At 61.7% G+C, this 113791-nt stretch carries 108 protein-coding genes and 1 tRNA gene (1 of these 109 cut by a window edge); 22 read left to right on the top strand and 87 right to left on the bottom strand.

The features are described 5' to 3' along the window. The 3 genes in view from trpC to glp are tightly spaced (at most 8 nt apart) and all read left to right on the top strand, a layout consistent with a single transcriptional unit that may run on beyond the window. A protein-coding gene (trpC, locus tag WNZ15_RS21620) for an indole-3-glycerol phosphate synthase TrpC (protein ID WP_342895103.1) crosses the window boundary here: on the top strand, nt 1-627 show its 3' portion. It extends 186 nt beyond the left edge of the window; 627 of the gene's 813 nt are visible here — the last part of the coding sequence; the start codon falls outside the window, past its left edge; it ends in the stop codon at nt 625-627. A gap of 8 nt (nt 628-635) precedes the next feature. Next, nucleotides 636-1148, top strand: coding sequence for a cyclic pyranopterin monophosphate synthase MoaC (moaC, locus tag WNZ15_RS21615; protein WP_342895102.1), 513 nt, complete (start codon nt 636-638; stop codon nt 1146-1148). Then, the gene (gene glp, locus WNZ15_RS21610) at nt 1148-2353 is read left to right on the top strand and encodes a gephyrin-like molybdotransferase Glp (RefSeq protein ID WP_342895101.1); all 1206 of its coding nucleotides are present in this window, start codon (nt 1148-1150) and stop codon (nt 2351-2353) included. The genes moaC and glp overlap by 1 nt, the downstream gene beginning before the upstream one ends. A 17-nt stretch (nt 2354-2370) precedes the next feature. On the opposite strand, the gene WNZ15_RS21605 is transcribed toward glp, so the two are convergent. The 13 genes from WNZ15_RS21605 to WNZ15_RS21545 form a co-directional block, all read right to left on the bottom strand. After that, nucleotides 2371-3699, bottom strand: coding sequence for an HlyD family type I secretion periplasmic adaptor subunit (locus WNZ15_RS21605; RefSeq protein ID WP_342895100.1), 1329 nt, complete (start codon nt 3697-3699; stop codon nt 2371-2373). Nucleotides 3700-3701: 2 nt separating this feature from the next. Next, the gene (locus WNZ15_RS21600) at nt 3702-5453 is read right to left on the bottom strand and encodes a type I secretion system permease/ATPase (protein ID WP_342895099.1); all 1752 of its coding nucleotides are present in this window, start codon (nt 5451-5453) and stop codon (nt 3702-3704) included. Between the two features lie 287 nt (nt 5454-5740). Next, nucleotides 5741-6541 carry a xanthine dehydrogenase family protein subunit M gene (locus tag WNZ15_RS21595; protein WP_342895098.1) on the bottom strand — a complete coding sequence of 267 codons (801 nt, stop codon included), beginning with the start codon at nt 6539-6541 and terminating at the stop codon, nt 5741-5743. A gap of 180 nt (nt 6542-6721) precedes the next feature. Continuing rightward, on the bottom strand, nt 6722-9082 hold the full coding sequence (locus WNZ15_RS21590) for a xanthine dehydrogenase family protein molybdopterin-binding subunit (RefSeq protein ID WP_342895097.1): 2361 nt from the start codon (nt 9080-9082) through the stop codon (nt 6722-6724). Nucleotides 9083-9288: 206 nt separating this feature from the next. Beyond that, nucleotides 9289-9780, bottom strand: a complete 492-nt coding sequence (locus WNZ15_RS21585; RefSeq protein WP_342895096.1) for a (2Fe-2S)-binding protein — start codon at nt 9778-9780, stop codon at nt 9289-9291. A gap of 131 nt (nt 9781-9911) precedes the next feature. Beyond that, complete coding sequence (locus WNZ15_RS21580) at nt 9912-10616, bottom strand: carbon monoxide dehydrogenase subunit G (protein WP_342895095.1); 705 nt, start codon at nt 10614-10616, stop codon at nt 9912-9914. A gap of 261 nt (nt 10617-10877) precedes the next feature. Then, complete coding sequence (locus WNZ15_RS21575; protein ID WP_342895094.1) at nt 10878-13121, bottom strand: EAL domain-containing protein; 2244 nt, start codon at nt 13119-13121, stop codon at nt 10878-10880. A gap of 1 nt (nt 13122) precedes the next feature. Then, nucleotides 13123-14679: a HAMP domain-containing sensor histidine kinase gene (locus tag WNZ15_RS21570; RefSeq protein ID WP_342895093.1), complete on the bottom strand. Its 1557-nt coding sequence runs from the start codon at nt 14677-14679 to the stop codon at nt 13123-13125. A 477-nt stretch (nt 14680-15156) separates the two neighbouring features. Next, entirely contained in the window at nt 15157-15960 is an 804-nt protein-coding gene (locus WNZ15_RS21565; protein WP_342895092.1) for a response regulator transcription factor, read from the bottom strand. A 296-nt stretch (nt 15961-16256) separates the two neighbouring features. After that, the gene (locus WNZ15_RS21560) at nt 16257-17603 is read right to left on the bottom strand and encodes a FliI/YscN family ATPase (protein WP_342895091.1); all 1347 of its coding nucleotides are present in this window, start codon (nt 17601-17603) and stop codon (nt 16257-16259) included. Continuing rightward, nucleotides 17572-18357: a hypothetical protein gene (locus tag WNZ15_RS21555; protein ID WP_342895090.1), complete on the bottom strand. Its 786-nt coding sequence runs from the start codon at nt 18355-18357 to the stop codon at nt 17572-17574. The genes WNZ15_RS21560 and WNZ15_RS21555 overlap by 32 nt, the downstream gene beginning before the upstream one ends. Continuing rightward, nucleotides 18354-19085 (bottom strand): flagellar basal-body rod protein FlgF, encoded by a 732-nt coding sequence (flgF, locus tag WNZ15_RS21550; protein WP_342895089.1) that lies wholly within the window; start codon nt 19083-19085, stop codon nt 18354-18356. The genes WNZ15_RS21555 and flgF overlap by 4 nt, the downstream gene beginning before the upstream one ends. A gap of 3 nt (nt 19086-19088) precedes the next feature. After that, nucleotides 19089-19877 (bottom strand): DUF1217 domain-containing protein, encoded by a 789-nt coding sequence (locus WNZ15_RS21545; RefSeq protein ID WP_342895088.1) that lies wholly within the window; start codon nt 19875-19877, stop codon nt 19089-19091. Between the two features lie 188 nt (nt 19878-20065). Between WNZ15_RS21545 and motA the strand changes: the two genes are divergently transcribed. The 8 genes from motA to WNZ15_RS21505 all read left to right on the top strand — a co-directional run bounded on the left by motA (nt 20066) and on the right by WNZ15_RS21505 (nt 26407). After that, entirely contained in the window at nt 20066-20953 is an 888-nt protein-coding gene (gene motA, locus WNZ15_RS21540; protein ID WP_342895087.1) for a flagellar motor stator protein MotA, read from the top strand. Nucleotides 20954-20956: 3 nt separating this feature from the next. Beyond that, nucleotides 20957-21916, top strand: a complete 960-nt coding sequence (locus tag WNZ15_RS21535; protein ID WP_342895086.1) for a FliM/FliN family flagellar motor switch protein — start codon at nt 20957-20959, stop codon at nt 21914-21916. After that, nucleotides 21897-22502, top strand: coding sequence for a hypothetical protein (locus WNZ15_RS21530; RefSeq protein ID WP_342895085.1), 606 nt, complete (start codon nt 21897-21899; stop codon nt 22500-22502). Before WNZ15_RS21535 ends, WNZ15_RS21530 begins: the two co-directional genes overlap by 20 nt. Nucleotides 22503-22606: 104 nt before the next feature. Then, nucleotides 22607-22894, top strand: a complete 288-nt coding sequence (gene fliN / locus WNZ15_RS21525) for a flagellar motor switch protein FliN (protein WP_342895263.1) — start codon at nt 22607-22609, stop codon at nt 22892-22894. Between the two features lie 69 nt (nt 22895-22963). After that, the gene (locus tag WNZ15_RS21520) at nt 22964-24028 is read left to right on the top strand and encodes a flagellar motor switch protein FliG (protein ID WP_342895084.1); all 1065 of its coding nucleotides are present in this window, start codon (nt 22964-22966) and stop codon (nt 24026-24028) included. Nucleotides 24029-24080: 52 nt separating this feature from the next. Then, nucleotides 24081-25154, top strand: a complete 1074-nt coding sequence (gene flhB, locus WNZ15_RS21515; protein ID WP_342895083.1) for a flagellar biosynthesis protein FlhB — start codon at nt 24081-24083, stop codon at nt 25152-25154. Nucleotides 25155-25179: 25 nt separating this feature from the next. Further along, nucleotides 25180-25626 carry a hypothetical protein gene (locus tag WNZ15_RS21510; RefSeq protein WP_342895082.1) on the top strand — a complete coding sequence of 149 codons (447 nt, stop codon included), beginning with the start codon at nt 25180-25182 and terminating at the stop codon, nt 25624-25626. A 523-nt stretch (nt 25627-26149) separates the two neighbouring features. Next, nucleotides 26150-26407, top strand: a complete 258-nt coding sequence (locus WNZ15_RS21505) for a hypothetical protein (protein WP_342895081.1) — start codon at nt 26150-26152, stop codon at nt 26405-26407. A 143-nt stretch (nt 26408-26550) separates the two neighbouring features. Here WNZ15_RS21505 and WNZ15_RS21500 read toward each other — a convergent pair whose 3' ends face one another. From WNZ15_RS21500 to flgB, 31 genes are all read right to left on the bottom strand, one after another. Next, nucleotides 26551-27006, bottom strand: a complete 456-nt coding sequence (locus WNZ15_RS21500; RefSeq protein WP_342895080.1) for a hypothetical protein — start codon at nt 27004-27006, stop codon at nt 26551-26553. Beyond that, entirely contained in the window at nt 27003-27467 is a 465-nt protein-coding gene (locus WNZ15_RS21495; RefSeq protein WP_342895079.1) for a hypothetical protein, read from the bottom strand. Before WNZ15_RS21495 ends, WNZ15_RS21500 begins: the two co-directional genes overlap by 4 nt. After that, nucleotides 27467-27898, bottom strand: coding sequence for a rod-binding protein (locus tag WNZ15_RS21490; RefSeq protein WP_342895078.1), 432 nt, complete (start codon nt 27896-27898; stop codon nt 27467-27469). The genes WNZ15_RS21495 and WNZ15_RS21490 overlap by 1 nt, the downstream gene beginning before the upstream one ends. A 142-nt stretch (nt 27899-28040) precedes the next feature. Beyond that, a complete protein-coding gene (locus WNZ15_RS21485) occupies nt 28041-28421 on the bottom strand; it encodes a flagellar biosynthesis protein R (protein ID WP_342895077.1) in 381 nt (126 codons plus the stop codon). A gap of 30 nt (nt 28422-28451) precedes the next feature. Further along, nucleotides 28452-29228: a flagellar biosynthesis protein FliR gene (gene fliR / locus WNZ15_RS21480; protein ID WP_342895076.1), complete on the bottom strand. Its 777-nt coding sequence runs from the start codon at nt 29226-29228 to the stop codon at nt 28452-28454. Further along, complete coding sequence (flhA, locus tag WNZ15_RS21475; RefSeq protein WP_342895075.1) at nt 29225-31315, bottom strand: flagellar biosynthesis protein FlhA; 2091 nt, start codon at nt 31313-31315, stop codon at nt 29225-29227. The genes fliR and flhA overlap by 4 nt, the downstream gene beginning before the upstream one ends. A 240-nt stretch (nt 31316-31555) precedes the next feature. Then, entirely contained in the window at nt 31556-31822 is a 267-nt protein-coding gene (locus WNZ15_RS21470) for a flagellar biosynthetic protein FliQ (RefSeq protein ID WP_342895074.1), read from the bottom strand. 14 nt (nt 31823-31836) lie between these two features. After that, nucleotides 31837-32232: a flagellar hook assembly protein FlgD gene (gene flgD / locus WNZ15_RS21465; RefSeq protein ID WP_342895073.1), complete on the bottom strand. Its 396-nt coding sequence runs from the start codon at nt 32230-32232 to the stop codon at nt 31837-31839. A gap of 11 nt (nt 32233-32243) precedes the next feature. Then, complete coding sequence (gene flbT, locus WNZ15_RS21460) at nt 32244-32714, bottom strand: flagellar biosynthesis repressor FlbT (protein WP_342895072.1); 471 nt, start codon at nt 32712-32714, stop codon at nt 32244-32246. A 4-nt stretch (nt 32715-32718) separates the two neighbouring features. Continuing rightward, the gene (flaF, locus tag WNZ15_RS21455; RefSeq protein ID WP_342895071.1) at nt 32719-33069 is read right to left on the bottom strand and encodes a flagellar biosynthesis regulator FlaF; all 351 of its coding nucleotides are present in this window, start codon (nt 33067-33069) and stop codon (nt 32719-32721) included. Nucleotides 33070-33114: 45 nt separating this feature from the next. Continuing rightward, nucleotides 33115-34161 carry a flagellar hook-associated family protein gene (locus WNZ15_RS21450; RefSeq protein ID WP_342895070.1) on the bottom strand — a complete coding sequence of 349 codons (1047 nt, stop codon included), beginning with the start codon at nt 34159-34161 and terminating at the stop codon, nt 33115-33117. A gap of 3 nt (nt 34162-34164) precedes the next feature. Beyond that, nucleotides 34165-35655, bottom strand: coding sequence for a flagellar hook-associated protein FlgK (gene flgK, locus WNZ15_RS21445; RefSeq protein WP_342895069.1), 1491 nt, complete (start codon nt 35653-35655; stop codon nt 34165-34167). 33 nt (nt 35656-35688) lie between these two features. Continuing rightward, nucleotides 35689-36963, bottom strand: a complete 1275-nt coding sequence (locus tag WNZ15_RS21440; RefSeq protein ID WP_342895068.1) for a flagellar hook protein FlgE — start codon at nt 36961-36963, stop codon at nt 35689-35691. 171 nt (nt 36964-37134) lie between these two features. Continuing rightward, entirely contained in the window at nt 37135-37707 is a 573-nt protein-coding gene (locus WNZ15_RS21435; protein WP_342895067.1) for a transglycosylase SLT domain-containing protein, read from the bottom strand. Continuing rightward, on the bottom strand, nt 37661-38986 hold the full coding sequence (locus WNZ15_RS21430) for a flagellar hook-length control protein FliK (protein ID WP_342895066.1): 1326 nt from the start codon (nt 38984-38986) through the stop codon (nt 37661-37663). Before WNZ15_RS21430 ends, WNZ15_RS21435 begins: the two co-directional genes overlap by 47 nt. Continuing rightward, a complete protein-coding gene (locus WNZ15_RS21425; protein WP_342895065.1) occupies nt 38976-40220 on the bottom strand; it encodes a chemotaxis protein in 1245 nt (414 codons plus the stop codon). The genes WNZ15_RS21430 and WNZ15_RS21425 overlap by 11 nt, the downstream gene beginning before the upstream one ends. Continuing rightward, nucleotides 40217-41662 (bottom strand): MotB family protein, encoded by a 1446-nt coding sequence (locus WNZ15_RS21420; RefSeq protein ID WP_342895064.1) that lies wholly within the window; start codon nt 41660-41662, stop codon nt 40217-40219. The genes WNZ15_RS21425 and WNZ15_RS21420 overlap by 4 nt, the downstream gene beginning before the upstream one ends. Next, nucleotides 41662-42300, bottom strand: coding sequence for a hypothetical protein (locus WNZ15_RS21415; RefSeq protein ID WP_342895063.1), 639 nt, complete (start codon nt 42298-42300; stop codon nt 41662-41664). The genes WNZ15_RS21420 and WNZ15_RS21415 overlap by 1 nt, the downstream gene beginning before the upstream one ends. After that, the gene (gene fliF / locus WNZ15_RS21410) at nt 42300-43946 is read right to left on the bottom strand and encodes a flagellar basal-body MS-ring/collar protein FliF (RefSeq protein ID WP_342895062.1); all 1647 of its coding nucleotides are present in this window, start codon (nt 43944-43946) and stop codon (nt 42300-42302) included. Before fliF ends, WNZ15_RS21415 begins: the two co-directional genes overlap by 1 nt. Nucleotides 43947-44109: 163 nt before the next feature. Beyond that, complete coding sequence (locus WNZ15_RS21405) at nt 44110-45033, bottom strand: flagellin (RefSeq protein ID WP_342895061.1); 924 nt, start codon at nt 45031-45033, stop codon at nt 44110-44112. Between the two features lie 110 nt (nt 45034-45143). After that, nucleotides 45144-45521: a hypothetical protein gene (locus WNZ15_RS21400; protein WP_342895060.1), complete on the bottom strand. Its 378-nt coding sequence runs from the start codon at nt 45519-45521 to the stop codon at nt 45144-45146. Between the two features lie 25 nt (nt 45522-45546). Beyond that, entirely contained in the window at nt 45547-46290 is a 744-nt protein-coding gene (fliP, locus tag WNZ15_RS21395) for a flagellar type III secretion system pore protein FliP (RefSeq protein WP_342895059.1), read from the bottom strand. Further along, complete coding sequence (locus tag WNZ15_RS21390) at nt 46287-46787, bottom strand: flagellar basal body-associated FliL family protein (RefSeq protein ID WP_342895058.1); 501 nt, start codon at nt 46785-46787, stop codon at nt 46287-46289. The genes fliP and WNZ15_RS21390 overlap by 4 nt, the downstream gene beginning before the upstream one ends. 26 nt (nt 46788-46813) lie before the next feature. Further along, entirely contained in the window at nt 46814-47518 is a 705-nt protein-coding gene (gene flgH / locus WNZ15_RS21385; protein WP_342895057.1) for a flagellar basal body L-ring protein FlgH, read from the bottom strand. Then, nucleotides 47518-48063: a MotE family protein gene (locus tag WNZ15_RS21380; RefSeq protein WP_342895056.1), complete on the bottom strand. Its 546-nt coding sequence runs from the start codon at nt 48061-48063 to the stop codon at nt 47518-47520. The genes flgH and WNZ15_RS21380 overlap by 1 nt, the downstream gene beginning before the upstream one ends. 288 nt (nt 48064-48351) lie before the next feature. Beyond that, complete coding sequence (gene flgI, locus WNZ15_RS21375) at nt 48352-49464, bottom strand: flagellar basal body P-ring protein FlgI (RefSeq protein ID WP_342895055.1); 1113 nt, start codon at nt 49462-49464, stop codon at nt 48352-48354. A 3-nt stretch (nt 49465-49467) separates the two neighbouring features. Continuing rightward, nucleotides 49468-49920, bottom strand: coding sequence for a flagellar basal body P-ring formation chaperone FlgA (flgA, locus tag WNZ15_RS21370; protein WP_342895054.1), 453 nt, complete (start codon nt 49918-49920; stop codon nt 49468-49470). Nucleotides 49921-49935: 15 nt separating this feature from the next. Continuing rightward, the gene (gene flgG / locus WNZ15_RS21365) at nt 49936-50724 is read right to left on the bottom strand and encodes a flagellar basal-body rod protein FlgG (RefSeq protein WP_342895053.1); all 789 of its coding nucleotides are present in this window, start codon (nt 50722-50724) and stop codon (nt 49936-49938) included. A 51-nt stretch (nt 50725-50775) separates the two neighbouring features. Then, nucleotides 50776-51108 (bottom strand): flagellar hook-basal body complex protein FliE, encoded by a 333-nt coding sequence (locus WNZ15_RS21360; protein WP_342895052.1) that lies wholly within the window; start codon nt 51106-51108, stop codon nt 50776-50778. Nucleotides 51109-51110: 2 nt separating this feature from the next. Then, nucleotides 51111-51527 (bottom strand): flagellar basal body rod protein FlgC, encoded by a 417-nt coding sequence (gene flgC, locus WNZ15_RS21355; protein WP_342895051.1) that lies wholly within the window; start codon nt 51525-51527, stop codon nt 51111-51113. A 10-nt stretch (nt 51528-51537) separates the two neighbouring features. Then, nucleotides 51538-51918: a flagellar basal body rod protein FlgB gene (flgB, locus tag WNZ15_RS21350; RefSeq protein ID WP_342895050.1), complete on the bottom strand. Its 381-nt coding sequence runs from the start codon at nt 51916-51918 to the stop codon at nt 51538-51540. Nucleotides 51919-52102: 184 nt separating this feature from the next. Between flgB and WNZ15_RS21345 the strand changes: the two genes are divergently transcribed. The 3 genes from WNZ15_RS21345 (at nt 52103) to WNZ15_RS21335 (ending at nt 54550) form a co-directional block, all read left to right on the top strand. Beyond that, entirely contained in the window at nt 52103-52648 is a 546-nt protein-coding gene (locus WNZ15_RS21345; protein WP_342895049.1) for a hypothetical protein, read from the top strand. A gap of 9 nt (nt 52649-52657) precedes the next feature. Beyond that, nucleotides 52658-53026 (top strand): PilZ domain-containing protein, encoded by a 369-nt coding sequence (locus WNZ15_RS21340; protein ID WP_342895048.1) that lies wholly within the window; start codon nt 52658-52660, stop codon nt 53024-53026. A gap of 372 nt (nt 53027-53398) precedes the next feature. Continuing rightward, the gene (locus tag WNZ15_RS21335) at nt 53399-54550 is read left to right on the top strand and encodes a fumarylacetoacetate hydrolase family protein (RefSeq protein ID WP_342895047.1); all 1152 of its coding nucleotides are present in this window, start codon (nt 53399-53401) and stop codon (nt 54548-54550) included. 87 nt (nt 54551-54637) lie between these two features. On the opposite strand, the gene fumC is transcribed toward WNZ15_RS21335, so the two are convergent. Both fumC and WNZ15_RS21325 read right to left on the bottom strand, forming a co-directional pair. Next, nucleotides 54638-56023, bottom strand: a complete 1386-nt coding sequence (gene fumC, locus WNZ15_RS21330) for a class II fumarate hydratase (RefSeq protein WP_342895046.1) — start codon at nt 56021-56023, stop codon at nt 54638-54640. A 24-nt stretch (nt 56024-56047) separates the two neighbouring features. Continuing rightward, nucleotides 56048-56857, bottom strand: coding sequence for an alpha/beta hydrolase (locus tag WNZ15_RS21325; RefSeq protein WP_342895045.1), 810 nt, complete (start codon nt 56855-56857; stop codon nt 56048-56050). A gap of 166 nt (nt 56858-57023) precedes the next feature. Here WNZ15_RS21325 and WNZ15_RS21320 point away from each other — a divergent pair, with 166 nt between their 5' ends. The 3 genes from WNZ15_RS21320 (at nt 57024) to lexA (ending at nt 60334) form a co-directional block, all read left to right on the top strand. Beyond that, nucleotides 57024-58604 carry an acyl-CoA synthetase gene (locus tag WNZ15_RS21320; protein WP_342895044.1) on the top strand — a complete coding sequence of 527 codons (1581 nt, stop codon included), beginning with the start codon at nt 57024-57026 and terminating at the stop codon, nt 58602-58604. After that, nucleotides 58601-59476, top strand: a complete 876-nt coding sequence (locus WNZ15_RS21315; protein ID WP_342895043.1) for a hypothetical protein — start codon at nt 58601-58603, stop codon at nt 59474-59476. The genes WNZ15_RS21320 and WNZ15_RS21315 overlap by 4 nt, the downstream gene beginning before the upstream one ends. 147 nt (nt 59477-59623) lie before the next feature. Then, nucleotides 59624-60334 carry a transcriptional repressor LexA gene (gene lexA, locus WNZ15_RS21310; RefSeq protein WP_342895042.1) on the top strand — a complete coding sequence of 237 codons (711 nt, stop codon included), beginning with the start codon at nt 59624-59626 and terminating at the stop codon, nt 60332-60334. 36 nt (nt 60335-60370) lie between these two features. Here the strand turns inward: lexA and WNZ15_RS21305 are convergent, their stop codons facing one another. Beyond that, complete coding sequence (locus WNZ15_RS21305) at nt 60371-62809, bottom strand: ComEC/Rec2 family competence protein (RefSeq protein ID WP_342895041.1); 2439 nt, start codon at nt 62807-62809, stop codon at nt 60371-60373. A 131-nt stretch (nt 62810-62940) separates the two neighbouring features. Between WNZ15_RS21305 and gltX the strand changes: the two genes are divergently transcribed. Further along, a complete protein-coding gene (gene gltX / locus WNZ15_RS21300; RefSeq protein WP_342895040.1) occupies nt 62941-64365 on the top strand; it encodes a glutamate--tRNA ligase in 1425 nt (474 codons plus the stop codon). Nucleotides 64366-64601: 236 nt separating this feature from the next. Beyond that, nucleotides 64602-65894, top strand: a complete 1293-nt coding sequence (gene gltA, locus WNZ15_RS21295) for a citrate synthase (RefSeq protein ID WP_342895039.1) — start codon at nt 64602-64604, stop codon at nt 65892-65894. 421 nt (nt 65895-66315) lie between these two features. Here the strand turns inward: gltA and lpxB are convergent, their stop codons facing one another. The 14 genes from lpxB to rpsB form a co-directional block, all read right to left on the bottom strand. Beyond that, nucleotides 66316-67494: a lipid-A-disaccharide synthase gene (gene lpxB / locus WNZ15_RS21290; RefSeq protein ID WP_342895038.1), complete on the bottom strand. Its 1179-nt coding sequence runs from the start codon at nt 67492-67494 to the stop codon at nt 66316-66318. Further along, complete coding sequence (lpxI, locus tag WNZ15_RS21285; protein ID WP_342895037.1) at nt 67491-68375, bottom strand: UDP-2,3-diacylglucosamine diphosphatase LpxI; 885 nt, start codon at nt 68373-68375, stop codon at nt 67491-67493. Before lpxI ends, lpxB begins: the two co-directional genes overlap by 4 nt. Before the next feature lie 4 nt (nt 68376-68379). After that, entirely contained in the window at nt 68380-69177 is a 798-nt protein-coding gene (lpxA, locus tag WNZ15_RS21280; protein WP_342895036.1) for an acyl-ACP--UDP-N-acetylglucosamine O-acyltransferase, read from the bottom strand. A 6-nt stretch (nt 69178-69183) separates the two neighbouring features. Further along, nucleotides 69184-69648: a 3-hydroxyacyl-ACP dehydratase FabZ gene (gene fabZ / locus WNZ15_RS21275; protein WP_342895035.1), complete on the bottom strand. Its 465-nt coding sequence runs from the start codon at nt 69646-69648 to the stop codon at nt 69184-69186. Between the two features lie 56 nt (nt 69649-69704). After that, entirely contained in the window at nt 69705-70742 is a 1038-nt protein-coding gene (gene lpxD / locus WNZ15_RS21270) for a UDP-3-O-(3-hydroxymyristoyl)glucosamine N-acyltransferase (RefSeq protein WP_342895034.1), read from the bottom strand. Between the two features lie 331 nt (nt 70743-71073). After that, the gene (bamA, locus tag WNZ15_RS21265) at nt 71074-73386 is read right to left on the bottom strand and encodes an outer membrane protein assembly factor BamA (RefSeq protein WP_342895033.1); all 2313 of its coding nucleotides are present in this window, start codon (nt 73384-73386) and stop codon (nt 71074-71076) included. 234 nt (nt 73387-73620) lie between these two features. Continuing rightward, entirely contained in the window at nt 73621-74763 is a 1143-nt protein-coding gene (gene rseP / locus WNZ15_RS21260; RefSeq protein ID WP_342895032.1) for an RIP metalloprotease RseP, read from the bottom strand. 104 nt (nt 74764-74867) lie between these two features. Beyond that, nucleotides 74868-76073, bottom strand: a complete 1206-nt coding sequence (locus tag WNZ15_RS21255) for a 1-deoxy-D-xylulose-5-phosphate reductoisomerase (RefSeq protein WP_342895031.1) — start codon at nt 76071-76073, stop codon at nt 74868-74870. Nucleotides 76074-76089: 16 nt separating this feature from the next. After that, complete coding sequence (locus tag WNZ15_RS21250) at nt 76090-76947, bottom strand: phosphatidate cytidylyltransferase (RefSeq protein WP_342895030.1); 858 nt, start codon at nt 76945-76947, stop codon at nt 76090-76092. After that, nucleotides 76947-77714 carry an isoprenyl transferase gene (locus tag WNZ15_RS21245; RefSeq protein WP_342895029.1) on the bottom strand — a complete coding sequence of 256 codons (768 nt, stop codon included), beginning with the start codon at nt 77712-77714 and terminating at the stop codon, nt 76947-76949. The genes WNZ15_RS21250 and WNZ15_RS21245 overlap by 1 nt, the downstream gene beginning before the upstream one ends. Before the next feature lie 36 nt (nt 77715-77750). Then, complete coding sequence (frr, locus tag WNZ15_RS21240) at nt 77751-78314, bottom strand: ribosome recycling factor (RefSeq protein WP_342895028.1); 564 nt, start codon at nt 78312-78314, stop codon at nt 77751-77753. Nucleotides 78315-78505: 191 nt separating this feature from the next. Continuing rightward, nucleotides 78506-79225, bottom strand: a complete 720-nt coding sequence (pyrH, locus tag WNZ15_RS21235) for a UMP kinase (protein WP_342895027.1) — start codon at nt 79223-79225, stop codon at nt 78506-78508. Nucleotides 79226-79293: 68 nt separating this feature from the next. Then, on the bottom strand, nt 79294-80211 hold the full coding sequence (gene tsf, locus WNZ15_RS21230; RefSeq protein WP_342895026.1) for a translation elongation factor Ts: 918 nt from the start codon (nt 80209-80211) through the stop codon (nt 79294-79296). A 150-nt stretch (nt 80212-80361) separates the two neighbouring features. After that, the gene (gene rpsB, locus WNZ15_RS21225) at nt 80362-81249 is read right to left on the bottom strand and encodes a 30S ribosomal protein S2 (protein WP_342895025.1); all 888 of its coding nucleotides are present in this window, start codon (nt 81247-81249) and stop codon (nt 80362-80364) included. A gap of 505 nt (nt 81250-81754) precedes the next feature. On the opposite strand from rpsB, the gene WNZ15_RS21220 reads away from it, so the two are divergent. The 3 genes from WNZ15_RS21220 to WNZ15_RS21210 all read left to right on the top strand — a co-directional run bounded on the left by WNZ15_RS21220 (nt 81755) and on the right by WNZ15_RS21210 (nt 83626). Next, entirely contained in the window at nt 81755-82306 is a 552-nt protein-coding gene (locus WNZ15_RS21220; protein ID WP_342895024.1) for a YeeE/YedE thiosulfate transporter family protein, read from the top strand. A gap of 3 nt (nt 82307-82309) precedes the next feature. Then, a complete protein-coding gene (locus WNZ15_RS21215) occupies nt 82310-82894 on the top strand; it encodes a YeeE/YedE thiosulfate transporter family protein (protein WP_342895023.1) in 585 nt (194 codons plus the stop codon). 213 nt (nt 82895-83107) lie between these two features. Beyond that, complete coding sequence (locus tag WNZ15_RS21210) at nt 83108-83626, top strand: YetF domain-containing protein (protein ID WP_342895022.1); 519 nt, start codon at nt 83108-83110, stop codon at nt 83624-83626. 125 nt (nt 83627-83751) lie between these two features. Here the strand turns inward: WNZ15_RS21210 and WNZ15_RS21205 are convergent, their stop codons facing one another. From WNZ15_RS21205 to WNZ15_RS21080, 26 genes are all read right to left on the bottom strand, one after another. Further along, nucleotides 83752-85116: a phophatidylserine decarboxylase associated domain-containing protein gene (locus WNZ15_RS21205; RefSeq protein ID WP_342895021.1), complete on the bottom strand. Its 1365-nt coding sequence runs from the start codon at nt 85114-85116 to the stop codon at nt 83752-83754. Between the two features lie 220 nt (nt 85117-85336). Continuing rightward, entirely contained in the window at nt 85337-88840 is a 3504-nt protein-coding gene (dnaE, locus tag WNZ15_RS21200) for a DNA polymerase III subunit alpha (protein WP_342895020.1), read from the bottom strand. 653 nt (nt 88841-89493) lie between these two features. Beyond that, nucleotides 89494-90204 carry an ABC transporter ATP-binding protein gene (locus tag WNZ15_RS21195; RefSeq protein ID WP_342895262.1) on the bottom strand — a complete coding sequence of 237 codons (711 nt, stop codon included), beginning with the start codon at nt 90202-90204 and terminating at the stop codon, nt 89494-89496. A 17-nt stretch (nt 90205-90221) separates the two neighbouring features. Next, nucleotides 90222-91526: a lipoprotein-releasing ABC transporter permease subunit gene (locus WNZ15_RS21190; RefSeq protein WP_342895019.1), complete on the bottom strand. Its 1305-nt coding sequence runs from the start codon at nt 91524-91526 to the stop codon at nt 90222-90224. 80 nt (nt 91527-91606) lie between these two features. Continuing rightward, nucleotides 91607-92938, bottom strand: a complete 1332-nt coding sequence (proS, locus tag WNZ15_RS21185) for a proline--tRNA ligase (protein ID WP_342895018.1) — start codon at nt 92936-92938, stop codon at nt 91607-91609. A gap of 595 nt (nt 92939-93533) precedes the next feature. Continuing rightward, a complete protein-coding gene (locus WNZ15_RS21180; RefSeq protein ID WP_342895017.1) occupies nt 93534-93824 on the bottom strand; it encodes a DUF1467 family protein in 291 nt (96 codons plus the stop codon). A 1-nt stretch (nt 93825) separates the two neighbouring features. Beyond that, nucleotides 93826-94230: a methylmalonyl-CoA epimerase gene (gene mce, locus WNZ15_RS21175; protein ID WP_342895016.1), complete on the bottom strand. Its 405-nt coding sequence runs from the start codon at nt 94228-94230 to the stop codon at nt 93826-93828. Nucleotides 94231-94336: 106 nt separating this feature from the next. Next, a complete protein-coding gene (locus WNZ15_RS21170) occupies nt 94337-96016 on the bottom strand; it encodes a ribonuclease J (protein WP_342895015.1) in 1680 nt (559 codons plus the stop codon). A gap of 43 nt (nt 96017-96059) precedes the next feature. Then, complete coding sequence (locus WNZ15_RS21165; protein WP_342895014.1) at nt 96060-96833, bottom strand: biotin--[acetyl-CoA-carboxylase] ligase; 774 nt, start codon at nt 96831-96833, stop codon at nt 96060-96062. 8 nt (nt 96834-96841) lie between these two features. After that, nucleotides 96842-98281 carry an NADH-quinone oxidoreductase subunit NuoN gene (gene nuoN / locus WNZ15_RS21160; protein ID WP_342895013.1) on the bottom strand — a complete coding sequence of 480 codons (1440 nt, stop codon included), beginning with the start codon at nt 98279-98281 and terminating at the stop codon, nt 96842-96844. 23 nt (nt 98282-98304) lie between these two features. Next, a complete protein-coding gene (locus WNZ15_RS21155; protein WP_342895012.1) occupies nt 98305-99837 on the bottom strand; it encodes an NADH-quinone oxidoreductase subunit M in 1533 nt (510 codons plus the stop codon). Next, nucleotides 99837-101840 (bottom strand): NADH-quinone oxidoreductase subunit L, encoded by a 2004-nt coding sequence (gene nuoL, locus WNZ15_RS21150; protein WP_342895011.1) that lies wholly within the window; start codon nt 101838-101840, stop codon nt 99837-99839. Before nuoL ends, WNZ15_RS21155 begins: the two co-directional genes overlap by 1 nt. Before the next feature lie 6 nt (nt 101841-101846). Next, nucleotides 101847-102155, bottom strand: coding sequence for an NADH-quinone oxidoreductase subunit NuoK (gene nuoK / locus WNZ15_RS21145; protein WP_141186421.1), 309 nt, complete (start codon nt 102153-102155; stop codon nt 101847-101849). Nucleotides 102156-102353: 198 nt separating this feature from the next. After that, entirely contained in the window at nt 102354-102968 is a 615-nt protein-coding gene (locus tag WNZ15_RS21140) for an NADH-quinone oxidoreductase subunit J (protein WP_342895010.1), read from the bottom strand. Between the two features lie 90 nt (nt 102969-103058). Continuing rightward, complete coding sequence (gene nuoI / locus WNZ15_RS21135) at nt 103059-103547, bottom strand: NADH-quinone oxidoreductase subunit NuoI (protein WP_342895009.1); 489 nt, start codon at nt 103545-103547, stop codon at nt 103059-103061. A gap of 20 nt (nt 103548-103567) precedes the next feature. Then, nucleotides 103568-103804, bottom strand: coding sequence for a hypothetical protein (locus WNZ15_RS21130; RefSeq protein ID WP_342895008.1), 237 nt, complete (start codon nt 103802-103804; stop codon nt 103568-103570). Next, nucleotides 103801-104859: an NADH-quinone oxidoreductase subunit NuoH gene (gene nuoH, locus WNZ15_RS21125; protein WP_342895007.1), complete on the bottom strand. Its 1059-nt coding sequence runs from the start codon at nt 104857-104859 to the stop codon at nt 103801-103803. Before nuoH ends, WNZ15_RS21130 begins: the two co-directional genes overlap by 4 nt. A gap of 17 nt (nt 104860-104876) precedes the next feature. Continuing rightward, nucleotides 104877-106940, bottom strand: coding sequence for an NADH-quinone oxidoreductase subunit NuoG (nuoG, locus tag WNZ15_RS21120; RefSeq protein ID WP_342895006.1), 2064 nt, complete (start codon nt 106938-106940; stop codon nt 104877-104879). A 26-nt stretch (nt 106941-106966) separates the two neighbouring features. Further along, nucleotides 106967-108268: an NADH-quinone oxidoreductase subunit NuoF gene (gene nuoF, locus WNZ15_RS21115; protein WP_342895005.1), complete on the bottom strand. Its 1302-nt coding sequence runs from the start codon at nt 108266-108268 to the stop codon at nt 106967-106969. Between the two features lie 9 nt (nt 108269-108277). Then, nucleotides 108278-109615, bottom strand: coding sequence for an NADH-quinone oxidoreductase subunit E (locus tag WNZ15_RS21110; RefSeq protein WP_342895004.1), 1338 nt, complete (start codon nt 109613-109615; stop codon nt 108278-108280). Nucleotides 109616-109696: 81 nt separating this feature from the next. After that, complete coding sequence (locus WNZ15_RS21105; protein ID WP_342895003.1) at nt 109697-110881, bottom strand: NADH-quinone oxidoreductase subunit D; 1185 nt, start codon at nt 110879-110881, stop codon at nt 109697-109699. After that, nucleotides 110874-111314, bottom strand: a complete 441-nt coding sequence (locus WNZ15_RS21100) for a GFA family protein (protein ID WP_342895002.1) — start codon at nt 111312-111314, stop codon at nt 110874-110876. The genes WNZ15_RS21105 and WNZ15_RS21100 overlap by 8 nt, the downstream gene beginning before the upstream one ends. A 13-nt stretch (nt 111315-111327) precedes the next feature. Then, nucleotides 111328-111933, bottom strand: coding sequence for an NADH-quinone oxidoreductase subunit C (locus tag WNZ15_RS21095; RefSeq protein WP_342895001.1), 606 nt, complete (start codon nt 111931-111933; stop codon nt 111328-111330). A gap of 188 nt (nt 111934-112121) precedes the next feature. After that, nucleotides 112122-112700, bottom strand: coding sequence for an NADH-quinone oxidoreductase subunit B family protein (locus WNZ15_RS21090; protein ID WP_342895000.1), 579 nt, complete (start codon nt 112698-112700; stop codon nt 112122-112124). Beyond that, nucleotides 112691-113056, bottom strand: a complete 366-nt coding sequence (locus WNZ15_RS21085; RefSeq protein ID WP_342894999.1) for an NADH-quinone oxidoreductase subunit A — start codon at nt 113054-113056, stop codon at nt 112691-112693. Before WNZ15_RS21085 ends, WNZ15_RS21090 begins: the two co-directional genes overlap by 10 nt. A 526-nt stretch (nt 113057-113582) precedes the next feature. Beyond that, nucleotides 113583-113659 (bottom strand) — tRNA-Asp (locus WNZ15_RS21080). Nucleotides 113660-113791 lie beyond the last annotated feature (132 nt).

Here is a 113791-nt window from a genome sequence, read left to right as displayed (position 1 = left end):
GCAAGCCCGTCCAAGGGCCTGATCCGGGAGGATTTCGATCCCCCGCTTCTGGCCAGGGCATATGAGGCCGGCGGAGCGGCCTGCCTGTCCGTTCTCACCGACGCGCCCTCCTTTCAGGGCAGGCCGGACTATCTGACTTCGGCCCGGGATGCCGTCGCCCTGCCCGCGCTGCGCAAGGATTTCCTTTACGATCCCTACCAGGTCTATGAGGCCCGCGCCTGGGGTGGCGACTGTATCCTGATCATTCTCGCCGCGGTGGACGACGACACCGCAAGGCGGCTCGAGGACACGGCGTTCGACCTGGGCATGGACGTGCTTCTGGAGGTCCATGACAGTCAGGAGCTTGATCGCGCGCTGAAGCTTTCCTCTCCGATGATCGGCATCAACAACCGCAACCTGAAGACCTTCGAAACCCGGCTGGAAACCAGCGAGGAGCTGGCGCCCAAGGTACCGGACGACCGCATCGTGGTCGGAGAATCCGGGTTGTTCACCCCGGCGGATCTGGACCGGATGAACAAGGTCGGCATTGCCGCGTTCCTGATCGGAGAGAGCCTGATGCGGCAGGACGATGTCGCCGCCGCGACGAAAACCCTGTTGGCGCGTCCAGCTCTTTCACCAGCGCAATAGGACGGACAATGGGCGGGCCTGATCCCAAACTGACTCATCTGGACGAGGCCGGCGCCGCCAACATGGTGGATGTCTCGGACAAGAACGTCACGCATCGGATCGCGGTGGCGCGCGGCTCTGTCACAATGCGGCCGGAAACGCTGGAACTGATCCGCTCCGGCAATGCCAAGAAGGGCGACGTTATCGGCACGGCCCGTCTTGCCGGAATTCTCGCCGCCAAGAAAACCCATGATCTGATTCCCTTGTGTCACCCCCTGATGCTGTCCAAGGTCACCGTCGACATCGAACCCGACGAGACACTGCCCGGGCTCGTCGTGACCGCCTTGACCAAGGTCAGCGGCCAGACCGGCGTCGAGATGGAAGCTCTGACCGCCTGTTCCCTGGCTTGCCTGACCATCTACGACATGGCCAAGGCCGTCGACCGCGGCATGGTCATCGGTGACATCCGCCTCGTCGAGAAAGCCGGTGGCAAGTCCGGCCACTGGACACTGGAAACCGACGGCAGCCAGGGCGGCACCTGATGAGCCTGATGCCCGTCGAGGAAGCCTTGCGCAAATTGCTGGCGGACGCTGCGCCGACAGAAACAGAGCAGGTGCCGCTTGCCCGGGCGAACGGCCGCATTCTGGCGGCGCCGCTCGTATCCACACGCACGCAGCCGCCTTTTGCCGCCTCCGCCATGGACGGCTATGCCGTTCGACACCGGGACTTGCAGGAAGACCGGACACGGCTGGAAGTCATCGGCGAAGCGCCGGCCGGGCACGGGTTCACCGGTCAGGTGCAGGCTGGCCAGGCTGTGCGCGTCTTCACCGGAGCGCCGGTTCCCGAGGGCGCCGACACCATTCTCATTCAGGAAAACGCCAGTCGCGACGGCGATCGCATTACCGTGCTTGAACCTCCGGCAATCGGCGCCCATGTTCGGCCTGCCGGCCTCGATTTTGCCGAAGGCGACGTCCTGCTGGAGCCGCCACTCAAGCTGAGCTACCGGCATCTTGCACTCGCTGCTGCCATGAACCATGCGGTTCTCCCGCTCCGCCGGCAGCCCAGGGTGGCGATCCTGGCAACCGGCGACGAACTGGTCCGGCCCGGCGCCACGCCCGGCCCGGACCAGATCATAGCGTCCAACCATGCGGGCATCGCCGCCCTTGTCGAGGATTGCGGCGGGGCACCGGTCGATCTCGGCATTTCGCCCGACAATCCGATAGCGCTGGCGGAACACGTGCGCGGTGCCATCACCGGACACGCGGATATTCTGGTCACGCTCGGCGGGGCTTCCGTTGGTGATCATGATCTCGTTCAGGAGGTTCTTGGCCAGCAAGGCATGGACCTCGCGTTCTGGCGCATCGCCATGCGTCCCGGAAAACCGTTGATGGCCGGCAGGCTCGGCGCGACCAGGGTGCTTGGTCTGCCAGGCAATCCCGTCTCAAGCCTGGTCTGCGGGCTGCTGTTTCTGAAACCGCTGATCAGGGCGCTGCTCGGGGCGCCGGTCGAGACCGGCCTCCCGTCGACCGCCGTGCTGGCAACTCCCCTGGCTCAAAACGATCGCAGGCAGGACTATGTCAGGGCGACCCTGTCGGAAGACGGCAACGGGCGCCAGATTGTAACGCCGTTCTCCAGGCAGGACAGTTCCATGCTGAACCTTTTGGCCCGCTCGGGCGCCCTGATCATCCGTCCCCCGCATGCGCCGGCGGTTGATGCGGGATCCGAAGTCCCTGTTCTCAGGCTCTGAAATCAACGGGTTTCCGGTCACCGCTCCCGTAAGGCATGGGCGATCTGGTCGGTCACCGGCTTGACCAGGTAGCTCAACACCGTCCGGTCGCCGGTTTGCAGGAAGGTTTCGACCGGCATGCCGGGCACCAGCGCCTTGTCGCCAAGTTTCCTCAGTTCCGTGTCGTCGATCACCAGGCGGGCAACGTAATAGCTGACGCCGGAACGTTCGTCCTCCGTCAGATCCGCCGACAGTGTCAGCAGCTTCGCATTCAGCTCAGGTGTTGTCCGCTGGTCGAAACTGGGAAAGCGCACCCGCGCGCTTTGTCCCGGCGACATCTGGTCGATATCGACCGGACGGACCTGTGCTTCCACGATCAGTTGGTCCTCCCTGGGAACAATCTGCATCACGGTTTCGCCCGGAGCGATGACACCACCGATCGTATGCACCGAAAGCTGATGAACGTAGCCGTTTCTCGGAGCCAGAATGTCGACCCGGGTCAATTCGTCCTCGGCCGCTATCTGCTGCTCTTCAAGCTGGGCAATGCGCGAGCGCACTTCCTGCAATTGTTCAAGAACTTCCGCCCGATAGGATTCCTCGATCTGGAGGATCTGGATCCGCCGCTCGCTGATGGCTTCCTTCGTCTGGGCAATCTGCGCAATCAGGTCGCCGTATTCGCCCGCCAGACGGGCCTTTTCACGCCGCAGCGCGATGACGCGGCTCTTGGAGACAAGCTGCCGGTCCAGCAAGCCACTGAGATCGGCCAGTTCCTCCTCGATCAGCTCGATCTCCGAGTCCTTGGCCGTCACCTGGGCTTCCAGGCCCTCCGTCTGCTTGTGGAACTGGAGGATCTGCTCTTCGAGCTGGTTCTGACGCCCGACCTTGGAGTTCCGGCGTGCTTCCAGCAGCATCTGCTGTCCGCGTTCGATTTCTCCCAGAGTGGCCCTGCGATCCTCGGGCCAATCGATGCTGTCGCGCTCATCCCGCTCGGCCTGCAATCTCAGGGTCTGGGCGGTCAGTTCGGTCAGCTGTTTGGTGATGACGGCCAGGTTGGCTCGGGTCACCGTGTCGTCAAGGCTGATCAGCAGTTCCCCTGCCTTGACCGTGTCCCCCGCCTTCACACGGATGTCGCGGACGATACCGCCTTCCCGGTGCTGAACAAGCTTGGTGTTGGTTTCCACCACAATGGTCCCCATGGAGACCACCGCCCCGGAGATTTCCGTGAAGGCCGCCCACCCCCCGATACCGCCGACGACCGCAATCGCGACGAACAGCGCGAACACCAGGTGGTTGCGCACCGTGCGGCGCAGCAGGTCATCGGCCCCTTGCGGACCGGATTGGCTGCCCTGATCGGATTTCCCGGGCATCGTCACCGTCCCGTGACGCCGCCGGCACGCATATTCTGCACCGGCTGCACCACCTGTTTGAGAACATCTTCCTTCGGCCCGAAGCCGGCCATCTTGCCGTCCTTGAGGCAGAGGATCTTGTCCACCGTTGCAATCGCGCTCGGACGATGTGCAATGACGACCACAACCGATCCCTTCTCGCGCATGGCCCTGATGGCATTGGTCAGAGCCCCCTCGCCCTCCGCATCCAGATTGGAATTCGGCTCGTCCAGGACGACGAGAAATGGATTGCCGTAAAGCGCCCTGGCCAGGGCCATCCGCTGACGCTGGCCCGCGGACAGCAAGCGCCCGGCTCGGCCGATCACGGTGTTGTATCCTTCCGGCAGTCCGACGATCAGGTTGTGAACATCGGCGAGCTTTGCCGCCTCGATGATCAGGTCCGGCGTCGCCCCCGTACTGAAGCGCGCGATGTTTTCGGCAATCGTGCCGTCGAACAATTGCAGGTCCTGGGGCAGATAGCCGATGAATTCGCCGCGCCGCCCGCTCGGCCACTGGCCGAGTTCCGCCCCGTCATACCGGATGACGCCCTTGAGGGCCGGCGTTGCGCCGACCAGCGCCCGCGCAAAGGTCGATTTGCCCGATCCGGACGGACCGATTATGCCCAGACCGTCGCCTGCCTCAAGTTCAAGTGAAACATTCTGGACAAAGGGCGTGGCCTCCCCGAAGGGGCCGCAGAACACCTGCTCGACCGTTATCCTGTCCGTTGGCAGCGGCAGGTCCATTTTTTCGGGTTCCGCATCGGCCACCTGCAGAACTTCTCTCAGACGGCGCAGTGCCTGGCGGCTGGCCACGAAGCCGCGCCACTGGGCGACGGCCTGTTCGATCGGCGCCAGTGCCCGCGATGTCATGATCGAGGACGCGATCATCACGCCCGGCGTAATCTCCTGCAGGATGGCCAGCCAGGCGCCCACCCCGAGAATGGCCGACTGCAGCACGAACCGGATGGTCTTGATCGTGGTGCCGAACAAGCCGGACCGGTCGGCGGCCCGGCGTTGTGTCGCCAGGTAGTCGCTGTTCTGCGCATCCCATTTGCCCGTCAGCGCATCCTGCATGCCCATCGCGGTCACGACTTCGGAATTCCTCTGGCCGATTTCCACGTCCGAGGAGCGACGGCCGGCATGTCCCGCCGCCTCTTCGGCCGGCCCCCGTGACAGCAACTCGTTCAGACCGATCAGCACCGTGATGACAACCGCTCCCGCAAGCCCGACCGCGCCCAGAAGGGGATGAAACAGGAAAACGATCCCGAGATAGAAGGGCAACCAGGGAATGTCGAAGATCGCCGCCGGGCCCGGGCCGGAGAGGAACTGGCGAACGGTATCCAGATCCTGTACGGGCCGCAGGCGGGCAGCCTTGCGCCCCAGGCGGACCGGCAGGCTGGTGGACACCCGGTAGACGATCCCGGACAACCGCGCGTCGACCCGCTGGCCAAGCCGGGCCAGGATCCGGCCCCGTACGCCCTCCAGAAGGCCGTAAAAGGCATACAGGACAATGGCCAGGGATCCGATCACGACCAGTGTCGGCACGGAGCCGCTCGACAGCACCCGGTCGTAGACCTGAAGCATGAACAAGGGGCCGGTCAGCATCAGGATGTTGATGACAAAGCTGACCAATGCGACGCCCCAGAAGGCCTTGTGAACGGGCTTGAATGCAGTGGCTACCGGATTTTCTTCTGTCCGCTTGCCGCCATTCAGGCTCCGGTGCCGTGTTCCTGCCATTCAGTCCCCTGTTTCCATTCCGGCCGCATGCAACCGAAGCGTCCGGTACATGGTCCGGCTTCGGCAGCATTCATGTGACACCATTTTCACACGAGATTTCTTTCAACAAATACGAAGTCACTTGCAAAGGTTTCAAAGTCAATTGACCCGGTTTTCCGTTTCGCCGGAAGCTCCGGTCCGGCAAGCGAAAAAACATGCCGTCTGTAGATCCTATCAGCCCGTTCCCTGAAAAAAAATGCCCGGCCGCGAAACGGCCGGGCTGAAATCGCTTTTTGTCCGCGCGCACGTCAGCCGGCGGCAGCCACAGCCCGTTTGGCCATCACGGTGACCAGGTTGGCCCGGTAGCGGGAGGAGCCGTGAATATCCTGCAGCATGCCGCCGGAATCGACAGCGATGCCGGCAACCGCATCCGGTGACCAGTTGGCCGCAAGGGCAGCTTCCATGTCGCCGACACGGAACACCCCGCCGTCACCGGCGCCGGTCACGGCCACGCGCACGGATCCGTCGCCCCGACGGGCGACGAACACCCCGGCCATGGCATAGCGGGACGCCGGGTTCGGGTATTTGGCATAGGATGATTTTTCGGCTGCCGGGAAAGAGACCGAAACCACGATCTCGTCGTCCGCAAGCGCCGTCTCGAACATTCCGACAAAGAAGTCTTCGGCCGAAAGCGTCCGTTTGCTGGTGGTAATCGTGGCTTCCAGCCCGACAAGCGCCGCCGGATAGTCGGCCGCCGGGTCGTTGTTCGCGATCGAGCCCCCGATCGTCCCCATGTGACGGACAGCGGGATCGCCGATCCCGCCCGCAAGACCCGAAAGACCGGGGAGCTTGCTCTTGATCAGCGCGGAGGCCGCGACTTCGGCATGGGTCGTCGCGGCGCCGATGACGATCTGGCCGCCGTCTTCGCGAATGCCCTTCATGTCGGGTATCCGGGTCAAGTCCACCAGGTCCGACGGCGCTGCCAGCCGTTGCTTCATGGTCGGCAGCAGGGTCTGCCCTCCGCCAAGAAATTTTCCGTCTTCCGCCTTTGCGATCAGCTGGGCCGCCTCGGCCACCGATCCGGCACGGTGATAATTTGTTTCGTACATTTCGCGTCTCCCAAAAGAATGGGTTCAGGTTTCGTCAAGTCTGTCGGCGTTGAATTCGGCCGGCGGCGAGGAACCCGTCGAAGCGCCCGTCCACCTTCGCTCACCCGTTTCATCAATCGAACGGGTGCATTCATGGCGTTCAAGCGCAGTCGATCGGAGATCCGCCACCACCTGCCTCATTTACTCCGCAGCCTCCCGGGTGGCCGGCTGGCACAGCGACCAGACCCTTTCCGGCAGGGCCGGCATGGACAGGTTGTTGTTGCCGATCGCGTCGGTGATCGCATTCATCACCGCAGGCGGCGAACCGATGGCCCCCGCCTCGCCGCAGCCCTTCATGCCGAGCGGGTTGCCCGGACATTCGGTGACATGCGTCGACAGCTGATAGGACGGCACGTCGTCGGCGCGCGGCATGCAGTAATCCATGTAGGAGGCCGTCAGCAGCTGGCCGGTCTCGTCATAGGACGCGTTCTCCAGCAGCGCCTGTCCGATGCCCTGCGTGATGCCGCCATGCACCTGGCCTTCCACGATCATCGGATTGATGATGTTGCCGAAATCGTCCGCGGCAACAAAATTGACGACCTCGGTCTTGCCGGTTTCCGGATCGACCTCGACCTCGCAGACATAGGTGCCCGCCGGGAACGTGAAGTTGGTGGGATCATAGAACGCGCCCTCCTTCAGGCCCGGCTCCATGCCTTCCGGCAGATTGTGCGCCGTATAGGCGGCGAGCGCCACCTCGGTGAAGGACAGTTTCTTGTCCGTACCGGCGACCTTGAGTTCACCACCCTCGATCTGGATGTCCCCCTCGGAGGCTTCCATCAGGTGCGCAGCGATCTTCTTAGCCTTGGCTTCAACCTTGTCGAGCGCCTTGACGATGGCCGACATGCCGACGGCTCCGGAGCGGGAGCCGTAGGTTCCCATGCCGAACTGGACCTTGTCCGTGTCGCCATGAACGATGGCGACCGAGTCGGTGTCCAGTCCGAAACGCTCGCTGATCAACTGCGCGAAGGTGGTTTCGTGACCCTGGCCATGGCTGTGGGATCCGGTCAGGACCTCGATCGTCCCCACAGGGTTCACCCGCACCTCGGCGGATTCCCAAAGGCCGACACCGGCGCCCAGCGAGCCCACCGCCGCGGAAGGAGCAATGCCGCAGGCCTCGATGTAACAGGACAGGCCGATGCCGCGCAGCTTGCCCCGCGAGGCGGCTTCCGCCTTGCGCGCCGCGAAGCCGTCATAATCGGCGGCAGCAAGGGCTGCATCCAGGGTCGCGTCATAGTCGCCGGCGTCATAACACATGATCACCGGTGTCTGATGCGGGAACGACCTGACGAAGTTCTTGCGGCGGAACTCCGCCGGGGACAGCCCGACCTCGCGCGCCGCCGTCTCCATCATCCGCTCCACCAGGTAGGTTGCCTCCGGACGGCCCGCGCCGCGATAGGCATCCACGGGCGTGGTGTTGGTATAGACCGTCTTCACATTGGCATGGATCGCCGGAATGTCGTACTGGCCCGACAACAGTGTGGCGTAGAGATACGTCGGCACCGACGACGAGAACAACGACATGTAGGCGCCGATGTTGGCGACGGTCCTGACCCTGAGGCCCAGAATCTTGTTGTCCGCATCCAGCGCCAGTTCCGCCTCGGAGCGATGATCCCGGCCATGGGCATCGGTGAGGAAGGCCTCGGTCCGGTCCGACACCCATTTCACCGGCCGTCCGACGCGTTTGGCGGCCCACAGGCACACCATTTCTTCCGGATAGATGTAGATCTTCGAGCCGAAACCGCCACCGACATCCGGCGCGATCACACGCAGCTTGTGCTCGGGCGCCACATTGTAGAACGCGGACAGTACAAGCCGGGCGACATGGGGGTTCTGAGAGGTCGTATAGAGCGTGTAATGCTCTTCGGCGTCGTCATACCCGGCGAGAGCCGCCCGGGGCTCCATCGGATTTGGAACCAGACGGTTGTTGTGAATTTCCATGCGGGTGACATGGGCCGCCTTTTCGAAGGCGGCTGTCGTGGCAGCGTCGTCACCGATCTCCCAGTCGAAGATCAGGTTGCCTTCGGCTTCCGGATGAAGCTGCGGCGCACCCGGCTGCAGGGCGGCAACCGGATCGATCACGGCCGGAAGCGCTTCATAGTCGACAACCACGGCGTCGGCGGCATCGCGCGCCTGAGCCTGTGTGTCCGCGACGACGACCGCGACAGCCTGCCCCACGTGGCGCACGATTTCCGGCTCGAGGGCGCGCCACGCCCCCATTTTCATGGGCGACCCGTCCTTGGAATGGACCATCCATCCGCAAATCAGGTTGCCGATGCCATCACCGACCAGCTGGTCACCGGTCAGAACCGCGTCCACCCCCGGCATCTCCAATGCGGCGCTTGCGTCAATACCGGTCACTTTCGCATGCGCATGGGGCGAACGGACGAAGGCCGCGTATCCCATCCCCGGCATGTTCATGTCATCGGTATAACGGCCCTTGCCGGTAATGAAGCGCTTGTCTTCCTTGCGCAGGGCGCGGGCGCCAATCCCCTCAACTGCCATGATCTCTCTCTCCCAAATGTCTGTTCCGGTTCCGCCTGGACCGGATAATTCTTCAACCGGCGATGCCGGCGTCCGCCCGACGGGCGTCTGTCTGCTTCAGGCCCTGGCGGTCTGCCGAAACCCGGCGATTTCCTCCCGGCAGGTTTCAGCAAAAGGTCCTGGTGTCCCGGCGCGGTCGGTCCGCGTCAAGCGTGAACGCTTGCCGCCTACTCCGCGGCCTGGGCCATACCGGCCATCTGGTCGGATGCGGCCTTGATGGCCTTGACGATGTTCTGATAGCCCGTACAGCGACAGATATTGCCTTCCAGCTCATGCCGGATTGTGGTTTCGTCGAGGTTGCCGGCGCCGTGCCGCTGGATCATGTCGACAGCCGTCATGATCATGCCCGGCGTGCAAAAACCGCACTGCAGGCCGTGATGCTCGCGGAAGGCCGCCTGCACCGGATGCAGATTGCCGGCGTTCCCCAGTCCTTCCAGTGTCAGCACTTCACTGCCGTCGGCCTGGGCCGCCAGCATCGTGCAGGATTTCACGGCCTTGCCGTCCACCTGAACGACACAGGCACCGCATTGCGACGTGTCGCAACCGACATGGGTGCCGGTCAGTCCGCGAGTCTCGCGGATAAACGATACGAGCAGCGTACGGTCTTCGACATCCGCCGAAACCGTCTTGCCGTTCAATACCATCGATACTTTCGACATGAATTTCTCTCCCTCATGCAATTCCCTGGGCTGTTGCCCGTGCGTCCTCCGGCGTTTTCACCGTGTTTTATGGGGGGCTTCGACGCGCGCCGCAGTCAGGCCCCGACCGTTTCAAGTTTCAATTCGTCCGGTCAACTCGCCAGAGCAAGGACCACGATAAGCGCGCCGAGGGCAATCAGACCCCAGACCATCGGCCCGCCGAACGCATTGCGTTCCGCAGCGGCCTCGATGTTTTCCTCCACCTTGTGGATCCGGTCCTCGACAGCATGCTCGGCGTCATCGATGGCGATCCGCTTGGCCTCCTCGGCAACGCCGGGATCCAGTTCCGCGTCCACTGCCGAGCCTGCTGTCGCCGTCGCACCGGTCTGTGCATCGCTGCCGCTCCGCGACGCGCTGTCACTGGCGACAATTTCGGAAAATTTTGTGAAGAAATCATCCGCCATCTTCCGGGCAGTCGAATCGATCAGACGGCTGCCGAGTTGGGCGAGCTTGCCGCCGACCTGTGCCTGGGCTTCATAGGTGAGAATGGTCCCCTCACTGTCTTCCTGGAGACGGACATTAGCCCCGCCCTTGGCGAAGCCTGCCACGCCGCCCTTGCCCTCGCCCCTGATCGTATAGCTCTCCGGCGGATTGATGTTTTCAAGCGTCACCGCACCCTTGAACTTGGCCTTGACCGGACCGATCTTCGACGTCACGGCAGCGACCATCTCGGTGTCAGACGTCTTTTCGAGGCTGTCGCAGCCCGGTATGCAGATTTTCAGAACGAGCGGATCGTTCAATGCAGCCCAGACTGCGTCCCGACTGGCCGGAATCAGATGGGAGCCGTTCATGTCCATGTCAATTCTCCCCAGGTCGTGCTTTTTCGCGCTTTGGCAATTTCAGCAATAACTCTAGCAATACGCAACGGTAAAGTTACATATCCCGCAAGCGGTTTCGCGTCATGAGAGCGTGTTTCGTGCAAATATTCAATTGCTTAAATGCAAGAGACTTCAATTTGGCAGGTCTTGTCGGAGCAAGGTCCCGCGCGGACCGTCCGGCCAGGGGCTGCAAACGGGCACGTGACCCCAACGTGATCCCGGATTCCGGCCTTCAGGGCCTCAGCCGAAAGCCACCCCCGGTTCGATCGATTTCTCGATGAAGGAGGACAGGCCGTCGGAGCTCTGCGGCTTGGAATAGAGATACCCCTGCAGGTAGTCGCATTGCAGCTCCTGCATGATCTTGCGCTGCGTGATCGTCTCGATCCCTTCTGCAGTCACGTCCAGGTCAAGTGCCTTGGCCACGGCGATGATGGATTTGACCACCGCCAGCTCATCCGCGTCCTGATCCATGTTCATGATGAAACTGCGATCGATCTTGATCCCGTCCACGGGCAACTTGCGCAGGTAGCTGAAGGAGGAATATCCGGTCCCGAAATCATCGATGACGACTTTCGCGCCCTTGTCGCGGAGCCATGTCAACAACGAGATCGTGACCTGGTCGTTGCTCAGGAACAGGCCTTCGGTGACCTCGAACACGAGCCGATGCAACGGCAGGCCGGCGGCCGAAGCGGCATCTTCAATGTCCTTGTAGATCCGGTTGGTCTGCACCTGCTGCGGGGACAGGTTCACATTCAGCCGAACATCTCCGGACAGGCCCTGCAGCCGGCTGAATTCCGAGAACGACGTCATGAACATCCAGGCGCCGATTTCGGTGATCAAACCGCTCGCCTCGGCTGCTTCAATCATCCGCGCGGTGTTCATGAACGTTCCGGACGGCGTGCGAAAACGCATGAGCGCTTCGAACGAGGCCAGGGATTCGTCTTTCGCCAGCATGATCGGCTGGTAATGGACGGAAAATTCCATCTGGTTGCTGCTGCTGGTCAACAGGGACGCAAGCCGCAGCCGCTCGAAAGCGGCCTCCTGCATTTCCGGATGAAACACCGAATGGCTGGTGTGCCCCTGCTGGCGAACATTGTTCAGCGCGATCGAGGCAAACCGGACCAGCTGCTCTGCGTTCTGGTTGTCGGCGGTGCCCGCAGCAAACCCCAATCGCATGCGCAAGGAAATCTGGTTGTCGTCGAGCGTGATCGGTTCCTGAAAGGCCTCCTCGACCCTGGCGACCACGTCCTCGACCCGGTTGGCATCGCCGCCCTTGAGCAGGATCAGGAATTCGTCCTTTTCCTTGCGCGCGATCGTCAGCGCGTCCGGAAACGTCTGAGACAGGCGGTGTCCTGTCTTTTTCAGCACCGCACCGGCTTTTTCGTCGCCGATCCCGTCGACAATCACCCGAAATCGCTGGACATCGGCATGAACCACCAGCAACGGCGTGCACTTGGCCGCGTTGCGCTGGAAGGTTTCGATGAAACCGGAAAAAGTCGACAGACCGGTGATCCGGTCCACATAGGCCAGGTTCCGGATATGCTCCAGCAGGCCTGTTTTCTCATACCCGAGGGCAACATTCGACACAAAGAGCTTGAGAAGTTCCGATCCGACCAGCTCTTCCAGAAGGTCTTCCGCAACATCAAGGTAGAGCGCACCGGCCATCCCGTTTCTGGTCACCAGCGGCAAGGCCACGCCTGTCGATGACCGGCAGGTCTCCCGGGTCTCGGCACATTTGACGACACAGCCCCGGACCGCATCGTCGCTGATGACGTCGACAGGCAGGTCGACCTTGTCCTCGAAACAGCCCGTCGCGGCCAGCACGCGGATATTTGTCCGGTCGAAGGCACCGTACCCTGGAAGGGTTTCCAATCCGCAAAGAAGGCAGTCAACGGGTTGACCAACGAGTTCGGAAACATGTTCCACCACAGCGGATGCAAATTCACTGAGAGCGTTTTTTTCGACGATTGCGGAAAAATGCGCGTTCAGTTGCTGCAGTTTTCTCCGGTTTGTCTCCAGAGACATCACAAGCTTGTAGCCGCGCAGACCGGTGACCACCGCCGTGATCAGCTTGGTTCGCGAAAGTTCTGCCTTTTCCGTATAGCCATCTATGTCGAACTTCATGATCACGTCGGTCTGCGGCGCGTAGCCCGGCTGACCGGTGCGCAGTATCAGACGCGTGAAATGGTTCTTGAGCTCTGACCGGATCCAGCTGACGAGACCGAGACCGGCGGTATCGCTCTCCATCACCACGTCGACAAGCGCAACAGCAATGTCCTGCTGTTCCTCCAGAATCTCGCGTGCTTCCCGAGCCGACAAGGCGTGCAGCAATTCGAATGCGCGGTTTTCAAACATGCACCCGGCCACGGCGATCTTGGTCACTTCGTGCACGTCGGGATCGTCATCGACGATGAGAATTTTCCAGGGGTTCCTGGTCGTTGTCCTGACTGCCGGCTCCGAAGGCGCAAGAAAATCCATCACCATGTCAATGCACCTTCTGTCCGCGCTGCGTCGTTGTCTTCACGGGCACGATTGCCGGAAATTCGATGGTGAACTCGGTACCGGAACCGACTTTGGAGGAGACCGAAATGGTCCCGTTGAGAGCTTCCGTCACAAGCTGGTAGCAGATCGCCATGCCCAGTCCCGAGCCTCCTTTGCCGAATTTTGTCGTGAAGAAAGGCTCGAATACCTTCTTGAGATTCTTCTCGGGAATGCCAACGCCAAAGTCCTGGCACTTGAAGACGATCTTCTTCGTCGACGGAACCGCCAAACTCTCGTCCCTGGCTGCGACCATCCGCGAGGACAGTTTGATCACGCCTTCGGTGCGGTCCTCGTATCCGTGTTTGATGGCGTTTTCCACCAGATTGGACACAAGCTGACTGACCGCACCGGGATAGCTGTCGACGACTTCATCGGCATGCAGATCGAGTTCGACGGTAAAGGGTGTTTTCTTGAGTGTCGGCTGCAGAGTGGCGAGCGTTTCGCGGATGATATGGTCGAAATTGAACGATCGCTTCTTCTCACTTTGCCGATCGACGGCGACCTGACGAAAGTTGCCGACGAGATCCCGCGCCCGTCCGAGTGTCTTTTCGATGATACTTGCGGTATCCGATATGCGCTCGACCTCGTTTTCAAGCGCTTCCTTGCTCAAGCTCTGCTCTTCGAGTTCCTTGCCCAGGTAGCTGGTGGAATCCTTGATCGTGGTCGCCGCCATCAGGGCATTCCCGAGCGGAGTGTTCAGTTCATGCGAAACACCGGCGACAAGTGCGCCGAGGGCAGCCAGATTGTCCGCCTGAATAAGCTCTTCTTGCACCAGCTTCAGCTGATCCGTGCGATGGGCCACGAGGTCCTCGAGGTTGGTCTGGTATTCCTGAATTTTCTGCAAGTCCAGATGACGGCGCTGCACCATCGACTGAAGGCTCGCCGAGAGAATTCCGATTTCGTCCGCGCGTCCGGGCATCAACTCCGCCTTGGGAGGATCCTCGATCAGACGCGGCGTCGAGAGATATTCGACAATTGCGGACAGTGGACGGCCGATCAATCGCCTGAATACCATCCGGATCACGACGCCGAGAAGCAGCAGATAGATGATGATTGCGGTGACGATAAAACCGACCGTCGACACGATCTCGTAGGAGATCGTGTTCCGGTCGATCAGGATGAAAACCTGACCGATAGCGTTCTTCTGCAATATTGTGCTGGGAGAATTCAACGTGTAGCTGAGCGCTTCCGATGCGCGCGCGCCTGTGACGGGCTCGCCGAAATTGCCTGTGTCCGGAGTTTCGACCCAGACCTTTTCGACCACATCCAGGCTTTCCAGCCCGCGAATGAGTTGCAGCGTCGCGTCCGCATTCACTGTCCAGATCGCCCGTTCAAACGGTCGCTTCGTGGCTTGAAAGAATGCTTCGGTCACACGAATGGCCCGGGCATGGGACTCATCCCAGGTGAATTTTGCGAGAACGCCGATAAAGACGACGCCAAGCAAGGCAAACAGGCCGAGCGTGTAGAGTATAAAGGTCCGTGAAAGGCTCGAACGTCCCATTTCTCTGGGCGTATATGGCAACGACGCACTGCCGCTAAGACTCAAGACGTCCACCCCGATCCTAAGTGCCTGCTCGACCGTTCGGACAAGGCGACAACCGCCTTCCCCTGAACGGACAAGTATATCGCGAAAACCGCACCGATTGCGGACCGCGAATTGCCAATACCTGCTGCACAGACACGAAGCATGGCCCCACGCTTCGCCATCACATTCGCGCGGTGCACGCCACGCTCGACGGTCAAAGCTTTGCTACGATGCCATTGTGAGCAGGGTTTCTAAATTTTCCATAAAAATCAATTGTAAATAGAAACAAGTCCCCGCGCCATCTCGTGCCTGCCATTTACTGCACCCGGAGGTGCCCGGCCCACGCGACAGATCGCAGCCCTGCGGCGCCCGGCTCAGAGCGCGTTCTTCCGCAAGGCAGGCTTGCGCGGATTATGACCGCACAGCTGAGGCCGCGCGCCTGGCACGATGTGCTCAGGCGTGAACCACCGACAAGGTCGGTTTGCCGGAGACCCGCGCGTCGCCTGCCGTTTCAATCGCCTGCGATGTGCCGACGGACGCCTGAACCGGACGACGGGTGTCACCGATTTTCTGCTTCGAGGCGGATCCATCCTTGAGCATGTAGCCGATGTAGCGCGTCGATTCGATCGCATCAAAGCCGAGCTTCTTGCGCAATTTTTTCCGCAGCTTCGAAATGTGGCTTTCCACGACGCACTCATCGACACCGTCATTCATGACGCCGTAGACAGCATTGAAAATCTGCGTCTTGGTGACCCGGCGGCCCTTGTTTTTGACGAGGTGCTCGAGAATCCGGCGTTCCCGGCGCGGCAGTTCCATGACTTCGCCGCCGACCAGGGGGTCGCGGCCGTCATAGAAGACTTCAATCGCTCCTGTGCCGGCGGAATTGTTGCGCGACGTGATCCGGCGGCGGAAAGCGCCGACCCGGGCGATGATCTCCCGCACATGGACCGGTTTTCTCAAGACATCGTCCAGGCCTGCGGAAAACAGCTCAAGCGTGCTTTCCAGGTTTGCCGTGTCTTCGAGCGCAACGATCTGCGCCTCCGGACACCGCGTGCGGATCGACGTCACGAAGCTGCACCGCTCCGCACTTTCGCCGAGCAGGATGGCGTCGACCGCCCCCAGGTCCTGCGCGCTGGTAATCTCGAGCCAGTCAAGCAGCTCCAGCGGTTGCAGTTCCAGGGAAGCGTAGCCTTCCCGTTCGAATGCCGAGGCATAGCCTGCGGTCACTATCTCTCGTGAATCTACTATGATGAACATGTCAGCCCCTCGAAAATCCCAATAAAGAATTGGTAATTTTCCGGAGCCTTCAGGTCAACACTTCTGCCCTAATCAGGACACTATTTCGATTATCATGGTAGAATATCTTCTTACGGACACAATGTAATCTAAATAAAAACTCAATGACATTACGAACAAACTGAGAGAAAATTTTATTAAAATGAAAAATACCGCGAAGTTCTGCGTTTTTGACTAAGCCGTGACAAGGTATATACAAAAAACGCCGCTCGTTGAAGCGGCATTTTGACTTTTCTACTTTCAATTGGAGCTGTGGACTATCCGTCCGTCGCCAGAGCCTGCGCAAGATCCGCGAACGGATCTGTGGGCACCACCTGATCCGCCCGTTGTCGCAAAGCCTCATAGATCTTCGGCACAAGGCGGCAGGCCTTCTCCAGCTTTTCATCGCCGGTGGTCTGGAAACCGCCCATCAGACGCAGATCCTTCGTATCTTCATAGTGGGAAATCAGGCCCTTGATACGATGGATCAGCTCCTGCTGGTCCGGTGACCAGGCCCTGTCCGCGAGACGGGACGTGGACCTGAGCACGTTGACAGGCGGAAACCGGCCTGATTCCGCGATCTGCCGGTCGAGCACGATATGCCCGTCGAGCAGCCCGCGGATTGCGTCGGAAACCGGATCATTGTGATCGTCGCCATCGACAAGCACGGAGAAGATGCCGGTGATCGAGCCCTCGCCCGAGCTTCCCGGACCGGCCCGCTCTATCAGACGCGCAAGATCCGCAAAGACGCTGGGCGGATACCCGCGCGCGACAGGCGGCTCGCCGGCGGCCAGGGCGACATCGCGCGCGGCATGCGCGAACCTCGTGGCCGAATCCAGTATGAGCAGGACCTTGTGCCCCTGGCTCCTGAAAAATTCCGCGACGCTCATGGCGGTCTTGGGGGCAAGACGGCGCTGCATGGCGCTTTCGTCGCCGGTGGAGGCGACGACCACCGAATGCGCCAGCGTTTCGCCGAGAATGTCGTCGACGAATTCCCGGACCTCGCGGCCGCGCTCTCCCACGAGCCCGACCACCACGGTATCGAAATCCCCGAAACCGGCCAGCATGCCCAGCAAGGTGGATTTGCCGACCCCTGAACCGGCGAAAACGCCAACCCTCTGACCGACGCAGAGAGGCGTGAACAGATCGATTACGCGAACGCCGGTCTTCACGCCTTCGGAAATCTTGCTGCGGTTCATGGCCGGCGGAGGCGCCCTATCCAGAAGAAAGGCTTCAACGCCGTGACTGAGCGGACCCAGACTGTCAATCGGCTCACCGAGCGCGTTGATGATCCTGCCGCGCCAGCCCATGTCGGGATGAATCGCCAGCCCGCCCATGACGGAGGCAACACTGCCGATACCGATATCGGTCACCCGCTCCAGCGGCTTGACCACCACATCTCTCTGTTCCAGGCGGATGATTTCGCCCTGGCGGATCCCCGCGCGTCCCTCGAATTCGACCAGGTCTCCCAGGCACACGACGCGTGACAGACCCGATACCCGGATCGCCTCGGACGACACCTGGGTCACCCGGCCGCTCACCTTGACAGGTCCGACTTCCGTCTCCAGCGCCGCGAGCGACGCTGATATCTGGTCAAGAGCGTTCAGATGCGGAGCGTTCGGCATGGCGGACCTGGAGAGCCTTCAAGACATCGAGAGGAAGATGATTGGACTTGTGGGTGGCAAGACGGCTGAGACCGTCCTCACCGGGCATGACCGGAGACGGTGCTGTGGCAGTGCCCAGGAGGTCGGTATAGGAAACGGACGAGGCCAGCCCGTTGATCGGGTCGCTTCGGTCCGGTTCCACCTTGTCCGCGCTGTCCGGAGTTTGCAGGGCAAGGCTCACCGGCATGACCGGAGGCGGTGCCTTTGCAGCTGGCAGTCCGGTGGTTGCGACGGTCTCGCCGAGAAGGGCCTTCTGCTGAACAGGCTCCGGGCTTGCGTCCGGCCCGGCGCCGGGTTTGCGCGGTGGCACCGGGATCTCGGCCGCCTCCCCCGTTCCGGCGGCCGGAGTTGCCTGGGCAACCTGCATAGTTTGCAGACCGGCCGATGGGGGCGCATCGTTCAGACGGTCACCGACCTCGTTATAGGCCAGCATCGCGCCAAGGCCGACTGGACCGCCCAGGGCAAATCCGTAAAGTGCATTGCCGGTCTTTCTGGCGCCGTCGGAAATCTGGTCGTTGGTCACCGAACGGTAGAGCTCGGCCACACCCGGAATGTGCTGAAGCGGGTTGATGACGTCGATGAAATCCCCGAAACTGAACCCCGTCCGCCCGGCCTGTGCCGCCCCGGACCGCGCTGTTTCCGGCGCTCGTCCGCTCATGACGGCATTCAGGTCCAGCGGGCGCCCGACAGGCGCGGTTGGATCTACGGCCGTCATGATGTCGACCCCAGTTCGCGGATCGCCTTTTCCTGGCTTTCATTGCTGGTGTCGATCATTTTGGTCGCACTTTCGAACGCCCGCGAGATCATGATCATCTTGGTCATTTCACGGACCGGATTGATGTTCGCTCCTTCGACATAGCCCTGGCGGACACCGTTCCGGTCGAAAATCTGTACGGGTGTCACGGGCTTGTCGGGAATGACCGCGGAGTTGTCGGAGCGCACGAGCGTGGCGTCTTCGGGGATCAGAAACAGACCGACCTGTCCGACAACCCCGGCCTCGCCCTGGCTGACATCGCCGGACTGGGTGATCAGGGGGGGACCGGCATCCGGATCAAGAGCAATGGGCTGACCGCCCGCTCCCAGGATCTGCTGGCCGGTCAGGGTGCGCAATGTGCCATCCCCGGCGATCTGAAGCCGTCCGTCCCGTGTATAGGACAGCGTGCCGTTGATGTCGCGGATCGCGAACCAGGCATTGCCTTCGACCGCCAGATCGAGCGGATTGTCGGTTTTGGACAGGCCGCCGCCCTGACGCGAAATGTATTTCTCGCCGCCAGTGGCAAAACTCACCTTGTCCTGCCCCGCCTTGGAGACCAGTTCGGCGAACTTGACCTCGTCGGCCCGGTAGCCGGCCGTGTTCATGTTGGCGACGTTGCGGGCGACCGTGTCCAGACGGTTGGACAGGGCGACTTGCGCCGACAGCGCCACATAAAGAGCGGATTGCATGGATCAGACGCCTCCGAGACGCAGGTTCTGGATACTGGCGAGAAGTCCCTCGCCCATCTGGATGGTGCCGCTGCCGTTGTTGTAAAGACTGAGCGTCGGCGACGTTGCGCCCGCCGACCCGTTCGACAGGTCGTAGAGCGCGGAGAAACGGTTGAGGAACTCTGCCAGGTATTCCGGCTCGCCGAATTTGTCGAAGTCCAGGTTTTCCTCAAGATGGGCCGCCTGCTTGTCGATGTCGGCCAGGGCGAATGCCTGAGGCAGGCCGAGAGACGTATAGACCGCCTCGGCAAGAGCCGGGTCCGCGAGCACGTCATAGGCATTGGTGATGTCGGGTGCCCGGCGTTCGAAATAAAGCGCCAGCCGCACACCCTGGTTCTGTTCGCCTTCCCGCACTTCCAGCGTTTGCCGGTGAAACTTGTCGACGATCCCCTCCTGCGTCCGGGTGAAGGACGTCGTGGTCGTGCCGTACCGCTTGAAATTGAAGGTTTCGGCGAAGCTCTTGTACTTGGTGTCCGCAAGCTGGTTGGCGAAGGCGGAATTTTCGTCGACGCCTTCTTCCAGGACCTTGCGCATGAACGCCTTGGCGTAAATCATGTCCTCAAGGCCCATCGCTGTCATCGCATAGCGATAGATCTGGTCATCTCCCAGAAAGTCGTCGATGGACTCAATATTGCGGATGTTCTCGCGATAGTATTCGCTTTGACGCTCGACAGTCGGATCCGCCGCCACCGTGTCCAGCGAGCGCTCCATGTTGGTTCTCAATAGTTGAACCTGGGTCAAGGTATTGATCATGGTTCTAAATCCCCGTAGCGGGCCCGGATCCGGGCAGACGTTCGGGCAAACCATCTCTACCGGAGCTTACGCCAGGCTGACGGCATGAAGACGGTTTCCACCCTCTGCCCGGGTCAGCTTCGGGCAAGTCTCCACCGCTAGCGTCCTCCCGAACTGAATTGAACTCCACACCAGTTGGGAGCTGTTAGGTGACTATTCTTATCGGCCTGTTCATAGCGGGCGCGTCCCTTATCGGCGGCTTTGCCGCGCTCGGAGGCAAGGTCTCCGTTCTCTGGCAGCCCTGGGAGCTTGTCATTATCCTGGGCGTTGCCATCGGTGCCTTCATCGTCGCCAACCCGATGAAGGTGATCAAGGGCACCGTGCTCGCGGTTTCCGACGCCCTGCGCAACACGGTGCCCGACAAGCGGGAATACCTTGACGTGCTCGCGCTTCTTTACGGTCTGATGCGCGAACTGCGCGCCAAGGGCCGAAACCAGGTTGAACCGCATATCGAGGATCCGAACACATCGCCGATCTTCCAGAAATATCCGACGGTTCTGCGCAACGCCAACCTGACCACCTTCATCTGCGACTATTTCCGGCTGATCATTGTCGGCAATGCGCGGGCACATGAAATCGAGGCGCTGGTCGACGAGGAACTGCATACGATCCACCGCGATCAGATGAAACCGTTCCATGCCATGAGCAGTGTCGCCGACGCCCTGCCGGCCATCGGCATCATTGCCGCCGTGCTCGGCGTCATCAAGGCGATGGGCGCCATCGACCAGTCGCCGCAACTGCTCGGAAGCCTGATCGGCGCCGCCCTGGTCGGCACGTTCGTCGGCATCTTTTTCTCCTATTCGCTCTTCGGCCCGCTGGCGGCGAAGATCCGGAGCGTCCGCGAAAGCCGGCTCAGGACCTACATCGTCGTCAAGCAGACCCTGCTCGCCTTCATGAACGGGGCCGATCCCCAGATCGCCCTTGAACACGGCCGCAAGACCATTTCCGACTTCGACCGGCCGACCATCGACGAGGTCGAGAACGAAACCATGAGTGCCAGCACGGAACCCGTCCAGGACATGCAGGGAGCTGCCTAAGCCATGATCGAAGCAGCAACCGCCAGCTCCGCCAATTCCAGCTCCGAACGCGCGATGATCGCCGACCGCCTGCTGGATGCCGCCGGCATCTCCGTCGACCGTCTGCCGATGCTTCCGGTGGTGTTCGACCGCATGGCCCGGCTGATGGCCGATGCCATGCGCCAGAAATCCCCCTCGCCGTCCTACATCTCGGTGAGCTATGTGGAAAACAACCGCATCGGCGACGTTCTCGACGAGTTTGAATCCAACGCGCTTGTCGCCGTGCTCTATTCACCGGAGTGGGATGCGCGCGTGCTGGTCGGCTTCGACCGGGATTTCATCTTCACCCTTGTGGACGTGCTCTTCGGCGCCGATGGGACCGAACCACCCATCGACGACGAGCGCCCGTTCTCCAACATCGAGACCCGGATCGCCCGGACCATGTTCGAGGTCGCGTCCAAGGCGCTGGCCGAGAGCTTTGCCCCGATCGCGGAAACCACGCTGAAGATGGAACGCATCGAAAGCCGCATGGATTTCGCGGTTGTCGGCCGGCGCAACAATCCGGCTGTGGTTGCCCGGCTGCTTCAGCAGGCCATCGGCCGCGGGGGCGAGGTCTTCGTGGTGATGCCGCACTCCACGCTCAACCCGCTGCGCCAGCGGCTTTCCCAGGTCCTGTCCGGAGAGATGTCCGGCCGCGACAAGCAATGGACGCAGCACTTCCACAACGAGATCCAGCGCACCGAAGTCAAGCTGGAAGCAATCCTGGAAGAACGCGAAATGTCCCTCGGCGAGCTCTCCGACCTGAAGGTCGGACAGGTTATCGAGCTGCAGGCAACGGCGCGGTCTCCGGTCACTCTCTCCTGCAACGAACAGCCCGTGTTCACCTGCCAGCTCGGCCAGTTGAACGGCTCCTACACGTTGCAGATCGAGGAACTCATTCACGAGGAAGAAAAGGATCTGTTCGATGATCTCCGCAATCGTTGATGGCGTCCTGCTGCTTGCGCTGGTCGCGACCAGCATCCGGATGCTGACCATGCACCGGGAGCTGCGCCGGCTCGGCAGCTATCACGCTGATTACCAGCGCATTTTCGACCAGACATCTCTGGCGCTGGACGGCATCGAGGTGTCGATCCAGGAGATCAACGTCAAGAGTGCCCAGATCCTCAACGCGCTCGGCAGCCGCATGGATGACGCACGCGAGCTGATCGCCGAGATCGATGCCCTGACACGGGAAGCCAAGCGCCAGCAGGCGGTGCTCAAGTCGGAGCTGAAGGAACTCTCCAAGGCAACCGCCCTGATGGAGGCTCCAAGAAGTTTCACGCCTTCGCGGAACGACCTGGATCTCTTCGTCGAGGACACGGTGGCTGACCAGGCCGTCGCTGCGACCCTGCAGGCGGCCACGGCTGCCACCGCTGCCACGGGGACTGCGTCGACTGCCGGCGGCCGCAAACCGGCAACCATCCATCGCGGCCCGGTCGTGGAACAGCCGCCGGCGCGTGTGCACCGCATCGACACCCCGCTTCAAAGCCCGTTCCGCACCGTCTCCATGAACCAGAAGGACAAGATGTAATGAGCGACACCATCATCGAACACATCGAGGCTGAAAAAGGCGCCAAGGCCAAACCGGCCGACGCCACCAATTTCGCCAAGGTGGAGGCGCCCGACAAGGACAAGATGGCCGACACCATCGGCGACGACCGCAACCTGGACACCATCCTGGGCATTCCGGTCAACATTCAGGTGGTTCTGGGATCGGCGACGATGCTGGTCTCCAATCTTCTCAAACTCGGCCGGGGCGCGGTCATTCCGCTCAATCACCGGGTCGGCGAGCCGATCGACATCGTCGTCAACGGCCGGGTGATCGCGCGCGGCGAAGTCGTTGTCGTGGAAGACGACAATTCCCGTTTCGGCGTGTCGCTGACGGAAATCATCAGCGCCCAGACTGGTGCCCTGGAAATGTGACACCCGGAGCGGAAGGCTCGCTGAGCCCACCGTTTTCGACGAGGCTGTCTCCTGAGGATCAATGAAAGAATGACCAGCACCGCCAACGCTGCCGCCGCGACCGCCGCGTCCCTGGCCAGACCGCCCGCCCCGCCTGTCAGACGTCTCACCGGCGTCCAGCGTGTGGCCGCCCTGCTCCTGTCGCTGGGCAAGACCAGCTCGCAGAAGCTGTTGCGCCACTTCGACCAGGAGGAGATCCGCCTGATCACCGTCACCGCAGCCCAGCTCGGTACGGTGGCCTCGGAGGAACTCGACAAGCTGGCGGAGGAGTTCATCGACCAGTTTTCCCACGGCACGACCCTTTACGGGTCCGCCAACGAAGTGGAAAAACTGCTGGAAGGCGTGCTGCCGGACGAAGAGCTCGCCGACATCATGTCGGATGTGCTCGGCAATTCCAACCGGTCCATCTGGGACCGGCTGACAACCGTGTCGGAAACCGTGTTCGCCAATTATCTTCTGAAGGAACACCCGCAGACCGCGGCCCTGATCCTGACCAAGATAAAGCCGAGCGCAGCCGCCAAGGTGCTTGGCCAGATCAATGTGAACACGCGCAACGCGCTTGTCCGGCGCATGTTGTCGATCAAGGCGGTGGTGCCGGAAATCATGCGCGATGTGGAAAAGACCATGCACGAGGATTTCATGCTCAACCTGTCCGGCACGCTGGAAGCCGACAGTCACGCCCGCATGGCCGACATCCTCAACAAGATGGATCGCGAACACATGGAAGACGCGCTGGACAACCTCAACGAGGTCCGGCCGAAGACCGCGGAACTGCTCAAGGGCCTGCTGTTCACCTTCGACGACATCACCAATCTCAATGCCCGCACCCGCATGGCGATCTTCGACCAGATCCCGACGGACCGGATCGTCATGGCCCTGAAGGGCACCGACGCCCAGTTCCGGGAGGTGATCCTGTCCTCGCTGACCTCACGTGCGCGGCGCATTGCCGAACACGAGCTTGCGGCGGCGGAACCTGCAGCGCAGCGCGATGTCCTGGACGCCCGCAGCGCGATCACCAACCTGGCCCTGGAAATGGCCGGGCGCGGCGAAATCGAGCTCAATCCGAAGCAGGACGACGGGGCATTCTTTGCCTGACGGCACCTGCAGTCGGATTGGAACGCACTAAGCCGGAGCCACACACAGGCAGATGTCGGACGAAGACAAGGACTCAAAAACAGAGGAACCTACCGAGAAGAAGATCAGCGACGCCCAGGAAAAGGGCAACACGCCGGTATCACGGGAAGCCCCCGTTCTGGCAACCTTTGTCGCGACCCTTCTGATCGGCAGTTTCGTCCTCACCGCCGCGTCGCGTAAGCTCCTTGAAAAGCTGACGCATCTTCTCGACCTGTCAGGAGAGGTGACCCTTGCAAACAGCGCCGATGCCCTGCTGCTCACACATGCGGTTTCCGTCGAGGTGCTTGTCTTCCTGGCACCCATCGTCGCGTTGCTCGCTGCGGCCGGTCTCGCCTCCGCCTTCCTGCAAAACGCTCCGCGTATCGTCCTTCACCGGATCAAGCCGGACTTTTCCAAGCTCTCGCTCGCCAAGGGCTGGAACCGGATCTTCGGCGCACAGGGTCTTGTGGAGTTCCTCAAGGCTGTATTCAAATTTTCCACGGTCAGCGCCATCGTTTATGGCCAGTTCCGGGCAAATGAAGCGGAACTGATCAACGCCATGTTCACGGACCCCAGTGCCCTGCCCGAAGCCATCCTGCAGATCTCCATGAAGCTGATCGCGGGCGTGTGCATCGTCACCATCCTGCTCGTTACCGTCGACATCCTGTGGTCGCGCGCCCACTGGCGCAAGAACCTGCGCATGAGCCAGCAGGAGATCAAGGACGAGCACAAGCAGATGGAGGGCGACCCGATCGTCAAGGCGCGCCAGCGTTCCCTGGCCCGCGACCGCGCCCGCAACCGCATGATCGCCGGGGTGCCCCAGGCCACTCTCGTGATCGCCAATCCGACCCACTTCGCGGTGGCGCTCAGATATGACGGCGACCAGAGCCCCGCCCCGATTGTCGTCGCCAAGGGGCAGGACCTGATTGCCCTCAAAATACGGGAGATCGCGGAAAGCAACAATATTCCGGTGATCGAGGACCGCCAGCTCGCCCGTTCTCTCTTCGCCGCGACAGAAGTCGAAAGAATGATCCCTCCGGAATTCTTCCGGGCGGTTGCGGAAATCATCTGTTACGTGTACTCACGCCAAACCAAGACTGCGATGTGAGTTGATCTATTTGGAGGTGCGGAGAATGCACGAGCGGCCGGAAGGTAAAAGCACCATGCAGTCGCCGCTGGAAAGCGACCGGCAACGCCAGGAAGCAATCGCCTCCGCCCTCACCGATTTCATCGAGGATCTGAAGCTCGTCGATGTCGTTGATTTCGTGGCCTACATCCGCACCGACCAGCACGGCAATATCGAGGAACTGATCAAGACGTCGGCCGAGCTGTTCTTCAAGGACGGCTCCCTGCGCTACTCCATGGCCGCCCAGGCGGAGGTGGAATGGGACGAGACCCCGAAGATCTCGCTTGATCTGGAATTCTTCAACAAGGGCGTCTGGATCTATTTCACCGCGGTACTGGCCTGGCCCGACAACGCGGTCAACGTCTCCTATGTCGAGGCCCCCGACGCCGGCGGCGACAGGGTCCGGGAGACGGAGATGCTGCTCGAGGCATTGAAGGATGCGCGGCTGAGGTAGGCATTGGGCCGGCTTTCCTGGCCTTGGCGTCACGCCGGCCGCTGAGGACCTGCAGTCGCTCGGGCCGCCGGTCACAACAGGTCTTCCGCCTCAGTCCTCACACAGTTTCCCGGTCCGCGCCTTGCAGGAACGCTGACGGACAACCTCGCGATGAACCCACTGGGTAGACTCCGTATTGGACATGGTCAGGAAAACGCCCTTACAGGTCGCGTTGGCGACCGACCGGCCGGTATCGGTGTTGTAGAAGCTCTCCCGCTTCAGTTTCTCGCACCGGTTCCCGGGCGAAGCTGAAGCCTCCGGTGCCGGCGTCCCGGTCGACTGACAGCCTGCAACCGCAAGCACACACAGCAGCGGCAATATCATTGTTTGCATTTGACGAGGCAAGTCACTCTCCTGAAGGGCTGAAAACGACCAACCGTTTCCTGGCAGGATACCGACAGGATTCAGGATTTGTCGTGCTAGAAACATCCGCTAGGCACGTTAGCGCCAGAATGACGTTTTCAAAACGATGGAACCTGCAAGAATGAAAAAAATCCCCATCCCGGAGGATCCGGCCCTCATGGTGACGGCAATGGTCGCCTATGCCGGCATCGCCAAGCGCCTGCATGTAGAGCTTTCAAACCACGCTCGCATGACAGGCGTGGACCTCGAAGCCATCAAGGCAGATCTGATTTATGAGGCAAAGAAGGCGGTGCCTCACGGGGATTTCGCAAAAAACGAAATCGGTGTCTACAACACGATGTTTCAAGCAATAAACACGATCTTTGATCCTGAAAAATGAACCCGGATCTCACAGTCTCCGACCAGGTCCTGTGAGACTTCCAGCTCTCAGGACATGGGCGGAACTGGCCGGCTTTTTTTGAACGAGCGCCGGCACTTCCGGGACGGCAGGGCCAGATCGCCGGCCAGGACCGCACGCTGCAGCTAGTGCGTGATCACGTCGTCCTTGTTGAAATAATTGAACTCCTCCACCAGGACTTCGTTGACGACCGCCTGTCCCAGGCGGTTGTTGGTGGATTGTTTCAGGCGTTTGGTGAAGGCCTTGAGATCGTAGCGTTCAAGGCTGCCAAAATCGAGAGTTTCGTCCGAATAGAGCACCCGGAAAGCCTCGTCGACAAGGAAGGGGTGCGGCGGCACCGGCAGCCGGCGCAACGTGTCTCCATCGGCGGTGAACACCATCTTGATGACCACATATCCCTGGAGAATGCCGTCGGACAGGATGGGCACGTTGACCGGGTTGACCGATTCGTAATCGAGCCCGACAAAGGAGGGTTCCACCTCGCCGACCCGCTTCTGTCCTGCAATGAACTGCGCGGTGCCGTAGCCGGAAACCAGCATGGTTGCGGACAACCACAGGCCGGAGGCCAGCAACTTGATCATCGCGCCGGCTCCGGAAACGGCGCCTGGTAGGTTCCGTCGCTGTCAAAATCGATCATCGTCCGGGACATCATCTGCACCACTTCCGAAACCGCGTTCATGTGCATGTGCAGAAGTCCGACGTTTTCCTCCAGTGCCGCCTTGAACGCGGCCAGCTCCTGCCGGAGATCGTCGGAAAAGGCGCCCGGGGGCACCAGCGAGCGGGCCCTTGTCAGGTCAAGAAGCGCCTGGCTCTTGCCGTATTCGAACGCCTTGAGATCGGTCGTCGGATTGGACCGGAGCGCCCGTGTCTCGTCACGCACCGCCCTGATGGCGCGCCGGACCGCGACGGTCAACGGCGTCGACCGGACCGGGTCCGGCCGATCGGCCTGCACGACGATTTCCGTCGAGACCTGCGTGGTTTCCGTCACACCGCTGTTCGGGGTGTCAGACTTCGGGGTGTCAGTCTCCTGGCGTGCGTTCATTATGCTTTTACTCCGTGCTCAAGCGAATCCGAGATCATGTCGGCAAAGCCGACGCCGCCACTTGCGGCAAGCTGGGTGGCGACCTGTTCAGCCAGCATGGATTTCCAGATTTCCCCGGAAGCGCCCTTGCCGAACACCATTTCGGCGTCGTCCGGCAGCATGGTCTCCACGAACTGGGTGAGGATCATCGCCTCGAACTTCTCGCCCGGCGACCTGGAGGCTGATCCGCCCAAGGCCGTCGATCCTGCCGCACGAAAACCATTTCCGTCCGGGGAAACCCGGCTGGAAGCGCCTTTGAAGGCAAGCGCGAAGCCATCGCCGGAACCGCCGGCGGCGATCGACCGGAGGCGGCTGGTGGCCTCTCTGAGGCCGACCGGATCGGCTGCCTTGGAGACTTCCAGAATAAGGTCTGACGGTGGCGTGATCGCCATGACAAGCTCCTTGCAAATACGTCTGGTGCAAACAGGATCCGGCAAGTGACAGGTGGGAACGCAATCGGGCTTTGCCGGACCCTGTTTGCACTCGAACATCTACCGCACCCAGCTTGCGGGAGGCTTGCGCACCGACGCGCATTCAGCCGTACCGGCGTTCCAGGAGATCCAGGAGATCGCGTTCCTCTTCGGCGCGCATTTCCTCGCCGCGCATCTTCGACAGGCGTTCGGCCATCAGTTTCAGCATCAGGCGCTGGCGGTCATATTCCGAATTGACCTTGGCACGGGCCTCGCTGAGGCGTGACATTTCCTCGATGATCCTGCGCAGACGCTCCGCCGCGTTGGCAATGAAGCGGTCGTGCTGGGCCAGGTCCCCGTTGGAAAGGGCCAGCAGGATGCGCCGCTCCTTTTCGTTGAGCTGGTAGACCTGGGCATCGAGCTTTTGCAGAAGCCAGGAGGAGAACAGGAAGATTTGCTTCTGCATGCGGAACAAACGTTCGATATCCTGACTGTTTCGTGCCATCGAACCGGAGCCTTTCAAGGTCAGTTTGAACTAACCCAGCTGGAGCCATTGGAAGTAGCCGTCGAGGAAGATCATGATAGCTTCCGCGATGACTAGATAAAGGAAGTAGAGACCGCCGGCGATCACGAACGGCATCGAGATGAAATAGACCGGAATTTGCGGGGTCAGCTTGTTGACCAGCCCGACCGCCATGTTGACCACCACCGTGTAGACGATGAACGGACTGCACACACGCAAGGCCAGAATGAAGGTTCGGCCCATCTGTTCAGCGAACTGCTCCAGACTGGTCACCGCTGCGAGCGGTTGCCCGGGAAGGATCGCCTCATAGGACGCCACCAGGCCACGCAGGATTTCCCAGTGCTGATTGGTAATGAACACCATCGCGGTCGCCGTCACCGTGAACAGGTTGGCGACCGGCGGCAGGGAATCCGTACCGTCGATGGGCATGCCCGGCATGTTGGAAAGACCGATCGCCATGGAGACCAGTGTCGTCAACGTCTCCAGGGCAGCCAGAAAGATCCGGCCGAGAAAGCCGATAAAGGCACCCGTCAGCAGTTCCGTACCGATGAACCAGGCGACCGTGCCCAGACGCTCGTCGGGCAGTGCTGCCTGTATGCCGGACGCGAGCAGCGGTGACAGGGCCAGCGAAACGGACACTGCCACGAACAGACGCACGCGCATCGGTATCCGGTTGCTGCCGAAACCGGGAATGATCATCAGACAGGCGCCGATCCGGCAGAACAGCAGGAACACCGCCAGCAGCATCGAGGCGCCGAAAGTGCCGAAGGAGAGCCCGCCGGAAATCACGAAACACTTCCGAGCGCGACAACATCGACACCTCTGGCGATCTCCAGATGCGACAGCACCGGCAGCGTCGGGAACATCCTTTCCACGATCATGCGCACGTAAGGCCGGGCGTCCGGCGCGGCAACGATGGTGAACCGGCTGCCGTCCTTCATGTGTTTCTTCACCGCATCGGACATCTGCGTGCCGAATTCCTCCACCAGTTGCGGTTCGATATCGAACTCGATCACGTCCCCCTTGCCGTCCCGCTTCAGCGCGTTGTGGAAAGCCAGGTCCCAGCGGTTGCCCAGCCGGAGCACATGAAGCGGCCCGCCTTCGGACAGATCACCGCAGATCTGCTGGGCAATGCGCATGCGCACGTGTTCAACCACCTGCTCCGACCGGCGGACATGGGGCACGATCTCTGCGACAGCTTCCAGGATCAGGTTCAGGTTGCGGATGGACACCCGCTCGGCCAGCAGCAACTTGAGTACCGCCTGCAGTCCGGAGAAGGACGTGTGCGCCGGGCAGATGTCGTCCAGAAGCTTCTGATACTCCGGATCGAGCCGGTCCAGCAGCTTGCGCATGTCCTTGTAGGAGAGCAGTTGCGGCAGGTTGTTGCGGATCACTTCGCTCAGATGCGTCAGAATGACGGTGATGTTCTCCGCCGGCATCAGGCCGCTGCGCGTCAACTCGTCCTTGTAGGCCTGCGGCACCCAGTAGGCAGGCATGCCAAATGCCGGTTCCCGGGTCTCGTCGGCCGGCACCGGCAGGGGTGCGTCGGAATTCGGAATGACCAGAAGCTCGCCGACCTTCAGCAGTTGCGACGTGATGATGGTTCCGTGGATCCGGATCTGGTAGCTCTTGGGATCGAGGATCAGGCTGTCGGTGACCCGGATGTCCGGGACGACGAAGCCATATTGCTCGGCGAACTTGCGCCGCATCTTGGCGACCCGCCGGGCCAGTTCGCCGGTTCTTGTCATCAGTTCGGCTGACAGCTGCTTGCCGAGCACGAGTTCGACCTCGGCGGATTTCAGCGTTTCCTTGACCGAATCCTTTTCCTCCAGCTTCGCCTGCTCATCGGCGGCCCGCTGTTTTTCCACCGCAACCTTCTTCTGCGCCGCCAACCGCCTGGGAATGGTATAGCCGATGAAGCCCATCAGTCCTGCCAGCAGCATGAAGGGCATCAGGGGCAGCCCCGGCATCAGCGCGAAAACAGCCATCAGCACCGCGGCCACGAACAGTGCCCTTGGATACCCGCCGAGCTGTCCGAGAACAGCCTTGTCCGTCGAACCTCTCGTCCCCCCCTTGGACACCAGCAAGCCGGCGGCCAGCGACACGATCAGCGCCGGGATCTGGGAGACCAGACCGTCGCCGACGGAAAGCTTGGTGAAGACGTCGGCGGCGCTGGAGACACTCATGTCGTAGCGCGTGACGCCGATGATGATACCGCCGAGGATGTTGACGGCGGTGATGATCAGGCCGGCAATGGCATCGCCGCGCACGAATTTCGACGCCCCGTCCATCGCGCCGAAGAAGGAACTCTCCTCCTCCAGTTCCTTGCGCCGCTGCTGGGCGGCCTTCTCGTCGATGAGACCGGCGGACAGGTCCGCGTCGATGGCCATCTGCTTGCCGGGAATGGAATCCAGGGTGAACCGCGCGCCGACCTCCGCGATGCGGGTCGCACCCTTGGTGATCACCAGGAAGTTCACCGTGATCAAAATCGCGAACACGATCAGTCCGATGACGAAGTCACCGCTCATCACGAATTGCGAGAAGCCGTTGATGACATAGCCGGCCGCATTCAGCCCTTCATGGCCATTGGCCAGAATGACGCGCGTTGTGGCGATGTTGAGGGACAGCCTCAGCATGGTGGCAATCAGGAGGATTGTCGGAAAAGACGAGAAATCCAGCGGTTTCTGGATCCACAACGCCACCATGAGGATCAGGACGGAAAGGGCGATCGACATGGCAAGGCCAATGTCGATCAGAAATGCCGGTATCGGCAGGAACAGGACCGCGAGAATGACAATGATACCGAGAGCGAAGGCAATGTCCCGGCGGCTGTCCGGAACGCCGTCCGCCCCCGGCGAAATGGAAGTGTCTGTCATGCCGTCCCTCTGCTGCGTGTCTGCTGACAGGCAACCTCGCGCCTGAAGCTTGCGCGAGGCTTTTTGGACGTCGGAAAATCACGGAAGCGAATGAAAAAACGGACCGGGTCGGGCTCCGTGGAACTCCTGCAGAGCTCCGCGTATCAAGCGCGATGCAGGCCTGCCGCAACCTGCGGAGCCGCAAGAGCCGATCGCCCTTGCGGTGCCGGACATCGCCCTCTCATACAAGCAAAAGCTTGTCTAGAAACCGGTCTCGATACGGCTGTAGATCAGGGTGGTCAGGGTATAGATCTGGCCGCCGATGAACGGACCCGCGACAACGATCATGACCAGAATGGCCACGATCTTCGGGATGAAGGTCAGCGTCACTTCCTGGACCTGGGTCAGGGCCTGCATCAGCGCGATGCCGATACCGACGATCATCGCCGGCACGATCGCGGGAGCGGACCCGACCAGGATCGTCCAGATGGCGGTCCTGACCAGGTCCAGTGCGTCAATTTCGTTCATGTTGCGCTGTCCGCTCAGGAGATGGTGACACCTGGCCCAAGCAGGATGCCTTCGCCATTGTCCAGACCCAAAACCGTGCCGTCCGAATAGACCTCGACACGCTCGACAACGCCCGTCGTGCCATTGGGGTCGGTAACGGTGCGGCCAATCAGGTCGTCGACCTGGCCGAAGGACATGTTGGTCAACAGGGTTTCCAGCTTGGCATTGGTCTGGATGGACTGTTCCACCTGACTGAAGCTTGCCAGCTGCGACAGCTGCTCGGACGCATCCATTGGATTTGTCGGATCCTGGTTCTGCATCTGCGCCATCATAAGTTGCAGAAACGCATCGTAATCGACCGTCAGGCTTTCCTGGGCTGCCGATGCGGTTCCCGCGGTCTGGGTTGCCGAAACACCTTCTACGCTTGTCATTTTGTCACTCCTTAGACTGCGGCCAGTTGCGGACCGCTGTGAAATCGACTGGGGGCCGCGCGGCGCGAAACCGCGCGATCCGCCGGTGTCTCCTTGTTCATTTCGGCAAGCATCAGCCGCGCCTCGACCGGGTAAAGCGCCCGCACCAGCTTCATGGCTTCGAACCAGCGTTCGGATTTTGCAAGTTCTTCGACTTCTTCCAGCCTCCCCAGGATTTCCCGGCTCGTGAAGGCCGACTTCACCGATCCGAGCACCATGTGGAACATGTCCCGGACGGCACTCGCGGAGGCCGGATCCATGATCATCGTCTGCAGGATGAAATAGAGCTGCCGCAACGGCGTGGTCGCTTCCTCCGGCTGCAGTACATGAGCCTCGAGCAGGAACACCGCGTCGTTCATCAGCTCGATATTGGTTTTGCGTTCGGCGCGGATCACCGCTCCGTTGATGAACAGGCGTTCGCCTGCTTTCAATCCGATTTTCATGAGTTTACCCGTCCAGGCTGTCGCGGATGATGGAATTGATCTGGATGATGTCGGCAAAGTCGTTCTGTTCCCACTGGCGCAGGGACTCGACTTCCTTCAGCACCCAGATTCCGACCGAGATCAGGTTCGCCCGTGTCTCGATGGGCAGTTCATTGGCATCATCCGCCAGGTGTTCGAGGAAATAGCTCCACAAGCGCCTGGTGAAGAACAGCGCGTCCACGGCTTCCGAAGACTTGATGCCGTGTTCACTGGCAATGTTCAGCTTGTCGATCACGATCGACATTGCCTCATGCTCGTTGAGTCTCTGGTCGGGGCAGAGATCGTCCATAACCTCGGCGTAAGACAGGTTGTACATGGGCCCTCTCAAGGTTGGTATGGCTGCGTGCGGTCAGTCCGACCGTCACAGGTAGTTGAGGATGCTGAGACCCTGCATGCGGGCAGTCACCGCATAGCTGGTTTCAAGCTGGGTCAGCGCGGTGTTCAATCGAACCGCCGTTTCCTCGGAATTCACGTTTTCAAGATCGTTGATGCGCCGGTTCAGGATGTCGGTCTGGACCTTGAGGCGATCGCTGGCGAGACTGACCTGTTCCTGAACATTGCCGAGTTTGCCCATCTGGCTGGTCACGCCGGCAATCCCGGACCCGACCTTTTCGATCGCCTTGTCGACCACTGTTTTCCAGGTGCCGGGATCCAGGTTCTCGTTGCCGAGATCCGACATCATGGTGTAGGCGGCCGCAAGGTCCCGGAAGGCCTGCTCATTGGCGCTGACGGAGCTGTTCACCGTCTCGCTTGCCGAAATCCGGCTGACCATGACACTGCTGGAGGCGCTGGACCAGGAAGTGCCCCAGGCCGGATCCGTGAACATGGTTTCGAATGCGCCGTTCAGGTAGGTGTCCATGGCGGAAGGCGTGATCGCGGCGACACCCGGATCGGACTGGGTGATGCCGAATTCCGTGAAGAATGCGAGGTCGGCGGCGATCTTGTTGGCAGACCCGGGATCGGAATAGTCCGCAATCGGCTCCACGTCGGAATTGATGCCGGCAAAGACGAAGCTGCCGTTCAGCTGGCTGTTGAGCCGCGAGGTCAGCAGTTCCATGTTTCCGACGGCATCCGCCTTGACGATATCCGAGCTGCCGTCGTTCTCGCGCAGGGCGACAAGCGTCGACAGAAAGTCATTGGCATCGCTCAGGATGTCGGCCATGGCCGCCTGACTGACATCCAGGCGGGAGGCGGCCAGCGCATTGGTGTCGATGATGCCATCCAGAAAGTTGAATTCGGACCGCAGCGACACCGCTTCGCCCGTCCGGGTCCCGAGATCGAGACCGACGTCGAATTTGCGGCCGGAAGACAATTCCACACCGAGTTTCTGGACGAGGCTGGACTGGTTCTGGATCTGCCTGCGCGAGGCGTCGGCAAGGGAGATCGTCGATATGTAGGTGGTTTTCATGGCTTACCTCGCTGCGGCCAGAAGATCTTCGAGCATGGCATCGACGGCCGAGATCAGGCGGGATGCCGCCGAATAGGACCGTTCGATCTGGAGAAGCAGCGTCATTTCCTCGTCGATGTTGACGCCGGTCTTGTTGTTGAGGTTCTCCGCCGTGCGTCCGAGAATGACGCTCTGCACCTCGACATTGCTGGTCATGGTCTTGCGGCCGCTTTCCAGCCAGCTGACCGAGGACGCCGCATAACCGCTGAGCGAATCCGACGGGTCCAGTTCGGCAGAGCCGTCGAAGACGGTGTCCGCGTCGAAAGCCGAAACCAGCTCCTGCAGGCGGTCTGAATATCCGGCCGCTCCAGAAGGGTTGTAATCGTAGTCGGGATCGAGCGGATCGGAGATGCCGCCATCACGCAGACGATCGAGATCGCCGCCCTGATCCGGGTCGGCATTGGCATTGATGGAGATTTCCGCGGCCAGTCCGGGAACCAGGGTCGCCGCGGCCGGCAGGGCCGGACCGCCAGTCCAGGTGAACAGGCCGGCCTGGTCAGGCCCGCCGCCGCCGCTCTGGTCGCTCTCGGCAAAGGCTTCGATGAGACCGCGGGCGATTTCGTCGAGCTGGTTCTGATAGGTCACGGCGACATCGTCGCGCAGTTCGGCAAGACCGTGCAGGCGACCGGATCTGATCTCCATGACGGCTCCCGGTCCGGCGACGGGAACACCGTCGACCGTGACCGAATTCCCCGTTGTGGCCGCGCCGTAGACAACCGTCGGCTCAAAGGAGACCTCCCTGGCCGTGGTCTCGAACAGGGTCACGCCGCTGTCGGTATAGACAACGATGTCGCCGTCGCTGCGATTGAGGGTCGTGATGCCGATTTCCTCGGACAGGCTCAACAGCACCTGGTCCCGGCTGTCGAGCGCATCGCTCACGTCCGAACCTGCCTGCGTACCGCGCACGATGACCGAATTGAGATCCTCAAGCTGCGACAACAACGTGTTGATTTCCCGGACCGAGGTCGCCATGTCGGCATCCGCGTCGGCCCGCACGTCCTGAACCAGCGCGGAGTTCGATTGCAGGGTGTTGACCATGGTCTTGGAAGACTGCAGGACGTCCTGCGCCTGGATGGCATTGTTGGGGTCGGAAGCGAAGTTCTGGATCGACAGCTTCAACTCTCCAAGCCGCGCCGCGGCCGACATCTGGTTCTCGGTATCCCCGGTGGTTTCCGCCAGACGGGTCAATCCAGCGAGCACCGATTCCTGAGACGTTCCGGTCGACGTGGACTGGAGCAGCGAGGAATAGAGCGCGCTGTCTGTGACCCGCCCGATGCCGTCGACCTTGAGGCCACCGGCCTGGCCGCTGTCGGTATAGGTCTGGCTCAGCAGAACGGACTTTCTGGAATAGCCGGGATCCTGGGCGCCCGAAACATTCCGGGCGATCACGGAGGATTCCGTTTGCCTTGCCGCCAGAGCGGACTGGGCAACCTTGAGGGCGACGGACAAACTCATGGTCTGAACTTTCCAGTTTGTGGTGTGACCGCGTTAGCGGACCAGGTTCACGAGCTGCTCCAGCAGATCGGACCCTGCCTTGAAAACTTGCGAGTTTGCGGTGTAGGTCCGCTGGGATTCGATCATGGAGGTCAGTTCGTTGCCGAGATCGACGTTGGAATCCTCCAGCCCACCGACCTTGATCGTGCCCATGCCACCCTCGCCGGCGAAACTGACGCGCACATCGCCTGAATCGAAGGACGTGCTGTAGACATTGCCGGAGGTCGGCGTGAGCCTGTCGGGACTGGGGACGTTGGCAATCGGGATCTGGTAGATCGCCCGGCGGTCGCCGTTTTCGTAGATGGCGTAGAGCGTGCCGTCGTCGTCGAACTCGACGTTCTTGACCGAACTCGGCGCGTTGCCGTTGGCATCCACATTGGTCACGGTGAAGTCGGCATTGAGATAGGTCGACTGGTCGAGATCCAGGTCGAAGGTACCGCCGTTGGGGACCGTGATATTGATGTCCGTCGGGCTGGCACCGGTCAGGTTGCCTGTGGTGACGTCGAAGGTCAGAGTCTGGGTGTTCAGCGCGGGGGCGCCATAGGGAAATCCGCCGCCTACCGCGGCATCGGCGGCGTCATAGACGGCGACTTCCCAGTCGGAGTCCGTGGCTGTTTCCGTCACCTTGGAATAATAGACGTCGAGCTTCACCTCGTTGCCGAGATTGTCATAGACGATCATCGAGGTCTTGTGGGAAAAGGTCGATGTCGCGGCGTTCGCCGACGGCAGATCGGCCGCCGGCACGATGGCCGCGTCCTCGCTGACATTGACCCTCAGAAAGGCTTCGCTGGACGGTGTCGCTTCCAGCTGGTTCTGGGTGATGTTGATCCGCTCCAGGCCGCCCAGGCCGTTGGCGACGGTCGTCGGGGCCGTGTTGCCGTCGATCGGGTAGCCCTGCAGGTAGTAGCCGGCGGTGTTCAGAAGAAAACCGTCGCCGTCCGGCACGAAATGGCCGGCGCGTGTCAGGAAGCTTTCCCCCGTTTCATTGCCGACCACGAAGAAGCCGTTGCCATCGACGGCAAGGTCCAGCTTGGAGGTGGTGAAACTGATGTTGCCCTGCTTCGTCACCTGATACTGGGTCTGTGCCTCGACACCACCCGAATTGAACGAGCCCGCTCCTTGCGAAACGACCAGGGAAGAAAATTCCGACTGGGCTCTTTTGTAGCCTGTCGTGCTCGAGTTCATGATGTTTTCGGCAACGGTACCGAGCTTGCTCGATTGCGCGTTCATGCCGGAAACGCCGCTGCGCATCACTCCGAAAAGGCCCATCACAGGTCTCCTGTTTCCAAATCAACTGGACACAGTCAAACCGACATAACTTGTGCGAGGCTGTTCAATCGAAATAAGTTATCTTTATATTCAGTTTCTTTTTTGATTAAAATTTTAAATATCAAGCACAACAAAAGCATTGGCATCCGTGGACGCCAATGAAACAGGCGCTTAGACTTCGCAAAAACTCCGGGAGTTCCTGGTCCATTTGCCAAAACCGGAGGCGACCATGTTCCTGATCACCGTGCAGACGTACCGCTTTTGGGCGGGATTGTTGTTCGGGCCTGCATGATAGCGCGCCACGGCCATGGTCCATGAGCCCTGGCGGCGGCGCAGATCCTTGAGGAAACGGGCCGCGTAGCGGACATTCGCGCGCGGTTCCAGCATGTGTTCGACCGAACGGAACTTGTCGCCGTGATAGTGGTGATTGATTTGCATGCAGCCGATATCGATCAGCTTCTTGCCATGCCGCTGTGCCTGGATGACGTCCAGCTTGGCCGCCTGTCGGCTTGGCGGAAACACGGATTTTCCCTCGATGTTCAGCGCGTAGGGATAAAGCGCGTTGCGCCGCCCTGTTTCCGTAAGGCCGACGGCGTAAAGAACGCCGAGCGGGACCTTGTACTGCCGTGCGGCGGCAGCCATCTCGCGCTCGCAGACATTCTGCACTTCGGCGGCGACAGGCAGGCTCGCTGCGGTGCTAAAGATAGATGCCGTCAGAAAGGCTGATGCCAGTATTGTCCTCATGTCCCTTTCCTTTCACTGTCTCGGATTGCAGCAACCGGTCCTCATGCGCCTGCGGCTGGCCCTGGCGCTGGCCGTTGTTGCCGCTGCCGCCGTTCTGGGCCTGGCCGTCACTGAATGAACCGGGTCCGGATCCGTTCTGGCCCATCGACGAATTGCCGTTGGTATTTGCACCGGACTGCACCGTGCCCCGGTCGTCAGCGGCCTGTATCGTGATGGTATCGGCCTTGAACCCGGTCGTCCTGAGCATCTGATCGAGCAACAGCCGGTCCTGTTTCAGAAGATCGGCGGTCTGCGGATTGCTTGTCTGAAGCGTCACCTCGACGCTGTCGCCAACCATCCTGAGGGACACTTTCACGGTGCCCAGTTCATGCGGGTTAAGCTGGATATCCAGCGTTTTGAGAACCGGCCCTTCGGCCTTGTGGGTCAGGCCTGTCTGCACCGGTGCATCGTCCGCCGCCATGGACTTCAATGCGGACGCGAGCTGGTCTCCCACCTGCTGTGCCGGCGACAGACGCATGTTCGGCGCGAAATGGGTCTCCTGCTGAAGGATCTTGACCGTTCCGCTGGCCTCCTCCGGCAAAAGCGATCCGCGACCGCCACCGGTCAGGGGATCGGCGACGGCTTCGGGTTCCACACCGAACTGCGCGAAGAGAGAGGACGTGCCGATACGCCCTGCCCCGTCACCGCCGGCCGCTTGCTGAAGTCCTCCTTCCGGCGTCCCGCGCAGTGGCGCACCGGGTACGTTGGCCCGGACGAACTGGCCGCCCCCGGTATTCTGCGCTGGCTGCGCGGCAAATATCGCAGCCGACGAGAGGCCGAGAGCCGCCGCGGATGTTTCTCCACCGACCCGGGCGAGCCCTTCGGGCAGGCCTGTTGCCGCCCCCTCATTCAGCTCTCCGGCTGCCGCAAAGGGCGCCAGCACGGTGTGCGAGACGTCGCGCAGGGCATCGACGAGATTACTCGTGGAAAAGGCGACCTGAGCTGCGCCCGAGCCACTGCCATTTCCGCCTGCGTTGGCTGTGGTTTCGGCCTCGGCCCGGTCGGGAGCATTCCCGGTCTCCGGATTGCCTTGATCGGCTCCGGCCTGAGCAGCGTCCTCCTGACGCCTCCGGCCGCCGCCCTCGATCGGCGCATCACCGTCTTTCATGCCTTGCAGAACCGATTGGAAAGCCGCAGCCGCATCTTTCGACGAGGCCTGCCGACGATCCGTCGAGGAGGCGTCGGACGGTTTTCCGGGGGACGGCGCGGATTGAACGAGGGCGCTGGTGTTACCGGTCATCATGCTCTCCCAGTTGCAAAAGGGACTTGTCCGTCCGGCGCAAGAGGCTTTCCGCCAGGTCCATGTCCGTTGTGATCCAGTCACGATCTTCCGGTGCGGCGATTCTGCTGGCAACGTTGAACTCGCCGATCACGTTTTCGGGCGGCTCCGGAAAATGCCGGATGGTGTTGAGCACGGTGTAGACCCCGTCGAGCATCGCAAGATCCTGGCCGGTCAGCATTTGTTTATCGATGGACCACAAGAGATCCCGGTTGGCGGTGATCATTTCCGGATCGAGCCTTGAGGCCGCCAGATAGATCTTCAGGATCTCGTGTTCCGTGGTTCCTTCCACCGAGAGTTCCAGCGCCTCGGCCGTCGCCTTGCGCGCGACTTCCAGGTGACCAGCCAGAAGGGCCGACCGGGACAGCCTCAGATACAGCCCGCGCCGGGAGTCCGCATCGAATTCGTGCAGCACGGGGTCAAGCAGCGCGAATTTGTCCTCGCTCTTGACAAAACCGAGCGTATCCAGGGCGAGCGCGAACCGGCGGCGGAAATCACCTGCGTAAACGGACTGCCGGAAACGACGCAGATAACGGATGCTGAGCACGCGGAAGCGTTCAATATCGGCCATCATGCCGGCGACGAAAACCTCCCGGCGCAGCGCGGCTTCCTCCACAAGGGTTCCGGGCATCAGCAGACTGGCGATCTGCAGGAGTTCCATCGCTTTTGCCGGATCGGTGCGGAGGTAGGGCGCCGCCTTGACGAGCGCGACATGTCCGCCAATGCTTGCCGGCAGCTCCAGGGGATCGATGTCCTCCAGCAGTTCCAGCATGTCCTCTTCCCGCCCCTCGACATACGCCAGGGACGCTTCCATGAGCCGCCTGTCGATCGCCGGTGCCGGGTCGACCAGCAGAAGACCCCGCATGACCCTGGGATGGCCGCCGCTCAGCAGATGCACCACCGCGGCCCGCGCATTGCGCGGCTCAAGCCAGACTTCCGACGGCAGATCCGGAAACACCGTGTCCATCCTGCCCAGAAGCCGTCTTTGAGCGAGCATCGCGTGGCTGTTGCCCTGCGAGATCTGCTCCTGAAGCGATTGCAGCGACCGGATCATCTCGTAAGGCTGGGAACCGGCCGGAACACCGGCGGCATTCTGTGCCATGCCGGTTGCGGAGCGCAGAAGCAGCACCACCAGAACCAGTGCCAGGAGAAGCCCCGTCCTTCCCGGTTTGAACATGAAGGCCATGCCGGTCATTCCGCTGTCTCCAGAAGATAGATTTCAACCCGCCGGTTGCCGGCGGCATAAGGATCGGTGGCAATTTTCAGATGACGGTCCGCGGCCCCCTCGATGCGATCGAAGCGGTCTTTGGCAACGCCGCCGCGCGCGAGCATGTAAAGCGCCATGTGAGCCCTTGCGGAGGACAGGCGCCAGTTGTCATAGGCCGCGCTCCGGAACGGCCGGGCATCCGTATGCCCCTTGATCACGATCCGGCCCGGCGTGTCGGCAATGACCGCGCCGATCCGCTCGAGCAATTTGACCAGCTCCGGACGGGGCTCGGCGGAGCCGATGGCGAACATGCCGAAGTTCTGGTCGTCCGTCAGGCTGATCAGGGCGCTGTCGCCCTCGCGGGTGACGGTGATCAGGCTGGCGGTTTCCTCAAGGACCGTTCCGTCCGTCTCCTCAAGAACTTCAGAAAGACGGGAGACCACGGTGCCGATGGACGTTGCCGGGGCGCCTTCCTCGAAATCCTCGAAATATTCCCCGGCCGATTCCCAGCCGTCCTGCGGCGCGATTCCGGTTTCCGGCTCCTGCTGCTGATCCTGGCCGGTGACATGCGCGATCACCGCCTCGGCGCCGTCACCTGTCTCGGCCTGCGGCCCGGTTCCACCGTGCTCGAAGAGGCTAGATCCCGCGTGTGCCAAAGGTGCAAAATCGTCCAACGGATCCTCCAGTGTCCCGTCAGCGCGCCGTTGCGGCTGAAGAGTGGGGCCGTCTTGTGTTGCCTCGCTGTCGCCTGAACGCGACCCTGGGGTGGCCAGGTCTGCCTCGGTGTGGGCACCGTCGACACCGCGGCCGGGCCGGAATTGCCAGAACAGCGGATCGAACGGATCGCGGTACGCCTGACCGCCCTGCGCTCCCTCCTGCTGCTCCAGGCCCGTGCCGATACCGTTCGGGTTGTCCTCCAGGGTCTCGGCAACCCGGATCTCGTCGGCCAGCGTGTCCAGGACCGCGTATGGATCGGAGAACAGGATCGATTCCGCGTGTCTTTGGGTGAACTGGCCGGCAGCGGGAACGCCACCTTGTTCGGACACAATCTCCATGTCCTCTGGTTTGTGACCGGACCGGATGCCGGTACCGAAATTCGCATCCTGGTCGACAGGTTCCTCGGAGCCGCCCAGCATGCCCTTGAACATCTTGGTGCCACTCTGATTGGTTTCGCCGTCGACATCCGGATCGTTCAGACCCTTCCGGTTCGGTGCGGTCGACGCCAGCTTGACCGGGTTGAAATACTGGGCAACGCCGCGGCGCACGCTGTCATCCGTAACGTTGATAAGCCACATCACCAGGAAGAACGCCATCAGCGCGGTCATGAAGTCCGCATATGCGATCTTCCAGACGCCATGCGGCAAATGCTCCTCATCCCAGCTGTTCTTGCGTCGGACAATGACAATTTCGTTCGGGACGCCGTCCAGCATCAGTCTGCCTCCCCTTGAAGCTCATCCACTTGGGCAAGCCATTGCCCAAACCGGGTCTCGATCGTGGTTTCATCAAATACCGCAACAAGTTCCACCTGATCGGCGAATTGCGCATCGATCCGCGCGCGCAGATCGGGCAACTGCTCGAGAACCCGGGAAACCAGGCTTTCGGGACCTCGCAGGCGAATGCACTTGTCCTCGTCGTTTTCGGTCAGCTGCCGCAGGTTGGTGCCGAAGGCGGCAACAAGCTCGTCGACGATGCGGTCCTTGAGAAAGGGCTGCAGCAGCCTGGCCACGGAGTACGACAGGCGCTGTTCCGCGATGTCGACAAAGCCTTCGATCGCCGCGCTGACATTGGCCGCCTCCCGCATGTCGAAACGGATGCGCTCTTCTTCGAGAAGTTTCGCGTGGTCGGCCCGTTCCTGCTCAAGGATCGCTTCATAATGCGCGCGTGTCCGGTCGGCACCCTCGCCTACACCCCGTTCGAATTCGGCCAGAAGCCGGTCCTCGATGGCGGGTTCGGGCATCCGGTCGTTGCTTGGTACCAGAACTTCGACCAGAGACGATTCACATGCGCCGAACGAATTGAATGTGGGAACCGACAGGACGGGAATATGGGAGGCAATGGAAGTCGACATCAGACGCGCTCCGAATCATAGAGCCACTGGCGCAGGATCGCCGCGGACTGTTCCTCGTTGAATTCCAGCAGGGACTCCAGCTTCCTGAGAGCAGACTTGTTGCGCTTGCTGTTGAGATCCTGCAGCAGGTCGGAATGGTCGGGCGGCACCAGGAAGGTCTGTTCACCTTCCATGTCCTCGGCGACGCTTTCCGAACCGTCCGGCAACATGCCCAGTTCGGCCATTTCGACCTGGGGCGCGGACACCTGCGGCACGAGCGCGGCCACGGCCGGACGCAGACCGAACCAGATCACAAGCATCGAGACGGTCAGGATGGCGAGCGCGTTGATGATGTTGCCCGACTGACGCAACAGGTATTCCGTGATGCTGACCGGAGGGATGGGTTCCAGAGCCCGGCCGCTATCGACAAAGTCGACAACAGAGACCTTCACATGATCGCCGCGAGTGCTTTCCACACCGGCGGACGATGCGACCAGTGCCTCGATTTCGGTCAGCTGTTCCTGAAGTTGGGCCTGTGTCGGTTCGCCGCCGAGAGACTGTTGGAGCCGCAGCTTGTCCACGAGCACCGCGATGGACAGACGGTCGACACGATACCCGTCCTGTAAGGTCTCGACCCGCTTTGAGGATATTTCATAGTTGACGGTTTCCTCGCGGCGCTCGTTTTCCTCACTCGAGCGTTCACCGTTCTCGGCGGAAACGTCTTCTTCGGGAAGGTTCTGCTCCACGGTCGTCGGAGCGGTAGAGCTCGAATTCTGAGCGTTCTCGTTTTCCCGTATCGTGCGGACAGAGCGCTCGGTCCGAGAATCGGGATCGAAGATCGTTTCCGCAATGGTTTTCCGGTCGGTATTGAGTTCGGCCGCGACGCTGACCTGGAAATTTTCCAGACCGAGATAGGGCGTCAGTGTCTTTCTGATGTTTTCCTGGATCCGCTTGGCGACCGCGGTTTCAAGGCTCGCCAGCTGTCCGGCGGAGGCTTTTGTCGGATCCTCGCCTGCGGCAAGAATGCCACCGGATGTGTCCAGAACGGTCACCTTGCCGGCTTCCATGCCGGGAACACCCGCGGCCACCAGGTGCCGAATGGCATCGGCGGTGCGCACGTCGTCCGGAACATCGGAGCGGATCACCACCGAGGCGGACGGCGGCTGCTGATCGCGGCGAAAAGACCCTTTTTCCGGCAGAACAATGTGAACCCGGGCCGCACGTATGCCCTGCATCAGCTGAATGGTCCGGGCCAGTTCCCCTTCCAGGGCACGCACCCTGGTGACTTCCTGCATGAAGGAGGTCAGGCCGAGGGACCCGAGTTCGTCAAACAGCTCATAGCCGGAATTTGCGCCGCGCGGCAGCCCCTTCTCGGCCAGCAGCATGCGCGCCTTCGCCGTTTGCGCGTGGCTGACCAGAACAGCGCTGCCATCCGCGTTGATGTCGAAGGGAATACCGGCATCGCGGAGCGCGGACCCGATCCGGGTGACATCCTCCCCGTCCAGGCCGGTGTAGAGGATGGTCTGTTCCGGACGGCTCAGGTAAAACGCTCCCGCGCCTACGGTCGCGATTGTAGCGAGCCCGATAAGAGCGAGCGCGATCAACCTGCGCGCGCCCAGTTCCATCAGATTTGCCCAGAGTTTCTCGGCGTGTTCACGGCCCGGCATGCGTAACCCCTTCATGCGCGTAACATTTTGTTCGGGCCACTATTCGGGTTGGAGCTTGCGCGAGCCTGTCATGCCGTCCTGCCGGCGCCCTGAAGGGCATGCCAGACAAAAAAAGACCGCGCCCCGGAAGGCGCGGTCCTCATTTCCAGAAATCCGTTGCGGATTAACGGAACAGGGACAGGATGTTCTGGCTGCCCTGGTTCGCGATCGACAGCGCCTGGATGCCAAGCTGCTGCTGTGTCTGCAGAGCCTGGAGACGGGTCGATTCCTTGTTCATGTCAGCGTCAACGAGCTGGCCGACACCACGGTCGATGGCGTCACGCAGAGCGGACACGAAGTCCATCTGCAGATCGACGCGGCTCTTGACGGAACCCAGGGTCGTTGCGGCGTCGGTGATGTCGCCAAGAGCGGCATCAATACCGGAGATCACAGTGTCCAGACCAGCAAGGTCAGCATCGGTCACGGCGGAAATGTCGAGATCCGCGATACCGTCGCCGGTGACGTTGGTCAGGGCTGCGAAACCGCGGTCCTGGTCGAGAATGCCGGACTGATCGGCATCATCGTAGAGTTCCGTACCTGTGGTGTCGATCGTGATGGTCTCGATGGAGATGGCACCACCGGCCCGGGAGAACGAAGCCACGATGTCCTTGGCGGCAGCGTAACCTGCTGCACCCGAGTCGACCGAGAGCCAGTTTTCGCCGTTGAAGACAGCCGAGTCAGCCGTGGAACGCAGCTGGTTCTGCAGTTCGGAGATGTCGGCCTGGATCTTGCCGCGATCGACACCCGGTGTCTTGGCGGCAACAGCTTTGGCTTTGATCTCGTTCATGACATCAACAGTGCTGTCCATTGCAGTGTACATGACGTCGACGGTCGCAGCACCCAGACCCAGGGAGTCTTCAACGGCACCGAGAGCCATGTTGTCGGAACGCATGGTGGTTGCGATGGACCAGTAGGCTGCGTTGTCTTCCGCGCCGCCAACACGGTAGCCGGTGGAGATGCGGTTCTGCGTCTCTGCCAGGTTGGCGTTGGTGCTCCGCAGGGTCTGCAGAGCGGTCATTGCGGAAGCGTTGGTCATCAAGCTAGACATGATATGTCCCTTTCAATGTTTCAGTTTGAACTGGAATTGGTGGGACATGCCGGATTTACACCGGCACAGCAGGAGCAGCTTCATGCTTTTGAACCCTGGTAGGTGGCGGCTCAACCTGCTGTAGACAAGACCCTAGCGGCCGGACCTTGCGTGAAGCTTACCAGGGTGGTGGCAATTTGATCTTTCTGCCTGGAACCGGTGACCTTCAAGACGGAAACATCTTGCGGGCGTTTCGCGGGCCGGGCTGCCGGCACGGCCGTTCCCGAACCGTCGTCCCCGCGGCTGGGCAACATGCGATCCGGAACCTGGAATTCGAAGCCCGCAGAGTTGCAGGCTTTTGTTGTCGTACTTTTTGAGAATTTGTCCGGCTTATCGATCCCGAATCCACGCTTCGCAGCGTTCGCGATGACGGCATCAAAGCCTGTCACAACCCAACGGACGATAATATTGGAAGCGATTGAATCTTGCGGCGGAAAATCGATAACCATGAACGGTGTGAATGCACGTTCAGGGCTAAATAAACGACCGGATCAGGCTTCCGACCAGAAGGTTCCAGCCGTCGATCAGAACAAAGAACAAGGCCTTGAAAGGTAGGGAAATCACCGTCGGCGGCAACATCATCATGCCCATCGACATGGTGATCGTTGCCACGATCATATCGATCACGAGAAAAGGCAGCGCGATCAGAAATCCGATCTCGAAACCCCGGCGCAATTCGGAAATCATGAACGCCGGGATCAGAACACGGAGCTCGACTTCTTCCGCGGACGTAGCTTCGTTTTCCGTAACCCTGCCGGCAGCCAGATCGTCAAACAGCACCAGGTCCTCTTCGCGCACCTGGCTCAGCATGAATTCCCGGAACGGAGTGGTGATGCGGACATAAGCGACTTCCTCGGAAATCTCGTTGTTCATCAGCGGCTGTATGCCGTCTTCCCACGCCTTGTCGAAGGTTGGCGCCATCACGTAGAACGTCATGAACAGCGCCAGCGAGATAAGGATGAGGTTTCCGGGCGTTGTCTGGAGGCCGATACCCGACCTGAGAAAGGAAAAAGCGATCACGAACCGGGTGAAGCTAGTCACCATGATCAGGATCCCCGGCGCCAGCGACAGCACAGTCATCAGCGCGATTACCTGGACGATGCGTCCGCTCGCGCTGCCCTCGCCGGCCGGTAGCAAGGACGACAGATCGGGCACCTGCGCGGCGGCCGCGCCCGTCATCAGGAGCAACGCGGCTCCTGCAATGAAAAAACGGATCATTGAATTACCACCGACTCCAGAATGACTTCGTGGATCTGTCCCTTTGTCCGGGTCCGGGCCCGTTCGGTGAGGTCTTCCCTGAGATGCTGAAGACCGACACCCCCTTCCAGATGCGACAATGTCAGCGTCCGCAGGTAGCTCAGGAAGTCGTCCTCGACCTTCTTCTTCATGACGGAGACATCGCCTTCGGTGTCCTTGTCCAGAAGCACCGAAGCCTGAAGCCTGATCCATGCCTCGCTCGGAGACGCGAGATTGGTCACCAGCGGTTCAAGCACCTGAAGCCGGGTTGAGGGTGAAAACGGCATGGTTTCCGTGAAGCTCTGCTGCTGGCGGATCCGGCCGTGAACTTCCTGTTCCGTATAGTCGGAAACATATTTGGCCAGACCGGCCCCGGCCCCTCCCGCGACGAGGGTCAATAAGAACAGCGCCGCGAAATACCCGGACTTGCGGGAGGATTGGCCGGCCCGTTCGGACGGCCCCTCGATGAGATTTGTCATGTCGGTCTTTCCGCTGCTTGCCAGGATCAGAACGGCGTTACGATGTCGTAGATCTGCTGGCCCCAGCCAGGCTGCTGCACTTCGGAAATTCGGCCGCGTCCGCCATAGGAAACCCGTGCCTCCGCGATCTTGTCGTAGGGAATGGTGTTGGTGGCCTGAATGTCCCGCGGACGCACGATCCCGGCAATCTGCAGGATGCGCATCTCGTAGTTCACACGGACCTCCTGCGACCCGGCGATCACGAGGTTGCCGTTGGGAAGCCGTTCGGTGACGACGGCGGCAACGGAGAGATTGATTTCCTCCGACCTGTCGATAGAGCCCGACCCCGCGGATCCGGATCCGGAATCCACACCCAGGTTGGCTTCACCGTTCGTCGTGTTGCCGTCCCAGGTCGCGCCAAGCGCCCCGCCGATGCCCAGATCGGACACCCTGCGCCGGTCGGAGCTGTTGTCGAGATTGGCGCGGTCATTGATCTGGATGGTCACCGTCAGCACATCACCGACCTTTTTCGCCCTCGGATCGGCGAAGAAATTGTCACGACCGCTGGCCCACAGGGAGTTGTAGTCTTTCACCCTGCCCTTGCCGAACGTGCTGGCCGGATACATCGTTGTTGGCTGCGCGGCGAGGCCGTAACCGACCGGTGACATTTCGGGCGCTCTGCCCACGTCTTCCAGTTGGCCGGCACACCCGCTCAGCACAAGAGCTCCAAAAGGTATCAAAAGGACGCGCATCAGAAACTCCGTTGTGGTTCCGGCTTGGTGAGGCCCATCATCGACTGGGTCAGTTGCGCGGCCCGGGACGGCTCCATCTCATCGAGAATGCTGCTGGCAACCCGGGCCTTGAGTTTCAGGAGAACGCCCACGGCCGCCTCTTCATCCGTCGTGGACAATTGCGCCGCCGCCGCGTCCGGACGCATCCGTCCGATGATTGACACCACCTGGTCCTCGACCTCGTTGAGAAGGTCCTCGCGGCGCTTGACCCATTTCTCGAAGTCCTTTTCCGTGCGCTGCAATTCGCTGATCCGGTCTCTGAGACGTGCTTCCAGGCTGATCAGTTTCCAGGTCTGCCACTGGATGCGGGCATCAGACGCCGCTTCGGCAATGTTCTTGCAATAAAGTTCGCTGTCTCCAGGAGGCTGGACGGTCTCCACGTCGATCTCGACTGTCGGCTTCTGGCGCGGAGATTGTGCCGTGGCACCCGTCCCGCTGACGACAAGCGGAATTGCTGCAAGTGCCAGCAAGCCGATGGCCCGGAAACTGGTAAAATCTGATGGCATTGCACTTTCCCTTGTGCTGGACCCGGTTGAGCGCACTGTCGGGTATCGGGCTTGCGCGGAGCTGACGGAGAAACAAAAGACGCCGCTCAATGAGCGGCGCTGTGCCCACAGCATCGTGCTGACGTGACGAGAGCTGTGAAAATCGATGGGCTGTTTGATAAAACGGTGAGTGCCACCGTATTCGGCGCCATCCCGGCCGTGTGCCGGAGCCTCGTCCTAGCCATGCACGCCAGGTCCAGGTCCCATCCGTCCCGGCTCAAGGCCGGGACAGCAACGGTTCAAGCCTGACTACTGCACCACCAGCTCCGCCTGGAGCGCACCTGCGGTCTTGATGGCCTGCAGGATCGCGATGATACCGGTCGGCCGCAGTCCGATGCGGTTGAGGCCGCGCACAAGTGTCGGCAGGTCCGTACCGCCGACCACAGCCAGCTGACCGCCACTTTCCTGGGCATCGACATAGGTCCGTGGCACGACAACGGTCTCGCCGTTCGGGGAGAACGGCGACGGCTGAGACACTTCGGGCGCTTCGGAAATCCGGACGGTCAGATTGCCGTGGGTGATCGCGACCGTGGATATCTGCACTTCCTTGCCGATCACCACGGTCCCCGTGCGTTCGTCGATAACGACCTTCGCCGTCTGGTCGGGATTGACCCGGATGGCTTCGATTTCGGCGATAAACCTTGTAATGCTCAGATCCTTGGGAGGCGTCAGAACCACGGACCGGTAGTCACGTTCCTTAGCCACACGCAAGCCGTAGCGTTCCCTGGAGAACCGGTTGATGGCATCCGTGATCCGGACGGCAGTTCTGAAATCCGGGTTGGAAAGTTCCAGCACCAGGGCCGGTATCTGGGAAAATCTGGCCGGCAGGTCCCGCTCGATCAGTCCTCCGTTGGGAACCCGCCCGACCGTCGGGATCCCCTGCGTCAGGCTTTCCGCCTGCCCTGCTTCCGCAAAACCGGATACGGCCACCGGCCCTTGCGCGACGGCGTAGATCTGACCGTCGGCCCCGAGCAGCGGTGTCGCCACCAGGGTTCCGCCGGCCAGCGAAGTCGCATCGCCCAGCGAAGACACCGAGACATCGATGCTCGCGCCCTGGCCGATGAAGGACGGCATTTCAGCGGTGACGACGACAGCCGCGACGTTTCGCGTGCGCAGCCTTGCGTCGCGCACATTCACCCCGAGGCTGTCCAGCATCGATTGCAGGGACTGCTCGGTGAACGGCGAGTTCCGAAGCGTGTCGCCGGACCCCTTGAGGCCGATCACCAGCCCGTACCCGACGAGCTGGTTGTCTCGCACGCCCTGGAGACTGGCTATGTCCTTGATCCGGACCATGGCGGAAGCCGGTGCGGAGACCGGAAGGGCCATGACCAGCAACAGAACGAAAATGAGTATCCGGGTCATCTATCAGTTCTCCACGCGGATCGTGCCGTCTTCCTGGACCCGTCCGGACACAATCAGTCCGCTATCGATGTTGCGGACCCGCACGAAATTGCCGGCGCCGCCGTTCTGCAGGGATTCTACCTGCATGATGATGACCAGCCCCTGTTCGCGGAACTCCAGCCGGGCGGGCTCGCCGCGCCGGACCAGCATCGGTTTTTCAACCGACTTGACCGGGATGGGCTGACCGGGCAGCAGGGTACGCCGCGCAACCATCCCGACAAGCTGGGCCCGGTGGGTGCTCACGGCGAACTGCTGGGCTGTCCGGCCGGGAAACTTGCGTTCGATCAGGTGCTGGTGGGAAATTTCCGTACCGGGCGCGATGGTCTGCCGCGGGACGGGAAGTTCGATGCCTGCCGCGATTGCACCGGTTCCGGTCAGGCAAGCGGCAAGGACGAAAAGAAGGGTTCGGATCAGCATGACCTCGGGCCTGTTCTAGCGGATGCCATTGGTCACGGTATTGGCCATTTCGTCGGCCGCCTTCATGACTTTGGAATTCATCTCGTAGCCGCGCTGGGCATTGATCAATGCGGTGATTTCCTTCACCGGATCGACATTCGAGCTTTCAAGATAACCCTGGCGAACCACGCCGAACCCCGGATCGCCCGGCACCCCGGCAACAGGCACGCCGGAGGCCTCGGTCTCGCGGAAGAGATTGCCGCCGACCGGTTCCAGACCGACGTCATTGGCGAAGTTGGCGAGCGTCAGCTGGCCAAGTTCGCGCGGTGCGATCTCGCCGTCGACCTTGGCGTAGACCTCGCCGGATTCGTTGATGACCACTTCGATGGTATCTTCCGGCACGAGGATCGCCGGTTCGACCGCATAGCCATCGATGGTCACCAGGCGCCCCTCGGCGTTCTTGTTGAACGAACCGGCCCTTGAATAGAGCGTCTCGTCGTCCGGTCCGGTGATTTCGAACCAGCCGCGGCCGTCCAGGGCAACGTCGAACTGGTTGCCGGTGTTGTTCAGCGACCCCTGGACGTGAAGCTTCCGGATCCCGGCCGCCCGGACACCGAGGCCGAGCTGGGCGCCTTCGGGGACGGGATCCTCGCCGCCGCGGTTCGGCACGCCCTGAAGGCGTTCGGCCTGATAGAGAAGATCGGAAAACTCCGCCTGCGACCGCTTGAAGGAAGTCGTGTTCATGTTGGCGATGTTGTTGGCGACCACTTCAACATTAAGCTGTTGCGCGCTCATGCCGGTCGCGGCGATTGCTAGGGCTTTCATGGCTCGTCTCCATTGGTTACGCAGGATCCGGACCCCGGTCGAACGACCGGGTCAGATCGACATGCGGCTGATTTCCTGATAGGCGTGGACCACCTTGTCGCGGATGGCGATGGCGGTCTGCAGAGTGGATTCCGCAGCCATCACGGCCTCGACGACCTGCTGGACGGACGCCTGTCCGTCGACGCCGGCAATGGCCGTCGCTTCCCCCTGTTTGACCTTGTCGATCGCGTCCTGGGACACTTGCGCCATGGCCTCCGAAAAGTTGGTGTCGGCCACCGACCCGGCGCCTCCAAGATCCGGCGTCCCCGCGGTGTAGCGGCTGGTGGTCGCCGTCTTGAGAACACCGTCCGTCGACGACGTCAGCGCTGAGATTTCATTGATCATGATCAGTTCCTCAACAGGTCGATGTGGCGCATGACCATTTCGCGCGCCTGGGTCATGACCTTCAGATTGGCTTCATAGGAGCGGTTGGTCTCCCGCATGTCGGCAAGCTCGAGCAGCGTGTTGACGTTGGGCATCTTCACGTAGCCGTCCACGTCCGCCGCCGGGTGACCGGGAGCGTATTCGACCGTGAAAGGCGCCTTGTCCGAACCGACTCCCTTCACCGAAACCAGATTGGCCTGGTGAACGCGGTTGAACTCGCTTTCGAACGTGATGGTCTTGCGCCGGTAGGGATCATCTCCGGCGGCCTCTCCTGTCGAGCGGGCATTGGCCAGGTTTTCAGAGACGACACGCAGGCGTTCGGATTGCGCCCGCAGGCCGGAACCGGAAATCTGGAGAGTTGCGGAGAGCGGATCGGACATGTCGGTTTCCTCAGGATTTCACGGCTGCGAGATACATGCGGTGGAAGGACTTCGCGATACTGGCGTTCAGGGAATGATCGCGTGCGACCTCCCCCGCCTTCACCAGTTCCAGCTCGATGCTGACGGAGTTGCCTGAATGACTGACGGACCAGCTGTCCGCCTTTTCCACTTCGGCGGCGCGCGCGGCCTCGGTGGCCTGACCGAGATGGCTGCCATGGGTCGCCGACATCGCCAGTTGCGTCTTGCTGATCATCGATGTGAAAGGCTCGAGATCCTGGGCGCGGAATCCCGGCGTGTTTGCATTGGCGATGTTTTCCGCGATCGTTGCCTGGCGCACGGACAGCCAGTCATTGCTGTTTGAAACAAGTTTGTTCAGGAACACAGGCTCCATCGGAGACCTCCTTCAAGCTCGGATTGCCTCAAGTCCTAAAAGATCAAGCTTGTCCGAGGCTGGCCCGCACGTGCGTTTTCGGTGAGCCGGCGCAAGCTTCGCGCAATCTTCGGAGTGCATGCATTAACGGCGCGGTGGCCTGTCTCCCGTGCGCCCACGCGGGCCTTGAAACCGGGAGAAACGGATGATCAGGCGAAACCCGTCCCTCAACGCAGCCACATCAAGTCAGCCCCTGGAGCTGGTATCAGGCGCCTCCTTTTCCGGGATGCCGGGGTCTTCGGTCCGTGCGAGCCGGTTCACCCGCGCCGTTCTGCTGGCGTCGGTCCTTGCAATGCCGGCACCGCTCCACGCCCAGGCTGTCGATTGCGACAGTTATGCCAGGGCCTATGCCAATGCCCATACATCCAGCGACCCGACAGATCTCGATATCATCGACGGTGCCATGGAGGGGGCCGTCGCCGGTGGTGCCTGGCGGGGCCGCAGCGGAGCCCGCCGCGGTGCTGCGGCAGGCGGCGCACTCGCCGTTCTCGACAGCCTCGGCAACGACCCTGCGGGGTGGCGCGGGCTCTATGACATGGCTTATCGGACCTGCCGCAACAGCCAGTCGCCAGTGACCCATCGCCCGTCGACCCTAGGAGACCCGAGTTACCGCCCGGCGCGGCGTCCCGACCAGGCGCTTGAACCGCCGATGCCGGCTGTCCCAAGGGCTCCCAGAAAACCAGATCGTTAAGGCAGCGCCATGTTTTCCTTCCTCAACGCGAAAAGCAGCTCCCTCGTCGAGGCGATCCAGCGGCGCCTATACCCGCGCCAACGCACACGCCTGCGGCCGGCCAAGCTGGCGAGCCTGGACAACCAGTTCATCTGCGACTGCACAATCAGGGACATCTCCAAAGGGGGTATCCGGCTTGTGCTGAACGAAGATCTTGATTTGCCGAATGAATTCTATGTTTTCGACGCCGTGCCGAAAACCGTCGCCGAGGTTCAACTCAGGTGGCGCAACGGCCTCGCGGCGGGGGTCGTCTATCTTGTGCCTCCTGCAAGTATCCGCCATTTCAAGAACACCGGCGTGATCAGACTTGCGCAGCGGCTCTATGCCGTGGACGGCTAGTCCGTCGACACCATCCAGCCGGATCTGCGCGAAGCGGACCTGGACCACGATGCCACGACTTGCCTCACGAGGACGGCGATCGGTCCACGCGCCGCGCGTTTCTCCAGGTCACGGTCTCATGCAGTCGATTTCAGTTTCCGGTTTTCCAACCGCAACGGCTGTCAGACTGTCCGGCACCGACCGGCAGCCGTCCAACCATTGACATTTTAGCACGATCAGGAACCGGTTCGCCCAAGCAAGGGCTTGCGGATTTCGGAAAACGGGTCAGCATGGGCCCGCGAACCGCAGGGTACGCAGCCTTGCGTCTTTTTCTGAACGAAGTGTTCTGCGCGCGCAACAGCGCGCACAACCGCAACCGAAACAGGACCCGAGATGGGCTTTTATTCCGCTTTGGAACTTGAAACCGGAACGTTTCTCGGTCGCGTCTGGCGTCCGGACGTCATGGGACCGGCCGTTGTGACCATTCGGAACGGCCATGTTGTCGACATCACGTCAAAGGCGGCCCCGACCGTTCGGGACATCTGCGAAATGGAAGATCCCGCAGGTTTTGTCCGGGCCGCCGACGGGCAGTCCGTCGGCACACTTGAAGCGGTATCTTCCTCTCCCGCCGGAGATCCCGGGGAAGTCCATTTCCTCGCGCCTTGCGACCTTCAGGCCGTCAAGGCCTGCGGCGTCACCTTCGCCGGGTCCATGGTCGAACGGGTGATCGAGGAACTCGCTGCAGGAGACGCGCAAAAAGCCGAAGCGATCCGCGTACGTGTCGGCCAGGCCATCGGCGACAGTCTGCGGAATATCAAGGCGGGGTCCGAAGACGCGGCGCGGGTCAAGCAGACCCTTATCGCCGAGGGCCTCTGGAGCCCCTATCTCGAGGTCGGTATCGGACCGGACGCCGAAGTGTTCTCCAAGGCGCAGGTGCTCTCGTCTGTCGGCCATGGCGCGCAGGTCGGTCTTCATCCGATTTCCAACTGGAACAATCCGGAGCCGGAGGTCGTCCTCACGGTTTCGTCGACCGGATCGATTGTCGGGGCAACACTCGGCAACGACGTCAATCTGCGCGACATCGAAGGGCGCTCGGCCCTGCTCCTGTCGAAGGCCAAGGACAACAATGCGTCCTGCTCAATCGGTCCGATGATCCGGCTGTTCGACGCGTCCTACACGCTCGATGACGTCCGCAGCGCGGAACTGGACCTGACCGTGGAGGGACAGGACGGATTTGTCCTCAACGGGCAGTCGTCCATGAAGGAAATCAGCCGGGATCCGGCAGATCTGGTTCAGCAGACAATCGGACGTCACCACCAGTATCCGGACGGTCTCATGCTGTTCCTGGGAACCCTGTTCGCCCCGACACAGGACAGGGACGTCGCCGGAGAAGGTTTCACTCACAAACTCGGCGATACCGTCACGATCACATCCGCCGGCCTGGGGCGGCTCACAAACACGGTGCAGCTTTCGACCGAATGCCCGGAATGGACCTTCGGCATCCGGCAGTTGATGCGCAACCTTGCCCAGCGCGGTTTGCTTTGAAATAGACCGGCGGGCGGCTCGCGGCCGCCCGCACGATGTCAGCCATACATTGGAAACAGCAGCGGATCCATTCTCAAGAGGACGGGCTCAAAGGGACGGGTGGATCATTTTCGACGGATCCACCACCCGGTCGAATTCGGCTTCGTCGACATACCCCAGTTCCAGGCAGGCCTGTTTCAGGGTCAGGTCCCTTTCGAAAGCATGGTGGGCTGCGTGGCTGGCCTTGTCGTACCCGATCAGCGGGCTGAGCGCGGTGACCAGCATCAGGGACTGATCGAGGTACTCCCGGATCCTTTTTCTGTTCGGCTCCATGCCGTCGACTAGGAACCGGGCGAAGTTGCCGCATCCGTCTCCCATGATCAGCACCGACTGCAGGATCGCGTTGATCATGAGCGGTTTGTAGACATTCATCTCCAGATAGCCACTCGCCCCGCCGATCCCGACGGCAACGTCATTGGCCATCACCTGGGCCGCGATCATCGCCAGGGCCTCGCACTGGGTCGGATTGACCTTGCCGGGCATGATCGATGAGCCGGGCTCGTTGGACGGGATCTTGAGTTCGTAGAACCCGCAACGCGGCCCGCAGGAGAGCAATCGGATGTCATTGGCGATCTTGAACAGGGACACGGCCAGCGTGCGCAATGCCCCGCTGAGCATCACGAGCGCATCGTGACTTCCCTGCACGGCGAACTTGTTCGCAGCACTGACAAAGGGAAGTCCGGTCAGTTCCGCGATCCAGGCGGCTGATTTGCTGGCGAAATCCGGATGGGCGTTGATCCCGGTTCCCACCGCGGTCCCGCCCAGCGCGAGCCCGTAAACATCGTTCAGCGCATGTTTGATCCGGTTCATGTCCTGATGCAGAAGCTCCGCATAACCGGAAAATTCCTGTCCAAGCGTGAGCGGGGTCGCATCCTGCATGTGGGTCCGGCCGATCTTTATGATATCCGCCCATTCATCCGACTTGGCCTTGAGGCTTTCATGAAGGGTTTCCACCCCCGGCAGCAGCCTGTGGGTCGTCTGAATGGCCGCGGCCATGTGCATTGCAGCGGGAAACGAGTCGTTCGACGACTGGCTCATGTTGACGTGATCGTTCGGATGGACCGGATCCTTGGCCCCCAACACGCCACCCGCCAGGGCAATGGCCCGGTTGGAGATGACTTCGTTGACGTTCATGTTGGATTGGGTCCCGCTCCCGGTCATCCACACATGCAGCGGGAAATGCGCATCCAGTTGGCCGTCCGCCACCTCTTCCGCGGCCCGCACGACCAGATCCGTCAGATCCTCCTGCAACAGGCCCAGATCGCGATTTGTCAGAGCGGCGGCTTTCTTCAGTATCCCGTAGGCATGAATGAGCTCCATCGGGATCAGATCGTTGCCGATCGAAAAATACTCCAGGGACCGCTGCGTCTGGGCACCCCAGTACTTGTCCTCGGGAACCTCGATCTCCCCGAGACTGTCACTTTCCGTACGCATGGTCGTCTCCTGTATGCTTCCGGCTCATGAAGCCAGCAATGTCCTTGTCAGCGTGCTCTCGGAATTCTTCAGCCCGTCGATGACATCAAAATGATGCCGCTCCGGATCCTCACGATAACTTGCGTTCGGCCAGGCATCCGCCAGCAGACGGGCCTGCCGCAGGAATTCGGGGCGTTCGGCACCGCCGACCCAGGCAATCACGGGACAGTCGGTGGCGGGTTTCTGCAAGGCCGGGCTCTCGGCCATGGCCTCCTCCTCGCTCAACCGGAACGACGCGTTCATCGTGGTGTTTCGAAGCGGGCGCAAATCATGCAGGCCACTGATCGATACCACCCGCTCGATCCGCTCAAGAACATCCGTCGGCAAGGGGCTGTCCTCACAGATCATTCGTGTCACGAGATGCCCCCCGGCCGAATGCCCCGTCAGCCGGATGGGGCCGCCGACCCGTCGGGCGGCTGCCGTAATCGCAGCGGCGATTTCACCGGTGATATCCGCAATGCCAACGGCCGGGGCCAGATCGTAGGACGGCATGCAGGTGGTCCAGCCTCCGGCGAGCGCTCCACCGGAAAAATGCGACCAGAATGTCTTGTCGAAGCGCAACCAGTAGCCGCCATGGACGAAGACAACGAGGCCTTTCGAAGCCCGATCGGGACGAAACATGTCGAATCGCCGGCGGGCGCCCTCCCCGTAGACGATGTCGAGATCCTTCTCCATCCAGGACTTTCGGAATTCGGCGGCATCTTCCGCCCAGCGCTCGATATACGCCTCCGCACCGGGTATGTGCGCCGCATTCGCGTAAGCGTCGTCCCAGTCCGTGATCATCGTTTCAGTCATTCATCAACCTCGGCAAAGTCCCTCGACCCGTGGGCGCGCATCCTGCACGATTTGGAGCGAAAGCGAAATGATCCGGCTCTTGCGACACAGCTTGTCAAACCGTCCCTCGCCGACCTAACGTTTCTCCAACAACAAACGAACAAACAAACGCGGGAGATAAACGCGGATGGTGGCGCGCTGTTCCAACCGGGTGGTCAACCTGGCGCAATTCCTGTCGAAAAATGCGGCCCGCTGGCCCGACAGACCGGCCATCATACAGGACCAGCGCAGCTGGAGCTGGGCGGACCTCGATTCGCGTGTCAGCGCACTCGCGCATGCCCTTGCAACCGAGTTCGGCGTGTCCAAAGGGGACAGCCTGCTGGTGCAGGCCCGCAACTCGAATCAGATGACCGAGATCATGCTCGCCGCCTTCCGGCTCGGAGCGCTCTGGGTGCCCTGCAATTTCCGGCAGGCTCCCGGCGAAACCGCCTATGCCGCGGAGAAGGCCCGGGCCAAGGTCTTTCTGTGCGACGCCGACTTTGGCGCGCAGGCAGCCGCAGTCGGAACCGCCTGTCCGGACCTTGCGGGCTGCATCAGTATCGGTGCGAGCGATTTCGGCCAGGACTACGGGGATCTCGTCGCCAGTCATACGGGAAGCACGGTCGCGAACGCCGCTGTCGACTATACCACGCCTTGCTGGCTGTTTTTCACCTCGGGCTCGACCGGACGGCCCAAGGCCGTGGTGCTCAGCCACGGCCAGATCGGCTTTGTCTGCGTCAACTACATGGCCGACCTGTTGCCGGGCACCACCGAAGAGGACGCCTCCCTGGTGATTGCTCCCCTGTCCCATGGGGCCGGTCTGCACCAGATCGCGCAGCTTCCCACAGGCGCGGCCCATGTGCTGATGCCAGCGGGCGGCTTTTCCCCGGCTGTTGCCTTTGAACTGATTGAGAAACACAGGATCAGCAATCTCTTCACCGTCCCGACCATCGTCAAGCGGCTGGTCGAGGACCCGGCGGTGGGCCGGTTCGACCATTCCAGCCTGCGCCACGTCATCTATGCCGGCGCACCGATGTATCGCGAGGACCAGAAAAAGGCGCTTGAGAAACTCGGCAAGGTTCTGGTGCAGTACTATGGTCTCGGCGAAGTGACCGGCAATATCACGGTGCTGCGTCCGCAGGACCACTGTCTGGAAGACGGCCCGCAGACGCGTATCGGCACCTGTGGCACCGAAAGGACCGGGATCGAGGTTTCCATCCAGGACGAGACCGGCGCTATCCTGCCGCCACACCGGACCGGGGAGGTCTGCGTCATCGGCGCGGCTGTCTGTGCCGGTTATCTAGACGACGATGCCGCCAATGCAGCCTCCTTCCGAAACGGCTGGTTCCGCACGGGCGATATCGGCCACATGGACGCGCAGCGGTTTCTGTATCTGACCGGCCGAGCGTCGGACATGTATATTTCCGGCGGCTCCAACGTCTACCCCAAGGAAGTGGAAGAGGTCCTGCTCGCCCATCCGGCGATTTCGGAAGTCGCCATACTCGGTATTCCGGACCCGCAATGGGGCGAAGTCGGCCTGGCGGTATGCGTGACGGCGGATGGCGCCACACCGGATCCCCAGGACCTCACCGCGTTCCTGCAGGACCGTGTCGCCCGATACAAACTGCCCGCCCGCTATCTCTTCATCGCGCAGATGCCGACCAGCGCCTATGGCAAGGTCACGAAGAAACTGGTGCGCGACCATCTGGACGAGAAGGGTCTTCTGTGAGACGGCCCGCCCCGATCAGCCTCGCGGACATCCGGCATCCCGGACCCGCAGCCACGGACCGCAGCCCCGGCATGACCTGCCGCGCGGACCCGATCTCGCTTGAGCTTGACGGCGGCGCGCCCCTGATCGAAGCGCTGGGCAGCTTCGCCGACCAGAAGGGGTGCGGCTCCGCGGTGCTCGACCTCGGTGGACTGGCGCTGGCGCCTTTCGATTATGTCATGCCGGACCGGGCCATCGACGACCGTCACGCCGCCTGGTACAGCGACACGAGAACCTCCGGCGGCGCCGTTCTGGACGAAGCCGTGGCCATCCTCGGCTGGAAGGACGGTCAATGGTTTGCCCATATCCACGCATGCTGGCACGAAGGCGGCACCGGCCATCTCGGCCACTTGCTGCCGCAAACGCTGGCAACGGCCGAGGCCGCGCGGATCACGGGCTACGGCATTAAGGGCGCCAAATTCGAAGCCGCGGAGGATCCGGAGACCGAATTCACCCTGTTTCGGGTCAGACCGGACGACCTGCGGGCCTCGACCAGGCCTCACAACGCCCTCATCACCACCCTCGCGCCGTTCGCTGACCTGCATGACAGTGTGACAGCACTCGCCGCGGCTCTGGCGGAACCGGACTTTGAGGTTTTCGGCCTCGGCAGTCTCGCCGGCGCGGCGTTCCGGGAAACATCCCCGATGACCGGCCTGATATCGGAAATCCTTGTGCGGTCCGGCGCGGGAAAAACCGGCGACACGCCGCTCAGGCTTCCCGTACGTGGCGTCGATCTGGAGGGAGCCCTTCACCAGGGTATCGTGCGCCCCGGAACCGCACCGACACTTGTTACCTGCGAGCTCCTGATCAGGGGCACCGCAGTGCCGGAGTGACCCCTTGGGCGGGCGAACGTGCCGCCACGACCGGCGTGCAGGTTGATCAGGAACAGTAAGAGAACATTTACCCTTGCAGAACACAATGGGAACAGGTACCATGTTCTTGATTTGTACCAGCCTATTTCGCGGCCAGGGGATACCGACATGTTGACGCGCAAGCAGTATGAACTGCTCATGTTCATTCACGAAAGACTGAAGGAAACCGGTGTTCCGCCGTCTTTCGACGAAATGAAGGACGCGCTGGATCTCAGGTCCAAATCCGGCATTCACCGCCTTATTACCGCCCTGGAGGAACGTGGCTTCATCCGGCGCCTGCCCAACAGGGCCCGGGCCATGGAAGTGGTCCGCCTGCCAGACTCGATCGCGCCGGGTCTGGGCGCGCCGCGCGCACGCGGCAGTTTCTCTCCCGAAGTGATCGAAGGCTCGCTTGGCAAACCGGAGTTCACCAAACAGGTGGAAGAACCGGTGTCCGCCGGGACGGAAATCCCGGTCATGGGCCGCATTGCCGCCGGTGTTCCCATCGAGGCCATCCAGACCCACAGCCATTCGATCACCGTGCCGCAGGAATTGCTTGGCAAGGGGGAACACTATGCTCTTGAAGTGCGGGGCGATTCCATGATCGAGGCCGGCATCCTCGACGGCGACACCGTGCTGATCCGCCGGACGGATAATGCGGACAGCGGAGATATCGTCGTCGCGTTGGTGGATGAAGAGGAAGCAACGCTGAAGCGACTGCGCAAGAAGGGAGCCTCCATTGCGCTGGAGGCTGCTAACCCGGCCTATGAAACGCGTATCTTCGGCCCTGGCCGGGTCCGCGTTCAGGGACGGCTGGTCGCTCTCTTCCGCCAATATTGAGCGGCAACGCCAGACAACGCCCGGCAATGCCGCCGGTCAGTCCTTATCGGCACGCGCGGCGCGGCGCAGATATGCGCGCGTCACCGTTCCCTGCCTGTGCCATGGTCTCGGCGGATCCGGAATTGCGTAGATCACTCTGCTGATCACGGGAGCCCGGCCGTTTCGGTTTTGATCGACCGGAAGCGGTGGCGCTGGTGCCTCTGCTTTTCCATTTTCTCTTTCTTTTCCTTGCTGACCGGACATGCTCGCGCGTGGTCCGTCCGCTGACAGCCAGATGGAAACAGCGCCCCTGGAGGTTCTGACTTCCGGGCCAAGAACCAGTCGCGCACGGCAGTCTTCCTGCACGATCTGATCGCTCACGATAATATCCGCATACCGGCAATCGTCATCCGAAGCCTCCAGGGTTTTCGGCAAGGCGATGGCAACAGACCTCTCCTTTGTCCCGGTGCGCTCACCGGCAACCGAATAAGCGTGCACAACACATCCGAGCGGGTCGCACCGCCTTTGCTCCGAATTCATCTTGCGCGATCCAATCGCGTCCGGCGAAACCCCTTCGTACTGGAACCAGAGTTCCGTCAGGAAGGCGGACTTTCGACCGGAAAACCGTAGCAGACCGCCGTCATCACGCGCCGCGACACGACCGCCGGAGGCGGCGATCTGAATGTCCGGCGGACGCGAGTCGACGGCGATGAGGATTCCCGCCGCCAGCGGCAGCGCCGCGCACAGACGTGTGCGCCCGGGCAGCAGCAGCCCGGTGAACAGGGCGCAGAGCAACAGCAGCGCCGCCGCGCCGTCCAGCCTGCCTGTCACCCCGTCACCCGCATCGAGCCCGGCGGTGAATTCAGCGATCTTCAGGAGCACGGATACGCCGAACGACATGACGGCCAGAGGCAGTCCCGCCAGACCGAATGGCATCAGCACGAGGGCAAGCACCCCCATGGGCATGACCAGAAGCGAGAACACCGGCATTCCCAGCATGTTGCCAATCAGCCCGTAAGGGGCGACCCGTCCAAAATGATGCGCGCCGATGATCCCGGTCGCCAGACCGGCCACAAGCGCGGTGATGAACAGCCCCGCGCTCCATTTTGCCAGATGCGACATCAGCAGCTTCAGGCCTTCCGGTCGTGCGGCCCGGGCCGTTAGCTCCCGGTCGCGCCGGCGCCAGAGATCATACACCGCGACCAGGCAGATCACTGCGGCAAAGGACATCTGAAATCCGGGAAAAAACAGGCGTTCGGGCGCAATCAGCAGCAACGCCAGACCCGCGATCGCGACACTGCGCAGAGTAACGCCGCGCCGGCCGACCAGGATACCCAGGAAGACAATCGCAATCATTAGGAACGACCGCTGCGTCGCCACGGCCGCACCCGAGAGCACCAGATAGACCACAGCGGCGGCCAGCGCGGCGAGAGCCGCCCACTTGTGGATCGGCCAGCGAAGGGTCAGTGCCGGGACGCTCGCCAGCAACAGCAGAACAGCGCCATAAGCACCACCGGCAAACAGAGCCATGTGCAATCCGGAAATCGCCAGGATATGCGCCAGCCCCGCGGCGCGCAAAACCGCTTCCTGCTCCTCGGTGATGCCGGAGCGGTCTCCCACAAGCAGCGCGACGATCAGCGCGGTTTCGGGCCTGTCGGACAACAGCGAGCGTATGCGCCCGGCCAGTCCTTCACGCAGTTGCGCGACGCGCGCCGATGCCGCCATCCTGACCGATCCGGGGTCCGTGCCGGTCACGCTTGCAGGACCGTAGTTGAAGCCGGTTGCTCCGATACCGGTGAAATAGGCGTGGAAGGAAAAGTCGTATCCGCCGGGATAGACCGGCCCCATGGGTGGAAACAGCCGTGCCCGCACGCGGATGGTTTCCCCGACCCTGCCTGCGCTTGTCGACGGCACCCGCACCCGGACCTTTTCGGGAAAATCAAGGCCGCTGGACGGGCGCTCGTTGACCGTTGCGACGGCGATCACAAGGCGCGCTCCGGAGGAACCGGCGCGGCGTTCCAGGACCTGGCCGGTCAGGGAAACATTCATCGGTTCGGATATCCGGGGGGCATCGACGGCCGCCGTCCGGAGCGAACCTGCTGTCACTCCGCAGAAAAAAGCCAGCAGCAAAAGCACACGCCACCCCGGTGCGGACCGCCGGGCTGCGACGCAAAGGGCAGCAAGTCCGGCACTTCCCAGGGCCGCAGCCAGAATGATTGGTGACGGTTCCTCCGGAAGCAGCGCATAAATGGCGATGCCGGACGCGAATGCAAAGGCGTTCCACAAGAGCCCCTGCTCGTCGCGGAAACGATCCGGACCGGCTCGCAGGGCGGCAGAGCTCCGGTCTGGCCCGTGGCGGCTGAACTCGTCGCCAGCGGAAGCGGTGGAGCCGGCAGGTTTGGCTTTCGGCCGGAGTATTACCGGTTTGCGCAAGTCGGGGGGCGCCGCCTCGACGCTGCTGTTCCAGCCATTGTCCGGAAGGCCACCGGACGCCACCGCTCCTCCTTCTGTCGGGCTCAAGAAACAGCCGACTTTCTGTTTTGCCGCGTCAAAGCCTGTGCTAAGACCGCGCCACCAAGCAGGCGCGCCCTGCACCGACATTCTGACAGAGACCTTCATAAAGCACCATGGCCCAAGATATCGTCACGCGTTTCGCCCCGTCCCCGACCGGTTTCCTGCATATCGGCGGTGCTCGTACCGCCCTGTTCAACTGGTTGTTCGCCAAACATGCCGGCGGCCGGATGCTGCTGCGTATCGAGGACACGGACCGGGCACGTTCGACGCAGGAAGCCGTTGACGCCTTGATCGACGGGCTCACCTGGCTGGGTCTTGACTGGGACGGAGACCCGATCTCGCAGTTTTCGCGGGTCGACCGGCATCGGGAAGTTGTCGAACAAATGCTTGCCGACGGGACAGCCTATCGCTGTTACTCGACCCCGGAGGAACTCGATGCCATGCGCGAGAAAGCCCGCGCGGAAGGCCGGCCGCCACGCTATGACGGCACCTGGCGGGACCGGGACGCTTCCGAAGCGCCGGCAGGGGCAGCTGCCGTCATCCGCATCAAGGCCCCCCGGGAGGGCGACACCGTGGTCGATGACATGGTTCAGGGTCGCGTCGTGATCCCGAACAAGGATCTCGACGACTTCGTCCTGATGCGTTCGGACGGCACGCCCACCTACATGCATGCGGTGGTGGTCGACGATCACGACATGGGCATCACGCACATCATCCGTGGCGTCGACCATCTCACCAACGCCGCTCGCCAGACGCTGATCTTCAAGGCGCTCGGCTGGGACGTCCCGGCAATGGCACACATTCCGCTCATCCACGGTCCGGACGGCGCCAAACTGTCCAAGCGCCACGGGGCGACCGGTGCTGAAGCCTATCGCGCGATGGGCTACCTGCCACAGGCCATGCGCAACTATCTCGCCCGGCTCGGCTGGAGCCATGGCGACGACGAAATCATGGCCCTCGACGACATGATCAAGTGGTTCGGACTGGACGCCGTCGGCCAGTCTGCGGCACGTTTCGACTTCAAGAAGCTGGAAAATCTCAACGGCCATTATATGAGAAGCACCCCGGATCCGGAACTTCTGGACCACTGGAAAATCTATCTCGGCCATGCCGAGAACGGAGATGCCGTCCTGTCCTGGCTGGCCGCGGGCGACCATGAAAATGTCGCCCTTGCCGCCTTGCCCGGCCTGAAGGAACGCGCCAAGACCCTGGTCGAACTGACCGAAAGTGCTTCGTATCTGTGGCGCCAGCGGCCGCTGGACACGGACGAGAAGGCAAAGAAGATCCTGGATGCCGACGCCGGCACAATTCTCGGAGACCTCCACGGCGTGTTGTCCGCAGTGAACGATTGGACGGCCGAGCCTCTGGAGGCCGCTGTGAAAGGCTACGCCGAAGACAAGGAACTCAAGCTCGGCAAGGTGGCACAGCCGCTGCGCGCCGCCCTCACCGGCCGCGGCACCTCTCCGGGGATCTACGACGTTCTGACGGCACTCGGACGGGAGGAATCCCTGGCCCGCATTCAGGACCAGGCGGCCTGAACCGCCCGGGCACCGACAGTTTTCCGGCAGAAGTCCGCGCATCCTGCGGACTGGCCGGGGCGAGAAATCGGTCTTTGACCAAAGCCTTATGCCGGCCAGCTTGCGGCAGTGCGGTAAATGGGCTACGCAAGACGCGAAAATGTCTCCAGTGGCGTCCGGTAACCGGAAACGGGACCTCTCTCCCGAGAGGTCAGACACCTGGACCGCACACCCGTTTAACGCAGAGGGGTTTCTGAATGGCCGACAACAACGCCAAGCTCAACGTCGGTGGCAATGCCCACGATTTCGACGTTCTTGACGGATCCATCGGACCGTCGGTAATGAACATCTCGTCCTTGTACAAGGACACGGGCATGTTCACCTACGACCCAGGCTTCACCTCGACCGCATCGTGCGAATCCAAGATCACCTATATCGATGGTGACGAGGGCACCCTGCTCTATCGCGGCTATCCGATCGAGCAGCTTGCGGATCATGGCGATTTTCTGGAGTCCTGCTACCTGTTGCTCTACGGCGAACTGCCGACCAAGACGCAAAAGGAAGACTTCGTCAATCGTGTGACCTATCACACGATGATCCACGAGCAGATGAACCGGTTCTTCTCCGGCTTCCGCCGCGATGCCCACCCCATGGCCATCATGGTCGGCACAGTCGGCGCGCTTTCCGCCTTCTATCACGACTCAACCGATATCGCGGACCCGCATCAGCGCATGGTGGCGTCCTTGCGTATGATCGCCAAGATGCCGACCCTCGCCGCCATGGCGTACAAGTACCACATCGGCCAGCCGTTCGTGTATCCGCGCAACGATCTGGGTTATGCGGCCAACTTCCTGCACATGTGCTTTGCCGTTCCCTGCGAGGACTACACGGCCAACCCGGTGCTGGCCCGTGCCATGGACCGTATCTTCATCCTGCATGCGGACCACGAGCAGAACGCGTCGACGTCGACGGTGCGCCTGGCCGGCTCGTCGGGAGCGAACCCGTTCGCCTGTATCGCCGCCGGCATTGCCTGCCTGTGGGGACCTGCCCACGGCGGTGCCAACGAGGCAGCGCTCAACATGCTGGCGGAAATCGGTTCTGTCGACCGGATCCCGGAATTCGTGGCCCGCGCCAAGGACAAAAACGATCCATTCCGACTGATGGGCTTCGGTCACCGCGTCTACAAGAACTACGATCCGCGCGCACGCATCATGCAGAAAACCACGCATGAAGTTCTCGGGGAACTGGGCATCAAGGACGATCCGCTGCTGGACGTCGCGATGGAACTCGAGAAGATCGCGCTCAACGACGAATATTTCGTCGACAAGAAGCTCTACCCGAACATCGACTTCTATTCGGGTATCACCTTGCGTGCGCTCGGCTTCCCGACCACCATGTTCACCGTTCTGTTCGCTCTTGCCCGCACCGTCGGCTGGATCGCCCAGTGGAAGGAAATGGTGGAAGATCCGTCCCAGCGCATCGGACGCCCGCGCCAGCTTTATACCGGCGCCCCCAAGCGCGACTACACGCCGATCGATCAGCGCCGCTGACACGGCCCCCTTCGGCCAGCCGGTTCACGGCTCGTTGAATTCAGGCACGCCCGGACCTTCCGGGCGTGCTTTTTTTGTCAGACAGACCCAGCCTGAAAAACAGCTCGCCGGACAGAGCCGTGCGCCCGGCCCGCAAGAACCGTCCCCCGGAATACATCACGGATTTCAACCGGTTCCAGGCCGGCACGGCGCGCATTTCAGAGGAGGTTGAGGTATCATACCAACCTCAACAAACAGGAACCCATTGGATGGCTTGTTCAGGGCTGCCGGCAAGGAGCGGTGCGCAGATCGGCCTGGTTGGCCGGTCAAAGGGCGCAACGCAGTCCGGTGGGCCTGAACAAACCACCGGAGGCCATGACATGAGAGTGTTCCGCCGCGACGCGCGTCTTGGCCGATGTTCAGGCTGAAAAGCGAGCCTGCTTCACGTCTTCATGGCAGCCAGAACCACCTGTGCGGCGGCACCGCTCTGACTGTGTCCGTCCGGGAGCCGCATCACCTCGTCGAGACGGGATAGCACTGAAATCTGCCGGTCCCGTTCCGGGCCTCCTGACAGAAGCGCCACCAGATGACCGGCCAGCACGTCCGGCTGAACCTCTTCGTCGAGAAACTCCGGAATGGCGTTGGTACCGAGAATGATGTTGGGCAGCACGAAGGAGTCGACGCTTGAAAACCGGAAGATGCGGTTGAGATCCTTCATGCGCCGGAAAAACCAGTCGACCTTGTATGCGACCACCATGGGCACACCGGCAAGCGCCAGTTCCAGCGACACGGTGCCGGACGCGGCCAGCGCCGCATGCGCACTCCGGAAGGCCGCTTTCTTGGCCTGCAGACCGGTCACGATATCCGGTTCAACCGACCAGGTGGCGACGCCTTCGCGAATCGTGTTCTCCAGATGAGCCACCGCCGGCAGCACAATTTTCACATCCGGCAATGCCAGCCGCACCTTGTCCACCGTCTTGCCGAAATCCGGCAGCAAGCGGTCGATTTCGCTGCGCCGGCTGCCCGGAAGCACCAGAAGAACGGGAGCGCCGCTGCCCAGAGGCACCCGTTCGCCATCGGCTGGTCTCAGGTCGGCGGCATTTTCGCTGAGCGGATGACCGACATAATGCGTCCTCGGGCCACCGAGCCGCTTGTGAACGTCCGGCTCAAAAGGCAGCAATGCCAGCAGCTCATCGACATAAGCACTCATTTTACGGGCACGGCCCGGCCGCCAGGCCCAGACCGACGGCGAGACATAGCCGACGATCGGAATATGCGGAGCGCGCTTGCGCACGCGCCTGGCAACATTGTGGGTGAATTCGGGACTGTCGATGATGACAAGCACGTCCGGATTTGCGGCGATGACACCGTTCACGGACTGGTAGACCCGGCGGACGATCAGCGGCAGCCGCGCAAGAACCGCTGTCAGGCCCATGACGGAGACGTCGGCCATGTCGAAAAAGCTCGTCAGACCAAGCGACGTCATCCGTTCACCGCCGACGCCGCAATAACGCACGCCTTCGCCGAGCCGCCCGTTCAACGCCTTCATCAGCTCAGACCCAAGCTGGTCTCCCGACTCCTCGCCTGCGACGATACATATGGTCGGCCGACGGCCGGTCATGCCGAACGGAACCCCTTGAATTCGGAGTGATCGATCCCGATCAGGAAAATCCTGCTCTCGTCGGCCTTGCGAATGGTTTCTTCGCGCTCCGCGATCAGGGCGCCCTCCGCCTCGACTGCGATACCGGCAAGTCCCGCGGCGACGGCCAGCTCGATCGTTCTGGGCCCGACAGCCGGAAGATCGACCCTGAGGTCCTGATTGGGTTTCGCGGTCTTGACCAGGGCGCCGGCACGGCCCTTCGCCCGGACCCGCCCGATGCGCCGCAGATCTGCGCAGCGTTCGAGCATCGCGTCGGTGCCCTCTGCCCCTTCAAGCGCAACCACGCGCCCGCCGACGGCAACAGCGGCCTGGCCTATGTCCAGTTCACCCAGGCGCTCGGTCGCACCAAGCGCCAGTTCGATGTCGCGCCAGTCATCCGGCTTGGGCTGAACACCGCCAAGAACACCGCAGGCGGCCAGCAGTTGAGGCGCCACATCCTTGATACCCACAACCCGATACCCCTCGTCTTCGAAAAGGCGGATAACCTTGGTCAGCAGACTGTCATCGCCCCCGGTCAGGGCCCGGAAAATCGCCGGCAGGCGCTTCAGGGTCCCGAAATCGCCAAAGATGGACGTAAAGTCCGGCCGCTTCGAGACACCGCCGATGAGCAGGACTTCCCGGCAGCCGGTCTTGTCGAGAAAACCGTAAAGTCGGCCGATCTCTCCCCAGCCGAGCTGCACATCGGCCCGCGCGCAGGTGACCGGATCGGCCTCGCCCCGAATGGCGATTATCCGAAAATCCCGGCCCGCGCTTTCGAGCGCTCCGGCAAGTTGCCCCGGCAGGCTGCCATTGCCTGCGATCAGGGCCAGTCGCGGCTGAAGTCTTTGAACCACCGCGGACATGGGCCTAGTTTTCGCTGCGCGGAGTGCAGAAGCGCCGGTCTTCCTTTTCCAGGATAAAGTCCGTGACCGTTTTGACGAGAGGTTGAATGTTCTCGTCGGCCGCGATGGTTTCAGCCCGGCTGCGAAGCGTTCCCTCTTCGGATTCGAAGAGGGCCCGATAGGCGGCCCGGAGTGCGTGTATCTGCTCGCGCGGAAGGCCCTTACGCTTCAAGCCGATCAGATTGAGGCCGGCAAGACGTGCCCTGTCGCCGATCACGGAACCATAGGGAATGACATCGAATTCCACGCCGGTCATGCCGCCGACAATCGCGCCGGTGCCGATCCGGGACCACTGACGCACCGCGCTGAGACCGCCCAGAATGACGAAGTCGGCCAGTTCCACATGCCCGGCCAGGGTCGCGTTGTTGGCGAGGATCGCATGGTCGCCGACCCGGCAGTCATGCCCGACATGGGCACCGACCATGAACAGGCCGTTGTCGCCGACACGGGTCAGCCCGCCGCCGCCTTCCGTTCCCGGGTTCATGGTGACATGTTCGCGGATCTGGTTGTTGGCGCCAATCACCAGTTCGGTGACTTCGCCGGCAAACTTCAGGTCCTGGGGCTTGTGGCCGATACTGGCGAACGGAAAAATATGCGTACCCGCACCGATGCTGGTATGGCCCGCGACGACGACATGCGCCTCCAGAACCACGCCGTCGGCGAGTTTGACGTTCGGTCCGACAGTCGAATAGGGACCGACGCGAACGTTCTCGCCGATAACAGCCCCGTCTTCGACGATGGCTGTTGAATGTATGTCAGTCATGGTTCCTCACGCATCTACCAGCATGGCGCTGACTTCCGCTTCCGCAACCTTGGTTCCGTCCACCATCGCAACAGCGTCGAATTTCCAGATATTGGAGCGTTGCTTTATTTTTTTGACATGAAAATGGACCTGGTCGCCCGGTTCGACCGGCTTGCGGAACTTGGCTCGGTCGATCGTCATGAAATAGACCAGCTGCGGCGGCGCGTCGTCGCCGCGCGCGTGAACGCAGAGCGCGCCCGCGGTCTGGGCCATGGCTTCGATCAACAGGACACCGGGAAACACGGGCCGTTCCGGAAAATGGCCGGAAAAGTGAGGCTCGTTGATGGTGACATTCTTGATGCCGATACAGCTGTTGTCGTCATCCATTTCGATAATCCTGTCGATCAACAGGAATGGATAGCGATGTGGCAGCAACTTCATGACTCTCATGATGTCTGCACTGGCAAGTGTCTTGTTTTTGTCGTCTTCCATGAAATACCCCTTGGCGCAGTCCCCGCCGCAAAGCCGATGCTTGAATTAACTACCGTTTACGATCCGCCGCCACGCTCTGCAAGTTTTCTCACGGCCGCGACTTCACGAAACCACTGTTTCACCGGTTTTGCCGGTGTTCCGCCATAACGCCCGCCAGCCGGCAGGTCGTCACTGACAACGCTGACCGCCGCAACCTGCGCGCCCATTCCGATGGTCACATGGCCGCGCACACCCGTCTGACCGCCGATGGCGACAAAGTCCTCGAGTGTGCAGCTTCCGGACAAACCGACCTGGGAGACCAGCACGCAATGGCGTCCGACCACGACATTGTGGCCGATCTGAACCTGATTATCGATCTTGGTGCCTTCGCCGATGATCGTGTCCCGGTTGGCGCCGCGGTCGATGGATGTATTGGCACCGACCTCGACATCGTCCTGGATGATCACGCGGCCCACCTGTGGCACCTTGAGGTGGCCTTGCGGCCCCATCGCGTACCCGAAGCCGTCCTGCCCGCAGGATACACCTGGATGCAGAAAGACACGGTTCCCCAGCACAGAGTGCTGCACGGTGCAGTTCGAACCGACGACACAATCGCGTCCGATTCTGACACCGCGCCCGATGACCGCATTCGCGCGAATGACCGTACCGGCGCCGATTTCCACGCCGGCACCGACAACCGCCCCCGGTTCAACGGTCACGTTGTCTTCAATGACGGCACCGGGATCGACAATCGCCCGCTCCGAAACACCCGCGACACCCGGGTCACGGGGCTGCATTGCCTCGGGATAGAGCCTGGCGAGCACCAATGCCCAGGAGCGATACGCGTCCGCGCACACAAGCACGGCAACACCCTCGGGAACCTTGTCCTTGTGCCTCTTGCCGACAAGACAGGCAGCCGCCGTGGTTCCCTCAAGCTGCTTCAGGTAGATCGTGTTGTCGAAGAAGACCAGCATCCCGGCACCGGCATCCTCGAGCGGAGCCACGCCGGCAATCTCAAGCGAAGGATCCCCCCGCAGGATTTCCGCGCCCGCCCAGGAAGCAATCTCGCCCAGGGTCACCGGATCCGGTGTCTTGAAAAAATTCGGCTCGGACATGCTGTTATCCTAGGGTCAGTGTACCATTGGGTTTTGGTTGCAGTGCAGGTCGGGTCTGCCGGAGCGGGCTGCCGCCTCTGCGCGGCGCGCGCCACCATAAGGGTTTTCCGGCGCCTTCGCGACCGATGGCCGCCGCAACCTCGAGAATTCTGCCGCCCACCCCGGCATCACGATGTCCTGAAAAGAGCCGTCCTCTTTCACGACCTCGTGCCCTGAGCCGGCCGAACCACATCCCCCGACCAGTTCCGATTGCCCGCAAACGATGGAGCCCGGCAACAAAAACGGCCGCCGATCAGACCGGCGGCCGTTCTCTATCTCGGTTGACCGCAGTCTAGAAGCGCGTACCGCCGCTCAGCCGGAAGACCTGGGTCTTGTCGGCGTCTTCCTTGACGATCGGGTAGGCGAAATCGGCGCGCAGCGGCCCGAAGGGCGAGTCCCAGCGAATGCCTGCACCGACCGAGGCGCGGACCGAAAGGTCGTTGGAGTCGATCCGGCCGCCATTGTTTTCCACGAGACTGACAAGGTCGCTGTCCGCGTCCCAGAGAGAACCGGCATCGGCGAACACGGCGCCGCTCAGGCCGAATTCCTTCGGAATGATCGGGAACGGGAACCGGCTCTCCGCCGATGCGGCGAAGTAGAACCGGCCGCCAATGGCATCTTCGGTGGTCGCATCACGCGGACCGATACCCTGGTTTTCGAAACCCCGAACAAGATTGCCGCCCAGCATGAACTGCTCGGAGACGCGCAACCGCTCGTCACCCAGAGCCATGATGTTACCGCCACGGACGGAAACACTGCCGACAAGACCGTAGTCCGCGAGGATTTCCTTGTAGGCACGCGCCTGCGCTTCGGTCTTGACGTAGAAGCTGTCACCACCGACCCCGGCGAACTCCTGACCGAAGGACGCATACACACCGTCGGAGGGGTTCAGGTTCTGATCAAGGGTGCTGTAGCGCAGCTCATATCCCACCAGCGAGGTCAGATAGGTGCCGAAGGAGTCACAGATTGCAAGAGAGAGAGAGGACGTGTCGCAATTGTTGATGTTCGTCGACGTGTCATCCGGATCGGAGTTCTCTTCCTGGAAGATGTTGTAGAACAGACGCAGGGTCAATTCTTCTTCGCGAAGAGGCAACGTGAAACCGAAGCCGGCACCGGTCTTCTGCTGATCATAGGACCGGTAATCGTTCTCGTTTTCAACCTGCCGGTAGACATCCAGATCGAGCGCCACCCGGCGTCCCATGAAGAACGGTTCGACGAAGCGGAATTCGTAGGTCTGGGTATCGGCACCACCGCCGACGGCGACCTTCACGAACTGGCCGCGACCAAGGAAGTTCTTCTCCGTGACGGAGATGTCGCCGATGACACCGTCGACCGTCGAGAAGCCGACACCGAAGGAGATTTCACCGGTCGCCTTTTCTTCCACACGCACATTGACGATCACGCGATCAGGCGAGCTGCCCTGCTGGGTCGTTACGGACACCCTCTCGAAGAAACCGAGGTTTCTAAGACGGCGCTCTGCCTTGTCGACCAGCGCCCGGTTGAACGCATCGCCCTCGGCAATGTCGAATTCCCGGCGGATGACATATTCACGGGTCCGGTCGTTGCCGATCACATTGATCCGCTCGACATAGGCGCGCGGGCCTTCCTCGATATAGTAGATCAGCGAGATCTTGTTGTTTTCATAGTCGCGCGCGCCCCGGGGACGGACACGAGCAAACGCATAGCCCTCTTCGGAGACCCGCAGCGTGATGTCCTCGACCGTCTGCTCGACACGCAGGGAATTGAAGGTGCGGCCGCTCTTGGTACGGATCAGCTTGCGCAGCTCTTCCGGATCGACATCGGCAATGGTGGAAACGATCTCGACATCGCCGATTTCGTATTTCTCGCCTTCGTCGACTGTGAAGGTCACGTAGAAGATATTCTGTTCGCGATCCAGGTCAGCGCTCACCGAGACGATTCGGAAGTCGGCGTAACCCTTCTTGTTATAATACTGGCGCAGCAGCTCCTCGTCCGCAGCAAGGCGGTCGGGATCATAGGTATCGGTGCTGCGCAACCAGCTCAGCAGACCGCTTTCCCGGGTCCGGATCACATCACGCAGACGGCCGTCGCTGAAGGACGTGTTGCCGATGAAGCTGATCCGCTCCACACCTGTCTTGTCGCCTTCATTGATCTCGAACACGAGATCGACGCGACCCTGCCCACGCTCGATGATCTGCGGATCGACGGACGCGCCATAGCGTCCGGACCGGCGGTAAGCCTCGAGAATGTTCTGGACGTCTGCCTGAACCTTGGCCCGCGAAAGCATCGAACGGGCCTGCGAGCGCACCGCTGTTTCCAGCGCGCCGTCCTTTATCTTCTTGTTTCCCTCGAAGGAAACGCGATTGATGATCGGATTTTCAGTGACGGTGACGGTCACCGTGCTGCCGCGCGGAGTGATGTCCACCGTCGCAAACAGACCGGTCGCATACAGCGCCTTCAGCGACTCATCGACGTCGAAAGCGCTGTAGGAGCGCCCGGGAACGATGGTCATGTAACTGACGACGGTTTCGTCCTCGACACGGCTGTTGCCACGCACCTGAATGCTTCTGGCAACCGCTGCCTGCGCCTCCGAAACCAGAGAAGCGGGCCCGAAAGCCTGCGGCATGATTGAACCGGCGGAAAAGATGGCTGCCGCCAGCAAAACGGCCCGTGTAACTATCTGCAATCGCTGCATTATTGCGCTATGCCTTTGTTTATAAACACCCCTCCCGGGAATCCGCTTTCACCCCAGCAGATTCTCAGGACCGAGGAGTGTTTTATAGGTTTTTACCGATAACGCAACCGCCGTACCGGGCCGAAAGCGATTTAGTCAGAAGACGTTGCGTCAATGTCACGGCGCTCACGAACTTGTTCCCACAAGCCGCATTATGTCCTTCCATGTGACGAACACCATCAACATGAGAACGAGCCCGAGACCGATGCGGAACCCGACATCCTGAACCCGCTCGCTCAGGGGTTTTCCACGCAACGCCTCGGCGGCGAAGAAAACCAGATGACCGCCGTCGAGAATCGGAACCGGCGCCAGGTTGATCAGGCCGATGCTGACCGACAGGACCGCGGTCAGGGAAATCAGCGGCAGAATGCCGAGATCGGCAACCTGGCCCGAAATTTGCGCCACGCGGATCGGACCGCCCAGCTGGTCCGCCGACTGGCGCTGCGTGATGACACCCCAGATGTAGCTGACCGTGCCCTCCATGATCCGCCAGGTTTCCAGGACGCCCTCGCCCACCGCCTCGACCGGAGTGTATTTGATCAGCACGAGATTCGCCGGGTCGGCCGAACCGCGCAGGCCGATATCGCCCGCCATCTGGCGCTCGCCCAGGAAGACTTCCTTTTCCTTGGCGTCGGGCGTGACGGTCAAGGCGACCGGCGTGCCGTCCCGATCCACCTCGAACAGCAGCGGCATGTTGGCGTTCATCAGCACCACCTGCCTCAACTCGCCGAAGGTCTGGATCTTCCGGCCGTCGATTTCCGTGACCACGTCTCCGGCCTGGATGCCGCCACGCTGCGCGGCGCCTCCAGCGAACACTTCCTCGACCACCGGTCGCAGCCCCTGTTTGCCGCTGGCGACGAACAGGGCCGCGAAAATGACGATGGCGAGCAGAAAATTGGCCAACGGCCCGGCGGCGACAACCGCCGCCCTTTGCCAGACGGGTTTGGCGATGAACGCGGTCTTGCGGTCTTCCTCGCTCATTTGCGCGATCAGTTCACGGCTCGGTACGCTGGCGGCGTTCTCGTCACCCGCGAATTTGACGTAGCCGCCGAGAGGGATCAGGCACAGCTTCCAGCGGGTCCCCTTCTTGTCGGTGCGCCCGAACAGCTCCCGTCCGAATCCGACAGAGAACGCATCGACCTTGACATTACACCAGCGGGCGACTGCGAAATGCCCCAGCTCATGAAAGAACACGACAATTGTCAGCACAAACAGAAAGGGAACGATGGTGCCGATGAGGAGAGAGTAAACGGAGAGAAGAAAGTCCATGAAGGGGTTCCGATCCAGCGCAGCCAGGATTGTTCTTTGGCACACTACTAAAAGGAGAATTACGGCGTGTTAATGGTGAGTCGTTTTTTGCAAGGGCGGCACGGTCAGCCACACCTGGCCTTGATCCAGTTCTCGGTTCGTTTCCGGGCGGTTGCATCCAGTGCCAGCACGTCTTCCACACTGCCGGGAGAAGCCAGGCAGCCGTCTGCCTCCAGCTCTTCCAGGACAGCCTCGATCGCCGCCGGAATGTCCGGAAACCCGATCTTTCCCGTCAGAAATGCCGCGACCGCGATTTCATCCGCAGCGTTGAGCACCGCGGGCGCGCCACCTCCGGCCTTCATGGCCTCCAGAGCCAGCCGGAGAGCGGGAAAACGGTCCAGGTCCGGCACCTCGAACGTCAGGGTCGCGATTTCGGCAAGGTCCAGCTTCTTCACGGGCACCGCCATCCGGTCCGGATAAGCCAGGCAATGGGCGATCGGGGTGCGCATGTCCGGGCTGCCGAGTTGCGCCAGAAGCGACCCGTCCGTGTATTGCACCAGTCCGTGAACAACTGATTGCGGGTGGACAAGCACCCCGAGCTGTTCATGGGTCACGGGAAACAGGTACGAAGCCTCGATGACTTCAAACCCCTTGTTCATCATGGTCGCGCTGTCGATCGTGATCCTGGCGCCCATGTCCCAGTTCGGGTGCCTGAGTGCCTGCTCTGGCGTCACCGCGGCCATCTCGTCCGCGGAAAACGTCCTGAAGGGACCGCCCGACGCGGTCAGGATGACCTTTTCCACCTGATCGGCCGTGGCTGTCTCGAACACCTGGAAAATCGCGTTGTGCTCGCTGTCGACCGGGAGAAGCTCGGCGCCGGTCTCACGGATTCGGGCCATGAACAGGTCGCCGGCACAGACCAGACACTCCTTGTTGGCAAGGGCGATGCGCCGTCCGGGCCTGATGGCCCGCATCGTGGGAGCGAGCCCCGCGGCGCCGACAATGGCCCCCACCACGATATCCGTGTCCCGGTCGACGGCGTCCAGCACGGCGGCGGCGCCGGCCGCCGCTGAAATGCCGGTCCCGGCCAGCCGGTCGGCAAGGTCCCGGTAAAGGCTTTCGTCGGCCAGCACGGCCACCTTGGCGTTCAGCCGCCCGGCCATCTCCGCCAGAAGAGCGGCATTCCGGTTGGCCACCAGAGCGACCACCTTGAACCGGTCCGGATTGCGCGCGATCAGGTCCGCCAGACTTTGGCCGATCGAGCCGGTTGCGCCCAGCACGGTGATCCGGACGGGATCGCCGGCGTCGCTTGTCGCGGATGTGGCCGCCATCGGAGTTACTCCAAACTCAATTCAGGCCCAGCCCCGAAACGGGATCGGACAGAGAGCCGCCGGCAATCAGACCGATGAGGACCGCGAAGATCGCGGCCGCCACTAGTCCGTCGATCCGGTCCATGATGCCGCCATGACCGGGAATGAGCTGGCTCGAATCCTTGACCTTGAAACGGCGCTTGATGGCGGATTCCAGAAGGTCGCCGGCCTGGGACACGATCGACAGCCCCGCTGCCAGCAGAGCCCAGAGCGCAAGCTGCACCTCACCCGCCACATAGGCGACACCGGTTCCGAAGAGGGTCGCCAGAACCAGTCCGCCAAGCGCGCCGGACCAGGTCTTCTTGGGAGAGACCCGCGCCCAGAGCTTCGGCCCGCCGAGGGCGCGTCCGGTGAAATAGGCGAATACGTCGGTCGCCCAGACCACGAACAGAACAAAGAAGATGACCAGCAGCCCCTTGGTTCCGTCCCTAAGGGCCAGCAGTGCATAAAGGGCAAGACCGCTGTAAAGCACGCCTTCCAGCCCCCATCGGCCCGCCTTGCTGAATCCGCCGATTGCGTAGGTCGCAACAGCGCCCAGAAACACCGCGCCAAGGCCGATTTCAGGCAGTCCGGCCAGGTGCAGACCGGTCACGGCGACAAGAGTGCCCTGCCCGGTCAGCGATGTCGCGGAAACTGTCTGCGTTCCGGTCATGGAGAACCATTCCCAGAGAAAAAGCACGGCTGCGACCAGTGCGAGCAGGCTGAAGAGGACGCCTCCCAGATAGGCGATCAGCAATACACTCGGCCCGAGCACCACGGCCGAGGCCAGCCTCAACTTGAGATCGGACAGTTTTTTGGGGGGATTTTCTGATTGCGCCATCTGGGTGCCGGACATCAGTACGTCTTGGCGCTGAGACCGCCATACCGGCGCTCCCGCGCGCAGAAACAGTCAAGGGCCGCGTCGAAGGCGGCCTCGTCGAAGTCCGGCCAGAGTAGGTCGCAGAAATAGAACTCGGAATAGGCGGCCTGCCACAGCAGAAAGTTCGACAGCCGCATTTCTCCGCTTGTGCGGATGATCAGATCGGGATCCGGCAGTCCGCCGGTGTCGAGCGCCGCGGCCAGCGCCGATTCGGTGATGTCCTCGGGCCGGATAACACCGGCGGCGACTTGTTCCGCCAGCTTTCGCGCGGCCCGGGTAATCTCCGCCCGCGACCCGTAATTAAAGGCGACAACCAGGTCGAGCCCGGAATTGTCCCGGGTCAGGTCTTCGGCTTCCTGCAGAAGTTTCAGGATCCCTGGCTCCAGATCCTGCCGCCCGCCGATGATGCGGATGCGGATATTGGCTTCGTGAAGCTCGCTCAAGTCCCGCTGGACGAAGCGCCGCAGTAGACCCATCAGAAACGAGACTTCCGTTTCCGGCCGGCTCCAGTTCTCGGAGGAAAAACTGTAGATCGTGATGACGTCGACGCCGATCTTGGCGGCGTGGCGGATCACCTTGCGAAGCGCCACCAGCCCCTGCCGGTGTCCTTCCGTCCTGGGCAGACCGCGCGCGGCCGCCCACCGTCCGTTGCCGTCCATGATGAGGGCAACGTGACGCGGCGGTTTGCTGGCACCGGCCTCCGCCGAAGGCGCTTGCAGGTCACGGTCCGGGCTGACGCTCATATGCTCCCCCCAGTCTCAGGGTCAGATCTCAATGCATCAGACCTGTGAGATTTCCGTCTCTTTTTTCTCCAGCATGGTGTCCACTTCACCGATCATCTGGTCGGTCAGTTTCTGGATCTCATCGGAGGCGACACGGCTGTCATCCTGGGAAATCGAGCCGTCTTTTTCTGCCTTCTTGGCGGTATCCATGCCATCGCGGCGCACGTGCCGGATCGACACCTTGGCGCTTTCCGCATATTTGTGCGCGACCTTGATCAGTTCCTGGCGGCGTTCCTGGTTCAACTCCGGGATCGGCAGACGCAGCAACTGACCATCGACGACCGGATTGAGACCGAGATTCGATTCCCGGATCGACCGTTCGACCGCTGCAACCATGGTCTTGTCCCAGACCTGCACCGCGACCATGCGCGGCTCGGGAACGGAGATGGTGGCCACCTGGCTGATCGGCATGGACTGTCCGTAGGCCTGGACATTGACCGGCTCCAGCATGGACGCGGAAGCGCGGCCGGTCCGCAGGCCGGCAAATTCGGTCTTCAGCACCGACAGTGCTCCCTGCATACGGCGCTTCAGATCATCCAGGTCCACACCTTCTACCGACATTTTGTCCTCACTGTAATTTTCTAATTGGCGATTTCAGATCGCTTGAGAGCCCGATTGCGGCCGCTGCGCCATGATCGTACAGGGCGCGGCCTAAACCGGGTTTTCAACAGACCCGAGAGTCCCGGCGCGCGCCAACATGGCATAAACACGCCGAAACACAAGAGCTTGCACCGGGATTGCGCCTAAAACTTTCAGTCACCCACGACGGTGTAAGTGCCTGTTTCCTGGAGCACGCTCACAAGCGCTCCGGGAGAGTGGATCGAGAACACGATAACGGGAATGGAGTTGTCACGGGCCAGCGCGATGGCAGTCGTGTCCATGACCTTCAGGTTCCGGGTAATGATTTCCTCGTAGCCGAGGGTTTCATACCGCTCCGCATCCGGATTGATCTTCGGATCTTCCGAATAGACGCCGTCAACCTGGGTGCCTTTCAGGAAGGCATCACATTTCATTTCGGCGGCGCGCAGGGCGGCGCCGCTGTCGGTGGTGAAGAACGGGTTGCCGGTCCCGCCGGCAAAAACGATCACGTCACCGTCTTCCATGTAGCGGTCGGCGACCCTTTGGGAAAAGGTCTCGCAAATGGACGGCACGGCGACCGCGGACAGGACACGGGCATTGACCTTCAGCCGGCGCAGGGCGTCGGCCAGTGTCAGACTGTTCATGATGGTCGCCAGCATGCCCATGTGGTCGCCGGTGACCCGGTTGCCGCCCTTGGCCGCAACGGCCACGCCGCGAAAGATGTTGCCACCGCCCACAACGACCCCGACCTGGGCACCGAGTGCCACGGCGTCGGCAATTTCCTTGGCAATCCTCTGCACGATGGCCGGGTCGATCCCGAACGCCTGCGAGCCCATCAGCGCTTCGCCGGAGAGTTTCAGGAGGATCCGTTTCCAGCGCAGGGAAGTCGTCATGGGAGCACCTTTTGAAAATTGTCTTTCTAAAAAAAAAGCGCCGGACTTGCCGGCGCTTTTCGAAGAGCTTACTGCCCGGTGGCTGCCGCCACCTCGGCGGCGAAGTCCTGCGTCTCCTTCTCGATCCCCTCGCCCAGGGCGAAACGGACGAAGCCGGAAAGCTTCACTTCTGTACCGAGTTCTTTTGCCAGCGCCTCGACTGCTTTTTCAACCGTCAGATCCGGGTTGATGACAAATGCCTGCTTCTCGAGGGTAACTTCCTCGTAGAATTTGCGCAAACGGCCTTCCACCATTTTCTCAATGATGTTTTCCGGCTTGCCGGACTCGCGTGCCTGCTCGGAAAACACGGCTTTCTCACGCTCGACCACGGCCGGGTCAAGTTCGCCGGTGTTCAGCGCCAGCGGGCTGGTCGCGGCCACGTGCATGGCGATCTGACGGCCAAGGGCGTTCAGCTTGTCCTTGTCACCTGAAGAATTCAGGGCGACCAGAACGCCGATCTTGCCCAGACCGTCGGCAACCTGGCCATGAACGTAGGTTGCCACGACCCCTTCGCTGACCGACAGAACGGCGGAGCGACGGAGCGTCATGTTCTCGCCGATCGTGCCGATCGCTTCGGTGATCGTGTCGGCCACGGACTTGCCGCCAAGATCGGCGGCAGCCACGGCCTCGACGGACCCGTCGGTGCTGTTGGCGACACCGGCAACCTTGGAGACCAGTTCCTGAAAGCCTTCGTTGCGGGCAACAAAGTCGGTTTCGGAGTTGAGCTCGATCACGGCGGCCTTGTTGTCGGCGGCAGCAACGCCGACCAGACCTTCAGCAGCCACACGGCCGGCCTTCTTGGCCGCCTTGGCCAGACCCTTGGTGCGCAACCAGTCGACGGCTGCTTCCATGTCACCGCCGGTTTCTTTCAGGGCGGTCTTGCAGTCCATCATGCCAGCGCCGGATTTCTCGCGGAGCTCTTTTACCATCGCAGCGGTAATGCTCATCGATTGCCTCGTGCATGGGGGTTTCAGATGAGACACGGTTTAGCCGATGGCTTCCCGCGTCCTTATGACGGGACTGCAACAAAGTGCAGTCCGCCTTGCGAAATCAACATGTTTCCGCCGCGCCGGAACGCGGCGGAACTTGTCTCAGGCTTAAACCGCGGCCGGTTCAGCTTCAGCGGCAGCCGGTGCGGCTTCAGCTTCAGCCGGTGCGGCCTCGACCGGAGCAGCCTCGGCTTCGGCCGGAGCGGCCTCCGCAGGTGCTTCCACGACGGGTTCGGCAGCTTCCACGAGGGCTTCCTCGACCGGAGCTTCGTCCGCTTCGCCGAGATCCATGCCGGACGCGCCCTGGGCGCGGGAAATGCCATCGATGGCGGCGCGGGCGATCAGGTCGCAATAAAGCGACAGCGCGCGGCCGGCATCATCGTTGCCCGGCACCGGATAGGTGATCCCGTCCGGATTGCAGTTCGAATCGAGGATCGCGGCAACCGGAATGCCCAGACGGCGGGCTTCCTGAATGGCGATGGCTTCCCGGTTGGTGTCGATCACGAAGATCAGGTCCGGGATACCGCCCATGTCCTTGATGCCGCCCAGGTTCCGCTCGAGCTTTTCGCGCTCGCGGTCCATGAACAGGCGTTCTTTTTTCGTCAGCGAATTGGCCGCGTCCGAGGACAGGGTCTCTTCCAGCTTGCGCAGGCGCTGAATGGACTGGGAGATGGTCTTCCAGTTGGTCAGCATGCCGCCGAGCCAGCGGGCGTTGACAAAATACTGCGCCGAGTTGCGCGCGGATGCGGCAACGGCTTCCTGTGCCTGACGCTTGGTGCCGACGATCAGCACGCGGCCACCGCCGGCGACGGTGTCGGACACGGCTTTCAGCGCCTGATGCAGCAGCGGAACGGTCTGGGACAGATCCATGATGTGAACGTCGTTACGCACACCAAAGATGTACTGACCCATACGCGGGTTCCAGCGGTGTTTCTGGTGACCAAAGTGCACGCCTGCTTCCAGAAGCTGACGCATGGTGAAATCGGGCAAAGACATGGCCCTTATCTCCTGAGTTTTCCGGTTTGACCTCCGCAAGAGGATGTGGGCCGGAGGAAATGTCCCTTCGACCACCGGATGGACCCCGATAAAGCTCAGGTTCCGCCCCTTGCGTGTGGAATGCGCGCCTTATAGTTGGACCGCCGATTTATTTCAAGGGCTAAAGACGGGAATTGTTGAAGGGAACCGGATGAGGCCCTGTTCCACGGCTGCCATCCGGACCTGCCAGGTCGAGCCGAAATCCTGAAGTATCCCCGCCAGGACAATGCCCGAGGACAGCTTCAAGAGCGCCCTCCGAACAAAACGGACCCCGCATCGATCCCTGAAAACTCTCTGCGTTGAAAACTGCAGACACGGACAAGTCGCGTCGGTCGCGGCACTGCGGCTCGATGTGAGGCCTGCACTGAACGACGCCCGGCACCACCCGCGACGTTTGACCTGAATCAAGGCTGATGTCGCCACACACTATATATTCATAAATACGAATATATGAATGGAGGCGAAAATGACGTTTGACTGGAAAATCGGTGGGCTGGCTCTCGGGCTGGTCTTTTTCCTGGCTGTGCTGCTGGTCAAACCCATCGGGGTGTCGACGCAGTTCGTGATTCTGGACGGGGTCCTTTGGGATGCGGTCAATCCCGCCGTTGTGACCCAGACGACGGACGGCTTTGCATCGACCAACGCCTATCTGGACAAGTCCGGCGGCAAATACGCCAAGGCCGTTTCGAACCCGCTGAACTACAGTTTCGTGTTCGTTCTGGCGATGGTCATCGGCGGCGCCCTCTCGGCGTGGACACGCGGTGGTGTTGGCGCGGCGGAGCGCAGAAACTCCGCACTCTGGCGGGCGAATTTCGGCGACAGTCCGGTCAAGCGCTATGCCGCGGCCTTCGTTGGCGGCTTCATCGTTCTTTACGGTGCCCGGCTGGCGGGCGGCTGCACGTCCGGCCACATGATGTCCGGCATGATGCAGACGGCAGTGTCAGGCTATCTGTTCGCAGCCGGCGCCTTTGCCGCGGCGGTGCCCACGGCCCTGATGCTCTATAAAGAGGAGGCGTAAGTCATGGAAATCCTGCTGGCTCTCGTGATTGGCGGTGCCTTCGGCGCGGTGCTCGACCGGGTCGGGGCGTCCAACCCGAATGTGATCGGACGCATGCTCGCGCTCACCAACCTGAACCTGATGAAGGCCATCCTGCTGGCGATCGGTGCCGGATCGGTGCTGATGTTCGCCGGGCAGATGCTCGGGATCGTCGATGTCGGCCACATGTCGGTCAAGGCGGCCTACCTGGGCGTGCTCGTCGGCGGTCTGCTGCTGGGCTTCGGCTGGGCACTGGCCGGCTATTGCCCGGGAACCGGCCTTGTTGCCGCCGGCGCGGGCCGCCGCGACGCCTTCGCCTTCATCGCGGGCGGTCTTCTGGGCGCGGCTGCCTACATGGCGACCTACCCGGCCGTCAAGGCCACGGGCCTGCTGGAATCGATCCTCGGCGGAAAGGTGACGCTCGGCACGGTTCCCGGCGCCGACTACGTCGCCCTGACCGGCTTGCCCGGAGATGTCCTCGGGATCGTTCTGGGTCTGGTCTTCGTCGTGGTGGCCTTCATGCTGCCGGAACGGGTCGTGCGCAGGGACACCCGCCTGGCTGCCGAATGATCCGCTGAAGACACGGTTTTCGGTGCGCGCCCGGCGCGCACCGAAAACCGGCCGTCCGCCCTGAAACACCCCAAAATGGAACCTTGCGCCCTTCCCGCGGTTTTTCTGGTGCCACCGGAACAAGACGAAAGGCCCAAGATCCATGCTCCACAGAAGCCGGAACCGACGCCGGACAATGCTCCGGAAAGCCTTCTGCGCCAGGGGACCGGCGTAATGCTGTTCGACAACCTTGCGATCGACACCATCGCGCGGGCCGCGATCCTGTCCACCATCGCGGTCGTCTGGGTGATGCTGGTCGTGCGCGTGATCGGCCTGCGGGCCTTCTCCAAGATGACCTCATTCGATTTCGTGGTGACGGTTGCGACCGGCTCCCTGCTGGCGGGCGCAAGCCAGGCCTCGACCTGGTCCGCCTTCGTGCAGAGCTGCCTGGCCATCGCGACCCTGCTGGGCGTGCAATTTGTCATGGCGCGCTGCCGCAGGGCCTCCGGCAGATTTCAGGGCCTGACCCAGAACACGCCTGTGCTGCTCATGGAAAACGGTGCGTTTCTGCCCGCTGCCTTGCAGAAGACCCGCGTGACCCGGGACGATGTCTACGCCAAATTGCGGGAATCGAATGTCCTGGCGCTCAGCGACGTGCGCGCTGTTGTTCTGGAAACCACCGGTGACATATCCGTCCTGCACGGCGACGCGTTGCAGGAAGACCTGCTGAACGGTGTTCGTCAGCGCATTTGAAGGCCCGCACCTCGGCGCGAGGCGCGCAAGCGTCCCCTGCACGCCCCGCTTCGCAAGGCCCGCTGGCCCGCCGCCCGACGGCAACCACTATCCGCACCCGGGCGATGCCCCATTTCAAGCAGCGATCAGCGGGAATACCAGACGCCGATCTGGGATCCGATGTTGGTGACATTGCCGCCGGCGCCGCTGCTGCTTGTCGCCGTTGCCGGCCGCTGCGGATAGTGGTTGCCGTCGGCGTCCATGAAGATGAGCTGTTTGCCGGGCAGGTTTTCGTAGATGACGACGAAGGACGAGCCGCCGTAGTTGAACATGCCCATTTCCTGCCCCTTGCTGACCGGGGCGTTGTCATACATTTTCTCGTCGAACGTAATCGTCGAGACCTCGCTCATGCCAAGGGGGATACAGCACACACGGCCATAGTCCTCGGTTTCGAAGACGATCAGACCGCGCGCGTTGACCTCCGCCAGATACGGCAGGGAGGCCGTGGTTGCCCCGCCGAAGTCCGGCAGCACCAGCTTGTTGAAATAGGCGCCCGGAATTCGCATCGGATTGAACATGATCCGGCCATTCACCGGCACCCACCATCTGTGGAAATTATAGGGGTTCAGATAGGTCTGGAACACGTAGCCTCCGGTGAACATGTCAACGAGCCCGAATTCGTCAATCACGCCCTGCTGTTCCGGATCGGGTGAACTCAGGATGTTGCGCAGGGAATAGTTCATGTCCTTGAACCAGAAGGTATCGTCCGCCGCCACGTTCCAGTCCCAGCGGAACACGGACCCGTCATTGGGGCAGATCACGGTCTGGTTCGAGCCCGGATCGGCGATCGGGCGGACGGCGTCCCGGTCCTTGAACTGACGGGTGAAGAAGGAATTCCAGGAATTCCAGTACGGCAGCGTGCTGTTGTCTTTTTCCCACAGGTCGAAATCGTAGGATTTCTTGGCCTTTGGCGACAGCCACTGTTCCCCTTCGACCGCAAAGCCGCCGGCCGACGCCTTGGTCCCAAGGAATGCGTGCCACTTGTTCAGCACCGCGCCCATTCTCTCGTTGAATTGCGGCAGCCCCAGGAGTTGCGACCCGGGCAGCGTGGGATCGATGCCGACGGTGAACCCGGAAAACGGCAGGCCGACGAGATCGTCGTCAATGTAATGCGGCCACCATTCAAGAAGGAAATTGCAGACAATCGCGAAATACTGCGCGTCGGGAATCCACGGGATCGGCACGCCGTCCGTATCCAGGTCCGGCGTGTTCAGCATGGTCCAGTTCTGGCTGCAGGCCGCCTTCATCAGATAGGCGACAATCGGATTGTCCGTCAGAAACTCCAGCAAATCCTGAACCACGGGATCCAGCTCGCCGTCGAAGGACCGGACCGCCTCGGCCAACTCTTCGTGAAACTTGGTCCAGCTCTCGCTGCCGGGTTCGGGCAGCCAGCCGGTCCGGTAGCTGCTTGGATAGGCACGATGCTCGGATTTGCTGTAAGAAACTTGCAAGATGTGTCCCCCTGTAGTGCTTGACATGCGCCGGCGGGCACGTGCCTCCACCCCTCAGTCAACACAACTCAAGAGAGCTTAAAAAAGCGACTCGCGCAACCAAAAGCTCGCTCCGGATTGCCTGCCCGAACTTTGGGCGAACATGTCCGCTATCGTGACCTGATCGCGGATAAAACCAGGTCTTAAAGGCCGGCAGCCCAGACCTTGGAGTGCCAGGTCCTCAGGCCACCTGCACGTCCATCACCCCCGGCACCGCCTTCAGCGCCCCGGCGATCTCGGGCGACAGCCGGAAGCGCCCGGGAAGCTTCACCTCCACCTCCCTGGCGCCACTTTCCAAAAGGACGATCACGGTCACGTCGCCCTCGCCGCGCATGTGAAGATGCTTGGCGAGGCTCTGGATCGGGCGTTCGTCGCGAACGAAGACGCGCATGCTTTTCTGCAGCCGGGCCGCAACCTTGTCGATCGGATCGACCTGTTCGATGATGAGCGAGGGTTCGTCGTCACGCATGTCGGCGCCGACCAAGACGACCACGGACCGGCCTGTCTGCAGAACATCGCGAAACTGTTCGAGCTTTTCGCGGAACAGCAGTGCCTCGTACTGGCCGGTGGCATCCGACAATCGTGCAATGCCCATGCGCGTGCCGGACTTGGTCTTGCGTTCCTGCATCGATATCACCGTGCCGGCGAGGCGTCCCGCGGAAGCGCCCTTCTTGACCGCCTCGGCGAACTGGGTCCAGGGCTGGGCCCGCATCTTTTCAAGAATGGACGCGTATTCGTCGATCGGGTGGGCGGACAGGTAAAAACCGATAGCGGCATGTTCGCGCTGCAGTTTTTCCTCCGTGGTCCAGCCCTGGACCTCGTCCAGTTGCAGCGGCTCCTCACTGTCGCTGCCGCCGAACAGTTCGTCCTGGCCGAGCGTGCGGTTCTCTTCGGTGCGCTGCGCCAGACCCATGATCCGGTCGAGCCCCTCGAACGTCCGCGCCCGGCTCGGCTCCAGTTCGTCGAAGGCGCCGGCTGCGACCAGGTTTTCCAGCGTGCGCTTGTTGAGCGCCTTGGGCGAAATGCGGCGGGCGAAATCCCCCAGGCTCCTGAAGGGTGTGTCCCCCCTCACCTCGACGATGTGCTCCACCGCCTGTTCGCCGACGCCCTTGATCGCGCCCATGGCATAGAGGATCTTGCCGTCGGCAACGTCGAAATAGACCTGGGACCGGTTGATCGACGGCGGCACGATCTCGATGCCCATGCGCCGGGCTTCCTGGCGGAAATCCCCCAGCTTCTCGGTGTTGCCGAGATCGAGGGTCATGGACGCCGCCATGAACTCCACCGGGTGGTTCGCCTTCAGCCAGGCCGTGTGATAGGAAACCAGCGCATAAGCGGCCGCGTGAGACTTGTTGAAGCCGTAGTTGGCGAATTTCGCCACAAGGTCGAAGATCGTTCCGGCCTGGGTCTTGTTGACGCCCTGGGCGATCGCACCATCGACGAAGCGGGCCCGCTGGACTTCCATTTCCGCGGCGATCTTCTTGCCCATCGCGCGGCGCAGCAGATCCGCTTCGCCAAGCGAATATCCGGACAGCACCTGGGCGATCTGCATCACCTGCTCCTGGTAGACGATGATGCCGTTCGTCTCCATCAGGATCGGTTCCAGCAGCGGATGCAGGCAATCGGGTTCCTGTTCGCCGTGCTTGACCGCGTTATAGACCGGAATGTTCTCCATCGGTCCCGGACGGTAGAGCGCGACCAGCGCGATGATGTCCTCGAACCTGTCGGGCTTCATGCCGGCGACGGCCCGGCGCATGCCCTGGCTTTCCAGCTGGAACACGCCGAAGGTCTCACCACGCGTCAGCATCCGGTAGGTCTTTTCATCGTCGATGGCCAGGCCGGCGACATCGACCGTGACACCGCGTCGCTCGATCAGCTTGACAGCCGTGTCGATGACGGTGAGCGTCTTCAGGCCAAGAAAGTCGAACTTCACCAGCCCCGCTTCCTCAACCATCTTCATGTTGAACTGCGCCACCGGCATGTCGGACCGGGGATCGCGATAGAGCGGCACAAGCTGTTCCAGAGGCCGGTCGCCGATCACCACGCCGGCGGCATGGGTCGAGGCGTGCCGGTAAAGCCCTTCCAGTTTCTGCGCCATGCCGAGCAGGCGCTCAACGATCTCTTCTTCCTTGGCGGCTTCCCTCAGGCGCGGCTCGTCCGTGATCGCCTGTCCAAGCGTGACCGGATTGGCCGGATTGGCCGGCACCAGCTTGCACAACCGGTCGACCTGTCCGTAGGGCATCTGCAGCACACGGCCGACATCGCGCAAGACGGCCCGGGCCTGCAGCGACCCGAAGGTGATGATCTGCGCCACCTGCTTGCGGCCGTATTTTTCCTGAACGTAGCGGATCACTTCCTCACGCCGGCTCTGGCAGAAATCGATGTCGAAATCCGGCATGGAGACGCGTTCGGGATTGAGAAAGCGCTCGAACAGCAGGGAAAAGCGCATTGGATCGAGATCGGTGATGGTCAGTGACCAGGCCACCAGCGAGCCCGCCCCGGAGCCGCGGCCCGGCCCGACGGGAATGTCCTGCTGCTTGGCCCACTTGATGAAGTCCGCAACGATCAGGAAGTAACCGGGAAATTGCATCCTCTCGATGATGCCGGTCTCGTAGTCGAGCCGGTCCCAGTAGTCCTTTTCCTCAAGCCCCGGCGCCAGGCCATGGGCATCGAGACGGGCCCTGAGCCCGTCCCGGGCCTGATTTTTCAGTTCTTCCGCCTCGACGCGGTTGGCCTCGCCCGGGTCCGCATCCGTTCCGGCAAAGCGCGGCAGGATCGGTGCCCGTTTCATCGGACGGAAGCTGCACCGCTTCGCGATTTCAACCGTCGAGGCCAGGGCTTCGGGCAGATCGGCGAACAGCGCGCACATTTCGGCGCGCGACTTGAAAAAATGTTCGGGCGTGAGACGGCGCCGGTCGTCCTCAATCAGCACCCGTCCCTCGGAAATGCAGATCAGGGCGTCATGGGCCTCGTAGTCCTCCCTTTCGGGAAAGAAAGCCTCGTTGGTCGCCACGATCGGCAGGCCGAATTCATAGGCCAGGCTGAGAAAGTTGTCTTCACTCCTGCGTTCGGCTTCCATGCCGTGACGCTGGATCTCCACGTAACAGCGGCCGGAAAACCCTTCCGCCAGGATCTCGAGCCTGCGCCTCGCCAGATCCTGGCGCCCTGCGAGCAGGGCCGCGCCCACCGGCCCGGACACGCCGCCGGTCAACACGATCAGATCCTCGGATTTCGACAGCAGATAGGCGGACGAAACATGGGGGCGAAGGCCCGTTTCCGTGTCGAGAAAAGCCCGCGAAGACAGTTCCATCAGGTTGCCGTAGCCGGTTTCCGTCATCGCGATCAGCACGACATCGGCCAAGGCCGGTTCACCCCGGCGACCACTCTCCAGACCGTCATCGAACAGGACGGAAAGCTGACAGGCTGTGACCGGCTGGATGCCCGCGTCCCAGGCCTTGGCCGAAAACTCCTGCGCGCCGAAGAGATTGTTGGTGTCGGCGATCGCCAGGGCGGGCTGATTGTCCGCCTTGGCCAGACCGAGAAGCTTCTTGATCGGCAGGGCTCCCTCCAGAAGAGAGAGCGCTGAATGAACCCTGAGATGCACAAATCCGGGACCATTCGACTCGTCCGTCCGGCCCGCCCTGATGGCGGCATCTCGAGGTGTGTTCGTGGCAGGGACAGTCATGGGGGGCACTCGCGGCAAATTCCAGAATCGCTGCCTAGTGAAGCCCGTCCTGAAATGCGTGTCGAGGTGACGGCGCAGTTGTACCCGATGTTCTTTGGCCCCACGCGGAGTTCTTTGGCCGCACGCGGACAATCACGTCAAAACAAACACGCCGGAACAGGCCGGTGAAAACCGCTTGCCGGTCGCAGATGCCGCCGCGACAGCAGCCCCACGAAAGGATCGCACCGGCACCACCGGTTCAGCCCGCCAGTTCGACACCGGCGCACATCAGGCCCGGACCAGGCGCAGATCAGGCACCGGCACAAGCACCCCAAGGGCGCTCACGCAATCGCGGATCCCGCCCGCCGCACTCGGCGCAGAACGGCAGGATCGTCTTCACTAAACGGAGAACAGGGCCTCGCCCCAGACGGCGAGCGTGGCGCAGAAACAGACCAGAGATCCAAAAGCGGCAAAATCACGAGCGACATAGAACATTACACCCTCCAACCTTGGCTAAAAGCGTGAAGGCACCTTGTTCCATTTTTGTTCTCTTTGCAAGCCCTTTTTGTTCCCCTTGCCAAAGGCAGATCAAATTTGGTGAAAACAGCGGGTTTTCACTTTGTTCGCACCCTGACCCGCTGAGGTTCCGCCTGCAGAAGACAGCCCCCCCCTGGCTAAAGGTCCTTGACGAGGCCGTCTTCCAGCGTGATCGCCCGGTCCATGCGCGCGGCGAGTTCCATGTTGTGGGTGGCAAACAGCGTGGCCACACCGGACGCCCGCACCAGCGCGGAGAGTGCTTCGAAGACGTGGGACGCCGTCTTGGGATCGAGATTGCCGGTCGGTTCGTCCAGAAGCAGGATCCGCGGCGCATTGGCCACCGCCCGGGCAACGGCGACACGCTGCTGCTCGCCGCCCGAAAGTTCCGACGGCCTGTGGCTGCCACGCTCGCCCATGCGCAGATACTTGAGCAATTCGTCCGCCCGTTCCGCCGCCACCTCTTTCGGCAGGCCACGGATCATCTGCGGCATCATCACGTTTTCCTGCGCGGTGAACTCCGGCAGCAGATGATGAAACTGATAGACAAAACCGATATCGTTGCGCCGGATCGCAGTGCGTTCGTCGTCCGACAGCTCGGAACAATTGACCGGCCCCAGAAACACGTCCCCTTCGTCGGGGCGTTCCAGCAGCCCGGCGATGTGCAACAGCGTGGACTTGCCGGTCCCAGACGGGGCAACAAGCGCCACCATCTGACCGGCTTCGATCCTGAGATCGGCACCCTTGAGGATCTGAAGCTCTCGGTCTCCTTCCTCGAAACCGCGCGTGATGCCGGCAAGTTCCAGGGCGGCAGGCGCCAGCCCGGGAGAGCGGCGCGGATCAACGGCCATGTTCATCTCCCGTCTCCCTATTCATATCTGAGCGCTTCGACCGGATCGAGACGGGCCGCCCGCCACGCCGGATAGAGCGTTGCCAACAGCGACAGGGCAAGGGCCATCACCAGAACGGTCGTGGTTTCGCCGCTGTCGATATCCGCCGGCAGACGGGACAGGAAGTAAAGTTCAGGCGAGAACAGCTCGGTGGTCGTCATCCAGGACACAAAACTGCGGATGCTCTCGATATTGAGACACACGACCAGCCCCAGAAGGAAACCGGCCAGCGTGCCGACACAGCCGATGCTGGCGCCGGTGATCAGGAAGATCCGCATGATCGACCCACGGGTGGCGCCCATGGTGCGCAGGATGGCGATGTCCTTGCCCTTGTCCTTCACCAGCATGATCATGCCGGATATGATGTTGAGGGCCGCGACAAGAACGATCAGCGTCAGGATGATGAACATGACATTGCGTTCCACCTCCAGGGCGGAAAAGAAGGTCACGTTGCGCTGGCGCCAGTCGGTGACGAAGGCCGGACGGTCCACAGCCTCCTCGATCGTCGCCTTCATGATCCCGACATCGTCCGGATCGAGCACGTAGACCTCCACGCCGGTCGCCCGGTTGTCCATGTTGAAATAGGCCTGGGCCTCTTCCAGGGGCATGAACAGGAAGGTGGCGTCGTATTCGCTCATCCCGATCTCGAAGATCGCCGATACCGGGTAGGCCTTGAGCCGCGGCGTGACGCCCATCGGCGTCACGCTGCCGCGCGGCGAGATGATGGTGATGTTGTCGCCCAGGGCAATGCCGAGCTGCTGGGCCATGCGCGATCCGACCGCGACCCCCTCGCCTTCATCGAAGCCGTCAAGCGAGCCCGACTGGATATTGGCCGCCACAAGCGGCACGCGGCGCAGATCGCTCTCGTAGACGCCGCGCACCAGCGCTCCGAAATTGCCGGCCGGGCCGGAGACCAGCGCCTGGCCCTCGACGAAGGGCATGGCGCTGATCACGTCGGGAACGCCCTGGAGCCGTTCGGCGATTGCGTCATAGTCCGTCAGCGGCTGGTCGATCGGCTGCACCAGCATGTGACCGTTGATGCCGAGGATCTTGCCGAGAAGTTCTGTCCGGAAGCCGTTCATGACCGCCATCACGATGATCAGCGTCGCCACGCCGAGCATGATGCCGGCAAAGGAAAAGCCGGCGATCACGGAGATGAAGGTCTCGCGCCTGCGGGAACGCAGATAGCGCCCCGCGATCATCCACTCGAATGCCGAAAAGGGGCGTGTGGGGGCCGCCGGTGTGTGACCGTCGTCAACGTCCGCCGTGTCTGCCGCTGTCATTGTCCATCCATTTCAGCAAAGCCCGATCGCCCGCAGCTTGCCGCGACCGAATCCCCACTCCAGAGGATTGCCGCACTTGCCTAGTCCGTCAATGCCGCGGTCAGCTTGTTGAACGTGGCATCCGGAGAAAGCATTTCCTTTTCCCCAGTTGCCCGGTCCTTGACCTCCAGAAGACCGTCTTTCAACCCGCGCGGACCGACGACCACCTGAAACGGCAGACCGATCAGATCCATGGTGGCGAATTTCGCACCGGCCCTGGTATCGGTTTCGTCATAGAGCACCTCAATTCCGGCCGCTTCAAGTCTGGCGTAAAGATCTTCCGACACCGCATCCGTCGCATCGTCGCCAGGCTTCAGGTTGACCAGCCCGACATGGAACGGGGCAACCGACTTCGGCCAGATGATTCCGTTGTCGTCATGTTTGGCTTCGATCAGGGCACCAAGAAGGCGCGACACGCCAACCCCGTAGGACCCCATGTGGACCGGAACCTCGGTGCCTTCGGCCGTCGCGACCTTCGCTCCCATCGGCTCGGAATACTTGGTGCCGAAATAGAAGGTCTGCCCGACTTCGATCCCACGGGCGACAATCCGCTTGTCCTCGGGAACGGCGGCTTCGAACGCGGCCTTGTCGACGACGTCCTCGGTCGCCGCATAGTGGGACGTCCAGTCCTCGACGATCGGTGTCAGGTCCGCTTCGTAATCGACGTCCTCTCCCGGTGTCGCCTTGCTCAGATAATCGGAGTGGCAATAGACCTCGCTTTCGCCGGTCTCCGCGAGCACGATGAACTCATGGCTCAGGTCACCGCCGATCGGGCCCGTTTCGGCCCGCATCGGGATCGCCGTCAGCCCCATGCGCTTGTAGGTGCGCAGATAGGCGACGAACATGCGGTTATACGATTCGACCGCCCGCTCCTTGTCCAGATCGAACGAATAGGCATCCTTCATCAGGAACTCGCGCCCGCGCATGATACCGAAACGCGGCCGCACCTCGTCGCGGAATTTCCACTGGATGTGGTACAGGTTGAGCGGCAGATCCTTGTAGGAACGCACATAGCCGCGGAAGATGTCGGTGATCATCTCCTCGTTGGTCGGCCCGAACAGCATGTCACGCTCGTGGCGATCGGTGATGCGCAGCATTTCCTTGCCATAGGCGTCATAGCGCCCGCTTTCGCGCCACAGGTCCGCCGACTGGATCGTCGGCATCAGCAGCTGGACGGCACCCGCACGCGCCTGCTCTTCCTCCACGATCCGCTCGATCTTGCGCAGAACCTTCAGGCCGAGCGGCAACCAGGAATAGATCCCGGCCGACTGCTGGCGAATCATGCCCGCCCGCAGCATCAGTCGGTGGGACACGATTTCCGCCTCCTTCGGCGTTTCTTTCAAAATGGGCAGAAAATATCGGGAAAGACGCATCAATGTTCTCGCAGCTTCTGGCATCGCCTGTTTTGTGCGCAGTCAAAGCGCATGCCGCGACCAAACACAAGTCCTTTGCGATCCGCCGTCCGGTTTTTGCGGATCCGCGTCATCAAGTCGCCCGGAAACAGCGGCTTCAGCGCGCCTGGACGCTTGATCTTCCGCCTGCTGGAATACTCGGTTCTTAGTAAAAATTGACGCCGTTCAAATGGGCAAGCAAAAATATTGGGCTGTTCAAGACAAATAGGTGACAAGCCTCAAACAATCAGCTAATTTCCATTTCATAAGAAGAAGATGCCTTGGCAGAAATGCCAAGTCGCTCACAGACATCGCGGTCTGAGTCTTGGGAGGAAGGACTCTCAGGCGCACCTTCTGGGTCGCAGCCGCCCAGCCGTACGGTAAAACCTTGCGGTAAGGGTATAGAGTCGAATTTAGACGCGGAACTTGTTAAAGGCAGAGCCACGCTCTGCCTTTTTTCTTTGCCGACTTACAAAAAACAGTCCGGGCAGACCACGACATGCCTGCTCCCTGCAGACGGCGAGACCGGCTGCTACAACCGGTCCGTTCGGTATTCACCGGATCCGTATCCGGAAATTCAGCCCCCGGGCGTGCCGTAGTTGCCTGAAGGCGGGTTCAGGAAGGGAATGTCATCCAGTCCGAAGCCGCTGTTGCGCAGGGCGACATAGCCGGCGAACACGATCGTCGTGGTGATCGTGGTCATCACGATCACTTTCAGGAACTGCGGTTTTTCCGGTGCGCTTGGCTCCGTCCCGGGCAGCACCTCGCCTGCCTCCTCCTGCGTCCGCCGCATGCCGAACGGCAGCATGGCGAACAGGATGATCCACCAGAGCATGAAATAGATCGCCAGGCCGAAAGTCACCGACATCTTACGCCTCTTCCAGTTCCGTGAGCGTGCCGAGAAAATCCTTCGGATGCAGAAACAGAACCGGTTTGCCGTGGGCGCCGATCCTGGGCTCGCCATCGCCCAGCACCCGGGCGCCTTCGGCCAGCAGCCTGTCACGGGCGGCAATGATGTCGTCGACCTCGTAACACACGTGGTGCACGCCGCCGGCCGGGTTCTTCGCCAGGAAACCGGCGATCGGCGAATTGTCGCCAAGAGGCTCCAGCAACTCGATCTTGGTGTTGGGCAGGGTAATGAACACGGTGCTGACCCCGTGATCCGGCTGCGCCTCCTTCGCGGAGACCTCGGCGCCGAGCGTGTCCCGGTAGACCGCGCTCGCCGCCTCGATGTCCGACACCGCGATGGCGACGTGATTAAGCCGTCCGATCATTCACAATCCCTCCGATAGGTACAATGACGGTCAGTATCCAGGAACCTTCTGGATCGACCGGAGGATGGTCGGTCGATCCCGCCGGATCATCCCCCGATCCAGGTGATTATAGTTGGGTCACAGTCACCTTGCAGAGCGTCTTTTTGCCCCAGACGTCCAGGATCTCGGCCCGGGCGGCCCTGCGGGCTGCCTCGCCTACCAGGTTCCTGTCCTTCCGACGGCCCTTCGGAATGCTTTTCACCGCACCGGTCACCGCCTTGACGACAACATTCTCCATCGGTTCACCGTCATCGTCGGTGTCGGGAAGACCCAGCAGGATGACCTGGGGATCGGAGAGCAGATCCCCTGCCCGGTTGACCACAAGTGTCACCACGGCAGCGCCCGCGAAGGACAGCTTGCGCCGTTCCTTGACGCCGGTCACTTCCGGATCATCGAGGATATCGCCGTCCTTCACCAGAATACCGTGCGGCGCCTGATCGATGATCGCGGCGCGCCCCGCCGTCAGGCGGATGATGTCGCCGTTCTTGCCGCGCACGACTTCCGCAATACCCTGTTCCTTCGCGAAAGCCGCATGAGCGGCCAGGTGCAGCGGTTCGCCGTGCACGGGCAGCAGCACCTTCGGCTTGACCAGCTTGTAAAGCTGGGCCAGTTCGCCGCGGCGCGGGTGGCCGGACACATGCACGAGGGCGTCCCGGTCGGTGATGATTTCAACGTCCTTGTCGGCCAGGTTGTTCAGAACCGCGGCGACTTCCTTTTCGTTTCCGGGAATGGTCCGGGAAGAGAAGATCACCATGTCGCCCTTCGAGAGCGCAACGTTGCGGTGTTCGCCGGCGGCGATACGTGCCAGGGCAGCCCGGCTTTCACCCTGCGACCCGGTACACAGAAGGACGGTCTTTTCCCGCGGCAGGTACCCGTAGGCATCCTCGTCGTGAAAGGGCGGCAGCCCTTCCAGATAGCCGAGTTCACCGGAGACCTCGATCGCCCGGTGCATCGATCGTCCGACCACCACGACGTCCCGGCCGTTGGCCGCGGCCGCCGAGGCGATCGCCCGGATCCGTGCAACATTGGACGCGAAGGTGGTCACCGCGATCCGGTGTTTGGCTCCGGCCATCACCTTTTTCAGGTCCTCGGCAACATCCGCCTCGCTGGGGCTGACCCCTTCGCGCACGGCGTTCGTGCTGTCGCACACGAGTGCCATCACGCCTTCCCGGCCGAGCTCCGCCAGCCGGTCCGTGTCGATCGGCAGTCCGACGCCCGGAGTGGGATCGATTTTCCAGTCTCCGGTATGAAGGACCATGCCGGCAGGCGTGCGGATCGCCAGGGCGCAGGGTTCGGGAATGGAGTGGGCCATCGCGACGAACTCGACGTCAAACGGACCGATCTTGTGCCGCTCACCCTGCTTGACAACAGTGACGGGAACCTTCTCCGCCCCGGGCTCGCTTTCGGTCTTCGCCGCCAGCAGCCCCGCCGTGAACGCGGTCGCATAGACCGGCACCTTGAGGAAGGGCCACAGATGCAGGATGCCGCCATAATGGTCTTCATGGGCATGGGTGATCACCATGCCCGCGATGTTGTCGACCTCGTCTTCCAGAAACTTGATGTCCGGCATGTACACGTCGATCCCGGGAAGATCCGGTCCCGCGAAGCTCACGCCGCAATCGACGATCAGCCAGGTCCGGTCTCCGTCCGGGCCGTAGCCGTACAGACCGAGATTCATCCCGATTTCGCCAACACCACCCAGTGGCAGAAACACAATGTCGTTTTCGTTCTTTTTGGCCGAAGCCATGTATTGCTCCTTTGACGGTCAGCGACCGCGCCCGCCCGGCGGTTCAGGAGCCGGGCAGGAACACGTCGCCTGCATAGAGGGTCCGCAAGCGGCCATCGTCCAGTTTCAGGACCAGATGACCACCTGCATCCAGATCGGCAAAAATGCCAGTAATTTCGTCCCGGGCCGTCTTGACGGTAATCTGCTTGCCCAGATGGGCCGCCCTGTCGAGCCAGGCCCTGCGAATAAACTCAAAACCACCGGGCTGCCGGCCCTTTGCCAGCAACTCCGCCATGCTGGCTGTCAGGCATTCGAACATCTGCTCCGATGTAACCTGAAAACCCAGGCTGCGCAGATCCGTTGCCTGATAGAGCGTCAGGTCCGGGTGGGAAACGCAATTCACACCAATTCCGATGACGACCGCCTGCCGGCCGTCGGGTAACGTTTCAGCTTCCAGAAGGATGCCTGAGAGCTTTGCGTTCTCGACCAGGAGGTCGTTGGGCCATTTCAATCGTACCAGTTGCAGCGTGCCGGCCGCTTTGTCAACGGCCCGGGCCAATGCAACTGCCGCCGTGAGCGGCAATTCGCCGATCCGGTCCACCGGCAGGGGATCGATCAACAGCAGGCTTGCGAACATGTTGCCGACCGGCGACGACCAGTCACGCCCCCTCCGCCCCCGGCCTTCGCTCTGGTGATCGGCCCGGATCCAGAGCCGGCCCGCGTCACCCGAATGCGCCCGTGTCATGCACACGGAACTCGTCGACCCGACGCTGTCGTGCTTCTCATAGCGAAAGTCCGGCGCACCCGGCGCCGGACATTCCGTTCCGGACTGGCTCATGCCACGTTTCAGAACAGCGACTTTGCCGCGGCCCCCGCCGCGCTGACCACCTGTCCCGGTGCCAGCCAGAAGAAGATCACGAACACGCTGGACAGGCCGAGCACGACCCTGAGTTCCATGGGCATTTTTTCAAAGCCTTCGACCGGTTCGTCGAAGAACATCACCTTGACGATACGCAGGTAGTAGTAGGCCCCGACCACCGACATCAGCACGCCGATCACCGCAAGCGGATAAAGACCCGCCTCGACAGCCGCGACGAACACGAACCACTTGCCGAAAAAGCCGACCAGCGGCGGAATGCCCGCCAGGGAAAACATCAGCAGTCCCAGCAGGATGGCCATCGGAAGATTGGTCTGCGAAAGACCCGACAGATCGCCGATCTCCTCGACCATGCCCTCCTTGCGCCGCATCGACAGGATGCAGGCGAAGACACCGAGGGTCATGCCGAGATAGGCCATCATGTAGAAGATCACGCCTTCGACACCGGTTTGCGTACCGGCGGCAAGCCCGACCAGCGCATAGCCCATATGGCCGATCGAGGAATAGGCCATCAGGCGCTTCAGGTTGCTCTGCCCGATCGCGGCGAAGGAGCCGAGCGCCATGGACGCGATGGAGATGAACACCACGATCTGCTGCCAGTCGCTGGTGACCGGCTGAAAGGCCTCGATGACGATCCGCACCAGCATGCCCATGGCAGCGACCTTGGGAGCCGCGGCCAGGAAAGCCGTGACCGGTGTCGGCGCGCCCTCATAGACATCCGGTGTCCACATGTGGAACGGCACCGCGGAAATCTTGAAGGCCAGACCGGCCAGGATGAAGGTCAGACCGATCACGAGCCCGATGGAAGCGCCTTCATGGGTCAGCGCCTCTGCGATCCCGGCAAAGGAGACCTGGCCGGAAAAGCCGTAGACCAGAGACATGCCGTAGAGCAGCATCCCGGAGGACAGCGCGCCGAGCACGAAATATTTCAGGCCCGCTTCCGTCGACCGGACACTGTCCCGGTTGATCGCGGCGACCACATAGAGCGACAGGCTCTGCAATTCCAGGCCCAGATAGAGCGCGATCATGTCGTTCGCCGACAGCATAAGCATCATGCCGAGCGTCGCCAGAACGATCAGGATCGGATATTCGAAATGATCGAAGGACTGGCTCTTGGCATAGGCCCACGACATGGCGATGGCGAAGAAGGATCCCGCCAGCACAAGAAGCTTCATCAGATAGGCGAAATCATCCAGAATGAAGGATCCGCCGAAGGTTTCACCGAAGGCCGGTACGAACAGAAGCACCAGAAAGGTGCCGCCGAGCAGGCCCATCGCGCCGCCGAAGACGGCATAGCTGACGCCCTTGCCGCCGAAGGCGCCGACCATCAGCAGCACCATGGCGCCGAGCGCCAGAATGATCTCCGGCAGGACCGGCATGAGATCCGGCAGTTGGGTCACGTTTGACATGGCTCTGTCCCGTCCTCGAAACCTTAATGCGCCGCCGGCGCGGCGGCCGTTGCGTGCTGGGTGACCCCGGCCGCATCAAGCGCGGCTGTATAATGGGTGATGAGATTGTCGACCGCCCCCTGGGTCACGTCCAGGATCGCCATCGGGTAGAAGCCGAAGAAGATCGTCAGCACCACCATGGGGATCAGGATCGCCTTTTCGCGCAGATCAAGATCGAGCATCGACTTGAGGCTTTCCTTTTCCAGTGCGCCGAAGACGACGCGGCGGTAGAGGAAAAGCGCGTAGACGGCGGACAGGATCACACCGGAAGTGGCGAAGACCGCGACCCAGGTGTTGACCTGGAAGGCGCCCATCAGCGTCAGGATCTCACCGACAAAGCCGGACGTTCCCGGAAGGCCGACATTGGCCATCGTGAAAATCAGGAACGCGACCGCATACTTCGGCATCCGGTTGACCAGACCGCCATAGGCGGAGATCTCGCGGGTGTGCATCCGGTCGTAGATCACCCCGACACACAGGAACAGCGCACCCGAGACGATGCCGTGCGACAGCATCTGGAAGATGCCGCCCTGGACGCCCTGCTCCGTCATCGTGAAGATGCCCATGGTGACGTAGCCCATGTGCGCGACCGAGGAATAGGCGATCAGTTTCTTGATGTCCTCCTGCGCCAGCGCCACCAGCGAGGTGTAGATGATCGCCACGACGGAGAGCGTAAAGACCATTGGCGCGAACATGTCGGAGGCGATCGGGAACATCGGCAGGGAGAAGCGCAGGAAGCCGTAGCCGCCGAGCTTCAGCAGAATGCCCGCCAGAATGACCGACCCGGCGGTCGGCGCTTCCACGTGGGCATCCGGAAGCCATGTGTGCACCGGCCACATCGGCATCTTCACCGCGAAGCTGGCGAAGAAGGCCAGCCACAGCCAGGTCTGCATTTCCGCTGGGAAACTGCTGGTGGTGACAAGTTCCTCGATGTTCGCCGTGCCTGCCGACCAGTACATCGTCATCATCGCGATCAGCATCAGAACCGAGCCGAGCAGCGTGTAGAGGAAGAACTTGTAGGACGCGTAGACCCTGCGGGCTCCGCCCCACACACCGATGATCAGGAACATCGGAATGAGGCCGGCCTCGAAGAAGACATAGAAGACGACCAGATCCAGCGCACAGAAGACGCCGATCATCAGCGTTTCCAGGATCAGGAAGGCGATCATGTATTCCTTGACCCGTTTCTGAACGCTCTCCCAGGAGGCGAGGATGCAGAACGGCATCAGGAAGGTCGTGAGGATAACGAACAGCACGGAAATGCCGTCCACACCCATGCGGTAGCTGATGCCGCTGCCGAGCCAGTCGCGGTGCTCCACGAACTGGAAGCCCGGATTGTCGTAGTCGAAATTGCCCCAGATGAACAGCGACAGCAGAAAGGTCACTCCGGTGGTCACCAGTGCGACCATGCGGATGTTTTTCTTGCTGTCCTCGTCATTCCCCGGAACCAGGAGAATGAACAGCACGCCGAGCAGCGGCAAGAACGTCGTGAGTGACAGAATTGGCCAGTCAATCATTAGTGTGCACCCCCGCCGGTGCCCGCACCGGTGAACATCGACCAGGTGATGAGCGCCGCCACCCCGATCAGCATCGCAAACGCATAGTGGTAAAGATATCCGGTCTGCAGCCTGACGACCCAGGTCGTGACGTTCTGGACACGCGCGGCAATCCCGTTCGGGCCGTAGCCGTCAATCAGGGTGCCGTCGCCCTTTTTCCAGAGCACGCGGCCGAGCCACATTGCAGGACGGACAAAGATGAAGTCGTAGAGCTCGTCGAAATACCATTTGTTGAGCAGGAACTGGTAGAGGCCTGAATGGCGCTCGGCCAGTTGCTTCGGCATCTCCGGCGAGCGGATGTAGAACTGGTAGGCGACCAGGAACCCGAGCACCATCATCACGAACGGCGACACTTTCACCCAGGCGGGCACGTCGTGCATCGCATGGAGAACATGGTTGGTTTCACCCGTGAACAGAGCGCCCTTCCAGAACGCGTCATAGCCTGCACCGTAGAACGATCCGTAGAAGACCATGCCCGCCAGGGTCGCGCCAATGGCCAGGACGAACAGCGGCACGGTCATGACCAGCGGCGATTCATGAACATGTTTCATGACGTCGACCGGAGCCCGCGGCTTGCCGTGGAATGTCATGAAGGTCAGACGCCAGGAGTAGAAAGATGTCAGCGCGGCAGCGATCACCGTCAGCCAGAAGCCGTAAAGCGCCATCGGATTGGCGTGTTCGCCAAGCGAGCCCGCGAAGGCCGCCTCGATGATCGCATCCTTGGAGATGAAGCCTGCGAAGCCCAGATGGGTGAGCGGAATGCCGACGCCGGTCAGCGCGAGCGTCCCGATCATCATGGTCCAGTAGGTGACCGGAATGTGCTTCCTCAGGCCACCCATCTTGCGCATGTCCTGTTCGTCGGAAACCGCATGGATCACGGAACCGGCGCACAGGAACAAAAGCGCCTTGAAGAAGGCGTGCGTGAACAGGTGGAAAATGCCGATCGAATAGGCCCCGACCCCGAGCGCCACGAACATGTAGCCGAGCTGCGAGCAGGTCGAATAGGCGATCACCCGCTTGATGTCGTTCTGGACGAGACCGACCGTGGCGGCGAAGAACGCCGTGGTCGCACCGAAGAACACGATCACCGTCAGCGCCGTGTGCGACAGCTCCATCAGCGGCGACAGGCGCGCCACCATGAAGACACCCGCCGTCACCATGGTCGCGGCGTGAATGAGCGCTGACACAGGCGTGGGGCCTTCCATGGCATCGGGAAGCCAGGTGTGCAGCAGGAACTGCGCCGACTTGCCCATCGCGCCCATGAACAGCAGCAGGCAGATGACGGTCATCGCCCCGTGCGGGTCCAGATGGTAGCCGAGGAAGGTCAGCACCTCGCCGTGTCCTTCGATGAAGCTCGGCGCATCGTTGAAGATCGTCGTGAAATCGATGCTCTGGAAGACGAAGAAGATACCGAAGATCCCGAGCGCGAAGCCGAAGTCGCCGACCCGGTTGACGACGAAGGCCTTGATCGCCGCTGCGTTCGCGGACGGTTTCTTGTACCAGAAGCCGATCAGCAGGTAGGAGGCCAGTCCGACACCCTCCCAGCCGAAAAACATCTGAAGCAGATTGTCGGCAGTCACCAGCGACAGCATCGCGAAGGTGAACAGCGACAGATAGGCGAAAAAGCGCGGCCGGTGCGGATCATGGTGCATGTAGCCGATGGAATAGACATGCACCAGCGCGGACACGGTGCTGACCACGACCAGCATGACGGCGGTCAGCGTGTCGACCCGGATCGACCAGGAAACCTTCAGATCGCCGGCCTCGATCCACCGGAACAGATCGACGACCTGCAGTTCCGATCCACCGAGCCAGAAGCCGAAGAAGGTGATCCAGGACAGCAGCGCGGTCAGGATAAGCAGCCCGCTGGTGATATACTCGGACGCCTTGGCCCCGATCGCGCGGCCGAAAAGGCCGGCAATCAGAAAGCCGATCAGCGGCAGGAACAGGATTGCGGAATACATCGGCCCCTACCCTTTCATCACGTTGACGTCTTCCACGGCGATTGAGCCGCGGTTCCGGTGGAAGACCACCAGGATCGCCAGACCGATCGCCGCTTCGGCGGCGGCCACGGTCAGAACGAGCATGGTGAAGATCTGCCCCATCATGTCGCCGAGGAACGACGAGAAGGCGACGAAATTGATGTTCACCGCGAGCAGCAGCAGCTCGACGGACATCAGGATGACAATCACGTTTTTCCTGTTCAGGAAGATCCCGAAGATCCCGATCGTGAACAGGATCGCCGCGACCGACAGATAGTGCGACAGACCGATTTCCATGGGCGCCTCGCCGTGCTCCCCTCGTTTACCCAAACCGGAGACCGCACGGAGGAGCGTGCCGGTCGCCGGGCTTTCCCAGATCAACCTGCTGTGGCGCCGAGGCACATGACAGCAGAAGTCGATCAATTCAAAAGTGTTGGAGCGTCTTGCCTGTGTTCGACCGAACGCAGACTGCTCCGCCAACGCAACATGCGTGCGTCAGAGACCCTTGCCTGTTTCCACTTTCCGGATTTCAACCGAGGTTTCGCGATTGCGCGCAACCTGATCCGGAATGCTTTGACGTTTCACATTCGGCTTGTGGCGCAGCGTCAGGACGATTGCCCCGATCATGGCCACCAGCAGAACCAGGCCGGCGACCTGGAAGTAGTAGATGTACTTGGTGTAGAGCACCGACCCGAGAGCCTGAATGTTGTTCATCTCGGTAAGGGCCGGCGTCGGCTCCGAACCATGCCCCAGCAGTTCCGGTGCAATGATCCAGGCTCCCATGCCCATGAGCAGCTCGACCAGCAGGATCAGGCCGACCAGCGAGCCGATCGGCAGATACTGCAGGAAGCCCTGGCGCAATTCGACGAAATCCACGTCCAGCATCATGACGACGAAGAGGAACAGTACCGCAACAGCGCCGACATAGACGACCACCAGAAGCAGGGCCAGATATTCCGCGCCGAGCAGGATGAACAGGCCCGCGGAATTGACGAAGGCCAGAATCAGGAACAGGACCGATGACACCGGATTGCGGGAAGCGATCACCATGAAGGCGGACGCCAGGGTGACGCCGGCAAACAGGTAGAAAAAGAGGGCGTTCAGGATCATTTCGAGGACCTGCCTGTCGTGTGGCCTTTCGGCCGGAAGTGCGGGGCCCGGCCGGATTGCCGGGCGGAAGTCGCGGTGGTCGGTTAGCTCCTAGCGGTAAGGAGCATCGATTTCAATGTTGCGTGCGATTTCGCGTTCCCAGCGGTCCCCGTTCGCAAGCAGCTTGTCCTTGTCGTAGTAGAGTTCTTCGCGGGTTTCCGTGGCGAACTCGAAATTCGGCCCCTCCACGATCGCGTCCACCGGGCAGGCTTCCTGACAGAAGCCGCAATAGATGCACTTGACCATGTCGATGTCGTAGCGCGTGGTCCGCCGGGTGCCGTCGTTGCGGCGCGGACCGGCCTCGATGGTGATGGCCTGAGCCGGACAGATGGCCTCGCACAATTTGCAGGCAATGCAGCGCTCTTCGCCGTTCGGATATCGGCGCAATGCGTGTTCACCCCGAAAGCGCGGGCTCACCGGCCCCTTTTCGAACGGATAATTGACCGTTGGCTTCGGCTTGAAGAAGTAGCGCATCGCCAGAATGAAGGCGGACACGAACTCCTGCAGGAACAGCGATTTGACGGCTTGACTAAGTCCCATCGCTTTTTGCCTCTCTTTCCTCAACCGACCAGCTGGCTGGCGGCCCAATATCCAACGATCGGAAAGCCGATCACCGGAACTCCAAAAATCAGTGCGCTCACGAGCGCCTTGTACCTGACCGCGGCGCCACCGTCGCCTCCGGCCTGTCTGTTTTTAATCTCCGCCGCCTGGACCATCCCCTTCAGGATCTTCCAGTCGAGCCAGCCCACGTAAAGGCCGATGGCGGCGCCTATGACGCCGGCCAGAGAGAAACTCACGCCGACCCCGGTGCCCAGCCCATGATCATCAGGACCGCGGCGACGATCACGACCATGGCCAGCGACAGCGGCAGGAACACTTTCCAGCCCAGGCGCATAAGCTGGTCATAACGGTAGCGCGGCACCATCGCCTTCACCATGGCGAACATGAAGAAGCCGAGGAAACACTTCAAAAGGAACCAGACGATGCCCGGAACCCAGGTGAACGGTGCGAAGTCGAATGGCGGCAGCCACCCGCCCATGAAGAAGATGCTCATCAGAGCGCACATCAGGCAGATGGCAACATATTCGCCCAGCATGAACATCATGTACGGGGTCGACCCGTATTCCACCATGAAGCCTGCGACAAGCTCCGATTCGGCTTCCGCCAGATCGAAAGGCGGCCGGTTGGTCTCCGCAAGGGCGGAAATGAAGAACACCACGAACATCGGGAACAGCGGCAGCCAGTACCAGTTCAGGAAGGACAGCCAAGGCACGCCGAGCAGGTTGGCCAGCCCGGTCTGCTGGGCATAGACGATCCCGGACAGGTTCAGGGTGCCAGCGCACAAGAGGACCGTGACGATCACGAAACCGATGGAAACCTCGTAGGACACCATCTGCGCCGCCGAGCGCAGCGCCGACAGGAACGGATATTTGGAGTTCGACGCCCAGCCACCGATGATGACCCCGTAGACCTCGAGCGAGGACACCGCGAAGACGAACAGGACGCCGACATTGATGTTGGCGATCACCCAGCCATCCGCCACCGGGATCACCGCCCAGGCGGTCAGCGCCAGCAGAACGGAGACCAGCGGCGCCAGCAGAAACAGGATCTTGTTGGACCCTGACGGGATGACCGGTTCCTTCAGAACGAACTTCAGAAGGTCGGCGAAACTCTGCAGCAGCCCCCAGGGGCCGACCACATTCGGACCCCGGCGGATCTGGACGGCTGCCCAGATCTTGCGGTCGGCATAGAGAATGTAGGCGACAATCACCAGTAGCACGACCATCAGCAGAACGCTCTGGAACGCCATCCAGAGGAACGGCCAGCCGTAGGTCGTCATGAACTCAGCCATATCGGTCCCCTACCCCTTTATTCAGCTGCTTCGGCCGCACGCGTCCTGGCGAGCGCCGAACACTCGGCCATCACCTTGGACGCGCGAGCGATAGGATTGGTGAGATAAAAGTCCCGGATCTGATTGGCAAACCCGGAACTGTCCATCTTGGCTTTGGCATTGGCCAACTTGCCGAGATCGGCGGCGTCGGCCGCTTCAACCGCGTCGATCGACGCCATGTGCGGCACGGCTTCGAAGAGGGCCGCGCGCAGCTGGCTGAGCGAATCGAATTCCAGCGTGTGACCGAGCACCGCGGAGAGCGCACGCAGGATCGCCCAGTCCTCGCGGGCCTCTCCCGGAGGAAAGGCAGCCCGGTCGGCCATCTGGACGCGTCCTTCGGTGTTCACGTAGATCGCCGATTTTTCCGTATAGGCCGCGCCCGGCAGGATCACGTCCGCGCGGTGCGCGCCGCGGTCCCCATGGGTGCCCTGGTAAATGACAAATGTGTCTTCGGGCGCCTCGACTTCGTCCGCACCCAGAAGGAACAGAACGTCGAGCGCCCCCGGCGCCAGCATGGCCGCCGTGTCCTTGCCGCCGTCACCGGGCACAAAGCCGAGATCCAGCGCACCGACCTGGGCGGCTTCGGTATGCAGAATGTTGAAGCCGTTCCAGCCGTCCTTGACCACGCCGAGTGCCTTTGCGGCCGCCGCAATCGTGGCCAAAACCTCGGCCCCGTCAGGACGGTTGAGCGCGCCCTGCCCGACGATGAACATCGGACGCTCGGCCTTGGCCGGCGCATGGTCGGCAAACTCTTTCAGGCTGTCCGGTCCGGCACCGAGATAGGTGACCGGATACGTCAGGTCCGCATTCTCGCCGATCAGGCCGACGGTGAGATCGCCGCGGCTCCACCGCTTGCGGATGCGGGCGTTCAGCACCGGTGCTTCCAGGCGCGGGTTGGTGCCGATCAGCATGATCGCATCGGCTTCCTCGATCCCCTGGATCGTGGAATTGAAAAGATAGCTGGCGCGGCCGTTTTTCGGATGCAGAGGCGAGCCCGGGAACCGGCTGTCGATATTGGCGACACCGAGCTTGTCCATCAGGCCCTTCAGCGCGAACATGTCCTCGACACCGGCCATCTGGCCGGCAAGCGCGCCGATCCTGTCGGCGGAGGCGGCCTTGACCTTGTCGGCGATGACCTGAAACGCCTCGGACCAGGAGACCGGCTGCAGCTTGCCGTCTTTCCGCGCATAGGGCCTGTCCAGCCGCTGGGTCTTCAGACCGTCCCAGATGTAGCGGGACTTGTCGGAGATCCACTCCTCGTTGACCGCTTCATTGAGCCGCGGCATCACGCGCATGACTTCCTTGCCGCGCGTGTCGACACGGATCGCCGACCCGACCGCGTCCATCACGTCGATGCTTTCGGTTTTGGTCAGCTCCCACGGACGGGCATGAAACTCGTACGGCTTGTGCGTCAGCGCACCGACCGGACACAGGTCGGCGACATTGCCCTGCATTTCGGAGGACAGTGCCGCTTCCAGATAGGTGGTGATTTCCGCGTCTTCGCCGCGGCCGATCAGGCCCATGTCCGCGACACCGCAGACTTCGGTGGTGAAGCGGACACAGCGCGTGCAGTGGATGCAGCGCGTCATGATCGTCTTGATGAGCGGGCCGATTTCCTTGTTCTCGACGGCGCGCTTGTTCTCGTTGAAGCGGGACCCGTCGACACCGTAGGCCATGGCCTGGTCCTGCAGGTCGCATTCACCGCCCTGATCGCAGATCGGGCAGTCCAGCGGGTGGTTGATGAGCAGGAACTCCATCACCCCTTCGCGGGCCTTCTTGACCATCTCGGACCTGGTCTCGACCACCGGCGGTTCGCCGTTCGGTCCTGGACGCAGGTCCTTCACGCCCATGGCGCAGGAGGCGGTCGGCTTGGGCGGTCCGCCCTTCACTTCCACCAGGCACATGCGGCAGTTGCCGGCGATCGACAGCCGGTCATGGTAACAGAAGCGCGGAACCTCGGCGCCCGCCTCTTCACAGGCCTGAAGCAGCGTATAGTCCGCCGGGACATCCACTTCGTTGCCGTCGATGATGAGCTTCGTCATCCGTTGCTCTCCAAATCCCGTTCCGCTCACTCGGCCGCCACCAGGGTCGAAGACGTCTTCGACCTGGCGACATAGTCATCGATGCGCTGTTCGATGACCGGCCGGAAATTCTTGATCAAACCCTGGATCGGCCAGGCGGCCGCATCCCCGAGCGCACAGATCGTGTGTCCTTCGACCTGCTTGGTCACCTTGAACAGCATGTCGATTTCCTCGTAGGAGGATTCGCCCTTGACCATGCGTTCCATGACCCGCCACATCCAGCCGGTTCCTTCCCGGCACGGCGTGCACTGGCCGCAGCTCTCGTGCTTGTAGAAGTAGCTGAGCCGCGCGATGGCCTTGATGATGTCCGTGGACTTGTCCATCACGATCACCGCTGCCGTACCAAGGCCGGAGCCCATGCCGCGCAGGGTGTCGAAATCCATCGGCGCGTCCTTGATCTGTTCCGCCGTCAGGCACGGAACGGAGGATCCGCCCGGGATCACCGTCAGGAGATTGTCCCAGCCGCCGCGGATACCGCCGCAATGCTTGTCGATCATCTCGGAGAACGGAACGCCCAGCTCTTCCTCGAAGGTTGCCGGCTGGTTGACGTGGCCGGAGACGCAGAACAGCTTGGTGCCGGTGTTGTTCGGACGGCCGAGTGCGGAAAACCAGGCGGCTCCCCGACGCAGGATGGTCGGAGCAACCGCGATCGATTCCACGTTGTTCACCGTGGTCGGACAGCCGTAGAGGCCGACATTGGCCGGGAACGGCGGCTTCAGCCGCGGCTGGCCCTTCTTGCCTTCCAGGCTTTCCAGCAGGGCCGTTTCCTCGCCGCAGATATAGGCGCCGGCGCCCTGGTGAACGTAGATGTCGAAATCGTAGCCGTTCTTGTTGTTCTTGCCGATCAGACCGGCGTCATAGGCCTGGTCGATCGCCGCCTGCAGGCGTTCGCGCTCACGGATGAATTCGCCGCGCACGTAGATGTAGGCGGCGATCGCCCCCATGGCGAAACCGGCGACCAGGCAGCCTTCGACCAGCGTGTGCGGGTCGTGGCGCAGGATTTCACGGTCCTTGCAGGTGCCCGGCTCCGATTCGTCTGCATTGACGACCAGATAGGCCGGACGGCCGTCGGTTTCCTTGGGCATGAACGACCATTTCAGACCGGTCGGAAAGCCCGCCCCGCCACGGCCGCGCAGTCCCGAATCCTTCATTTCCTGAATGATCCAGTCGCGGCCCTTGTCGATCAGCCCCTTGGTGTTGTCCCACTGTCCGCGCGTCTTCGCCCCATCCAGGCCCCAGTCGTGCAGACCGTAGATATTGGTGAAGATCCGATCCTGATCTTTCAGCATCCCTTCCCCCTAGTCTTCGCTCTTGGAGGAGGCCACTTGTCCGGCTTCCACGCGTTTGGAAAAATCTGTGGTCTCACCCGAAGCGAGAACCTTGGCCTGCTCGATCCAGCCGTCCCGTTCGATCCGGCCCTTGAATTTCAGCCGGCTGTCGACCCAGGCGACCTCTTGCGGGCCCCAGCCCGCGATCTGGTCGAAGTGGTAGAACCCGAGCTCGTTGAGCGTGCCTTCCAGCTTCGGACCGACGCCCTTCAGCTTCTTCAGGTCGTCCGGCTTGCCGCCGCGAGCTCCGGCAAGGGTCTCCGGCGCCTGTTCCGCGACCTCCGGTGCCTTCTCGGCGGTCACTGGTGCCTTGCCCTTCGCCGCAGTCGCGCCGCTGTTGTCCGCGGCGCGCGCAACCTCGACCTCGGCCCGTCCGTCCGGATCGGGGCGGGCCTTGTTTTCGCCGCTGGCCTTGGGTGTGGCCGCCTTCTTGCCGGGATCGTCGCCGGCCGCTTTCGCCTTGACCGTCGGCTTGGGGTCCGGATCGGCTTTTTTCGGCGCGGAGGCCGCCGGGTTTTCGACCGGCTGCTTTTCCGCCTTGGCTGCGAACGCGGCCCTCACCTTCGCGACCGCGTCTTCCGCCGGGGTCGGAACACCATCATAATCGTTGCCGCCCGCATTGATCGGAGCGCCTGCGAAGGCATGCGACGCCTTTTCGGCGCCATCCACCACATGCGGAACGGGAAGTTCACCGCGGGACTTGTCGTCGATTTCCGTCAGCGAGGTCTGACCACCTTCGGCCATGCCGAACCGGCGACCATTCTGCGGACCCGGGGTCACTTCCTTGCCGGCGGCGATGTCGTCGATCAGCTTGTTGAAGCTGTCCGGCGTCAGGTCCTCGTAGGTGTCCTTGAAGATCTGTACCATCGGCGCGTTGACACAGGCGCCCAGGCACTCGACCTCTTCCCAGGAGAACAGGCCGTCCTCGGAAATCTCGTGCATGTGCTTTGCGATGCGCGACTTGCAGATCTTGATCAGATCTTCCGACCCACGCAACTGACACGGGGTCGTGCCGCAGACCTGGATATGGGCCTTGCTGCCGACCGGCTGCAGCTGGAACATGGTGTAGAAGGTCGCCACTTCCAGAACGCGGATATGAGGCATGTCCAGCAGGTCCGCGATGAAGCGGATCGCCGGCTCGCTCACCCAGCCGTCGTTCTGTTCCTGCGCACGCCACAAGAGCGGAATGACCGCGGAGGCCTGACGGCCCGCAGGATACCGGTTGATCAGCTTCTTCGCCCAGTCGAGATTCTCGCTGGTGAACGCGAAGCTGTCTGGTTGTTCCGCGGCAAGTCGACGAACTGCCATGGTGCTATCCCCGTTTTGTCACGATGACCGGAGCCGTACGGGCGGCTGCCAGGGTCGAAAAATGGTGGCGGGCCGCCCGCATCAGCGGTCGACCTCACCGAACACGATGTCCATGGACCCCAGCACGGCCGAAACGTCGGCGAGCATGTGGCCCTTGCACAGGAAGTCCATCGCCTGCAGGTGCGCGTAACCGGGCGCCTTGATCTTGCAGCGATACGGCTTGTTGGTGCCATCGGCAACAAGGTACACGCCGAATTCGCCTTTCGGTGCCTCGACGGCGGCATAAACTTCGCCGGCCGGGACATGATAGCCTTCGGTATAGAGCTTGAAGTGATGGATCAGTGCTTCCATCGACCGTTTCATCTCACCCCGTTTGGGTGGAACGATCTTGCCGTCGGTGGTCGAGACCGGTCCCGTTTCCACGGTCAGCTTTTCCAGGCACTGTTTCATGATTCGGATCGACTGGCGCATTTCATCCATGCGGATCAGATAGCGGTCGTAACAATCGCCGTTCTTGCCGATCGGAATGTCGAAGTCGAGTTCGCCGTAGCATTCGTAGGGCTGCGACTTGCGCAGGTCCCAGGCAGCGCCGGAGCCGCGCACCATCACGCCGGAGAAGCCCCAGGCCCAGGCATCGTCCAGATCGACCACGCCGATATCGACGTTGCGCTGCTTGAAGATGCGGTTGTCGGTCAGAAGGCCTTCGATGTCGTCCAGCGTCTGCAGGAACGGATCGCAGAAATCCCAGATATCGTCGAGCAGGGCGCGCGGCAGGTCCTGGTGGACCCCGCCCGGCCGCACGTAGGCGGCATGCATGCGTGCGCCGCAGGCGCGCTCATAGAACACCATCAGCTCTTCGCGCGGCTCGAAGCCCCACAGCGGTGGCGTCAGCGCGCCGACATCCATGGCCTGTGTGGTCACGTTGAGAAGATGCGACAGCACCCGGCCGATCTCGGAAAACAGCACGCGGATCAGCTGACCGCGCTTCGGCACCTCGATGCCGAGAAGCCGTTCGACGGACATTGCGAAGGCATGTTCCTGATTCATCGGCGCCACGTAGTCGAGGCGGTCGAAATAGGGAATGGCCTGCAGATAGGTTTTCTGCTCGATCAGCTTTTCCGTGCCGCGATGAAGCAGCCCGATATGCGGATCCACACGGGTCACGACCTCGCCGTCGAGCTCCAGCACCAGGCGCAGAACGCCATGGGCCGCCGGGTGCTGCGGACCGAAGTTGATGTTGAAGTTCCGGACCTGAGCCTCAGCCATGTTGAGGTTCCTGCTGTTGAGTGAATAACGCGATGACTTCCGGACCTGTCAGTCTGCGGGTGTCATTGGCAAAGGCGTAGTTGTCCGGCTGTTCATCGACGAAGATCTCCGATGTCATCGTGAACACGGACGGGTCGTCGAAGGCCTGGGCGGACACGCTGGCATGCGAACCGTCCGCCATGCGCCAGATCAGCGACGAACCGCATCTGGTGCAGAAAACCCGCTCTCCGTAATCGGAGGCCTTGTAGATGCCGATGGCGTCCTCGCCTTCCAGCACGATGGTGTCACTGGCGCCGCAGTTCACGGCCATGAATGCACCACCTGTCCAGCGCCGGCACATCGAGCAATGGCACACGCCCATCTCGATTTTCTCGGGCGCCGCGGTAAACCGGACCGCGCCGCAGAGACATCCGCCTGAAAGCCGTTCGCTCATGCCTGCCCCGCCGTCAGTTCGTCGTTGCTTTTTCGTCGCCCGGAAGGACGTAGTCGGTGCCCTCCCACGGCGACATGAAATCGAAAGTCCGCATTTCCTGATTGAGGCGTACCGGCTCATAGACGACGCGTTTCTTCTCGTCGTCATAACGCACTTCGACAAAACCCGTGACCGGAAAGTCCTTGCGCAGAGGATGGCCGTCGAACCCGTAGTCCGTCAGGATCCTGCGCAGGTCCGGATGGCCCGAAAACAGGATACCGTACATGTCGTAGGCTTCCCGCTCGAACCATTCCGCCCCCGGAAAGAGCGGCGTGAGCGAGGCCACCGGCGTGACTTCATCCGTGGCCACCTTGACGCGGATCCGCTCGTTCTGCACCGGTGACAGGAAATGGTAGACGACGTCGAAACGCTTTTCGCGCTCCGGATAGTCCACGCCGCAGATGTCGGTCAGATTGACGAACTTGCAGGAATTGTTGTCGCGCAGGAAGCGGACGACATCGAGGATGTCGGTCGCGTTCACGGTCAGCGTCAGCTCACCGAATTCGACCTTCCAGGACACAAGGGACTCGCTCAGGCCGAGCTCGATATGCTCGGCGAGTTCCTTCAACGTCTCGTCCATCGTGTTCGCCCTCACTCGAAGATCAGCGGATGACCGGTCGCATCCGGTTGATCATCCGGAAACTGATCCGGTCCACCTCATTGGAACACTGCCCGCCCGCCTGGGCGCTGGTTGCTCCGGAAGTCTGTCGTGCGGGCATCGCGCGCCCGCGTCCTTCAGGATTGCGCCGCCTTTCCGGCGGCAGAACCCTATCTTTCAATCGTTCCCGTGCGCCGGATCTTCTTTTGAAGCATCAGCACGCCGTAGAGCAGCGCCTCGGCCGTCGGAGGACAGCCCGGGACGTAAATATCGACCGGAACGACCCGGTCGCAGCCGCGCACCACCGAATAGGAATAGTGGTAGTAGCCGCCGCCATTTGCGCAGGACCCCATGGAAATGACGTAGCGCGGCTCGGGCATCTGGTCGTAGACCTTGCGCAGCGCGGGCGCCATCTTGTTGGTCAGCGTTCCGGCGACGATCATGACGTCGGACTGCCGCGGAGACGCGCGCGGGGCGAACCCGAAGCGCTCGGCGTCGTAGCGCGGCATCGACATCTGCATCATCTCGACGGCGCAGCACGCCAGGCCGAATGTCATCCACATCAGCGAGCCAGTACGCGCCCACTGGATCAGGTTGTCCGTGGAGGTGACCAGAAACCCCTTGTCCGCCAGCTCGTTGTTCACATCCATGAAGAATGCGTCGTCTGCGCCGACAGGCTTGCCGGTGTTCGGGTCAATCACGCCTTGCGGCTGCGGAGCGACGAGCGTCCCGGTCGAGGTCAATCCCATTCCAGCGCTCCCTTCTTCCATTCATAGATAAAGCCGATGGTCAAAACGCCCAGGAAAATCATCATCGACCAGAAACCGTACCAGCCCAGTTCGCCGAAGACCGTTGCCCAGGGAAACAGGAATGCCACTTCCAGATCGAAGATGATGAACAGGATGGATACCAGATAGAAGCGCACATCGAATTTCATGCGCGCGTCGTCGAAAGCGTTGAAACCGCACTCGTAGGCGGACAGCTTTTCCGGATCCGGATTCTTGTAGGCCAGAATGAAAGGCGAGATCAGCAACGCAAGGCCGATCACCAGCGCTATGCCGATGAACACGACGATCGGGACATATTCCCGCAAGAGTTCTTCCATGTCTTTCGCGTCCTTGCATATGGAGGCGGATCTGGAGACGATCCGGTGCCAGGCGGCGCACCCCGTTGGTTCATTTACACACAGGTCACGCGGGGCCTGCCAGCCAGATGAATCCAACATGCGAGCGCACGCTTAGCTTACGCCTTGGTGCAACGCAAGACCCCCGTGCGGTCAAACTCTTGCCATGTTTGAACCAATTTCAGACCGACCCCCGACAAATCCTAGGTTTCACCCCGTTTGCGGCAAAGCAAAAACTTTGCACAGGCTCAATGGAATTATGCCGCACCCGCGCCGGATTTCCACCCCCCGTACAGAATCGGAATTTACGAAGTGTGAAACCCAAAACAGAAGAAAAATGAAGCCTCTGCATCTGCGGGACCGTGGACCGCCCGCAGGAACTCCCGGACCCGCCAGGTGACCGGCCGGACGGACCGGCAGGCAACGCAAACCGGCGGCGCGTGACGTCCGTTGACGTCGCGCTTTAAAAAATCCGCAGAAGTTTTTGAGAAACAAGGCAAACCGTGAGTGGCGCGAGTGACGGGACTCGAACCCGCGACCTCCGGCGTGACAGGCCGGCACTCTAACCAACTGAGCTACACCCGCACATTCACGGTAGCATGCGCCCTTCCCCCGACGGTACAATGTACCCTTGAAGGGAAGTGGCGCGAGTGACGGGACTCGAACCCGCGACCTCCGGCGTGACAGGCCGGCACTCTAACCAACTGAGCTACACCC

The sequence above is a fragment of the Roseibium sp. AS2 genome (assembly GCF_038900065.1).
GTDB lineage: Bacteria > Pseudomonadota > Alphaproteobacteria > Rhizobiales > Stappiaceae > Roseibium.
The sequence above is the reverse complement of the archived record's forward strand: the minus strand, read 5'-3'. Positions and strand labels throughout refer to the sequence as shown.

Bases quoted from the DNA above. Each gene is read 5' to 3' on its own strand.
- moaC (WP_342895102.1), top strand. From the start codon at position 636: ATGGGCGGGCCTGATCCCAAACTGACTCATCTGGACGAGGCCGGCGCC.
- glp (WP_342895101.1), top strand. From the start codon at position 1,148: ATGAGCCTGATGCCCGTCGAGGAAGCCTTGCGCAAATTGCTGGCGGAC.
- WNZ15_RS21605 (WP_342895100.1), bottom strand. From the start codon at position 3,699: ATGCCCGGGAAATCCGATCAGGGCAGCCAATCCGGTCCGCAAGGGGCC.
- WNZ15_RS21600 (WP_342895099.1), bottom strand. From the start codon at position 5,453: ATGGCAGGAACACGGCACCGGAGCCTGAATGGCGGCAAGCGGACAGAA.
- WNZ15_RS21595 (WP_342895098.1), bottom strand. From the start codon at position 6,541: ATGTACGAAACAAATTATCACCGTGCCGGATCGGTGGCCGAGGCGGCC.
- WNZ15_RS21590 (WP_342895097.1), bottom strand. From the start codon at position 9,082: ATGGCAGTTGAGGGGATTGGCGCCCGCGCCCTGCGCAAGGAAGACAAG.
- WNZ15_RS21585 (WP_342895096.1), bottom strand. From the start codon at position 9,780: ATGTCGAAAGTATCGATGGTATTGAACGGCAAGACGGTTTCGGCGGAT.
- WNZ15_RS21580 (WP_342895095.1), bottom strand. From the start codon at position 10,616: ATGGACATGAACGGCTCCCATCTGATTCCGGCCAGTCGGGACGCAGTC.
- WNZ15_RS21575 (WP_342895094.1), bottom strand. From the start codon at position 13,121: ATGGTGATGGATTTTCTTGCGCCTTCGGAGCCGGCAGTCAGGACAACG.
- WNZ15_RS21570 (WP_342895093.1), bottom strand. From the start codon at position 14,679: ATGGGACGTTCGAGCCTTTCACGGACCTTTATACTCTACACGCTCGGC.
- WNZ15_RS21565 (WP_342895092.1), bottom strand. From the start codon at position 15,960: ATGTTCATCATAGTAGATTCACGAGAGATAGTGACCGCAGGCTATGCC.
- WNZ15_RS21560 (WP_342895091.1), bottom strand. From the start codon at position 17,603: ATGCCGAACGCTCCGCATCTGAACGCTCTTGACCAGATATCAGCGTCG.
- WNZ15_RS21555 (WP_342895090.1), bottom strand. From the start codon at position 18,357: ATGACGGCCGTAGATCCAACCGCGCCTGTCGGGCGCCCGCTGGACCTG.
- flgF (WP_342895089.1), bottom strand. From the start codon at position 19,085: ATGCAATCCGCTCTTTATGTGGCGCTGTCGGCGCAAGTCGCCCTGTCC.
- WNZ15_RS21545 (WP_342895088.1), bottom strand. From the start codon at position 19,877: ATGATCAATACCTTGACCCAGGTTCAACTATTGAGAACCAACATGGAG.
- WNZ15_RS21535 (WP_342895086.1), top strand. From the start codon at position 20,957: ATGATCGAAGCAGCAACCGCCAGCTCCGCCAATTCCAGCTCCGAACGC.
- WNZ15_RS21530 (WP_342895085.1), top strand. From the start codon at position 21,897: ATGATCTCCGCAATCGTTGATGGCGTCCTGCTGCTTGCGCTGGTCGCG.
- fliN (WP_342895263.1), top strand. From the start codon at position 22,607: ATGGCCGACACCATCGGCGACGACCGCAACCTGGACACCATCCTGGGC.
- WNZ15_RS21520 (WP_342895084.1), top strand. From the start codon at position 22,964: ATGACCAGCACCGCCAACGCTGCCGCCGCGACCGCCGCGTCCCTGGCC.
- flhB (WP_342895083.1), top strand. From the start codon at position 24,081: ATGTCGGACGAAGACAAGGACTCAAAAACAGAGGAACCTACCGAGAAG.
- WNZ15_RS21510 (WP_342895082.1), top strand. From the start codon at position 25,180: ATGCACGAGCGGCCGGAAGGTAAAAGCACCATGCAGTCGCCGCTGGAA.
- WNZ15_RS21505 (WP_342895081.1), top strand. From the start codon at position 26,150: ATGAAAAAAATCCCCATCCCGGAGGATCCGGCCCTCATGGTGACGGCA.
- WNZ15_RS21500 (WP_342895080.1), bottom strand. From the start codon at position 27,006: ATGATCAAGTTGCTGGCCTCCGGCCTGTGGTTGTCCGCAACCATGCTG.
- WNZ15_RS21495 (WP_342895079.1), bottom strand. From the start codon at position 27,467: ATGAACGCACGCCAGGAGACTGACACCCCGAAGTCTGACACCCCGAAC.
- WNZ15_RS21490 (WP_342895078.1), bottom strand. From the start codon at position 27,898: ATGGCGATCACGCCACCGTCAGACCTTATTCTGGAAGTCTCCAAGGCA.
- WNZ15_RS21485 (WP_342895077.1), bottom strand. From the start codon at position 28,421: ATGGCACGAAACAGTCAGGATATCGAACGTTTGTTCCGCATGCAGAAG.
- flhA (WP_342895075.1), bottom strand. From the start codon at position 31,315: ATGACAGACACTTCCATTTCGCCGGGGGCGGACGGCGTTCCGGACAGC.
- WNZ15_RS21470 (WP_342895074.1), bottom strand. From the start codon at position 31,822: ATGAACGAAATTGACGCACTGGACCTGGTCAGGACCGCCATCTGGACG.
- flgD (WP_342895073.1), bottom strand. From the start codon at position 32,232: ATGACAAGCGTAGAAGGTGTTTCGGCAACCCAGACCGCGGGAACCGCA.
- flbT (WP_342895072.1), bottom strand. From the start codon at position 32,714: ATGAAAATCGGATTGAAAGCAGGCGAACGCCTGTTCATCAACGGAGCG.
- flaF (WP_342895071.1), bottom strand. From the start codon at position 33,069: ATGTACAACCTGTCTTACGCCGAGGTTATGGACGATCTCTGCCCCGAC.
- WNZ15_RS21450 (WP_342895070.1), bottom strand. From the start codon at position 34,161: ATGAAAACCACCTACATATCGACGATCTCCCTTGCCGACGCCTCGCGC.
- flgK (WP_342895069.1), bottom strand. From the start codon at position 35,655: ATGAGTTTGTCCGTCGCCCTCAAGGTTGCCCAGTCCGCTCTGGCGGCA.
- WNZ15_RS21440 (WP_342895068.1), bottom strand. From the start codon at position 36,963: ATGGGCCTTTTCGGAGTGATGCGCAGCGGCGTTTCCGGCATGAACGCG.
- WNZ15_RS21435 (WP_342895067.1), bottom strand. From the start codon at position 37,707: ATGAGGACAATACTGGCATCAGCCTTTCTGACGGCATCTATCTTTAGC.
- WNZ15_RS21430 (WP_342895066.1), bottom strand. From the start codon at position 38,986: ATGACCGGTAACACCAGCGCCCTCGTTCAATCCGCGCCGTCCCCCGGA.
- WNZ15_RS21425 (WP_342895065.1), bottom strand. From the start codon at position 40,220: ATGACCGGCATGGCCTTCATGTTCAAACCGGGAAGGACGGGGCTTCTC.
- WNZ15_RS21420 (WP_342895064.1), bottom strand. From the start codon at position 41,662: ATGCTGGACGGCGTCCCGAACGAAATTGTCATTGTCCGACGCAAGAAC.
- WNZ15_RS21415 (WP_342895063.1), bottom strand. From the start codon at position 42,300: ATGTCGACTTCCATTGCCTCCCATATTCCCGTCCTGTCGGTTCCCACA.
- fliF (WP_342895062.1), bottom strand. From the start codon at position 43,946: ATGCCGGGCCGTGAACACGCCGAGAAACTCTGGGCAAATCTGATGGAA.
- WNZ15_RS21405 (WP_342895061.1), bottom strand. From the start codon at position 45,033: ATGTCTAGCTTGATGACCAACGCTTCCGCAATGACCGCTCTGCAGACC.
- WNZ15_RS21400 (WP_342895060.1), bottom strand. From the start codon at position 45,521: ATGGTTATCGATTTTCCGCCGCAAGATTCAATCGCTTCCAATATTATC.
- fliP (WP_342895059.1), bottom strand. From the start codon at position 46,290: ATGATCCGTTTTTTCATTGCAGGAGCCGCGTTGCTCCTGATGACGGGC.
- WNZ15_RS21390 (WP_342895058.1), bottom strand. From the start codon at position 46,787: ATGACAAATCTCATCGAGGGGCCGTCCGAACGGGCCGGCCAATCCTCC.
- flgH (WP_342895057.1), bottom strand. From the start codon at position 47,518: ATGCGCGTCCTTTTGATACCTTTTGGAGCTCTTGTGCTGAGCGGGTGT.
- WNZ15_RS21380 (WP_342895056.1), bottom strand. From the start codon at position 48,063: ATGCCATCAGATTTTACCAGTTTCCGGGCCATCGGCTTGCTGGCACTT.
- flgI (WP_342895055.1), bottom strand. From the start codon at position 49,464: ATGACCCGGATACTCATTTTCGTTCTGTTGCTGGTCATGGCCCTTCCG.
- flgA (WP_342895054.1), bottom strand. From the start codon at position 49,920: ATGCTGATCCGAACCCTTCTTTTCGTCCTTGCCGCTTGCCTGACCGGA.
- flgG (WP_342895053.1), bottom strand. From the start codon at position 50,724: ATGAAAGCCCTAGCAATCGCCGCGACCGGCATGAGCGCGCAACAGCTT.
- WNZ15_RS21360 (WP_342895052.1), bottom strand. From the start codon at position 51,108: ATGATCAATGAAATCTCAGCGCTGACGTCGTCGACGGACGGTGTTCTC.
- flgC (WP_342895051.1), bottom strand. From the start codon at position 51,527: ATGTCCGATCCGCTCTCCGCAACTCTCCAGATTTCCGGTTCCGGCCTG.
- flgB (WP_342895050.1), bottom strand. From the start codon at position 51,918: ATGGAGCCTGTGTTCCTGAACAAACTTGTTTCAAACAGCAATGACTGG.
- WNZ15_RS21345 (WP_342895049.1), top strand. From the start codon at position 52,103: ATGATCAGGCGAAACCCGTCCCTCAACGCAGCCACATCAAGTCAGCCC.
- WNZ15_RS21340 (WP_342895048.1), top strand. From the start codon at position 52,658: ATGTTTTCCTTCCTCAACGCGAAAAGCAGCTCCCTCGTCGAGGCGATC.
- WNZ15_RS21335 (WP_342895047.1), top strand. From the start codon at position 53,399: ATGGGCTTTTATTCCGCTTTGGAACTTGAAACCGGAACGTTTCTCGGT.
- fumC (WP_342895046.1), bottom strand. From the start codon at position 56,023: ATGCGTACGGAAAGTGACAGTCTCGGGGAGATCGAGGTTCCCGAGGAC.
- WNZ15_RS21325 (WP_342895045.1), bottom strand. From the start codon at position 56,857: ATGACTGAAACGATGATCACGGACTGGGACGACGCTTACGCGAATGCG.
- WNZ15_RS21320 (WP_342895044.1), top strand. From the start codon at position 57,024: ATGGTGGCGCGCTGTTCCAACCGGGTGGTCAACCTGGCGCAATTCCTG.
- lexA (WP_342895042.1), top strand. From the start codon at position 59,624: ATGTTGACGCGCAAGCAGTATGAACTGCTCATGTTCATTCACGAAAGA.
- gltX (WP_342895040.1), top strand. From the start codon at position 62,941: ATGGCCCAAGATATCGTCACGCGTTTCGCCCCGTCCCCGACCGGTTTC.
- gltA (WP_342895039.1), top strand. From the start codon at position 64,602: ATGGCCGACAACAACGCCAAGCTCAACGTCGGTGGCAATGCCCACGAT.
- lpxB (WP_342895038.1), bottom strand. From the start codon at position 67,494: ATGACCGGCCGTCGGCCGACCATATGTATCGTCGCAGGCGAGGAGTCG.
- lpxI (WP_342895037.1), bottom strand. From the start codon at position 68,375: ATGTCCGCGGTGGTTCAAAGACTTCAGCCGCGACTGGCCCTGATCGCA.
- lpxA (WP_342895036.1), bottom strand. From the start codon at position 69,177: ATGACTGACATACATTCAACAGCCATCGTCGAAGACGGGGCTGTTATC.
- fabZ (WP_342895035.1), bottom strand. From the start codon at position 69,648: ATGGAAGACGACAAAAACAAGACACTTGCCAGTGCAGACATCATGAGA.
- lpxD (WP_342895034.1), bottom strand. From the start codon at position 70,742: ATGTCCGAGCCGAATTTTTTCAAGACACCGGATCCGGTGACCCTGGGC.
- bamA (WP_342895033.1), bottom strand. From the start codon at position 73,386: ATGCCGCAGGCTTTCGGGCCCGCTTCTCTGGTTTCGGAGGCGCAGGCA.
- rseP (WP_342895032.1), bottom strand. From the start codon at position 74,763: ATGGACTTTCTTCTCTCCGTTTACTCTCTCCTCATCGGCACCATCGTT.
- WNZ15_RS21255 (WP_342895031.1), bottom strand. From the start codon at position 76,073: ATGGCGGCCACATCCGCGACAAGCGACGCCGGCGATCCCGTCCGGATC.
- WNZ15_RS21250 (WP_342895030.1), bottom strand. From the start codon at position 76,947: ATGTCCGGCACCCAGATGGCGCAATCAGAAAATCCCCCCAAAAAACTG.
- WNZ15_RS21245 (WP_342895029.1), bottom strand. From the start codon at position 77,714: ATGAGCGTCAGCCCGGACCGTGACCTGCAAGCGCCTTCGGCGGAGGCC.
- frr (WP_342895028.1), bottom strand. From the start codon at position 78,314: ATGTCGGTAGAAGGTGTGGACCTGGATGATCTGAAGCGCCGTATGCAG.
- pyrH (WP_342895027.1), bottom strand. From the start codon at position 79,225: ATGACGACTTCCCTGCGCTGGAAACGGATCCTCCTGAAACTCTCCGGC.
- tsf (WP_342895026.1), bottom strand. From the start codon at position 80,211: ATGAGCATTACCGCTGCGATGGTAAAAGAGCTCCGCGAGAAATCCGGC.
- rpsB (WP_342895025.1), bottom strand. From the start codon at position 81,249: ATGTCTTTGCCCGATTTCACCATGCGTCAGCTTCTGGAAGCAGGCGTG.
- WNZ15_RS21220 (WP_342895024.1), top strand. From the start codon at position 81,755: ATGACGTTTGACTGGAAAATCGGTGGGCTGGCTCTCGGGCTGGTCTTT.
- WNZ15_RS21215 (WP_342895023.1), top strand. From the start codon at position 82,310: ATGGAAATCCTGCTGGCTCTCGTGATTGGCGGTGCCTTCGGCGCGGTG.
- WNZ15_RS21210 (WP_342895022.1), top strand. From the start codon at position 83,108: ATGCTGTTCGACAACCTTGCGATCGACACCATCGCGCGGGCCGCGATC.
- dnaE (WP_342895020.1), bottom strand. From the start codon at position 88,840: ATGACTGTCCCTGCCACGAACACACCTCGAGATGCCGCCATCAGGGCG.
- WNZ15_RS21195 (WP_342895262.1), bottom strand. From the start codon at position 90,204: ATGGCCGTTGATCCGCGCCGCTCTCCCGGGCTGGCGCCTGCCGCCCTG.
- WNZ15_RS21190 (WP_342895019.1), bottom strand. From the start codon at position 91,526: ATGACAGCGGCAGACACGGCGGACGTTGACGACGGTCACACACCGGCG.
- proS (WP_342895018.1), bottom strand. From the start codon at position 92,938: ATGCGTCTTTCCCGATATTTTCTGCCCATTTTGAAAGAAACGCCGAAG.
- WNZ15_RS21180 (WP_342895017.1), bottom strand. From the start codon at position 93,824: ATGTCGGTGACTTTCGGCCTGGCGATCTATTTCATGCTCTGGTGGATC.
- mce (WP_342895016.1), bottom strand. From the start codon at position 94,230: ATGATCGGACGGCTTAATCACGTCGCCATCGCGGTGTCGGACATCGAG.
- WNZ15_RS21170 (WP_342895015.1), bottom strand. From the start codon at position 96,016: ATGGCTTCGGCCAAAAAGAACGAAAACGACATTGTGTTTCTGCCACTG.
- WNZ15_RS21165 (WP_342895014.1), bottom strand. From the start codon at position 96,833: ATGAGCCAGTCCGGAACGGAATGTCCGGCGCCGGGTGCGCCGGACTTT.
- nuoN (WP_342895013.1), bottom strand. From the start codon at position 98,281: ATGTCAAACGTGACCCAACTGCCGGATCTCATGCCGGTCCTGCCGGAG.
- WNZ15_RS21155 (WP_342895012.1), bottom strand. From the start codon at position 99,837: ATGATTGACTGGCCAATTCTGTCACTCACGACGTTCTTGCCGCTGCTC.
- nuoL (WP_342895011.1), bottom strand. From the start codon at position 101,840: ATGTATTCCGCAATCCTGTTCCTGCCGCTGATCGGCTTTCTGATTGCC.
- nuoK (WP_141186421.1), bottom strand. From the start codon at position 102,155: ATGGAAATCGGTCTGTCGCACTATCTGTCGGTCGCGGCGATCCTGTTC.
- WNZ15_RS21140 (WP_342895010.1), bottom strand. From the start codon at position 102,968: ATGATCCTGAACGCCCTCTTTTTCTACCTGTTTGCCGGCGTCACCCTG.
- nuoI (WP_342895009.1), bottom strand. From the start codon at position 103,547: ATGGGACTTAGTCAAGCCGTCAAATCGCTGTTCCTGCAGGAGTTCGTG.
- nuoH (WP_342895007.1), bottom strand. From the start codon at position 104,859: ATGGCTGAGTTCATGACGACCTACGGCTGGCCGTTCCTCTGGATGGCG.
- nuoG (WP_342895006.1), bottom strand. From the start codon at position 106,940: ATGACGAAGCTCATCATCGACGGCAACGAAGTGGATGTCCCGGCGGAC.
- nuoF (WP_342895005.1), bottom strand. From the start codon at position 108,268: ATGCTGAAAGATCAGGATCGGATCTTCACCAATATCTACGGTCTGCAC.
- WNZ15_RS21110 (WP_342895004.1), bottom strand. From the start codon at position 109,615: ATGGCAGTTCGTCGACTTGCCGCGGAACAACCAGACAGCTTCGCGTTC.
- WNZ15_RS21105 (WP_342895003.1), bottom strand. From the start codon at position 110,881: ATGGCTGAGGCTCAGGTCCGGAACTTCAACATCAACTTCGGTCCGCAG.
- WNZ15_RS21100 (WP_342895002.1), bottom strand. From the start codon at position 111,314: ATGAGCGAACGGCTTTCAGGCGGATGTCTCTGCGGCGCGGTCCGGTTT.
- WNZ15_RS21095 (WP_342895001.1), bottom strand. From the start codon at position 111,933: ATGGACGAGACGTTGAAGGAACTCGCCGAGCATATCGAGCTCGGCCTG.
- WNZ15_RS21090 (WP_342895000.1), bottom strand. From the start codon at position 112,700: ATGGGATTGACCTCGACCGGGACGCTCGTCGCTCCGCAGCCGCAAGGC.
- WNZ15_RS21085 (WP_342894999.1), bottom strand. From the start codon at position 113,056: ATGGAAGAACTCTTGCGGGAATATGTCCCGATCGTCGTGTTCATCGGC.